The sequence below is a fragment of the Roseovarius sp. M141 genome (assembly GCF_024355225.1).
In the GTDB taxonomy this organism is placed as follows: domain Bacteria; phylum Pseudomonadota; class Alphaproteobacteria; order Rhodobacterales; family Rhodobacteraceae; genus Roseovarius.
Map to the genome: position 1 here is coordinate 1 of NZ_VCNH01000002.1, position 115,343 is coordinate 115,343.

Annotated in this window: 100 protein-coding genes, 1 tRNA gene and 23 pseudogenes; 60 read left to right on the forward strand and 64 right to left on the reverse strand. The window is 58.4% G+C overall.

Features of this window, described 5'->3' with window-relative positions; genetic code table 11:
• From acs to FGD77_RS01295, 3 genes are all read right to left on the reverse strand, one after another.
• Positions 1–1,884: acetate--CoA ligase (gene acs, locus FGD77_RS01285; protein WP_255005709.1), on the reverse strand; the 1,884-nt coding region annotated here is incomplete at its 3' end.
• Between the two features lie 329 nt (positions 1,885–2,213).
• Positions 2,214–2,972 (reverse strand): hypothetical protein, encoded by a 759-nt coding sequence (locus FGD77_RS01290; RefSeq protein ID WP_255005710.1) that lies wholly within the window; start codon positions 2,970–2,972, stop codon positions 2,214–2,216.
• Between the two features lie 381 nt (positions 2,973–3,353).
• A complete protein-coding gene (locus tag FGD77_RS01295) occupies positions 3,354–3,668 on the reverse strand; it encodes a hypothetical protein (protein ID WP_255005711.1) in 315 nt (104 codons plus the stop codon).
• Positions 3,669–4,267: 599 nt separating this feature from the next.
• On the opposite strand from FGD77_RS01295, the gene FGD77_RS01300 reads away from it, so the two are divergent.
• Positions 4,268–4,344, forward strand: a tRNA-Arg gene (locus tag FGD77_RS01300).
• Positions 4,345–4,809: 465 nt separating this feature from the next.
• Entirely contained in the window at positions 4,810–6,057 is a 1,248-nt protein-coding gene (locus tag FGD77_RS01305) for an IS256 family transposase (protein ID WP_255005891.1), read from the forward strand.
• Here FGD77_RS01305 and FGD77_RS01310 read toward each other — a convergent pair.
• A complete protein-coding gene (locus tag FGD77_RS01310) occupies positions 6,014–6,310 on the reverse strand; it encodes a hypothetical protein (RefSeq protein ID WP_255005713.1) in 297 nt (98 codons plus the stop codon). The genes FGD77_RS01305 and FGD77_RS01310 overlap by 44 nt on opposite strands.
• 154 nt (positions 6,311–6,464) lie before the next feature.
• Positions 6,465–6,869, reverse strand: a pseudogene (locus FGD77_RS01315) (ATP-binding protein); the annotation flags it as partial.
• Positions 6,870–6,985: 116 nt separating this feature from the next.
• Between FGD77_RS01315 and FGD77_RS01320 the strand changes: the two are divergent.
• The 5 genes from FGD77_RS01320 to FGD77_RS01340 are packed head-to-tail and all read left to right on the forward strand — an operon-like array spanning position 6,986 to position 12,602.
• A complete protein-coding gene (locus FGD77_RS01320) occupies positions 6,986–8,446 on the forward strand; it encodes a UbiA family prenyltransferase (RefSeq protein WP_255005714.1) in 1,461 nt (486 codons plus the stop codon).
• The gene (locus tag FGD77_RS01325; protein WP_255005715.1) at positions 8,443–8,865 is read left to right on the forward strand and encodes a GtrA family protein; all 423 of its coding nucleotides are present in this window, start codon (positions 8,443–8,445) and stop codon (positions 8,863–8,865) included. Before FGD77_RS01320 ends, FGD77_RS01325 begins: the two co-directional genes overlap by 4 nt.
• A complete protein-coding gene (locus FGD77_RS01330) occupies positions 8,862–10,184 on the forward strand; it encodes an FAD-binding oxidoreductase (protein WP_255005716.1) in 1,323 nt (440 codons plus the stop codon). Before FGD77_RS01325 ends, FGD77_RS01330 begins: the two co-directional genes overlap by 4 nt.
• On the forward strand, positions 10,181–10,918 hold the full coding sequence (locus FGD77_RS01335) for an SDR family oxidoreductase (RefSeq protein WP_255005717.1): 738 nt from the start codon (positions 10,181–10,183) through the stop codon (positions 10,916–10,918). The genes FGD77_RS01330 and FGD77_RS01335 overlap by 4 nt, the downstream gene beginning before the upstream one ends.
• A gap of 40 nt (positions 10,919–10,958) precedes the next feature.
• Positions 10,959–12,602, forward strand: coding sequence for a hypothetical protein (locus FGD77_RS01340; RefSeq protein ID WP_255005718.1), 1,644 nt, complete (start codon positions 10,959–10,961; stop codon positions 12,600–12,602).
• Positions 12,603–12,693: 91 nt separating this feature from the next.
• On the opposite strand, the gene FGD77_RS01345 is transcribed toward FGD77_RS01340, so the two are convergent.
• Together FGD77_RS01345 and FGD77_RS01350 are read right to left on the reverse strand one after the other, a co-directional pair.
• Positions 12,694–14,064 (reverse strand): IS5 family transposase, encoded by a 1,371-nt coding sequence (locus FGD77_RS01345; RefSeq protein WP_255005719.1) that lies wholly within the window; start codon positions 14,062–14,064, stop codon positions 12,694–12,696.
• A gap of 89 nt (positions 14,065–14,153) precedes the next feature.
• Entirely contained in the window at positions 14,154–14,654 is a 501-nt protein-coding gene (locus tag FGD77_RS01350) for a transposase (protein WP_255005722.1), read from the reverse strand.
• Between the two features lie 132 nt (positions 14,655–14,786).
• Between FGD77_RS01350 and FGD77_RS01355 the strand changes: the two genes are divergently transcribed.
• From FGD77_RS01355 to FGD77_RS01365, 3 genes and pseudogenes are all read left to right on the forward strand, one after another.
• The gene (locus tag FGD77_RS01355) at positions 14,787–14,942 is read left to right on the forward strand and encodes a hypothetical protein (RefSeq protein ID WP_255005893.1); all 156 of its coding nucleotides are present in this window, start codon (positions 14,787–14,789) and stop codon (positions 14,940–14,942) included.
• Positions 14,943–15,088: 146 nt separating this feature from the next.
• Positions 15,089–16,324, forward strand: a complete 1,236-nt coding sequence (locus tag FGD77_RS01360) for a glycosyltransferase family 4 protein (RefSeq protein ID WP_255005724.1) — start codon at positions 15,089–15,091, stop codon at positions 16,322–16,324.
• A 385-nt stretch (positions 16,325–16,709) separates the two neighbouring features.
• Positions 16,710–16,870: pseudogene (locus tag FGD77_RS01365) on the forward strand (transposase); the annotation flags it as partial.
• A gap of 19 nt (positions 16,871–16,889) precedes the next feature.
• On the opposite strand, the pseudogene FGD77_RS01370 reads toward FGD77_RS01365, so the two are convergent.
• A pseudogene (locus FGD77_RS01370) lies at positions 16,890–17,192 on the reverse strand (IS481 family transposase); the annotation flags it as partial.
• 266 nt (positions 17,193–17,458) lie between these two features.
• On the opposite strand from FGD77_RS01370, the gene FGD77_RS01375 reads away from it, so the two are divergent.
• On the forward strand, positions 17,459–17,770 hold the full coding sequence (locus FGD77_RS01375) for a site-specific integrase (RefSeq protein WP_255005725.1): 312 nt from the start codon (positions 17,459–17,461) through the stop codon (positions 17,768–17,770).
• Between the two features lie 12 nt (positions 17,771–17,782).
• Positions 17,783–18,463 carry a tyrosine-type recombinase/integrase gene (locus tag FGD77_RS01380; RefSeq protein WP_255005728.1) on the forward strand — a complete coding sequence of 227 codons (681 nt, stop codon included), beginning with the start codon at positions 17,783–17,785 and terminating at the stop codon, positions 18,461–18,463.
• Positions 18,464–18,574: 111 nt separating this feature from the next.
• Here FGD77_RS01380 and FGD77_RS01385 read toward each other — a convergent pair.
• Positions 18,575–18,826 (reverse strand): annotated as a pseudogene (locus FGD77_RS01385) (IS110 family transposase); the annotation flags it as partial.
• A 299-nt stretch (positions 18,827–19,125) separates the two neighbouring features.
• Here FGD77_RS01385 and FGD77_RS01390 point away from each other — a divergent pair.
• A complete protein-coding gene (locus FGD77_RS01390; RefSeq protein WP_255005729.1) occupies positions 19,126–20,040 on the forward strand; it encodes a hypothetical protein in 915 nt (304 codons plus the stop codon).
• 580 nt (positions 20,041–20,620) lie between these two features.
• Here the strand turns inward: FGD77_RS01390 and FGD77_RS01395 are convergent.
• Positions 20,621–21,645, reverse strand: a pseudogene (locus tag FGD77_RS01395) (IS110 family transposase).
• Positions 21,646–21,826: 181 nt separating this feature from the next.
• The gene (locus tag FGD77_RS22225; RefSeq protein ID WP_369682673.1) at positions 21,827–21,934 is read right to left on the reverse strand and encodes a hypothetical protein; all 108 of its coding nucleotides are present in this window, start codon (positions 21,932–21,934) and stop codon (positions 21,827–21,829) included.
• A 94-nt stretch (positions 21,935–22,028) separates the two neighbouring features.
• Here FGD77_RS22225 and FGD77_RS01400 point away from each other — a divergent pair.
• The 4 genes and pseudogenes from FGD77_RS01400 to FGD77_RS01415 all read left to right on the forward strand — a co-directional run bounded on the left by FGD77_RS01400 (position 22,029) and on the right by FGD77_RS01415 (position 27,919).
• A protein-coding gene (locus tag FGD77_RS01400) for an IS3 family transposase (RefSeq protein WP_255005730.1) occupies positions 22,029–23,380 on the forward strand; the annotation gives its coding sequence in 2 pieces (ribosomal slippage) (positions 22,029–22,365 and positions 22,365–23,380; 1,353 coding nt in all).
• A 75-nt stretch (positions 23,381–23,455) separates the two neighbouring features.
• Positions 23,456–24,253 (forward strand): annotated as a pseudogene (locus FGD77_RS01405) (IS110 family transposase); the annotation flags it as partial.
• Between the two features lie 595 nt (positions 24,254–24,848).
• Positions 24,849–26,594 carry a type I secretion system permease/ATPase gene (locus FGD77_RS01410; RefSeq protein ID WP_255005731.1) on the forward strand — a complete coding sequence of 582 codons (1,746 nt, stop codon included), beginning with the start codon at positions 24,849–24,851 and terminating at the stop codon, positions 26,592–26,594.
• A gap of 2 nt (positions 26,595–26,596) precedes the next feature.
• Positions 26,597–27,919, forward strand: a complete 1,323-nt coding sequence (locus tag FGD77_RS01415; RefSeq protein WP_255005732.1) for an HlyD family type I secretion periplasmic adaptor subunit — start codon at positions 26,597–26,599, stop codon at positions 27,917–27,919.
• 12 nt (positions 27,920–27,931) lie between these two features.
• Here FGD77_RS01415 and FGD77_RS01420 read toward each other — a convergent pair whose 3' ends face one another.
• Together FGD77_RS01420 and FGD77_RS01425 are read right to left on the reverse strand one after the other, a co-directional pair.
• Positions 27,932–29,320, reverse strand: coding sequence for a hypothetical protein (locus FGD77_RS01420; protein WP_255005733.1), 1,389 nt, complete (start codon positions 29,318–29,320; stop codon positions 27,932–27,934).
• A gap of 13 nt (positions 29,321–29,333) precedes the next feature.
• Complete coding sequence (locus tag FGD77_RS01425; protein ID WP_255005734.1) at positions 29,334–29,948, reverse strand: polysaccharide biosynthesis/export family protein; 615 nt, start codon at positions 29,946–29,948, stop codon at positions 29,334–29,336.
• Positions 29,949–30,301: 353 nt separating this feature from the next.
• Here FGD77_RS01425 and FGD77_RS01430 point away from each other — a divergent pair, with 353 nt between their 5' ends.
• On the forward strand, positions 30,302–31,498 hold the full coding sequence (locus FGD77_RS01430) for a glycosyltransferase family 4 protein (protein ID WP_255005736.1): 1,197 nt from the start codon (positions 30,302–30,304) through the stop codon (positions 31,496–31,498).
• 36 nt (positions 31,499–31,534) lie between these two features.
• On the opposite strand, the gene FGD77_RS01435 is transcribed toward FGD77_RS01430, so the two are convergent.
• The 4 genes from FGD77_RS01435 to xrtD form a co-directional block, all read right to left on the reverse strand.
• Positions 31,535–33,271, reverse strand: a complete 1,737-nt coding sequence (locus FGD77_RS01435; protein WP_255005738.1) for an ABC transporter ATP-binding protein — start codon at positions 33,269–33,271, stop codon at positions 31,535–31,537.
• Between the two features lie 232 nt (positions 33,272–33,503).
• A complete protein-coding gene (locus FGD77_RS01440; RefSeq protein WP_255005740.1) occupies positions 33,504–37,391 on the reverse strand; it encodes a PA14 domain-containing protein in 3,888 nt (1,295 codons plus the stop codon).
• Between the two features lie 696 nt (positions 37,392–38,087).
• The gene (locus FGD77_RS01445) at positions 38,088–38,927 is read right to left on the reverse strand and encodes a 2OG-Fe(II) oxygenase (RefSeq protein WP_255005742.1); all 840 of its coding nucleotides are present in this window, start codon (positions 38,925–38,927) and stop codon (positions 38,088–38,090) included.
• Between the two features lie 91 nt (positions 38,928–39,018).
• Positions 39,019–40,635, reverse strand: a complete 1,617-nt coding sequence (gene xrtD, locus FGD77_RS01450; RefSeq protein ID WP_255005744.1) for a VPLPA-CTERM-specific exosortase XrtD — start codon at positions 40,633–40,635, stop codon at positions 39,019–39,021.
• Positions 40,636–40,826: 191 nt separating this feature from the next.
• Between xrtD and FGD77_RS01455 the strand changes: the two genes are divergently transcribed.
• Positions 40,827–41,423, forward strand: coding sequence for an isopropylmalate isomerase (locus FGD77_RS01455; protein WP_255005746.1), 597 nt, complete (start codon positions 40,827–40,829; stop codon positions 41,421–41,423).
• On the opposite strand, the gene FGD77_RS01460 is transcribed toward FGD77_RS01455, so the two are convergent.
• From FGD77_RS01460 to FGD77_RS01470, 3 genes are all read right to left on the reverse strand, one after another.
• Positions 41,417–42,247, reverse strand: coding sequence for a CpsD/CapB family tyrosine-protein kinase (locus FGD77_RS01460; RefSeq protein ID WP_255005747.1), 831 nt, complete (start codon positions 42,245–42,247; stop codon positions 41,417–41,419). The genes FGD77_RS01455 and FGD77_RS01460 overlap by 7 nt on opposite strands.
• Before the next feature lie 3 nt (positions 42,248–42,250).
• On the reverse strand, positions 42,251–43,678 hold the full coding sequence (locus FGD77_RS01465) for a lipopolysaccharide biosynthesis protein (protein WP_255005750.1): 1,428 nt from the start codon (positions 43,676–43,678) through the stop codon (positions 42,251–42,253).
• A gap of 92 nt (positions 43,679–43,770) precedes the next feature.
• Positions 43,771–44,634 (reverse strand): ExeA family protein, encoded by an 864-nt coding sequence (locus tag FGD77_RS01470; protein WP_255005753.1) that lies wholly within the window; start codon positions 44,632–44,634, stop codon positions 43,771–43,773.
• Between the two features lie 599 nt (positions 44,635–45,233).
• On the opposite strand from FGD77_RS01470, the gene FGD77_RS01475 reads away from it, so the two are divergent.
• Complete coding sequence (locus FGD77_RS01475) at positions 45,234–45,821, forward strand: sugar transferase (protein ID WP_255005754.1); 588 nt, start codon at positions 45,234–45,236, stop codon at positions 45,819–45,821.
• Positions 45,822–45,915: 94 nt separating this feature from the next.
• Positions 45,916–48,330, forward strand: coding sequence for a tetratricopeptide repeat protein (locus FGD77_RS01480; protein ID WP_255005755.1), 2,415 nt, complete (start codon positions 45,916–45,918; stop codon positions 48,328–48,330).
• Here the strand turns inward: FGD77_RS01480 and FGD77_RS01485 are convergent, their stop codons facing one another.
• Positions 48,331–48,618 carry a hypothetical protein gene (locus FGD77_RS01485; RefSeq protein ID WP_255005757.1) on the reverse strand — a complete coding sequence of 96 codons (288 nt, stop codon included), beginning with the start codon at positions 48,616–48,618 and terminating at the stop codon, positions 48,331–48,333.
• 896 nt (positions 48,619–49,514) lie between these two features.
• Here FGD77_RS01485 and FGD77_RS01490 point away from each other — a divergent pair.
• Positions 49,515–50,957: an O-antigen ligase gene (locus FGD77_RS01490; RefSeq protein WP_255005758.1), complete on the forward strand. Its 1,443-nt coding sequence runs from the start codon at positions 49,515–49,517 to the stop codon at positions 50,955–50,957.
• Between the two features lie 14 nt (positions 50,958–50,971).
• Positions 50,972–51,160 (forward strand): annotated as a pseudogene (locus FGD77_RS01495) (IS256 family transposase); the annotation flags it as partial.
• A 304-nt stretch (positions 51,161–51,464) separates the two neighbouring features.
• On the opposite strand, the pseudogene FGD77_RS01500 reads toward FGD77_RS01495, so the two are convergent.
• Positions 51,465–51,697, reverse strand: a pseudogene (locus FGD77_RS01500) (hypothetical protein); the annotation flags it as partial.
• A 365-nt stretch (positions 51,698–52,062) separates the two neighbouring features.
• On the opposite strand from FGD77_RS01500, the gene FGD77_RS01505 reads away from it, so the two are divergent.
• On the forward strand, positions 52,063–53,604 hold the full coding sequence (locus FGD77_RS01505; RefSeq protein ID WP_255005759.1) for a glycosyltransferase family 39 protein: 1,542 nt from the start codon (positions 52,063–52,065) through the stop codon (positions 53,602–53,604).
• Between the two features lie 100 nt (positions 53,605–53,704).
• Entirely contained in the window at positions 53,705–54,883 is a 1,179-nt protein-coding gene (locus FGD77_RS01510) for a hypothetical protein (RefSeq protein WP_255005760.1), read from the forward strand.
• A gap of 302 nt (positions 54,884–55,185) precedes the next feature.
• Here the strand turns inward: FGD77_RS01510 and FGD77_RS01515 are convergent, their stop codons facing one another.
• The 5 genes and pseudogenes from FGD77_RS01515 to FGD77_RS01535 all read right to left on the reverse strand — a co-directional run.
• On the reverse strand, positions 55,186–55,941 hold the full coding sequence (locus tag FGD77_RS01515; protein ID WP_255005761.1) for a GNAT family N-acetyltransferase: 756 nt from the start codon (positions 55,939–55,941) through the stop codon (positions 55,186–55,188).
• Positions 55,931–56,320 carry a GtrA family protein gene (locus FGD77_RS01520; protein WP_255005762.1) on the reverse strand — a complete coding sequence of 130 codons (390 nt, stop codon included), beginning with the start codon at positions 56,318–56,320 and terminating at the stop codon, positions 55,931–55,933. The genes FGD77_RS01515 and FGD77_RS01520 overlap by 11 nt, the downstream gene beginning before the upstream one ends.
• Entirely contained in the window at positions 56,317–57,261 is a 945-nt protein-coding gene (locus FGD77_RS01525; RefSeq protein ID WP_255005763.1) for a glycosyltransferase family 2 protein, read from the reverse strand. Before FGD77_RS01525 ends, FGD77_RS01520 begins: the two co-directional genes overlap by 4 nt.
• Positions 57,258–58,412, reverse strand: coding sequence for a dTDP-4-amino-4,6-dideoxygalactose transaminase (gene rffA / locus FGD77_RS01530; protein WP_255005764.1), 1,155 nt, complete (start codon positions 58,410–58,412; stop codon positions 57,258–57,260). The genes FGD77_RS01525 and rffA overlap by 4 nt, the downstream gene beginning before the upstream one ends.
• A gap of 109 nt (positions 58,413–58,521) precedes the next feature.
• Positions 58,522–58,635 (reverse strand): annotated as a pseudogene (locus FGD77_RS01535) (IS5/IS1182 family transposase); the annotation flags it as partial.
• 112 nt (positions 58,636–58,747) lie between these two features.
• Here FGD77_RS01535 and FGD77_RS01540 point away from each other — a divergent pair.
• The 6 genes and pseudogenes from FGD77_RS01540 to FGD77_RS01565 all read left to right on the forward strand — a co-directional run.
• A pseudogene (locus FGD77_RS01540) lies at positions 58,748–59,023 on the forward strand (transposase); the annotation flags it as partial.
• 92 nt (positions 59,024–59,115) lie between these two features.
• The gene (locus FGD77_RS01545) at positions 59,116–60,144 is read left to right on the forward strand and encodes an IS110 family transposase (protein ID WP_255005766.1); all 1,029 of its coding nucleotides are present in this window, start codon (positions 59,116–59,118) and stop codon (positions 60,142–60,144) included.
• A gap of 344 nt (positions 60,145–60,488) precedes the next feature.
• Positions 60,489–60,896 carry a transposase gene (locus tag FGD77_RS01550; protein WP_255005768.1) on the forward strand — a complete coding sequence of 136 codons (408 nt, stop codon included), beginning with the start codon at positions 60,489–60,491 and terminating at the stop codon, positions 60,894–60,896.
• Complete coding sequence (gene tnpB, locus FGD77_RS01555; RefSeq protein ID WP_255005769.1) at positions 60,893–61,240, forward strand: IS66 family insertion sequence element accessory protein TnpB; 348 nt, start codon at positions 60,893–60,895, stop codon at positions 61,238–61,240. The genes FGD77_RS01550 and tnpB overlap by 4 nt, the downstream gene beginning before the upstream one ends.
• 216 nt (positions 61,241–61,456) lie before the next feature.
• Complete coding sequence (locus FGD77_RS01560; protein ID WP_255005770.1) at positions 61,457–62,530, forward strand: IS66 family transposase; 1,074 nt, start codon at positions 61,457–61,459, stop codon at positions 62,528–62,530.
• The gene (locus tag FGD77_RS01565) at positions 62,523–62,876 is read left to right on the forward strand and encodes a transposase domain-containing protein (RefSeq protein WP_255005771.1); all 354 of its coding nucleotides are present in this window, start codon (positions 62,523–62,525) and stop codon (positions 62,874–62,876) included. The genes FGD77_RS01560 and FGD77_RS01565 overlap by 8 nt, the downstream gene beginning before the upstream one ends.
• 289 nt (positions 62,877–63,165) lie before the next feature.
• On the opposite strand, the gene FGD77_RS01570 is transcribed toward FGD77_RS01565, so the two are convergent.
• A complete protein-coding gene (locus FGD77_RS01570; RefSeq protein ID WP_255005766.1) occupies positions 63,166–64,194 on the reverse strand; it encodes an IS110 family transposase in 1,029 nt (342 codons plus the stop codon).
• Between the two features lie 92 nt (positions 64,195–64,286).
• Between FGD77_RS01570 and FGD77_RS01575 the strand changes: the two are divergent.
• The 9 genes and pseudogenes from FGD77_RS01575 to FGD77_RS01615 form a co-directional block, all read left to right on the forward strand.
• Positions 64,287–64,601, forward strand: a pseudogene (locus FGD77_RS01575) (helix-turn-helix domain-containing protein); the annotation flags it as partial.
• A gap of 63 nt (positions 64,602–64,664) precedes the next feature.
• Positions 64,665–65,627 carry an IS110 family transposase gene (locus FGD77_RS01580; RefSeq protein WP_255005772.1) on the forward strand — a complete coding sequence of 321 codons (963 nt, stop codon included), beginning with the start codon at positions 64,665–64,667 and terminating at the stop codon, positions 65,625–65,627.
• Between the two features lie 236 nt (positions 65,628–65,863).
• Positions 65,864–67,807, forward strand: a complete 1,944-nt coding sequence (locus tag FGD77_RS01585; protein ID WP_255005773.1) for a cellulase family glycosylhydrolase — start codon at positions 65,864–65,866, stop codon at positions 67,805–67,807.
• Positions 67,808–67,875: 68 nt separating this feature from the next.
• Positions 67,876–69,105, forward strand: coding sequence for an SGNH/GDSL hydrolase family protein (locus FGD77_RS01590; protein ID WP_255005775.1), 1,230 nt, complete (start codon positions 67,876–67,878; stop codon positions 69,103–69,105).
• Between the two features lie 209 nt (positions 69,106–69,314).
• Entirely contained in the window at positions 69,315–70,301 is a 987-nt protein-coding gene (locus FGD77_RS01595; protein WP_255005777.1) for a glycosyltransferase family 61 protein, read from the forward strand.
• A gap of 188 nt (positions 70,302–70,489) precedes the next feature.
• Positions 70,490–71,053, forward strand: a complete 564-nt coding sequence (locus FGD77_RS01600) for a serine O-acetyltransferase (RefSeq protein WP_255005779.1) — start codon at positions 70,490–70,492, stop codon at positions 71,051–71,053.
• A 2-nt stretch (positions 71,054–71,055) separates the two neighbouring features.
• The gene (locus FGD77_RS01605; RefSeq protein ID WP_255005780.1) at positions 71,056–72,627 is read left to right on the forward strand and encodes an AMP-binding protein; all 1,572 of its coding nucleotides are present in this window, start codon (positions 71,056–71,058) and stop codon (positions 72,625–72,627) included.
• A gap of 37 nt (positions 72,628–72,664) precedes the next feature.
• Complete coding sequence (locus FGD77_RS01610) at positions 72,665–72,901, forward strand: acyl carrier protein (RefSeq protein WP_255005781.1); 237 nt, start codon at positions 72,665–72,667, stop codon at positions 72,899–72,901.
• Position 72,902: 1 nt separating this feature from the next.
• Positions 72,903–74,141 carry a type III PLP-dependent enzyme gene (locus tag FGD77_RS01615; protein WP_255005782.1) on the forward strand — a complete coding sequence of 413 codons (1,239 nt, stop codon included), beginning with the start codon at positions 72,903–72,905 and terminating at the stop codon, positions 74,139–74,141.
• 51 nt (positions 74,142–74,192) lie between these two features.
• Here the strand turns inward: FGD77_RS01615 and FGD77_RS01620 are convergent.
• Positions 74,193–74,351, reverse strand: a pseudogene (locus FGD77_RS01620) (IS3 family transposase); the annotation flags it as partial.
• Positions 74,352–74,424: 73 nt separating this feature from the next.
• Here FGD77_RS01620 and FGD77_RS01625 point away from each other — a divergent pair.
• The 3 genes and pseudogenes from FGD77_RS01625 to FGD77_RS01635 all read left to right on the forward strand — a co-directional run.
• Positions 74,425–75,494, forward strand: a protein-coding gene (locus tag FGD77_RS01625; protein WP_255005783.1) for an IS630 family transposase whose coding sequence is annotated in 2 segments (ribosomal slippage) — positions 74,425–74,920 and positions 74,920–75,494 — 1,071 coding nt in all. Because the reading frame shifts where the segments join, the coding sequence is not laid out codon by codon here.
• A 718-nt stretch (positions 75,495–76,212) separates the two neighbouring features.
• Entirely contained in the window at positions 76,213–77,175 is a 963-nt protein-coding gene (locus FGD77_RS01630; RefSeq protein WP_255005784.1) for an IS110 family transposase, read from the forward strand.
• A gap of 6 nt (positions 77,176–77,181) precedes the next feature.
• Positions 77,182–77,331, forward strand: a pseudogene (locus FGD77_RS01635) (transposase); the annotation flags it as partial.
• Positions 77,332–77,365: 34 nt separating this feature from the next.
• Here FGD77_RS01635 and FGD77_RS01640 read toward each other — a convergent pair.
• A complete protein-coding gene (locus FGD77_RS01640) occupies positions 77,366–78,271 on the reverse strand; it encodes a VaFE repeat-containing surface-anchored protein (RefSeq protein WP_255005785.1) in 906 nt (301 codons plus the stop codon).
• 141 nt (positions 78,272–78,412) lie between these two features.
• Here FGD77_RS01640 and FGD77_RS01645 point away from each other — a divergent pair, with 141 nt between their 5' ends.
• Positions 78,413–79,207: a metallophosphoesterase gene (locus tag FGD77_RS01645; protein ID WP_255005786.1), complete on the forward strand. Its 795-nt coding sequence runs from the start codon at positions 78,413–78,415 to the stop codon at positions 79,205–79,207.
• Here FGD77_RS01645 and FGD77_RS01650 read toward each other — a convergent pair.
• From FGD77_RS01650 to FGD77_RS01670, 5 genes and pseudogenes are all read right to left on the reverse strand, one after another.
• Complete coding sequence (locus tag FGD77_RS01650) at positions 79,151–79,945, reverse strand: thioesterase domain-containing protein (RefSeq protein WP_255005892.1); 795 nt, start codon at positions 79,943–79,945, stop codon at positions 79,151–79,153. The two genes, FGD77_RS01645 and FGD77_RS01650, sit on opposite strands and share 57 nt — an antisense overlap.
• 44 nt (positions 79,946–79,989) lie before the next feature.
• Positions 79,990–83,139, reverse strand: a pseudogene (locus FGD77_RS01655) (AMP-binding protein); the annotation flags it as partial.
• Between the two features lie 105 nt (positions 83,140–83,244).
• Positions 83,245–83,523, reverse strand: coding sequence for a hypothetical protein (locus tag FGD77_RS01660; protein ID WP_255005787.1), 279 nt, complete (start codon positions 83,521–83,523; stop codon positions 83,245–83,247).
• A gap of 46 nt (positions 83,524–83,569) precedes the next feature.
• A complete protein-coding gene (locus FGD77_RS01665; protein WP_255005789.1) occupies positions 83,570–85,735 on the reverse strand; it encodes a hypothetical protein in 2,166 nt (721 codons plus the stop codon).
• A complete protein-coding gene (locus tag FGD77_RS01670) occupies positions 85,732–86,100 on the reverse strand; it encodes a hypothetical protein (protein WP_255005791.1) in 369 nt (122 codons plus the stop codon). Before FGD77_RS01670 ends, FGD77_RS01665 begins: the two co-directional genes overlap by 4 nt.
• Positions 86,101–86,843: 743 nt before the next feature.
• Here FGD77_RS01670 and FGD77_RS01675 point away from each other — a divergent pair.
• Entirely contained in the window at positions 86,844–87,020 is a 177-nt protein-coding gene (locus FGD77_RS01675; protein ID WP_255005792.1) for a hypothetical protein, read from the forward strand.
• A gap of 77 nt (positions 87,021–87,097) precedes the next feature.
• Here the strand turns inward: FGD77_RS01675 and FGD77_RS01680 are convergent, their stop codons facing one another.
• From FGD77_RS01680 to FGD77_RS01690, 3 genes are all read right to left on the reverse strand, one after another.
• Positions 87,098–88,426 (reverse strand): AAA family ATPase, encoded by a 1,329-nt coding sequence (locus tag FGD77_RS01680; RefSeq protein ID WP_255005793.1) that lies wholly within the window; start codon positions 88,424–88,426, stop codon positions 87,098–87,100.
• Positions 88,427–88,768: 342 nt separating this feature from the next.
• Positions 88,769–89,050, reverse strand: coding sequence for a type II toxin-antitoxin system RelE/ParE family toxin (locus tag FGD77_RS01685; RefSeq protein ID WP_255005794.1), 282 nt, complete (start codon positions 89,048–89,050; stop codon positions 88,769–88,771).
• On the reverse strand, positions 89,047–89,331 hold the full coding sequence (locus FGD77_RS01690; RefSeq protein ID WP_255005795.1) for a CopG family ribbon-helix-helix protein: 285 nt from the start codon (positions 89,329–89,331) through the stop codon (positions 89,047–89,049). Before FGD77_RS01690 ends, FGD77_RS01685 begins: the two co-directional genes overlap by 4 nt.
• 647 nt (positions 89,332–89,978) lie before the next feature.
• Here FGD77_RS01690 and FGD77_RS01695 point away from each other — a divergent pair.
• Positions 89,979–90,575, forward strand: coding sequence for a tyrosine-type recombinase/integrase (locus tag FGD77_RS01695; protein WP_255005796.1), 597 nt, complete (start codon positions 89,979–89,981; stop codon positions 90,573–90,575).
• A 5-nt stretch (positions 90,576–90,580) separates the two neighbouring features.
• Positions 90,581–90,796: a WGR domain-containing protein gene (locus FGD77_RS01700; protein WP_255005797.1), complete on the forward strand. Its 216-nt coding sequence runs from the start codon at positions 90,581–90,583 to the stop codon at positions 90,794–90,796.
• A gap of 122 nt (positions 90,797–90,918) precedes the next feature.
• Here the strand turns inward: FGD77_RS01700 and FGD77_RS01705 are convergent, their stop codons facing one another.
• A complete protein-coding gene (locus FGD77_RS01705; RefSeq protein ID WP_255005798.1) occupies positions 90,919–91,347 on the reverse strand; it encodes a phasin family protein in 429 nt (142 codons plus the stop codon).
• 371 nt (positions 91,348–91,718) lie between these two features.
• Here FGD77_RS01705 and FGD77_RS01710 point away from each other — a divergent pair, with 371 nt between their 5' ends.
• Positions 91,719–92,210: an arsinothricin resistance N-acetyltransferase ArsN1 family B gene (locus tag FGD77_RS01710; RefSeq protein WP_255005799.1), complete on the forward strand. Its 492-nt coding sequence runs from the start codon at positions 91,719–91,721 to the stop codon at positions 92,208–92,210.
• A gap of 376 nt (positions 92,211–92,586) precedes the next feature.
• On the opposite strand, the gene adhP is transcribed toward FGD77_RS01710, so the two are convergent.
• The 4 genes and pseudogenes from adhP to FGD77_RS22230 all read right to left on the reverse strand — a co-directional run.
• The gene (adhP, locus tag FGD77_RS01715; RefSeq protein ID WP_255005801.1) at positions 92,587–93,621 is read right to left on the reverse strand and encodes an alcohol dehydrogenase AdhP; all 1,035 of its coding nucleotides are present in this window, start codon (positions 93,619–93,621) and stop codon (positions 92,587–92,589) included.
• A gap of 13 nt (positions 93,622–93,634) precedes the next feature.
• Positions 93,635–95,155, reverse strand: coding sequence for an aldehyde dehydrogenase (gene adh / locus FGD77_RS01720; RefSeq protein WP_255005802.1), 1,521 nt, complete (start codon positions 95,153–95,155; stop codon positions 93,635–93,637).
• A gap of 133 nt (positions 95,156–95,288) precedes the next feature.
• On the reverse strand, positions 95,289–96,245 hold the full coding sequence (locus FGD77_RS01725; protein WP_255005803.1) for a GAF domain-containing protein: 957 nt from the start codon (positions 96,243–96,245) through the stop codon (positions 95,289–95,291).
• Positions 96,246–96,898: 653 nt separating this feature from the next.
• Positions 96,899–97,261: pseudogene (locus tag FGD77_RS22230) on the reverse strand (tryptophan--tRNA ligase); the annotation flags it as partial.
• 553 nt (positions 97,262–97,814) lie between these two features.
• Between FGD77_RS22230 and FGD77_RS01735 the strand changes: the two are divergent.
• Positions 97,815–98,108, forward strand: a complete 294-nt coding sequence (locus FGD77_RS01735) for a type II toxin-antitoxin system RelB/DinJ family antitoxin (protein ID WP_255005805.1) — start codon at positions 97,815–97,817, stop codon at positions 98,106–98,108.
• Positions 98,101–98,376, forward strand: a complete 276-nt coding sequence (locus FGD77_RS01740; protein ID WP_255005806.1) for a type II toxin-antitoxin system RelE/ParE family toxin — start codon at positions 98,101–98,103, stop codon at positions 98,374–98,376. Before FGD77_RS01735 ends, FGD77_RS01740 begins: the two co-directional genes overlap by 8 nt.
• A 711-nt stretch (positions 98,377–99,087) precedes the next feature.
• Here FGD77_RS01740 and FGD77_RS01745 read toward each other — a convergent pair.
• Entirely contained in the window at positions 99,088–99,942 is an 855-nt protein-coding gene (locus FGD77_RS01745) for a hypothetical protein (RefSeq protein ID WP_255005807.1), read from the reverse strand.
• 70 nt (positions 99,943–100,012) lie between these two features.
• A complete protein-coding gene (locus FGD77_RS01750) occupies positions 100,013–100,207 on the reverse strand; it encodes a hypothetical protein (RefSeq protein ID WP_255005808.1) in 195 nt (64 codons plus the stop codon).
• 294 nt (positions 100,208–100,501) lie between these two features.
• Here FGD77_RS01750 and FGD77_RS01755 point away from each other — a divergent pair, with 294 nt between their 5' ends.
• A complete protein-coding gene (locus FGD77_RS01755; protein ID WP_255005810.1) occupies positions 100,502–100,999 on the forward strand; it encodes a hypothetical protein in 498 nt (165 codons plus the stop codon).
• Here the strand turns inward: FGD77_RS01755 and FGD77_RS22235 are convergent.
• Positions 100,894–101,139, reverse strand: coding sequence for a transposase (locus tag FGD77_RS22235; protein WP_369682671.1), 246 nt, complete (start codon positions 101,137–101,139; stop codon positions 100,894–100,896). The two genes, FGD77_RS01755 and FGD77_RS22235, sit on opposite strands and share 106 nt — an antisense overlap.
• Positions 101,140–101,504: 365 nt before the next feature.
• On the opposite strand from FGD77_RS22235, the pseudogene FGD77_RS01760 reads away from it, so the two are divergent.
• The 5 genes and pseudogenes from FGD77_RS01760 to FGD77_RS01780 all read left to right on the forward strand — a co-directional run.
• Positions 101,505–101,594: pseudogene (locus FGD77_RS01760) on the forward strand (recombinase family protein); the annotation flags it as partial.
• Positions 101,572–101,727 (forward strand): hypothetical protein, encoded by a 156-nt coding sequence (locus FGD77_RS01765; protein WP_255005894.1) that lies wholly within the window; start codon positions 101,572–101,574, stop codon positions 101,725–101,727. The pseudogene FGD77_RS01760 and the gene FGD77_RS01765, both read left to right, overlap by 23 nt.
• Positions 101,724–102,431, forward strand: a complete 708-nt coding sequence (locus FGD77_RS01770; RefSeq protein ID WP_255005811.1) for a UPF0149 family protein — start codon at positions 101,724–101,726, stop codon at positions 102,429–102,431. The genes FGD77_RS01765 and FGD77_RS01770 overlap by 4 nt, the downstream gene beginning before the upstream one ends.
• 276 nt (positions 102,432–102,707) lie before the next feature.
• Positions 102,708–102,890, forward strand: coding sequence for a hypothetical protein (locus FGD77_RS01775; RefSeq protein WP_255005812.1), 183 nt, complete (start codon positions 102,708–102,710; stop codon positions 102,888–102,890).
• Between the two features lie 213 nt (positions 102,891–103,103).
• The gene (locus tag FGD77_RS01780; RefSeq protein ID WP_120352568.1) at positions 103,104–103,994 is read left to right on the forward strand and encodes a cation diffusion facilitator family transporter; all 891 of its coding nucleotides are present in this window, start codon (positions 103,104–103,106) and stop codon (positions 103,992–103,994) included.
• 46 nt (positions 103,995–104,040) lie between these two features.
• On the opposite strand, the pseudogene FGD77_RS01785 reads toward FGD77_RS01780, so the two are convergent.
• The 5 genes and pseudogenes from FGD77_RS01785 to FGD77_RS01805 form a co-directional block, all read right to left on the reverse strand.
• A pseudogene (locus FGD77_RS01785) lies at positions 104,041–104,259 on the reverse strand (glutathione S-transferase family protein); the annotation flags it as partial.
• Positions 104,260–104,298: 39 nt separating this feature from the next.
• A complete protein-coding gene (locus FGD77_RS01790) occupies positions 104,299–105,126 on the reverse strand; it encodes a VOC family protein (protein WP_255005813.1) in 828 nt (275 codons plus the stop codon).
• A 34-nt stretch (positions 105,127–105,160) separates the two neighbouring features.
• Positions 105,161–105,604 carry a DoxX family protein gene (locus FGD77_RS01795; RefSeq protein WP_255005814.1) on the reverse strand — a complete coding sequence of 148 codons (444 nt, stop codon included), beginning with the start codon at positions 105,602–105,604 and terminating at the stop codon, positions 105,161–105,163.
• Positions 105,605–105,633: 29 nt separating this feature from the next.
• Positions 105,634–105,969, reverse strand: coding sequence for an NADPH-dependent F420 reductase (locus tag FGD77_RS01800; protein WP_255005816.1), 336 nt, complete (start codon positions 105,967–105,969; stop codon positions 105,634–105,636).
• The gene (locus tag FGD77_RS01805; protein WP_255005817.1) at positions 105,900–106,214 is read right to left on the reverse strand and encodes an NAD(P)-binding domain-containing protein; all 315 of its coding nucleotides are present in this window, start codon (positions 106,212–106,214) and stop codon (positions 105,900–105,902) included. The genes FGD77_RS01800 and FGD77_RS01805 overlap by 70 nt, the downstream gene beginning before the upstream one ends.
• Before the next feature lie 127 nt (positions 106,215–106,341).
• On the opposite strand from FGD77_RS01805, the gene FGD77_RS01810 reads away from it, so the two are divergent.
• A complete protein-coding gene (locus FGD77_RS01810) occupies positions 106,342–107,238 on the forward strand; it encodes a LysR family transcriptional regulator (protein ID WP_255005818.1) in 897 nt (298 codons plus the stop codon).
• Positions 107,239–107,250: 12 nt separating this feature from the next.
• Here the strand turns inward: FGD77_RS01810 and FGD77_RS01815 are convergent.
• Both FGD77_RS01815 and FGD77_RS01820 read right to left on the reverse strand, forming a co-directional pair.
• A pseudogene (locus FGD77_RS01815) lies at positions 107,251–107,435 on the reverse strand (IS630 family transposase); the annotation flags it as partial.
• A gap of 52 nt (positions 107,436–107,487) precedes the next feature.
• The gene (locus FGD77_RS01820) at positions 107,488–107,925 is read right to left on the reverse strand and encodes a hypothetical protein (RefSeq protein ID WP_255005819.1); all 438 of its coding nucleotides are present in this window, start codon (positions 107,923–107,925) and stop codon (positions 107,488–107,490) included.
• 317 nt (positions 107,926–108,242) lie between these two features.
• Between FGD77_RS01820 and repC the strand changes: the two genes are divergently transcribed.
• Positions 108,243–108,557, forward strand: a complete 315-nt coding sequence (gene repC, locus FGD77_RS01825) for a replication initiation protein RepC (protein WP_255005820.1) — start codon at positions 108,243–108,245, stop codon at positions 108,555–108,557.
• Between the two features lie 307 nt (positions 108,558–108,864).
• Entirely contained in the window at positions 108,865–109,269 is a 405-nt protein-coding gene (locus tag FGD77_RS01830) for a hypothetical protein (protein WP_255005821.1), read from the forward strand.
• Between the two features lie 142 nt (positions 109,270–109,411).
• Here the strand turns inward: FGD77_RS01830 and FGD77_RS01835 are convergent, their stop codons facing one another.
• The 9 genes and pseudogenes from FGD77_RS01835 to FGD77_RS01875 form a co-directional block, all read right to left on the reverse strand.
• Entirely contained in the window at positions 109,412–110,086 is a 675-nt protein-coding gene (locus FGD77_RS01835; RefSeq protein WP_255005822.1) for an RES family NAD+ phosphorylase, read from the reverse strand.
• Positions 110,083–110,598 carry an antitoxin Xre/MbcA/ParS toxin-binding domain-containing protein gene (locus tag FGD77_RS01840; protein ID WP_255005823.1) on the reverse strand — a complete coding sequence of 172 codons (516 nt, stop codon included), beginning with the start codon at positions 110,596–110,598 and terminating at the stop codon, positions 110,083–110,085. Before FGD77_RS01840 ends, FGD77_RS01835 begins: the two co-directional genes overlap by 4 nt.
• Positions 110,599–110,686: 88 nt before the next feature.
• Entirely contained in the window at positions 110,687–110,998 is a 312-nt protein-coding gene (locus FGD77_RS01845; RefSeq protein WP_255005824.1) for a recombinase family protein, read from the reverse strand.
• Between the two features lie 459 nt (positions 110,999–111,457).
• Entirely contained in the window at positions 111,458–111,646 is a 189-nt protein-coding gene (locus FGD77_RS01850) for a hypothetical protein (protein WP_255005827.1), read from the reverse strand.
• 54 nt (positions 111,647–111,700) lie between these two features.
• Positions 111,701–111,880 (reverse strand): annotated as a pseudogene (locus FGD77_RS01855) (IS3 family transposase); the annotation flags it as partial.
• Positions 111,881–111,903: 23 nt separating this feature from the next.
• Positions 111,904–112,038, reverse strand: a pseudogene (locus FGD77_RS01860) (transposase domain-containing protein); the annotation flags it as partial.
• Between the two features lie 175 nt (positions 112,039–112,213).
• Positions 112,214–113,044, reverse strand: coding sequence for an outer membrane protein (locus tag FGD77_RS01865; RefSeq protein WP_255005828.1), 831 nt, complete (start codon positions 113,042–113,044; stop codon positions 112,214–112,216).
• A 214-nt stretch (positions 113,045–113,258) separates the two neighbouring features.
• Positions 113,259–113,894: a sugar transferase gene (locus FGD77_RS01870; RefSeq protein ID WP_255005829.1), complete on the reverse strand. Its 636-nt coding sequence runs from the start codon at positions 113,892–113,894 to the stop codon at positions 113,259–113,261.
• 220 nt (positions 113,895–114,114) lie between these two features.
• Positions 114,115–114,265: pseudogene (locus FGD77_RS01875) on the reverse strand (IS3 family transposase); the annotation flags it as partial.
• Here FGD77_RS01875 and FGD77_RS01880 point away from each other — a divergent pair.
• Positions 114,265–114,378, forward strand: a pseudogene (locus FGD77_RS01880) (IS3 family transposase); the annotation flags it as partial. The pseudogenes FGD77_RS01875 and FGD77_RS01880 overlap by 1 nt on opposite strands.
• 77 nt (positions 114,379–114,455) lie before the next feature.
• Here FGD77_RS01880 and FGD77_RS01885 read toward each other — a convergent pair.
• Positions 114,456–114,617, reverse strand: a pseudogene (locus FGD77_RS01885) (hypothetical protein); the annotation flags it as partial.
• Positions 114,541–115,107: an ATP-binding protein gene (locus tag FGD77_RS01890; RefSeq protein WP_255005830.1), complete on the reverse strand. Its 567-nt coding sequence runs from the start codon at positions 115,105–115,107 to the stop codon at positions 114,541–114,543. The gene FGD77_RS01890 and the pseudogene FGD77_RS01885, both read right to left, overlap by 77 nt.
• Positions 115,108–115,343: the final 236 nt, after the last annotated feature.

Here is a 115,343-nt window from a genome sequence, read left to right on the forward strand (position 1 = left end):
ATCGCCGAGAGATCCGAAATCATCCTCGGCGATCTTGCGCAGGATGCGGCGCATGATCTTGCCCGAACGGGTCTTGGGCAGGCCCGGCGCCCATTGGATCAGGTCGGGTTTGGCGATCGGTCCGATTTCACGGCGCACCCATGTTTCCAGTTCCTTGCGCAATTCTTCTGTCGGCTCGATATCTTTCATCAGGGTGACATACGCATAGATGCCCTGTCCCTTGATCGGGTGCGGATAGCCCACGACGGCAGCCTCGCTGACGGCTTCGTGGGCGACCAGTGCGCTTTCGACCTCGGCGGTGCCCATCCGGTGACCCGAGACGTTGATGACGTCATCGACCCGCCCGGTGATCCAGTAATAACCGTCCGCATCGCGACGGCAGCCGTCGCCGGTGAAGTAATAGCCTTTGTATTGCTGGAAATAGGTGTCCATGAACCGTTGGTGATCGCCATAGATGGTGCGCATCTGCCCCGGCCAGCTGGATTGGATGCACAGCACGCCCTCGGCCTCGGTGTCGTCGATCCGCTTGCCGGTTTCAGGCTCCAGAATGACCGGCTGGACCCCGAAGAACGGCAGCGTTGCACTGCCCGGTTTGGTCGCGGTGGCGCCGGGAAGCGGCGTCAGCAGATGACCGCCCGTTTCGGTCTGCCACCATGTGTCGACAATGGGGCATTTTCCTTTGCCGACAACATCGTTGTACCAGTTCCAGGCCTCGGGGTTGATCGGCTCGCCGACCGTGCCCAAAACCTTGAGGGCGCTCAGATCGTAGGGGTCGACAAATTCCGACCCCTTGCCCATCAGGGCGCGGATCGCGGTCGGGGCGGTGTAGAACTGGTTGACCTTGTGCCTTTCGCAAACCTGCCAGAACCGCCCGGCATCGGGATAGGTCGGCACGCCTTCGAACATCACCGTGGTCGCGCCGTTGGCAAGGGGGCCATAAACGATATAGCTGTGCCCCGTCACCCAGCCCACATCCGCAGTACACCAGAAGACATCGCCGTCGTGATAGTCGAACACGTATTTGTGCGTCAGGGCGGCAAAGGTCAGATAGCCGCCGGTTGTATGAACGACGCCTTTCGGCTGACCGGTGGAGCCGCTGGTATAAAGGATGAACAGCGGATCTTCGGCACCCATTTCCTCGGGGGGGCAGTCCTGCGCCACCTTGTCCTGCATTTCGTGCAGCCAGAAATCCAGACCATCGCGCCATGCGATCTGTTGCCCGGTGCGCTTGACCACCAGACATTTGGTGTCTGCAATCACGTTGATCAGCGCCTGGTTCACGTTGTCCTTGAGCTTTGTGACGCGTCCGCCGCGCGGCGCACCATCAGCGGTCACGACAACCTTTGCATTGCACCCGGCGATCCGTGCCGACAGCGCATCGGGTGAAAAGCCTGCAAAAACGATCGAATGAATCGCCCCGATCCGCGCGCAGGCCAGCATCGCATAGGCCGCCTCGGGGATCATTGGCAGATACAGCACCACGCGATCGCCCTTGCCGACGCCCATTTCCTTCAGCACGTTTGCAAACTTGCAGACATGCGCGTGAAGCTGGCGGTAGGTGATGTGCTGCGCCTCGTCGGTCGCCTCGTCCGGCTCCCAGATGATGGCGGTCTGATCCGCGCGGTCGTTGAGGTGCCGGTCTATGCAATTGGCCGCGACGTTCAGCGTTCCATCGGCAAACCAATTGATCGCAACCTTGCCATATTCAAAGCTGCAGTTGCTGACCTGGGTGTAGGGTTTGATCCAGTCCAGCGTCTTGCCTTGCTCGCCCCAGAAGGCATCGGGATCGGCGACGCTGTGTGCGTAGGTCTCATTATAAGTAGGGAGATCAATGTGGGCATGTGCTGCGAACGCTTTATCGGGATGGTAAGCAGTATCGCTCATGCATCTCTCCTCAAGTGAATGTGAACGGGTGACGTGAGGGTAATCGTACTATGGCTTGCCGCGTCGCAGAAGGATTATTCTGCAATCGCGCATCGGTTTTGTAATAATATTTGCCGTCAGAAGACAGTATTGTAAATAAATTATCAAGCCGTCTCAGGGGTAGATGCGCAGGTTTTACATGCGCCTGATGTCTGCTTTTACGCAGTTGACAAAAGGCACGGGGGCTGTTTCCGGGCCTCCGGCGGTTTGTGCAAAGCCGCGCGGCGGGCATAAAAAAAAGCCGCCTTGCGGCGGCTTCTCGATTTGCTGGCGTTTGGTCTTTGAACGTATCAGGTCGTTAAAACGTCCGTAGCCGCCGCGTGCCTGGGGATCGCGCGTACCGCGACAAAGATCCCCATCGCCGCCAGAAGCATCAACAGGGATGCCGGCAGCGGTACCGGAGTCAAACCGCCGCGTCGCTCCAGAGCTTCAAAGTCGTGCCCCCAAATCAGAGCGCCCAAAAATCCGTTTCCCTCCAAGCCGCTGAAGTCAATCAGCAGGTTCGTGAATGCTGCCTCGCCGACCGAACCATTTCTGATCTGGGTAAGGCCAGAGTATGTGACGTTCACGATGCCGTTCAAGGCATCACCGCCTTGGGAGATGTGAAATGGGACCCCGCCGCCATAGGGGGCGGACGTATTCCTTCCATCCCGCCCAGGATGGGCGTTGGTATTTCCAAAGGGCCTGGTGGGCGCCAGACTCAGTTCAATCGATTGCACCCGCTTGTTGGCCTGCATCTCGAAGCCCCACCGCTCAAAATCCAGTGACGTGTCCGAACTGGCATAGTCGGTGGCTGCTCTTCGCGGATTGCGGCGGCCGCCCGCCTGATTCAAGCTTCCGGTTGTGCCGTCCGTGTAGACCACTTGGATCAACGAACCGACAAGATCGGTTGTATATCTCGAGGTGTCGGGCCGGGTCCCTTCGGGGCGCGGATTGGTAAGGGCCATGTCGTGATTGACAATGACCGTGGCGGCCTGCGCCGGAGTGACACCAAAAGACGCTACAGTAGCTGTTGCTACACAAATAACCGTCGCAAAGACAAAACGCATATTTACCACTCGCACAAATAAAAGGCATACTAAACACTACTGCTACGGCTGCGATGTTAGCCAAACTCCGCCGATAATGCCATAGCCTAAAATTTTACTTGCTAATCGAAAAAAGCCGTCAGGCCCAGGGCGGAAGCGAAGGTTTTGCTGAAGGAGATATCCGACAGAGATTTGTTCTTGACGAATTATCATTTATCTACAGAGTGTTGACCTTTTTTCTGGGATTGTTCTGCGTACCGTGTGGCTTGGGCATCTTGCGGTTCAGGGGGAACGCCATGTTTCAACACTGTTACGAAGAGTGAGGGTGCAGGTCTCTCAGTCATGTTGGTTTGAGCTTTGATTCCCTTCATCCGGCTTGTGGCCGTTGGCTTGCAGAGCCGTTCAATTATCTTTCCGTCCTTCGCTTATCAAAGTTGGCAAAACGGCTACATGACGGGACAGGCGCGCTGCGCAGGTGCAGGAAATCGGCAAATGGCGCGGCATATGCAGCGGCAGGGCCATCACCGTAGCCTTCCCAGACGCCGCCCTGCAATTTCCCGTCGCCTCGTTCACCACTTCGTTCGCCTTCTTCAATTGCCCGGCGAACCCCTCCAGGGCGGTTCGGGTCATGTCGATCCGGCCTTCGTGCCGGTCAGTTTCCCAGATCATCACCTCCGCGAAGGTCCGATGGATGTCTATTGCGATCACGCGTCGCATGCACGCTCCTCCCTTGTCAGTGACAAAAACGGGAGCGGCGGGCGACGCGACACCTACGGATTCACGCTCTCGGCGCAACGGAGCGTGTCGGGGCGGCCAGCTACTAACTCGAGCTCTCGGCTCATGCTATAGGAACGGCCTGCCCGCACCATATACCCTAATCCGGGGGTCGGGGCCGGACATTGGCACCGGGATCTGCATTCCGGTTACCAACGCCATCGAGAGCCTGGACCGTGTAATCTGGAAATCGATCAAGACGCGCGGCTCAGTCCCGACCGAGGAAGCCGCGACCAAGCTGATCTATCTGGCGATCCGCAACTTTGAGAAAGCCCGCAGAAAGCTCCGACAATGGCCTCTCGGCGATTGCGAGCCAGATCAAAGATCTCCTACCGTGGAACTACGCCAAATATGTGGGATCGGCGAATCGACAACAAAATTCTCGCCCCTTTCTGACTTTAGGGGCGAGAAGCCGGTTGATTTCATTTGCCAAAACCTGGAAAAAGAACCATAGCTTTCATAAGCGAACATGGCCCCCCGAGGATCAAACGCTCCGACCGGGTCGAGAGCGGATCTGAATACCAAGTATAGGCACGAACACCGCCCGCGTAATTCAACTGGATAGAATATCCGACTTCTAATCGGACTGTTGGGGGTTCGAGTCCTCCCGCGGGCACCATTTCGGGGCTGTCGAGATGCCAATGCACCATAAGCTTGCACGATTTGGCGTTTTTCATGCACACCCCCTGTCAAGAGACTTGGGGTGCTGTGGCGAAGGTTTCTTCTAGCACACAGGGATAGAACGGTATTTCAGCATAACTCGTGGCTAGCGGTCACTTTCCTTCCTGAGATTTCAGGAGTGCCACAACCGGCTCAACAGCGTTGCGAAGATAGACTGGTCCGACATCCAAGCCGTTCGGGCGGAACGGCTGGACCCCCTCGCTCTGCAGAACGGCCCGAATCGTGTTCAAATGCGCACCGGTTTCGGCCGACAGCATCGATGGTGTCGTGTAGTTGGCCTCAAACGCAGCGATGTCGTCGGAGCTATGGGTGAATCTGGTGTTTGGGTGATTTGAAAGCTGGCGGTGCATCTGGTTGGATTGTCGTTGTGACACAACCTTCCAACTATTTAGGACGCACCACCATGGAAGAAGATAACATCGTCGAATTCGCCGGTCGAGACGCGGTTTCCGATCCGCTGACCGACCTGCTGCGCAAGAGCGCGCGGCAGTTGCTGCAATCAGCTGTGGAGGCCGAGCTCGAAGGCTTCCTCGCCCAATTCCAGGACGAACGCACACTGGAGGGCCGCGCTGCCGTCGTGCGCAATGGCCATCATCCCGAACGTGCCGTGCAGACCGGGATCGGCCCCGTGACGGTTCAGGTGCCGAAAGTGCGCTCGAAGACAGGCAGGCCGGTCACATTCCACTCCGCTTTGGTGCCGCCCTATGTTCGAAAGGCCAAATCCATCGAGGCTGCGCTGCCCTGGCTCTACCTGAAGGGCATTTCTACCGGGGAAATGGGTGCGGCGCTGAAGGCACTCGTGGGGCCTGACGCGACCGGCTTCTCGGCCAACACGGTATCACGGCTCAAGGCGAAATGGGCGGCGGAGTATACCGACTGGCGCAAGGTTGATCTGAGCCGCGATGACTGGGTCTACATCTGGGCCGATGGCATCTATAGTGGGCTGCGCGGCACCGACGACCGTCTGTGCGCGCTTGTCGTCATTGGCGTAAACGCCCGGGGAGAGAAGAAATTCCTCGCAATCGACGACGGCGTGCGCGAATCCACCCAGAGTTGGCGCGAGGTCCTGCTCGCTCTCAAGAGCCGTGGCCTCACCGCGCCTAAACTGGCGATCGGAGACGGCGCGATGGGGTTCTGGGCTGCACTGGAGGAAATCTTCCCCACAACGCGGCAGCAGCGATGCTGGGTCCACAAGTCCGCCAACGTTCTGAACTACCTGCCCAAGCTGTCTCAACCGAAGGCCAGAAAAATGCTCCATGACATCTGGAAAGCCGAAACCCGCGCCGACGCTGTGAAGGGGTTCGACCTGTTCATCGCAACCTTTGACGCAAAATATCCCAAGGCCGCCGAATGTCTGGAGCGAGACAGGAACGAGTTGCTGACTTTCTACGGCTTTCCCGCCCAGCACTGGCAGAGTATCCGAACCTCCAATCCAATTGAAAGCGCGTTTGCCACGATCCGCCACCGCACCAAACGGACGAAGGGCTGCCTGAGCCGTGACGGCATGTTGCATATGATGTTCAAACTCGCCTGCTGCGCAGAGGAAAGCTGGCGTCGGCTCCGAGGCTTTGCCCACCTTGCTGACGTCATCCAAGGCGTCGATTTCGTCAACGGCACCAGGCCAGCAGAACCAGATCAAGCCGCCGCATGAAAATCCTCAAACACCAGATTTGACAAAAGCTCATGTCGTCGCGGCTCATGCGCCATTCCCGACGCTTAGTCGTAGGATTCAAAACCAACATCGCAGGCGTGTCACCACCTTCGATCAGAGCCAGGAATTGACCTTTCCCCCGAATACCCGCCGACCGAGCGAAGGCCGCTGCTGTCATCTCTCCTTGGTTGGTCGATGGCTTGCGCTTCGGCGCGACCTTCGCCTTGAACGCAGCAACTTCAGTGATTTCCACCACAAGCCCGTGGTAACCGGACACATCAGGACGCTGACCAAGGCGCAGAGAACCCGTCCGGATGGCCGCAATGATCTCGCCTGTTGATTGTCACTGAGAACTGACCCGGCATTGTCACCGAGACTTGACCCACCCAGCTGTTATGTTCTTTGCGTCATGATGGCGTCAATACTGCTGTCTCCTTTCGTTTCTTTTTCGCTGTTTCGGAGCTGGCCTTGAACCGATAGCTGTCATTGCCGGTCTCCAGGATGTGGCAGCGGTGGGTAAGGCGGTCGAGTAGCGCGGTGGTCATTTTCGCATCGCCGAACACGCTGGCCCATTCGCTGAAGCTCAAGTTCGTAGTGATGACGACGCTGGTGCGCTCGTAGAGTTTACTGAGAAGGTGGAACAACAACGCGCCTCCCGAAGCACTGAACGGCAGATATCCCAGCTCATCCAGGATCACCAAGTCGGTTTTCACCAGCGCCTCAGCGATCTTCCCCGCCTTGCCTTGGGCCTTTTCCTGCTCCAGCGCATTGACCAACTCAACCGTCGAGAAGAAGCGGACGCGTTTACGGTGACTCGGGGACGCCACCCAAACCTGTCCAGAAAAGCCGGACCACTTCACGGAGCCGGGGGGGCCGTTGCAAAGCGCTATCGATATATTTACTTGGTCTGCCTATAGGGTATAACTCAGTGAAATCTCATTGGGCTGAAAAATTGAACAACAAATCAATTGAAATCGGCGTTCTTACCGTCGATCTTGACGGTACTCTGCTGCGGTCGGATATGCTGTTTGAGAGCTTCTGGTCAGCTGTAGGCCGTGACTGGCGCAGTCCGTTGCGAGCGGTTGCAAACTTGATCAGGGGTAAAGCTGCTTTAAAGGAGTACTTGTCCCAAGTCGCTGATATCGACGTCGCCACACTGCCTTATGACGCCGGGGTGATCGAGCGGATTCAGGAATGGCGCGCTCGTGGCGGACGCACTGCACTTGTCACCGCAACCGATCAGAAGATCGCGGATCGAATAGCTGAACACCTCCAGTTGTTCGACGAGGTGCATGGCTCTGATGGTACGACAAATTTGAAAGGAACTGCCAAGGCCAAGTTTCTGACGGATCGATTTGGGGCGCAGGGTTTTGTCTATATGGGCGATTCTTCGGCGGATCTACCGGTTTGGAAGGCTGCTGGACATGCAATCCCGGTAAATGCTTCCGTTGCATTGCGCGCGCAGGTTGATCGACTGGGCGTTCCAGTCGATCCGCTGATGACATTGTCGCCGACTTTGTCGCCTTATCTAAAGGCACTCCGGCCGCATCAATGGCTTAAGAATGTCCTCGTCTTTCTGCCGGTTCTGGCGGCTCATCAATTGACTGGGGCGGCTCTTTTTCAGAGCCTGCTGGCCTTTATCGCCTTCTCTTTGGTGGCATCCAGCGTCTATGTACTCAACGATCTGCTCGATCTGAAGATGGATCGGGCGCATCCACGTAAGCGTAACCGCCCCTTTGCTTCGGGTAGCATCCCAATTGCTCATGGCACTTGGATGGCTAGCGGGATTTTGGTTTGCGGAATTGCCCTGTCTCTGCTTCTGGGCAAGGAATTTGGGTTGGCGATGCTGGCCTACTATTTGATAACATTTGCCTATTCTGTAAATCTCAAGCGCCGTGCAATCGTTGACATCTGTGTGCTGGCCGGACTTTATACTCTCCGGATAGTGGCGGGAGGCGCTGCGGCGGGCATTCCGTTGTCGGTTTGGCTGCTGGCTTTCTCGACTTTTTTCTTCTTTGCTCTGGCGGCGGTTAAGCGGCAAGCTGAGCTAGTGGATATGGCGGAACGTGGAAAGCTGGATGCGAGCGGACGTGGCTACCATGTCGACGACCTGCCGATCATCTCAATGATGGCCATCGGGTCGGGCTATGTCTCGGTTTTGATCATGGCACTTTACGTAAATTCTCCGGCTGTCGTTGAACTCTACTCAGCACCAGCAGTACTTTGGGGTATCTGCTTCGTTTTGCTGTATTGGATCAGCCGTATCGTCATGCTAACCCACCGCGGCCATATGCATGATGATCCGGTCATATTTGCGGCCAAAGACAAGATTAGCCTGCTTTGTCTGCTGGTTATTCTCACTTTTGCAATTGCGGGGGCGGTGGTGTGAAACTTCGGACATTGGTGCTTCGCTACGCAGCTTTTGCGTTGCTGGCAACAGTAGCCAATCTCGCAGCCCAACGACTGGTCTTGGCAGGCGGTGGCACACCCTCATGGTTCATCGCGGCAATTGGTATTGGTACGATTGTCGGTCTGGTCGTCAAATATGCGTTGGATAAACGCTGGATCTTCGATGACCGCAGTACCGGAGTGAAGGCGCATGGCAAAAAGTTCTCACTATACACGGCTATGGGTTTGATAACGACTGGGATTTTCTGGGGAACGGAAACGGCCTTCTGGCTGGTTTGGCAGACCGACCTGATGCGCGAACTGGGTGCGGTTCTGGGGCTCTCGGTTGGGTATGTCGTTAAATATAATCTTGACCGCCGTTTCGTCTTTGCCGGTGCAAAATTGGAGCCGTCAACATGAAGCTGTCCGGCTGGGGTCGTTTTCCAACCTACGAAGCCCGGTTTTCGGCACCTCGAACAGAAGACAGCTTGCGCGAAAGGGTTGCAGAGGGAAGAGTCATCGCTCGCGGCAACGGGAGAGCTTACGGCGATTCCGCTGTAAGTATCAGCAATACCGTGCACATGGGGCGGTTCAACCGAATGATCTCTTTCGATGGAGAAACCGGTCAGTTGGTGGCAGAGGCGGGGGTGCTGGCCGGCGACATCATCTCCAGTTTTTTGCTGAGAGGTTGGTTTTTGCCGGTTACACCGGGGACAAAATTCGTGACGCTGGGCGGGATGATCGCGGCCGATGTACATGGCAAGAACCACCATTGCGATGGTGGTTTTGGCAATTTTACAGACTGGGTCGACGTGATGGGGCCGGATGGGGCGATCATCCGCTGTTCACGCGAAGAGAATACCAACCTTTTTTGCTGGACGCTGGGGGGTATGGGGCTGACCGGAGTGATTGTCCGGGCAGCTGTTCGACTGCGCCCGGTGGAGTCCGGCTGGATACGCCAGAAAATGGTACCGACAGCAAATTTGGGTGAAACCATCGACGCTTTTGAGGCGGCTCAGGATTCGACCTATTCCGTGGCATGGATCGACTGCCTGAGCAAAGGGGATCGGCTTGGACGATCACTGATCATGTTTGGTGAACATGCAACCGTTGATGAACTGGATGAAAGCCGCAAATCAAACCCTTTCAAATGTATTCCAAAGCGCAAGCTTTCCATGCCGCTATCGCCGCCTGCCGCGCTGATGAACGGCACATTCGTGCGGGTATTCAACGCGCTGTATTATCGGAACGGCTTGCGAAAAGCGGGTGAAGGACTGGTTGACTGGGATAGCTATTTTTATCCTCTCGACGCAATTCTGAACTGGAATCGGATCTATGGTCGGAAGGGCTTTGCCCAGTTTCAATGCGTTCTACCGCTAGAGACGTCGCATTTGGGACTGCAAGCACTTCTAGAGGCAATTTCAGCGGCAGGTGCCGGGTCGTTTCTGGCAGTGCTCAAGCGTTTGGGCGAACAGTCGAGCCGGTTCTCGTTCCCGATGCCTGGCTATACGCTGGCACTCGATTTTCCCATGAGTTCCCAAACGCTGCAACTGATGGAACAATTGGATGAGATTACACTGGAGCATGGAGGGAGGTTTTACCTCGCAAAGGACAGTCGGATGAGCGCCGAAACACTTTGGCAATCAGATACAAGAACAGAAGGTTTTGTGCAGATGCGGGATGATATGGGACTACGGACGATCTTCACGTCGGAACAATCGCAAAGGTTGCAGTTATGAAAACCCATGCGGTTCTCATCATCGGGGCGCGTTCCGAGATGGCCTTGGCAATTGCGCATGCCTTTGCGGCGGCAGGCCATCCGATCCAGATGGCGGCCCGGGACGCAGTAAGCCTTGTGCCGGAGCGGGATGACATCGCGCTTCGCCACGCTGTCGACGTCACGCTGCACGATTTTGACGCGCTGGAAATCGAGACGCATGCCACTTTCGTGGATGGGCTGCCTGGCCTGCCAGAAATTGCTATATGCGCTGTCGGGCTTATGGGTGAGCAATCGGAAAATGAGCGAAATATGGACGCCGCAGTTCGTGTCCTGCGATCGAATTTTGAAGGGCCTGCCTTAATCCTTGCGGAGCTAGCCAACCGGTTCGAGGCCCGTGGGTCAGGCGTGCTTGTAGGTATTAGTTCCGTTGCGGGGGATCGTGGCCGAGCAACGAATTATGTCTATGGTTCTGCCAAAGCTGGTTTCACGGCGTTTCTGTCAGGGTTGCGCAACCGGCTGGCAGCCAAGGGAGTGCATGTTGTTACCGTGCTGCCGGGGTTTGTCGCCACAAAGATGACCGAAGGTATGGATCTGCCCGAAAAGCTAACGGCTGCGCCGCAGGAGGTGGCTGTGGCAATCATGCAAGCGGTTACTAAAGGCAGGAATGTGATCTATGTCCGTTCTATCTGGAGGCTGGTGATGCTGGTGATCCGCAATATACCCGAGTGGTTGTTTAAAAAATTAAAGATTTAATGTGCCTCGTTGTAGCATAACGAAGATAGAGATTAGTTGAATGAGCCGGTTTCTTTTTGTTCTTTACGCGACCGTGATTACTCTTATGCCTGCGGTCTTTCTGTTGCCAGAATTTGGTACGGAGGCGGCGTTCTTCTTCCTGACAGGAGACGCCTATCTTTATCTGGGGATCGCCGAAAGTTCGACAGAAGCGTTCTTCAGCTTTGACGGCGAGACGCCAACAAATGGTTTTCATCCTCTCTGGCAGAGTTATGTCTGGCTGGTGGCTCGGGTAACATCTGATCCGATGGTCCTGATGAACGTGGCGGCGTGGTCCGCTATCGGCCTTACGCTTGTCGGTGTTTTGTTACTCGGGGCGGCTGTCGCACGTGCGACGGAATCATGGCTGCTGGCCGGGCTAGTGTCACCAGGGGTCTATTACCTCGTTGTCGGGCAGGGCCTGCAGAACCTCTCGGCCTGGAGCTTCTTTTCAGGTATGGAAGCGGGGTTGGCGTTGGCGCTGACGGGCCTGACAGCTTATCTGGTCGTCGGTTTTAAGCCGGACGAGCGGCGTATAGGGGCCTGGCTGGCGCTTGGGGTGACGCTTGGTCTGCTTATGCTGACCCGGCTTGACGATGTTTTCGTAGCTCCGGCCATCGGTTTGTGCTGGCTGTTTTGGTCTCCTGGGCAGTTTTGGCGCAGGGTGCCGTCGGTACTGTTGCTCGGTTTACCACCCGCCATCTTTCTTGGACTCTACTGGGCGTATAATTTCAACTATATCGGCACATTGATGCCGGTCAGTGGAGCGGCGAAGGGCGAGGGAGCTCTATGGTCGAATGGCTGGGTCACACTGGTGACCTTCTTTGCGCCGCTAATCGACCTACGGGCAGTCCTGACAAATTATGTGGGTGATCACCATGCTCTTTTCGGTGGTGGTTTCCGCGTCGCCGAACTGGTTTTTCCCGCCATTGCAGCCGGCTTTTTCATCTTGTTGGTTCGGTGCCATTTTCGCGATCAACCCTGGGCACCGTTCATCGCTGGAATGTGTGCGGCAATTATGGTCAAGGCCGGTTATAGCTTCACCATGGTCAATTACTGGCACCAAGCGCCTTGGTATTTCTCATTCGCTTTTGGTACGCTCAGCTTCGTGACCGCTCTTGTGCTGACACCTGCAGTCACCCACTGGCGCAGACAGGCCCCTGTTGCGCATAACATGGTCGTGACTCTGGTAATTCTGGTTTGTTTTCTGCAGGCGAGCCAAGAGTATCTGCGCATCTACACCTCACAAGGCGCTCTGGATCGCATGGCCTTCTGGGACGCGCGTGCGGAAACAGAAGCGGCACTTGAAGCTGGGGCACCGGGTTCGAAGGTGCTGGAGTTCGGCGACGGCATGATCAACTTCACGTTGGAGCGACCGGTCCGCCACGGATTTGTTTTTGCCGGAGACCCCGATAGTCTGAAAGCACTGCAAAATGGTAGTTTGCTCAGCAAGTCATACGATGACAACTATAAAATACTGTCTTCATACGAATACCTAAGCTGGCATGATGCATCGACAGAGCGCAGTTCAGACGAGATTCGCGCCTTGTTGGCAGGGTCCAGCATCGACAGTCGGGTCAAAGCTGAGCTGGATGACTTCGAATTCGAAATCATCCATATATACGAGCCGCTATCCATCCCTTTCATAAGATTATCGAGACGGTAGAAGCATTCGCATGCCCGCCTTACTGTTCGCAAATTGCTTAAAGTGGTGTGCCCCCGGGCGTGGTGTAATTCGTCCGTCCTGAACATCGCCATCAGGTTGCCAGTTTGCCGCCCTGACCTCTTCGATCACGTGCCATTTCCGCGTGAACGATCATGCATGCTTGGCAGATCAGCCAAATCAGTTGAGACAAAAGGACCCTAAGGTGCCTGAGGATCATGCGAATGTTGTGACCACAGCCGCAAAGGACGGCGAAGAGGGCATCTCCGGCGGTTCCCTTCAAGGGGCTTCGCGTCAGGCGTCCGTCGTTCTTCATGTGGCCGATCATCGGTTCGATTGCGCTTCGCCGTCGCAGGAGCCTGGCGATGGTTCGGGTTACGCCACGCTTGGCACCGCTGAGGAAGACCTTCACATTCTCGACGCCGTGGCCACGGTATCCGCGATCGACAAAGGCCATCTCGGGCCGCTGGTCGGTCAGGATTTCGACCTGCTCCAAGGCCTCGCTCAGCGTTTGGCCATCGTAGGGATTCCCCGGCAGCGCCCGCATCCCGACCACGAAACCACCTCGGTTGGTCGTGGCCACGCTGACTTTGGTGCCGAACTCGTAGCGTTTGTGCGCCTTGCCCTTCGATATGCAGTCCACCTCAGGTTCGTGCAGGCTGTAGAGCTTTTTCTTGTCCTTCGGTTTCTGTGCCAGCAGCCGGCTCACCAGCACGATCATCTCCACCAGGCGGAGCTTCAACGCGCCCTCCGGGACCTTGCCCAATTGCCGCTCGATGTCGCGCAGCACGCGGCCGGTGTAGCCCTTGAGCCGGCGCAGCGCCTTGCGCATCCGCTTGAACTGGCGGGCATGGGCATAGCGTCCGACCTGACCGGCCAGGCGGGGTGCAAGGCGGTTGTAGTTCTGGCGCAGGCCGATCCCGGCCTCACGGGCCAGCCCGACCAGCTTGCGCCGGGCGGTTTCATACAGCCGCGCATCCGTCGGGTGTGCGATGTTCTTTTCCATCACCGTGGTATCCACCGTAACCCTCTTGAGGTCATCGCTCTTCACCGCCCCGGCGCGTTTCCCGGCCTCGATCGTCTGGGTCAGCAGCCACTCGACACCTTCCTCGCCGATCCGTTTGCGCCACCGGGTCAGCGACGACGGGTCGATTGGCAGGCGGTGCTGAAAGAACGTCTCGCCGCAGAAATGCTGCCAATACGGGTTTTCGGCCCACCGGGCCACGACCGCCTCGTCCGAGAGCGCGAAGGCATGCTGGAGGTAGCACAACCCCGCAACCAGCCGCGGCGGCGTCGCCGCCGGGCGGCCGGTATGGGACGGAAAGAACCCGGCCCATTCCCGCTCGAAGATGTCCCAGTCAATCAGGGCGGCCAGCTTCACCAGCTCATGGCGCATGTCGATCATCTCGACCAATCGGGCGCGCAGAAGATCGTCTTGTTCCGGGGGCGGTTTTCGCGGCTTCATATCACGGCTCATAATTGCAGAGTTTCTGCCCACACAATACCAAACCCTGCACTTATGACTCAACAAAATCGACCTGTTTCCCAGCAAAATCAGATGTCTGGAAGTTGTTCAGATTGGACTAATTCCGACGGTAGCGCAGGCTGAGTGTAACCTGACGTTGTCACGCGGCTGACGAGATCGGCGGAAACCTTCAGACCGTAAACCTCTTCCAAATGGGCGCGAATGTCGCGGGTCGATAAACCCGCCGCGTAGAGCCCGATGATCTTGTCGTCCATCCCGTCGATCCGGGTCTGGCCCTTCTTGATCAACGCTGGTTCAAAACTGCCTGCGCGGTCGCGCGGGTCATCAATTGGCAGGGCCCCATCATTGCCCTTCACCGTCTTGCGCGCACTTCCATTGCGGCGGTTGCCTTGTTCGATCACTGGGGCTTCGCCAGGCTCGTAGCCCAGATGCTTAGTCAGTTCTGCTCCCAGCATCCGCTCCATCAGACGCACCTTCAGCTCCTTCATCAGGCCCTGATCGCCCAGCAAATCGTCTGCGTTCTCAACGCCGCTCAACAGTTCGTTCAAAACTCCCTTGGAAATCGTCATTGTCGTCATGCTCCTTCGTTGGCGAAGCATGGGCCAAATTATTCATACACAGAAGGTCGGACGCTCTCCACGTCCTGAGACTCTACCAGAAGTGGCAACTGCCGGACCCTTTCAGATCGTCAAGGCACCAGCATGAAACCGTTGGCAGGTCAGGCTCTCTATGCAAATGCGCGGGCACAAAACCCAGAACGCTGGTCAGGCAAAACCCGCAACTGGCAACCGGCCGGACCTGTCTGGCTCAACCCTGAAAACGAAATCAGCGCCCCTGAAATCAGAGATACCGCATGAAATCGGCTAACAACTCTTTTGACAAACACCGCACTCGACCATCGGATATCTAAGCCTTATGCAATAAGGGGAGAAAACAAATGTAGCTTTTGTTCGTTTCCGTGAAACCTACAGCAGCTCTGAACACGCCATCCCGAGGACTATCCATGACATCTTCTTTTGAAACCTGCCTCAATGCGATGAGAGGAAAGAGATATTGTCTTTGTGTCCCAATATCATATCATTATGATCGACAGGGTGACATCTGGTTGGATGAGCTATGGTATCATGACCTTTTGGAGCATTTGTATTATCTTCCCGACTTGACTGTCTTAGCACCGCATGTCCGGTACGACGCCGCTGACAGCGACAATCTGGTCCGGGTTGATTCCGAACTCAAGTCACGCCTGCATTTCGCTGGCCTCGGACCAGAGCCTGCCAATATGCGCGAGGGCATCCTCGGACTCCCTACGATGATCCGTTCGGTGTGGCGTGCTGTACGCAACGCGGATATTGTACACAGCGGTATTGCAGGTTGGCCAATCCCTTTAGGCTTTGTGGTAAACCCTATTGCGGTTCTGCTCCGGCGGCCACTGGTCATCGTGATCGAGAGCGCCTTCTGGCGGATTCCTGTAGGCTATAATGCCTCTTTCAAAGGCCGGGTCCGGGCATCACTCACCGAGGTGTTTGCCCGCTGGGCTCTTAGAAAGGCGCGGCTGGCAGTCTATACACATTCAGCTTACCTAGAGACCTTACCGGTTGGAGCAAAGGGCACAGCCGCCGTTATTCCGGCGAGCTGGATTTCAGCATCCGAGATCATTCCCGAAGCCGATCTTACCACTTCTTGGAACAAAAAGACCAAAACGGCACGCTACCTCTTCCCGTCTCGTCTCGTCGAGGGAAAGGGGGCCAAGGTTATGCTCGACACGATCCGTTGCCTAGAGAATTTGAACGAACCGATCGCAATCGATGTAATCGGCAGCGGAGACATGCGGGGAAAATTCGAAACACTGGCATGTGAACTGAAACACGTCAGGCTGCGAGTTCTCGACCCCGTCCCTTATGGCGCACCATTCATGACGTTGCTAAGAGAATATCATGCGGTGATTGTGCCGACAGTCGGAGATGAACAACCACGTATCATTTATGACGCTTTTTCCCAAGGCATCCCGGTTATTGCCTCTGACACGCCAGGAAACCGTGAGATCGTGACTGCCGAACAAAACGGTGCATTATTCCCGGCCGGGCAGCCAAACCTACTCGCACCGATGCTCGTGAAATTTGCCGCAGACCCGGATTTACTCCGCAGTTTTGCTTGTTCGGCGCGCGAAACAGCGGCCACACATACACACACCGATATGCACCTCATCAGGGCTAGGCTGTTGACGGAGATTTTCGGGTAGCCGGATAGAACATCGACTGTGAAGCCGCCGACCTAAAGCGCCGAGCTTGAAACCTGAATTGAGGGATTGAACTAACACGCTGACGCGGGAGAGGCGGTAGAAATGTCCGGGACATGGTTTGCTGCACGCAACCAGTTTGCGATAATGTTCGATGAGCGCTTCAATGCGTGGCTGTATCTGAAACCCGCATGGGCTAGGCCAGTGACCTGCCACTGAACTTTCATCCAGCCGCGACTGGAGCCCGGTTGGTGTGCTCTGCCCCCTTAAATTTGGACCGTCTAAACTGGAGTTTTCGGCTACGTTTCTTTGGCTTGGCGCAGTTCCCAAACCTCACGCTCCAAATCCTTGATCCGTGCCTCCTCTTCACTCGTAGGGCCAACACAGTTTGACCACAATTCCGGGTATTGGTCTGGTCACCGCTGCGGCGATCACCATCTTCGCGCCGCCTATGGAAACCTTCTCCAAGGGCCGAGATTTCGCGATTTGGGTCCGGCTCACGCCGAAACAGCATTCGAGGAGCGGCTCGGGCGGACATCGAAGATGGGTTAGTGCGACATCCGAAGGTTGCCGACCGGGTCAGATGCGGAAGCGATGGCTGCAGAGCATAGAGGCAATCATCCAGCGGCAGCAGCGTGTGCCGCCGGAATGCAACGATCATTGCCTCTTCAGCTTCAGTGAGAACGGTTGAGCGCGGCTCCTTTGGCCCGGTCTTCAAATCCTCGGCCGTCGCACGCTTACGCCACTTTGCAACGGTCTTGGGGTTGATACCCAACTCCTTGCTTAGCTGCGCGAGCGAAGCTTGCGATCGCTGTATTGCAGCTCTGACGGCGTGCGTTGTCGTGGCACTCCCGTGACGAACTTGTCCCATAATACTTCCTTCCAAGCCTGAGAAAGGATCGCACCATCAAACCGTGGGATCAAACACCTAGGCTCAGCAAAGCAGATTGGGCGACCTCTGTGATGCCGTCATTGCTGTCCTCTTCGAGTTGCTGGATTAACCCGAGAACATTCTGAGGCCTCTGTGGCGCAATGATTCCCAGTTCAGCCAGTTACGCAGGACTTGCTGCATCTCGCCAACGAGCGGTTCAGGACCGTGGGCGCACCATGCCTCAATCTCGGGCGGGAGGTGAGGTCATGAGCAAGGCCAACCCGTTCCCGAACCTGATGCGCGCGTTCTTCTGCGAATGGCTTGTTGAGCAGCGTAACGCGTCCGTCCATACGGTCCGATCCTATCGCGACACCTGGCGGCTGTTCCTGCGGTTCGTCGCACAGCGCGCGAAAAAGACGGTTGCGATGATCACGCTGGCCGATCTGACCGCCAGCGAAGTCACCGCGTTCCTGAGCCATACTGAACACGAACGCGGCGGCACGATTGGCACGCGCAACTGCCGGCTTGCCGCTATCCGCAGCTTCTTCAACTTTGTGGCGACCAGAGATCCCGCATAAATCACTCAATGCGTGGAAATCCTCAACATCCCGGTCAAGAGGGCACCGGTATCGGAACCCTGTTATCTGGAACCGGCGGAAGTGGCGGCGATCCTTGCCCAGCCAGACCGCTCGACCGTTGAGGGCATGCGCGATCACACGCTGCTCTCGTTCCTTTACAACAGCGGGGCACGAATACAGGAAGCGCTCGATCTGTGCCCCCATATGATCCGGTTCGATAGTCCAAGTTGCGCGCGCCTGACCGGCAAGGGCCGCAAGGAACGCATCTGCCCACTCTGGCCGGAAACCGTGCTGCTGTTGAAAAAGCTGTTGCAGCGAAAACCGCGGGCACCGGACCAGCGGCTGTTCGTGAACCGCTATGGCGAGCCGCTCAGCGCCTCAGGCGTCCGGTTCAAGCTTGCGGGCTATGTGAGAGCGGCGGCCAAAACCGAGCCATCGCTGCATGCCAAACATGTGACGCCGCACAGCTTCCGCCACGCCACCGCCGTGCATCTTGTCTCGGCCGGTGTCGACGTCACGGTCATTCGCAGCTGGCTTGGCCACGTGAGCCTCGACACCACCAACCATTACGCCAAGGCGAACCTGGAAACGAAGCGAAAGGCACTGGAACAGGTCAGTCTTCCGTCAATGGCAGTTCATCCGCCATCATGGAAAAGGGATGCAAGTCTGCTCGCCTGGCTCGATACGCTCTGAAATAATGCGGAGGAATGTGGGACGAAAACGCCAGCAAACAGCAGGTCTGCGCACGTTCCTTCGCATTATGACCACCTGATGATAAGTCAAATTATGCTGAGGTGAGCATAACTTCACGTAGGGTTTCACATAAGCCGGGGGAATGAGCCGCACCTCGTGGCCCAGTGCCGTGATCTCACGGGCCCAATGGTGCGACGTCGCACAAGCCTCCATGCCGATCAGGCAAGAGGGCAATTTAGCCAAGGTATCCAGGACTGCATTCCGGCGAAGCTTCTTCTGTAGAACGGTCTGTCCTGCCGCATCGACGCCGTGAAATTGAAAAACTGACTTTGCAATGTCGATTCCTATCGTTGTAATTTCCATCTGGGCGGTTCCTTTCAGAGCTGGTTCAAACACCAGCACTTTGGCACATTGCGATGCCGGTGGGTGGAACCGTCCACACCATCAACTTGTTGCTTACGGCTTTTCAGGCTCTGTTGATCGGTAGATCACGCGGCCATTTCGGCGGGCTTTGTTGATGGCATGGATGAGTTGATGGGCCACATACTCTTGACGCCTGCATTGCAATCGCGTGAATGTTGAGCTGGGTGCCGGGGCCTTTATATGGATGAAGTCTGTGCGAGCTTGGCATCTGGGATAAGGATTTTTACTGACTAATGAAAATGAGCGGCAAATACGCGGCGATTTTTCTGGCCGGGCTGTTTGGTCTGACAGGGTATTTCTCGGCACCGTCCCTGACGCAGGCAGAGGTCGATGCCCTTTATGCTTCGCCCAATATCGTTGCGGCAGGACCACAGGCGGTTTTTCATATCGGCCACAGTCTGGTGGGCCGCGATATGCCGGCGATGCTGGCTCAACTGGCCGGGCCGGGGCATCACTATGACAGCCAATTGGGATGGGGTGCGACGCTGAAGGCGCATTGGGATCCTGACACGCCGATAGCCGGTTTTGAGCAGGAGAATGATCACCCCCGCTATAGGGATGCGCATGAGGCCGTCGATTCAGGTGCGTATGATGCGTTGGTGTTGACGGAAATGGTCGAGATACGCGACGCAATCAAGTATTTCGATTCAGCTACCTACCTGCAGAAATGGGCAGATGCCGGATGGGCGGCGAACCCTGATCTGAGGATCTATCTCTACGAAAGTTGGCATTCGCTTAAAACCCCAGAGGGCTGGCTCGAACGGCTCGACAAGGATTTGTCACGCTACTGGGATCAGAAGATTTTGCGCCCGGCGTTGGCAGAATTAGATGAATCGCGGCCGATCTATGTAATTCCGGCAGGACAGGTGATGGCGCATTTCGTTAGGGCGGTTGAGGCGCAAGATGGTGTTGCGGAAATTGCGGACCGCAGCGCCCTGTTCAGCGACGAAGTTCATGTCAACGATCTTGGTGCATATCTGGTGGCGCTGACTCACTATGCGGTGCTGTATCAGAAATCACCCGTGGGGCTACCATATGCGCTTTTGCGTGCCGATGGCAGTCCGGCAACAAGCCCTTCTCCAGAAATAGCACAACTGATGCAGGAAACCGTCTGGGATGTGGTCAGCAGCGATCCAAAAGCTGGACTGCCCTGACTCTGCTACATCCGTCCTGTTTCGCAACAACGTCCTCCTAGGGCACGACGGCATCGATCTCAACCAACGGGTCCCTCTTAGCGTCCAAGCTCGCCTAACGATCTGAAATATCGAAGAAACCAATTTGCACCATCTTCACACCCCCAGCGGCATTGTTGCACAAATCGGTTGCTGGGCAGGCTTGCCCTTTCCCCGGACGGACTTATCCTACGACCGTCAGTGACGGGTATGCCAAGAGCGGTGCGGAGCTGGATTTCCACGACCTGACGGTCGAAGTTCCGCGCCATGCGCTGCCCGGCAGGGTATTGCGCAGCAATGTCCCATGTATGGACGCCCCCGGGGTTGCAAGCGGCTTCTTTGACTTTGGCAACAGCACTGCGGTCGAGTTCCTTCGTGTATCCGGCCTCTGGTTGCGACCTTCAACGTCGCGGGCCCTCATGGTGAGTTCGAGGAACAGGTCCAAAACGAGAGGCCGTAGTGCAAGCTACTCGGGACATTACTGGTTTTCCCATTCCTGATCTCGTCGACGCTTTGCCATGACCTCCGTTTAGAACCACCGCACCCCAGCCTGCCTTCGCGCTCAGGCGTTGGCAGGGGTCTCGTAGACGCCGCCATGAGCCATGATCACCCATGCCATCCGCGCCATCTTGTTTGCCAGCGCAACTGCAACCAGCATTTTCGGTTTGCGAGCCAACATACGGGCCAGCCACGACCCCTCCGCAGCGCCGCCGCGCTTTTGCGCGGCTTGGATCGCGGACATGGCACCGATGATCAGCAAACGCCGTAGGTCGCGCTGACCCATTTTTGATATCTTGCCCAGCCTTGTTTTACCGCCCGTAGAATGCTGGCGTGGTGCCAGCCCGATCCAGGCTGCGAAGTCGCGCCCCTTGCTGAACATCTCTGGCGGTGCAGCCAGCACGGCAATCGATACCGCCGTCACCGGGCCGATCCCCGGCATGGTCATCAATCTGCGTGCAACATCATTGTGCCGGGCAACCTGGCGGAGCTGTCGTGTCAGAGCATCAATGCGGTCGCCTAGCCCGGCGATGAGATCGAAGAATATCTGGCAAAGGCCGATGACTTCAGGTGGCAAGTGGTCTGCATTCTCAGCCACAGCCCTTTCCAACCGAGGCAGATGCTGTGGGCCTTTCGGCGCGACAATTCCATGCTCAGCCAAATGCCCGCGCAATGCGTTGATTGTCTGAGTGCGTTGCCCGGTCAACAGGTCGCGGGTTTTGAGTACCATCGACTGTCCTTGTTGCTCGGTGGTCTTGGCCGCCACAAAACGCATGGTCGGCCGGGACGCTGCTTCAGCGATAGCTTCGGCATCATTCGCATCGTTCTTTTGCCGCTCACATAGGGTTTGACGTATTGCGGGGCGATCAGCCTGACATCGTGACCAAGTCTGGAAAGCTCCCGGCTCCAGTGATGCGCCCCGGCGCAAGCTTCCAAAGCGATGATGCAGGGCTCAACCTGTTCAAAAAACTCCAACACACGACCGCGCGGCAGCGCCTTACTAAAAACCTTCGATCCGTCTTTGGCGCATCCATGTGCGTGAAACGAATTCTTGGCAATATCCAATCCTACAATGCTAACCTTTTCCATGGGCGCTTCCTCCTCATAGCACGTTTCGACACCGCTACCTTGGCACAACGATGCCGTGAGGGGGCGTCCACACCATCAAGAGGGTTAGTTTCGACGCGGCTCCGGCGGTGGTATCCGCTCAATCGTCGCCAGAGCGCTCGGCCCAGATATGGGGTAGATTCCGGTAGGGGGCAGGATCGTATCACAAGGCGGCAACGGGTTGCTTTTTCCACCTGTACTCGCCTGTGAGGAGGATATGTGCCCATCCGAGGGGCGAGATGTGCGCCAGAAGCTCCTGAGGGCAATCCAGACCGGCGCGTGTCTGACGTCAGCACGCGTGGGACAGATTTGATGATTTGAACAACGGAGGGTTTCTGGTTCATCGTAGCCTTTAAGGAGCGAAGATGAACAAGAAACCCGGAACATCGAAAGACGCAGCTGACAAGCTGGTCAAAAACATCCGCCGCAAGACTCGCCAGACCTACTCGGCGGAGGAGAAAATCCGAATTGTATTGGCCGGATTACGCGGGGAGGAAAGCATCTCGGCGTTATGTCGCCGCGAGGGTATCTCTGACAGCCTGTATTACGCTTGGTCGAAGGAATTCCTTGAGGCTGGAAAGCGTCGGCTTTCCGGCGACACAGCGCGTCAGGCGACATCGCATGAGGTGAAGGATCTGCGATCCGAGGCCATGGCTCTGAAAGAATGCGTGGCTGACCTCATCTTGGAAAACCGTCTGCTCAAAAAAAGCATGACAGGGGCTGGGGAGTTCGAGGAATGAGATACCCTGCGTCCGAGAAACTGGAGATCATCCGCACGGTTGAGGGGTCACACCTGCCCACAAAAATGACCCTTGATACGCTGGGTATCCCGCGCACCACATTTTACCGATGGTATGACCGCTACGTCGAAGGTGGCTTTGATGCCCTCACGGATCGCGCGCCTCGGCCAAAGTCGGTCTGGAACCGTATTCCGCAGGATCGGCGGGATGATCTGATCGAGTTTGCGCTGGAACATGAGGCGCTGACCACACGCGAGCTGGCCGTCAAATATACCGATGAGAAGCGGTATTTTGTCTCTGAATCATCGGCTTATCGTATCTTGAAAGCCGCTGATCTGATCACAGCACCAGACTATGTGCTGATCAAGGCCGCCGATGAGTTCACGGACAAGACCACCGCCATCCACCAGATGTGGCAGACCGACTTCACCTACTTCAAGATCATCGGGTGGGGCTGGTATTATCTCAGCACCATCCTCGACGATTACAGCCGCTACATCATTGCCTGGAAACTCTGCACAAACATGCGTGCTGAGGATGTCACCAACACGATCGAGTTGGCCCTGGCAGCATCAGGCTGCGACCAGGCCGTGGTCCGGCACAAACCTCGTCTGCTCAGCGACAACGGTTCCTGTTACATCTCTGGCGACTTGGCCAAATGGCTGGAAGGTCAAAAAATGACGCATATCCGTGGGGCGCCATTCCACCCGCAAACCCAGGGCAAAATAGAACGCTGGCACCAGACAATGAAGAACCGTGTTCTGCTGGAGAATTACTACCTGCCCGGTGATCTCGAGCGACAGATCGGGGCCTTCATCGACTACTACAATAACCAGCGCTACCACGAGAGCCTGAACAACGTCACACCCGCTGACGTCTATTTTGGTAGGGACAAGGCCATTCTGAGAGAAAGGGAGAAGATCAAGAACCTGACGATCCGACAGCGCCGCTTGCAACATCAAAAACAAGCAGCATAATCAATCACACAACCGAACCAGAGCCTCCAATGTTCAAGCCGCTCTGATGTCCCATTTCATATGACGACGGACACTGACGCAGAGTTGCTGCTCCGCACCCTGATGGCATGGCTTCGAGGAGAGCCGCGGGTCTGCTCTATGGTGCCAATCCCGGATGAAGCGGACGAAGATGCACGGCGAAGCATTCGCGAAAGGACAGAGCTTATCTCCGAGCGCGTTGGTCTGACCAACCGTATCGGCGCCGTCCTGGCGACACTGGGTATTGAGGGCTACAACCCGCTCCTTCAGAGTCGGCGGCGTCGATTGGCGGATCTGCGCACCGGGCTGGGCGAGTCGCTGCCGCCAAACGCGCTCGCAAAGATCGAACGGCTGTTGAGCAGGCTCGAGCTTGTACTCTCCCAGATCGCTCAGTTGGAACGCGAGCGTGATGCCGTAGTCGCGGAACCAGCCGACGACGAGGCTTGCAGAATGATCCAACAACTTTGCACGCTTCGTGGCATCGGGGTGCAGAGCGCAACCGTGTTGGTTCGCGAGGCCTTCGTGCGCCACTTTGCCAATGGCAAGGCGTTAGGATCGTATGCCGGTCTTACAGCGACGCCCTACAACAGCGGAGGAGTGGAGCGTGAACAAGGGATCGGGAAAGCCGGAAACAGGCGACTTAGAACGACGATGGTTGAGTTGGCATGGCTCTGGCTACGCTACCAGCCCGGTGCCGCGCAGGTTACTTGGTTCCGAGAGAGAACAGGCCAGACCGGTCGGCGCATGCGGAAAGTGATGATCGTTGCGCTTGCCCGAAAGCTGCTGATTGCTCTTTGGCGGTTCGTCACTGACGGGGTAGTTCCGCAGGGGGTGACTATGAAACCCGCCGCATAAAGGTCAACGAGATCAGGCTGCTCTGCGAGGGCATAGCCGCCTGGTGACCGAGGGAACGTCGCCGTTGTCCGGCGTGGCACTATAAATGCCGTCTTCACAGAGTGGTGCCGTTCCTTTGGAGCTCTCCAGTCCCGAAAGCGAGACAGTGGTTGGGACCAAGTTCCCGCCGGATGTGAGGTTTGCAGACAGGCGTCTGCCGAAAGAGAGTTCGCCTCGGGCACCAAAATCGAAAACAACCTATTGACGGAGAAATCATCATGTGAGGCCGGACACACGACAGTACTGACGAAAATGAACGCTGATACCACCACAAAACGCTTGCAATGCAGGAGCCACCCACAGATGTCATTGTAGGACGACCAGTTCGTGGTCCTGTATTTCGCCGGGCCCAACTGCTCATACCTCCCAGCTATCACGCTGGATTCATGACGTGAATCTTTCATGTGATTTGTGCAACAAAACCGTCTCCGGTGAAGCCGGGGCGATTCACTTGGCTGGCAGGGCGGCATCCGGTAGGGATCAGTTCCGAACTGTTTCCTTCTGATCAATAATGGTAGCCTGCCGATCACAAGCAACACACAGGAAGAGAACCATCATGGCATCTGTCGTTCGCATTGGCCCGGATGAGTTGCACGCGGCGCGGCGCAAGGGGCAGGTGCTGCTGTTCTGGACCTTTGTCTTCAGCGTGTTCGTAAACCTGCTGATGCTGACCGGTCCGCTTTACATGCTTCAGGTCTATGACCGGGTTCTGGCGTCGCGGTCGGTGGAAACATTGGTCGGGCTTTCGGTGCTGGTCACCGGGCTTTTTGCGTTGATGGCCTTGCTGGATTATGCGCGTGGCCGATTGCTGGCGCGGGTTGGCGCCCGGTTCCAGTCCTTTCTGGACAAGCGCGTCTTTACGGCGACGCTGCACCGGCGCACCAGCCCGCAGGACGAGGCAAAATCCGACGCCGCCCTGCGCGATCTGGATGGGGTACAGACGCTGTTTGCCTCGCCTGTCCTGCTGGCGATCATGGACATGCCGTGGACGCCGCTGTTCATCTTTGCGATCTTTTTGTTCCATCCGATGCTGGGCTGGCTGGCGGTTGCGGGCGGTATCGTCATCGTGCTTTTGACGGCGATGAACCATCTGATGACAGCCCACAAGGTGCGTCTGGCGCAGATGGCCAATCAGGACTCGCACAGGTTCGCCGATGCCGCCCGGGCCGGCAACGAGGTCTTGCTGACCCAGGGCCTGCAAGGCGTGATGACCACCCGCTGGGTGCAGCGCCGCACGGACGCCCTGAGCAAAAGCATCGCCGCCAATGACTGGACCGGAAGCTTTGCGTCCCTGACCAAGGCGTTCCGGCTGTTCCTGCAATCGGCGATGCTGGGGGCGGGCGCCTATTTCGTTCTGCAAGGGGAAGTGACCGCAGGGGCCATGATCGCGGGGTCGATCCTGCTGGGGCGGGCGCTGGCCCCGATCGAGCAGGCCATGGGGCAGTGGCCCGTCCTGCAGCGTGGCCGGGCAGGCTGGAAATCTCTGGGACAGTATCTGGCGACCGCCATTCCGGAAAAGCAACGCACGGCATTGCCGACACCCCCCGCACGGCTTGACGTCAAGGGGCTGACCGTGGTGCCGCCGGGCGGGTCGGCCCCGACGCTGCGCAACATCAGTTTCAAGCTGCAACCGGGGCAGGCGCTCGGGGTGATCGGGTCCAGCGGATCGGGCAAGTCGACGCTGGCGCGGGCATTGCTGGGCTATTGGCCCCCCGCCGCGGGCGAGGTGCGCCTGGGCGGTGCGACGCTTGAGCAATACGACCCTGACCGGCTGGGGCAGCATATCGGATATCTGCCGCAATCGGTGACCCTGTTCGCCGGCACCGTGACGGAAAACATCGCTCGCATGGCGCTAAAGCCTGACGACGAGGCCGTGATCGCCGCCGCGCGCAAGGCCCGGGCCCATGATATCATCACGGGGCTGCCAAACGGCTATGACACGGTGCTGGCCGGGACCGACAACCAGCTGTCGGGCGGACAGCGCCAGCGCGTCGCCCTGGCGCGCGCGCTTTACGGTGATCCGGTCCTGCTGATCCTGGACGAGCCGAATTCGGCGCTGGATGCCGATGGGTCCGACGCGCTCAACCACGCTGTCCGGCAGATCAAGGCAGACAACAAATCCGTCATCATCATGACCCACCGGCCAATGGCGATAGCGGAATGCGACCTGTTGATGGTCATCGAAAACGGCATCATGGCCGCCTTTGGGCCGCGCGACGAGGTGATGAAAAAGATGCTCAAGAATTTCGGGCCGGTGAATCAGGAGATCCAGAAAAGAGAGCAGAAAAGAGAGGTGGGCTGACCATGGCGAGCTCTGAAATGCAGCCGGGGGCCGCGCCTGTCACATGGCCTGCGCGCCTGCCATTGTCGGCCGGCATCCTGGCCTTGCTTTTGCTGATCGGCGGTCTGGGCGTCTGGAGCGTGCAGACCAAGCTGGCCAGCGCGGTCGTGTCCTCGGGGACGGTGCAGGTCGAATCGCGGCGTCAGGTGGTGCAGCACCCCGAAGGCGGCGTGGTCAGCCAGATCCTGGTCCGCGATGGCGATATCGTCGAGCCGGGGGATGTGCTGATCGTTCTGGATGGCACCCGGCTGCGCTCGGAGCTGTCGGTGGTCGAAGGTCAGCTGCGCGAGATTTCAGCGCGTCAGGCGCGGCTTGTGGCTGAACGCGATGACGCCGATACGATTACCTTTGATCCCGGCCTTCTGGCGGCGGCCGCCTCCGACGCCGAGGTCCGCAAGCAGATCGACGGCGAAACCGCGTTGTTTCAGGCCCGCCGCGACGCGATCGAGCAGCAGGTTGGTCTGCTGCGCGAACAGAATGCGCAGATCGAAAACCGCATCACCGGCATCGCCTCACAGATGGAGGCGGTCGAGATCCAGATCGATATTGTCGATCAGCAGCTCACCGCCCAGCAGACCCTGCTGGATCAGAAGCTGATCCAGGTCCGTCAGGTTCTGGAATTGCAGCGTGAACAGGCAGATCTGAAGGGTCAGTTGGGGCGCCTTGAGGCCGAAACTGCCGAATTGCGGGGTCAGGCCGCCAGCAACGGCATCTCGCTGTTGCAACTGCGCACCAACCGCCAGGAAGAAGCCGTCACCAACCAGCGCGATCTGCAATACACCACTATCGAACTGATCGAGCGCCAACTGAGCCTGCGCGACACCCTGTCCCGGCTTGAGGTGCGCGCGCCGATCGGCGGAATCGTCTATGAATCGCAGGTCAGGGCCCGCCAGTCTGTGGTGCAGCCGGCGCAGGACATCATGTTCATCGTGCCGCAGTCCGAACCCTTAATCGTGACGGCACGGGTCAATGCCATCGATATTGACGAGATTTCAGTCGGGCAGGAGGCGTCGCTGCTGTTCCCCGCCTTTGATCAGCGGCAAAAAACACCGGTTGAAGGGCTGGTGACCAAGATCTCGGCGGATGCGATCATCGACGAGGCAACGGGCGTGCCGTATTATGCCATCGAAATCGGCCCCAAAGAGGGCATACTGTCGGCCAAGGGGGATGACATCCTGCTGCCCGGCATGCCGGTCGAGGCCTTTATCAAGACTGGGGATCAGACTGCCTTTGCCTATCTGATCGATCCTCTGCAGGCGTTCTTTCGGCGCGCCTTCCGCGAATAGGGCGCGGGAGCGTCAGCGCCAGGTGCTGAAGCTGCGCCCGATCGTGGCCGAAATCAGGAACGAGTTCGCCTGCCCGGTGCCGGATTCGTCACGCATCCTGTAGCCAACGGCAGCGTTGAAATCCCACTCCGCCGTCAGGGCCCGGCTGTAGGTCGCGGTAAAACTGCCCTCGTCCACCCGATCTGCGGCATCGCTTGCTTCGGACACGGCATAGCTGAGATCAAAGATCAGGCTGGATATCTCGTTGATATCATAGCGGTAATCAAGCCCCCCAAGGGTGGTTACGCGCAGGTCATCGTCAGAGTCGACGATCATGCTGCGGTCAAGGCGGGCGGTGAAGCTGCCGGACGGCAGGAGCTTTACCCAGTTGAGCGAGCCAACCACCGCGGGATCCTCGCTTCCGCCGCGGGCGAGGCCGATGCTGGCCGACAGTGGCCCGGCGGGCAGTTCCATATCGCGCAGCACCCGAACACTCTGGATTCTGGTGCCGTCTTCAGCGCGTCTTGAATCCAGAATCGCGCCCACACTCCCGTTTGGCAGATCGTAATTGACGCCCAGCAACCCTGTGGGACCATCGAAATTGGTGACGCCTGTCGTTTCTTCGGTGCGGTTCCAGACATAGCCAAGGCCGGCGTCAATCGTCGTGCGCGGCGATATCAGATAACTTACGCCGACATCGACATTCTGGATGTCGCGTTTGGTCTCGGTCGCATCGTCTTCGTCGACATAGGTGTAGCCCGCGCCCAGAGTGCCGGTCAGCACGGGCGACAATTGCGCCCGCGCCGCTGCCGCGACAAAGGCGCGCTCTTCATTGGTCAGATCAGCGTCGGTGGCGTCGTCATAGGTGGTGCCGCTGGTGCCAAGATCGAACTGGAACCCCAGCGGCGCATCTTCGTTGCCCAGGATCAGCGTTGCCTCGGCGCTGTAGCTTGTGCGCAGCCCATCGCCTGACAGGTCGGTAAAGTCTGAGGGCAGCTCGACTTCGCCGCCGTCAACAAAGTCATCGAATGTGCGCAGGGTGTCGATCTGCTCGACGGTGTAGTCGGCAAAAACGCTCAGTGAGGCGTTGGCGCCGTTGCGGGTATACCCCAGCGCCATGTTGGTGGCGTCCAGCTCTGAATCATTCTCACCGTCCAGATTTTCGAACCGATAGGTGCCGCCGGCCTCGAAGTTCAGCTGCTGAACCCGGGTTTCGCTGGAAAGTCCGAACGTCAGCCGGGTCGGGGCGGAAATGCTGTTACCCTCATCGGGTATTTCCAACCCGATATTGCTGCCCAATTCGATCCCTTGTTCGACACCGACGACGACCTGAATGCCCCCGGCATCCTGTGCCATGACAGACGGGATGGGCAGGCATAGCGCTCCGAGGATGCTGCGACGCAGAGCCGCTTTCTTGCCCACGATACACTCCCCGCTATTCGAACAGTCGTCGCTGCGGCACGATGATCACGTCACCGTCGGCCATGATCGTGGTGGTGCCAAAGCGAACTCCGGCGCCAAGCTCGATATCCTTGTAGTTCAGAAGATAGGTCTGTTCCCGCCCGCTGCGCGCCGTGCGCAGCTGAATGCGCTTGGTTGCGGCGAACTGAGTAAATCCGCCCATTTCAGCCAGAAACTGCAACAGCGTCGTGCCGGGTGCGATCTCGCGCTTGCCGGGTGTTTCGACCTCGCCAATCACATAGACGTCGATGGTGGCATCCGGGCGCGGTTCGGTTGGTTCGGGCACGTAAATCGACCGCACAGCGACAAAAACGGTGGGAGGTTCGGCAAAGCTGGGGGCCAGACCGGCACGGATACTGGCCTGAATCTGTTCCAGCGTGCGCCCGCGCGCCTGTATCGTACCGGCGTAGGGCACGCTGATACGGCCGTCGGGCTGCACCAGAACATCGCGGTTCAGGCCGGCATCCTCGAGCACCTCAAGCTGCAGCATGTCGCCACTGCGCACACGGTAATCGCCTTGTGCAGATGCAGTGATGGCCAGAAATGGCAAAACGAAAAGCGCGAAAAACAGGGGCCGTAAAAGTGCCATTGATCCGATCCTTATGGCTCTGAAGGGTCCAGAGCGTCAAAAACAACCTTATAAAGTGTAAAGCGCAATCTTCAATGGATACAGGAAATACATGTCTTCGCAGGCACCCTGAGAGGGCAACCGTATCTTCTGCACAACACATTTACGCTGGCAGTGCCGCCTGCCACGCCATAACGGCCGCCTGTCGCGGCATGGGCCTGATGGCACTGGACAACCTGTTGCAGGTGGTCAACACTTTGATTTTGCAAGGCGGGCAGGGTCGCCCAGAGGCGGGTCCCTTGTCGCCCTGTATCTGGCCATCTCGCACAGAATATGGAAGCGTCGGCCAATATGATCCACTGCTCGGAATCCGCATGAAGATTGGCCTGGTGACGCCGTCATGGCCCGGAGATCGCATCCCGAATGGCATTTCCACCGCCGTCGCCTTTATGGTCGAGGGGCTGGAGGCGCTGCGGCATGGGGTTGCGATCATCCCGCTGTATCCAAGCGGTCAAGATGATCCACGATGCGTGGCCCTGCCAGACGGGCGGGCCATGCAGTTCACTGAACGCGTCATGAGCAAGCTCGGCTGGGGGGAACCGTGGCATACGGTTTTTGCCGAACGGATCGCTGCTGCGGCGCAGGCCGCGATCAGGAGCCACGGGATTGAAGTGCTGGTGATGGAGGAAACGCAGGGATGGGCGGGGGTGGTGCAGGGCTTGCTGCCGATTCCGGTTATCATGACGCTGCACGGGCCCTGGTTCATCCAGACCGGCCTACAGATCGGCCCTGTCACCGCCGATGATCGGCGCCGGGAACGGCGCGAGGCTGCGGCGTTGCGGCGCTGCGCAGGTATCACCAGCCCGTCGCGCGACATCCTGGACAGGGTCGATGCGCAGGTGCCGGGCCTTACAGCCCTGCGCACGATCATCCCCAACTCGATCGGCCTCAAGCCTGCGGTTGCCTATGAAACGCTCAGCGACCGACAACGCAAAAGCATCCTGTTTGTCGGCCGCCATGATCACCGCAAGGGCGCGGATGTCTTGTTGCAATCCTTTGAAATGCTGATCCGGCAAGGGCAGGACGCCTATCTGACCTTTGTCGGCCCGGACGGCGGCGTGATGCAGGCCGATGGCCGCAGTGTGATGTTCCCCGAGGCTTTGGCGCGGCTGGATACGGCGACGCAGGCGCGGATCACCTATCTCGGGGCGCAAACCAAGGAGGAGATCGGCGCACTCCGCCAGCAGCATTTTGTGAGCGTGGTGGCATCGCGCTATGAAACCTTTTCCTATGTTTTGCTTGAGGCGCTTGCCTCAGGGGCGGCTGCGATCAGCACCGCGGCGGGCGGCCCCTGCGAGATCATCCGCGACGGCGAGACCGGGCTGCTGATCCCGCCCGAAGATCCCGCCGCTATGGCGCAGGCCTGTCGGCGCCTGCTGAACGATCCCGCGCTGGCGGCGGCGCTGGGACAGGCCGCGCGCCGGGACGTTGAGGACCGTTTTGGAGTCAAGCCGGTCGCGGCGGATCTGGTCACCTTTTGTCAGGACGTCATTCGCAAAACCCGCACCTGACGTGGTGGCGCCGATGCGAGCACAATGCCCAGCGGGTCAGGTGCCCGTTGCCATTTCACGGAACGTCGCATTGCCTGCGATCAGCTCGTCATATGTGCCTACCGAAACGATCTTGCCATGCTCCATCAGGAAAATCTGGTCGCATTCCTTGACCGTGGTCAGGCGATGCGCGATCAGAATGACTGTCTTGTGGGACCGGATATTATGCACCGCCTGCATCACGACCCGTTCGGTGATGTTGTCCAGAGCCGAGGTTGCCTCGTCCATGATCAGCAGGCTGGGGTTGGTGTAAAGCGCGCGTGCGATGCCGATCCGCTGGCGTTGCCCGCCGGATAGACGGACGCCGCGTTCGCCGACCACGGTTGCATAACCCTCCGGCAGCTCTGTCATGACAAAATCGTGCAATGCGGCGATGCGCGCGGCGCGCTCGACCGCCTCCATGTCGATCTCGTCGGTGGATGTACCAAAGGCGATGTTGCGGGCGATGTCGGCATCCATCAGATAGATGTCCTGCGGGACATAGCCGATCGTATTTTGCCAGGCCCGGACATTCTGGGCCGTGATGGGGATCCCGTCGACACTGAGCGTACCGCTCTGGATCGGAAGCAAGCCAAGCATGATGTCGATTAGCGTCGTTTTTCCGGCCCCGGTGCCGCCGACGATACCGATCGTGGTGCGCGCCTTGATCTGCATGCTCAGCCCATGAAGCGCCTTGCGGGGGTTCTGGTCGTAGCCAAAGGCAACATCCTCAAGGGTCAGCGTGTCGGTGAGGGGCAGGGTTTCGGCGGCGGGCGCGCTGAGCGCCGTGTCGGGATCAACCGGAAACTCGGCAGAGCATTCCCGCAAGATGTGATTGAGCAGTTCGTCACCGCCGCGCACTGACAGAAGGCTGTGATAGACCAGCTGGATTGCCGGCAAAATGCGCATGACCGAGAATGCGAACACTCCCAACGTGGGAACAATCGCGACAACATTGCCATCGTTGCGTAGCAAAAGCACCAAGATCAGCGTCAGCATGATGCCGAAGGTCAAGGCTTCCAGTGCGAATTTCGGCAGCTCACCCAGCATCTGAGCCAGAGCATGGAATTTGGCCTTTGTGTGTGCAGGCTTGTCGAACTGCTGCGTGTAGTTGTTTTCAAGGCCCATCAGCTTGACCTGTTTGAACCCGCCTGTTGCCTCAGAGACAAGAAGATATTTCTGATTGTTGGCGTGCAGCATGTCGCGTCCGGCCCGGTGCACGATCTTGCGCAGCGCAATATAAAGCATCGCATAGGCCCCGCCCAGAAGCCCGGCCGACAGCACGGACACGAAAGGATCAACCATGATCAGGAAAACGATGATCGCGGCGGACGAAACCGTTCCGGCGATGATCCGCAACAACGGAACGATTACCGCAACCACAAGGTAATCTATCTCGTTCAAGACGTTTCTTGCGATTTCAGCGCTGTTTTTCTGCAAGAACCAGCTGTAGGGCTGACGCAGGTAGGTCTGAAGCAGTCGACACGACAGCGTATAGCCGCGCATGTTTGCAAACCGGATCATGACATAGGTATTCGCCGCTTTGACGGCGAGACTGCCGAACACGACCGCGAAAACCGCGATCGAAAGAAAAATCATGAAGGAATATGTGCTGGGGAATTCGAAATATGCGTAGATCTGTTTGAACGGTGTCGCTTCGGTGATCTGGGCAGGATCAGCAAGGATGTTCAGAAAGACCAGAACCGATGAAATGCCAATAATCTCGGCAAAGGCCACAAGGACCATCAGAAACATCAGAACATAAAATCCCCGGCGCTCTTTCGGGGTGAAAAGAGATAGTACCTTACTGTACGTTCTGAACATGGCCATCCCGACATTTGTAAGTGCGCCGGCAAATATCCAGATCAGCAGGCAGAATTACATCCTGTCTAGGATGGGAAAGATGGAAAGTACAGCAAGATACCCAAGCAGGGTTGCTGATTGATGACCGGGGCACCCACAAAGGGTGCCCCGGGTTTGATCCGTTTTACCAGACGTCGATCGTCACCGTTGCGCTCGAGTACTGACCCGAATCGTCGGTGGCCCAATATTCAAACGTGTCGATGCCGGTGAACCCGACATTGGGTTGATACAGAAGCTGTCCATCTTCCTGCACGTACACGTCGCCATGCTCGGGGTCCATGAACCCGTCCACGCGAAGAATATCGCCATCTGCATCGGAATCGTTGGCGGTAAGATCCATCAGGAGGCCCTGATCGACCTGGATTCTGAACGTGTCGTCGTTTGCCTCGGGCGCGGCACCCCCCAGCGAGATCGGGCCGTTGAACTTTGCACCATCAAACATGTTGTTGAATATCCAGTCATTGGCGATTTGCGCGTCGGTCATTTCGATGGTGATCACATGCGCGAACTTCAGAACATCGCCGGTCGCCCGATCCGTAATGAAATCCTCGACGATGACGACATTACGACCATCTTCAGTCTTGTAGTAACCATCGGTCGTCAGGATCTTGGCAATTTGTTCGTAGAACTTCAGCGATAAGGGGTCACCGTCGTATTCCCGCTCCCGCGTTCCGATGGAATCTGACATGATCCCGCCCATGTCGAACGCTTCGTCCCTAGACAGGCTGGTGCTGCCGGCAGGCTGAAAGCTGAGTTGTCCCTCTGTCAGATCATCCGAGGTCAGGATCTGATGCCTGTTGGGGTTGAACCCCGCGAACTCTCGGCCAAGACCGGATGTTTCAAGATCGATCATGATGATGCCGAAGTCGGAATCCGCGATCGGCCTGAAGAATTCCTGATTGAGCTCCATGCCGGTATCGAAGCCATCCATCTTGAGGCCGTTGAACACCATGTCAAATGCCATCGCACCAAGAGTCACGCCCGATGATTCTGGCCCACCTGTGGATTCACGGGTTGCCAGAAGGTCGAAGTCGAGCAGGGTATAATGCGCAGTGTAGCTGATATTTACGCCTTCTTGCGTTTCCCAGTTCAGGAAACCATCAAAGACGGACCGCATGTCGTGCTGCTGCTGTGCCGCGTTATCCTTGATAACCATCACACCTGTATGCGTTCCATAGGCTTCGTTGTCCCGGAAGCCCTGGATCGGCCCCAGATTAACTGAAAGCTTGTCAAAGCCATGCGCGATTTCGGGGTGGTCCAGATTCGCAGATAGCGGATTGGCCCCGGGGTTGCGATGCATCCAGACAAAGCCGTTCGTCGTGTTAACCGCAACGTTTTCTGCGGCCTCAACAAGACGCCCCGCGAAGAAAAAGCCATCTCCCGTGCGCCCGGTGTCCTGCCGTGCGACATCGCTCTCTTGCTTTGCCACCCAATCACCGTATCCGATGCCTTCGGACTTGATCGCCATATTGCCGGCCCAGACGCCTGTCTCGTCGCCACTTTCGGCAGCGAAGCCTGCACCGTAAGCTTCAAACGACACGTTGTCGGTAAAGTTGGCATTGCTGGAATGGTGGACGAAGCCCCAGCCCGGCGCGCCATTGACCGCGTTGCCGACTGCCATGGCCGGGCTGTCCTGGTCCTCTGTACCTGTCTTGTGGAAATGGAAAGGGTAACGGCTCTTGATGTTGCTGTCCGCTTCGACATTCGAAAGCGATCCAACATCGTTGGCCGGGACGGATTTGTCTGTCCGCCCCAGGTCGTCGAAGGCGGCATAGCGCACGTCCACATCGTCGTTATGCATGAACATCACGTGACCGCGATGGTGAACCGCCGTATCTTCGCCATCTTCGCTGCGGAACGTGATGTTGCGGCTGGTATTGGCGATATAGGCAAACAGGTCTTCACGCGGCGTGTCGTGATCGTATTCCAGCGCGCGGTGAAAGGTGATCTGATTGCCGTTGATGGCCGTGATCGTCACTTCCTCGTCTTGGCTTTCGACACCGACCCCGGTCTTGTGCGTGCCTGTCACGACCAGCGTATCGCCGACCTGCCAACCGTCAGGCACTTCTGCAAGGCGCAGCGCGGTATCGCCAGCCATCGGCGCGTCAGAGACTTTCAGGAACGAGTCCTTCTGGGAGCCGTGAATTTCAACCTCACCATGCGAGATGACGCCGCGCGACACCAGCGATGGGTCCCAGTTGACGTCGATATCGCCGTTGTTCGCGATCACGATGTCGACGTTGACGTTTGCATCGATGGGGTTGTCGGCGGTGCCGATTTCCAGGCGTCCGGAGGCGGAAACCACAAACGTGTCGACAACCATCCTAGTATCGGTGTCGGTTGCGAAGGCCAGTTCGCCGTCCACGCGGACGGTGAACAGCGATGCGTCGCTTTCACCGTCATAGGTGACCGAAATACCTTCGGGGATCAGGGCTTGGGCGCCGGCGTCCGGGATACGGCCCTGATACCAGGTGCCCGGATCGAACCAGTCACCATCGGCGATGGCGATATGCGTGGCCTCGGCGCGGGGCACCAGATCGAGCAACTGCATGTGCTCTGTCGCCATACCCTCGTTCACTCCGTGGGAGTGGCTATCCGTCTGGGCCCGAACTTGTGCAACAAACTCTTCGATCTCGGCTGGTGTGACGGGTTGTTCGATCGGACCTGATCCACCGTGGTCGGTGTGGTCATCCGAGCCGTCGTCAGGCGTTTCACCGTCTGTTTCACCATCGGTGCCGTCATCGGGTGTTTCACCGTGATCGGTGTGGTCGCCCGAACCGTCGTCAGGCGTTTCGCCGTCTGTTTCACCATCGGTGCCGTCATCAGGCGTTTCGCCGTGATCGGTGTGATCACCGGAACCGTCGCCAGGTGTTTCGCTGCCTGTTTCATCGTCGGTGCCGTCATCGGGTGTTTCACCGTGATCGGTGTGGCCGTCCATGTTGTGGCTCAGACTGTCACCATTGATGATCTCGCGCGCGCCATTGCTGTCCGGACCCTGCCATTCCAGCTGAAGGGTCTGATGGCCGCTGTTTTCAAAGTAGCGGACCTCGATTTCATGGGCGCCGGCGGCCAGCTCAAGCGTGACCGGAAGGGTGGATCTGGCATGCAGGCCATCGTGCCCGATAACCTGTTCGCCATCGATATAAAGCGCCGATCCGTCGTCGGACGTCAGATAAATCGTATAGCTGCCAGCGGTTTCGACGTTCAGATCCCCGGTGATGCGCGCCGCAAAGCGATCCGCCGGGCCGCCGTCCCAGAACGGATTGTTCTCCGTCGCAAAGTCAACGGCGCCGATCATCTGCGTCTGGCTCGGCGTTGCGTCAAAGTTAATATCGCTCAGCCGACGAGGGGACGTCGTCAGCGTGAAGAACTCTGCGCGCAGACCGGCCATGCCGCCGTGATCCCCGCCAGTGTCTTCCGGGGAAGTTTCTACCACGGGGGGCTCGGTCGGGTCGGTGGGTTCGGTGGGATCGGCTTCAACGGGTGGCTCAGGAACAACGGTACCGTCACTCGTGTTCACATAGTTCAGATTGTCGCCGCCAAGCAAAACGGCCCTGTTGCCTGTCTCGGGGCCCGACCATTGCAATTGCAACGTCTGCACGCCGTAGGCTTCGAAATACCGCAGATCGATGTCGTGCGTTCCGGCCTCCAGATCAACCGTCACCTGACGCTCGGTGGCGCCGTGCAGGCCATCGTTGCTGATGATTCGTTCGCCATCAATATAAAGCGCGGATCCATCGTCGGAATTGAGATAGAAGGTATAGCTGCCGCCCGTTTCGACCGTCAGCTCGCTGGTGTAGCGCGCGGCAAACCAGTTTTGCGGACCACCGTCCCAGAACGCATCTCTCGTCCCGACGTAGTTCAGTGACTCTGCCGTGCCGACAGCGTCGGGGGCCGCATCGAAATTGACGTCCGCAAGTGTACTGATCTCGCCGGGCAGGCCAAAATATTCGACATAAAATCCGTCTCCGGAGATCGGAACGTCAAACCGGGGATCATACACTCTAGGCATTAGTTTTCCTCATTAGGGGGACGATCGGCGCAGTGCTTCGATGCGTCGGAATATGTCATCAACCCCAAGGCGGCCAGATAGTCGCCCTGTGTCGATATTGTTACGGCTACTCGTCAGTGGATGGTTAGGTCGCTGTGGATAATAAAGGGTTAATCGTGATCGGAATCCGCTCCCGCACAGGCCAGTGCGCATAGTTTTTCGTCAAGGACTCCCGGTCGCAGTTGATCACCAGATCCGAAAGCGTGATGCATGTGATTTCCGCCCGAATCAACGACCCGAAGCGGCATGTAGCAGCGCCTTCCCGCAAGCTTTGTCCACTTTATGTATCCACGGGTATGAGACGGCTTTGACAGGATCAATCAGTTGTCTGGCCCGCGCAAAAATCGGGCAGCATCTTGCCGATAGCGACGGGCTCAGTCGGCGGGAATGTGACGTGGACGCGCTCCGAAACACAGAACCTTCGTCAATAAGATGCTTTTGTCATCACGCGTGATTTATGGCGCGCGGAAGGCTTTGAACTCTGTCGGCGCTGCGCGTTTGCAACCGATTCCCACGGCGCCCAACACGCGCATGGCCCGGCGCGCGGGCACGGGTTTTCTGCCGCCCAGCCAAACGGCAGAAATCGGATGCCCTATGGATCCGTTGTCATTTGTATATAGAACGCGCGAACCGCGCTGGATGAGACGTGCCTCCAGATTAGATTCCCAGCCGGCGCAGCCGGTGCGCCACCCGCCGGTAGACAAAGGGCGGCAGGATATTGCGCATCGTGGCATGGCGCGCCTCCATCTTGTCGCGCTCATCCGCAGATCCCGGGCGGGGCTTGAACAGCGTGGAATGTGACTTGCGCGTCTCGTCCCATGAGGCGGTGTAGTAATACAGCGCGATCGACATGCGCGGATCGCCGTTGGGGTTGGCGACTGTTCCGGGGTTGCCGTGCCATGAATCCGACGTCGTGTTGAAGCAGACCATGCGATTGAACAGCGGGACGAAGCTTTTGACTTTGCCCTCCATGTTCTTGTCCCAGATTTCAAAGGAGCCGCCCCAGTCCTCCTGCCAGTCCTTGTTGAGATAGATCAGCACGTTCAGGCGGCGTTCGACGTTCATCTTGCCGTGGTGGTTGAAGTCGGCGTGGATATCCAGATGCCCGCCGTTGGCCACCACATGGATGCCCGCGCCACTGAAATAGGGGTCGGGAATAAGCCCGTCGATGCCGGTCAACTCTTCCAGAAAGGCGATGAAGGGTCGCGAATTCAGCGCGTAGAAAAGATTGCGGGTATATTGCGGCAGACGTTCGGGGATGTAGCTGGTCTTCAGCTTTTCCTGTGCGCGGTCGAAACTGGTTTCCGCTTCGGGCAGCTGCTGCAATTCTTCGCGGACACGCTCAAGGATCTCGGGCGGCAGAAAATTGTCAAAACATCCGTGTGGATAGGGCTGCTGTGACTGATAGTCGGCTGCAAACGGCTCTGCGGCCTTGCGGGCGCTGGACGCGGGGATCAGCAGGCTGTCGGGGTCGATTGTGTAGACGGGGTCACTCATACTTAAATTCCACTTTGATTCTGTGCTGCCGCAGCATCACGGGCGACAATACCACCGGGCTGGGTTTTTAAAAGTTATCTTCAGAGAGATTTTACACGCCTGGAATGAATCTTTGCAACTTGCCTGACAGGGCGCGGGTGGTGTCCATCAGGCGGGCTTCGGCGGCGGCAATGCCCGCGGCACCGTCGATCGTGGTGCTCAGTCGGACGATGGCGCTGTCGCCCCGGCCATTGGTGATTTTGCCCAGCATCAGCTGCATCTTGGCGCTCAGCCCGGACGCGGTGCGCTGACCCTGCTGTTCGAACCAGTAATAGACCAGCACCCGCTGGGTGCCCTGTTGAATGATCGCGCGGTTGAGCGAAAACGGCGTGCCCGCACCGGCCGGTGCGTCGATTTGTTGCAGATCCGCGATTTCCCAACCCCCGCCCGGCAGGCAGACTTCGGGGGAATGGACGCCGCCCCTGTTTTGATCGCCGTACCATGCGATGAACAGATCGACCGGGGCGGGCAGGTCCGGCCGGGTCAGGGTAGCGGAATAGTAATCATCGGCAGCCAGAATCTGCGCGACCGAAGGGTCCAGAGGGCTCTGCGCCCCGGCCTGCCAGGCATCAATCTGCGCCGGAAACAGCGAAAAAGGGTCGCGGTCGACCGGGATGACGCCCCGCTTGGGCAGGGCCTGCCATGTCACCGCCATCAGAACGACCAACAGGGTGCTGCCGACAAGGGCCTTTGAAGGTTGCAGATATTGCAGACGCATCGCCTGCGCGCCCAGCCCTTCGGTGTCCAGATCCAGCGCATCGCGCAGGCGCGGCCGGTCGGGGCGCAAAAACAGCATGCCCCAGGCCAACGCGAACAGGAGCGCGATGCACGCCACGAAGATCACCCAGCCCTCAAAGAAGTGGGAGAACCCTTCGACAGACGCGGCCCCGTAGCGGTCGACGATGACCCCTGCCAGCGCGATCCGGACCGCGTTCATGAAGATCGTGATCGGCGCGGCCGAGATCAGCAGCACGGCCTTGTGCCATGTCGGCCCCTGATAAAGGATCGCGAAAATGTAGGAAAAGCTGAGGATCGGGAACAGGTAGCGCAAGCCTGAGCACGCTTCGGCGACGTGCAGCTTATGCACGCCGAGGTCGATAATGTTGCCTTCCAGAAACACAGGCACATGCAAAAGCTGCAGGAAATACACACCCAGTTCTGACGAGACCCCCTGCAGATAGGTCGACAGGCCATAATAAAGCGCACCGGGCAGGGGCAGCATGTAAACCAGATGCAGCACCGGCGGCCAGAAATGCCGCCCCTGCCGCCAGCCAAAACTGATCAGCAGCAGCGCCCCGACCCAAAGAATCATGGCATAGGTGACGATATCGCCGATCTGGATCAGCTTGCCGGCCAACGCCATCAGCAGCGCCAGCATCAGCAGCGCGACGCCCGGCCCGCGGTCCGGCGCCGGTCCATGGCGCACCGGCTCGGACTTCAGCTGACGCAGGAAGAGCAGGGCCGACAGGATCGGGATCAGGGGTCCGTGGCTGTATTCGGGCAGTTGCCAAGCCCGGAACAGCTCGCCGATGCCTTCGCGAAAGAACGCCATGGACGCAACTATCATCACGATCAGCCAGAACATCCCCCAAGTCGCAAGGACCGGGGCATGGCGGGTCTGTGATATGCTACGCAAGGGGCCGATGATATTGATCCATAAAAAGGTCATGCCGTAGCATATCAAGCACAAACAATAGCGCTGCACAAAGAAAGCAATTACCATTAGCAGGTATTCTTCTGCAATGCGACCGTTCGGCGCCCCGAAGTTTACAGCACTGCGCGTGCCGCCGGTGCATGATTTCCCGGCCGTCGCAGGTGGGCCGGGGGCAGGGGGGTGATTTTGACTGCGGGGGCATTGATGTGACGGAAATTTGGGCATGTACCCGGCAAGACTGGCAGATCGGCATTGGTGATCCGGGCCCCATGGGCTGGCTGATCGTGGTGCTTTACCTGGTGACGGCGGGGCTGGCCCTATGCGTCGCCGGGCGCGGCGGTTTCCCCGAACGCACGCAGTCCCGCGAACGGCTGTTCTGGTGCCTGCTGGCAGGGATCCTGTTGCTGCTGGCGGTGAACAAGCAGCTTGATCTGCAATCCCTGCTGACAGCTGTCGCGCGTTGCCTAGCGCAAATTCAGGGCTGGTACGAAGAGCGGCGCGCCGTGCAGATCGGATTCATCATCTGGATTGTTGTCGTGATGGTGATCTTTTTTTCCGTCATCTGGATCCTGCTGCACAAAACCCTGCGCCGTAACGGGCTGGCGCTGGTGGGGCTGATCTTTGTGCTGGGGTTTGTTGCAATCCGCGCTGCGGGGTTTCATCACATGGACCGGCTGATCGATATGCGCATCTCGTCTGTCCGATTGAACTGGATCTTCGAGATGACCGGCCCCGCCCTGATCCTGATCAGCGGCCTGTCGATCCTGCGCGCGGCGCGCGGCAAAAGAAGCGGGGGTCAGTAATAGTCATAGCTGTCGGCAGCGTCGAGATACCGACATTTGTTCAGCACGACACCGATCAGGTTGGTCCGGCTCTCCAGACTCTGTTTGCAGCGGCTGATTTCTTCCATGGTTGACGATTCTGCGGCACCGATCAGCAGGGCTGCGTCGACCTGATCGATAAAGGCCATCGTGTCATCGACCAGCAGCATGGGCGGCATGTCGAAAATCATCACATCCGGCTTATAGCGGGCCTCCACATCGTCAATCATCTGGGCGGCGGTGACACCCTGCAACAGCTCGGCCGGGCTTTCGATGCCGTCCTGACTGGCCGCAATGGCAAGGTTGCTGCCGTGGCGCTGGATATGTTCCCCCGCAGGTGCGCGCCCGGCCAGAACCAGCGAGAAGTTCAAGTCATCGCGCAGATGCAGGACCTGCGCTATTGACGGCCGCCGCAGGTCAAGCTCGATCACCATGACCCGAATATCGGCTTGCCGGGCGAGGCTGAAGGCGAGGTTCAGGCAGATCGTTGTCTTGCCGCATTTGGCGCCCGGGGATGTGATGGCGACCCGGCGCCAGTTATTGCTGCGCATCTCATACAGCAGCTTGGTACGCATCGCGTCGTAATAGGTGGCATCATGACCTGCCTGATACGTCAGAATCCGGGCTCGCTTCAGGCGCTCTAATGCGACCTTGAATGTCGGCAGGGCCTCCCAGGTCTGCGCCAGCGCCGCGCTGTCGGCGTCCTCTGGCATCTGCTCGGTCAGCACCGGGGCATCGGAGCCGGGCTTTTGTGCGGCTTCGCGTTCCTTGCGGGCTTTGTCGATGGCGGCGCGAATATGTTCCATATCCTATGATCCCTTCGCGTTGCGCAGCTTTTCGATGAGGACATCGATCGGTACGACCATCGTGTGCAGCAGATACAGCATAAGCGGCAGGCCCACCACAATGCACAGTAGGATGACGGTAATGATCAGGCGGCGCCTGAGAATCTGCCCCGGTGTCGTCGTGTAGGGCAGGGTCGCATAAGGCTGGATGCCCAGGGCATTGGTCAATTCGATCGGTCGACGGATGGACTGGTTCAGCAGCTCCAGCAGAAAAATCAGCCCCAGACCGGCCGCAGCCCCCCCCGCGACCGCGCCGGCGGCGATCAGTTTCCGGTTCGGAGCCGATGGCGATCCCGGCACGCTCGCCTGTTCGATCACGACAATCCGCTGGCCCTTTGACAGCGCCTCGATCCGGTCGCCGGTACGCGCCTCGCCCAGGCCTTCGGTTGCCTGATTGAACTGGGTGCGCAGGTTTTCGTAATCCCGCTCAAGCGTGCCGAGCGTGATGGCGTTTTCGGGGGTCGCTTCGATCGAGGCGATCAGCGTCTCCAGTTCGGATTCGACCAGGGCCTTCTGATCGGCAAGAAAGGTGATCTGCGCGTCGATATCCGAAATCTGCAAATCGTAGGCCGTTAACAGTTCACTGCCACCACCGGGCCCGACCGGCGACTTGGCGGATTGCTCCAACGCCTCGACCCGCGTCTGCAGCGATTTGATGCGCGGGTTTTCGGGCGAATAGATCACTCGGGCCGAGGCCAACTCGTTCTGCAGCTGGCGCAACTGGCGCTGCGCGGGCGACATGCTGGCCTCGCTCAGGTCGATCCGACCGGTCTGTTCGAACAACTCCTGCAGGCGGGCCCGCCGTTCAGTCAGAGAGGCAAATTCGCGATTGATCTGCAGGATGCGTTCCTGCAACGTCAGCACCCTCGTGCGGCGATATTCCAGGCTTTCGGGCAAGGTGTCCTTGTTCGCCAGTTTGAATTCGAGAATGCGGGCGCCTTGCTGGCCCAATTCGGCGTTGAGTCGGCTCACCTCTTGTTCAAAAAAATCCAGAGTCTGGCCCGTGACTTCGGTACGCAGCTCAACGTTCTGTTGGAGGACCTGCGTCAGCAACTCGTTGGTGACTTCGGCGGAAACAACAGCCGATGAGGCCTCGAACGAGATCAGGACCAGACCGGTGCCGTTCCTGTCGTGGGGAATATCAAACCGGATCCGGCGGCGTACGTCGTCAACGATGTCGTTCGCGCTCATTTTCGGAGTATCGTCGTAGACGTTGAACCGGCGGGCGATGTCCAGCAGATTTGCCCGTGTCAGCAGCCGTTGCTGGATGATCTGCAGCAATTCGGACGAACCGGCGCGCACGGTAGATGCGGCCAGATCATCCGGGATCTGCGGGGATTCCACCAGCAGCCGGGCCTGTGCGCGGTATACCTTTGGCAGGGTCAGGGCCAAGGTCGCTCCGGCCGTGACAAAGACGGTGAAGACCAGAATGAAATAATGGAACCGCCGCCGGAACAGGGACAGGTAGAACTTTACTTCGTCGATCATTCAGAAGAGCCTTCGTGAGTGTTCTGGTCTATATGCCCGAAAAAGATGCCATCGTCCAAAACCGCCTGTACCGTTGCGGCCTGCACATCCTGATGGTCACCTGTGTAGGCGTAAACCATTGACAGATCGCAAAGCTGGTTCACCAGCCGGGGAACGCCGCCTGTTGCCTGATACACCAGGTCGGCCGCGGCGTCGCTGAACAGGTCCTTTGTCGCGCCGGCGACTTGCATGCGATGGCGGATATAGCGACCCACGGTCGCAGCGTCCATATTTGACAGATGAAAGCTGGCGGCGACGCGCTGTGCGAATTGTTTCATGTCGGGACGGCGGATCATGTCGCGCAGTTCCGGCTGGCCGATCAGGATAAGTTGCAGCAACTCGTCCTTGTTGGAGTTGATGTTGGTGAACATCCGCAGCTCTTCCAGTGACTCGCGGGACATGTTCTGGGCCTCGTCGAAAATCAGCACCACCCGTCGCCCGCGTGCGTATTCCGCGATCTGAAACGCCTGAAAAGCGGCAAAGAGATCGACGTAGTTGGCCCCCGGATCCGGAGTCTGATCCAGCGCCATCAGCACCCAGCGCAATAGTTCGCCCCGATCGCCATGCGCGTTGGACACAAGGCCCACCGTCAGATCGCTTTCAAGGTTACGCAACAGGTGCTGCAGCAACGTGGTCTTGCCCGCCCCGACTTCGCCGGTGATCAGCGTGATCGGCGCGCGGGTCAGCACGCCATATTCCAGCATCGTATAGGCGCGCGCGTGATCTTTGGCCCAGAACAGGAAGTCCGGATCCGGAAGCAGCGAAAAAGGCCGTTCTTTCAGGCCGAAATGCTGGGTGTATAGATCAGGTGTGTTGCTCATGGATGGTGCCGCCGATATCTCGATCCGGGTCTGTGCGATCCAATGGATCCAGTCGATGATAGCGCCCGTCGCATCCATAGGCAAAAGACATGCCTGATCCCCGGGGTCAAGGCTTGTATGCTGAATTGCCGGGGCCAAGGCCCCGCCCCGGCGCCCTTGCGCCGGGATCATCAGGGCCAACTCTGACACCCCCGGCGGGCCGCACGCAACATGTCGAATCGTTGCGATCTGGAGAAGCAGGCCCACTGGGGCACGCTTCGAAGCAGTCATTTGATTTCATTGTTGTTTACAAACGTATCTTGCACCCTTAGCGTGTATATTACATAGGTAGCGCAATTTTATTGCTATTTTACTGCTAAATATCTACGGTCTACTTCAGTACAGCCGACGAATTAACATGAATACCTGAATACCTGCTGCTGCAGGTCGCCCGGATAGACGACCCGAAATCCTGTCGCAATTTACCTATTTTACCAGTCGTGAGATTTTTTAAGATGTTTGATAAACCTATCTCCAGCAGGGGCGCCCATTCCGACCTGCCTTTTGCGACACGCTTCGACTCTGCCTCGGCATCCCAGTCAACGATATACGCTGATGGCTTGAAGCGCGCGCTGGACGTTCTGCTTATCCTGTTTGCGCTGCCCTTTCTCATCCCGATCCTGCTGGTTGTGGGGCTGCTTGTGGCCCGCGACGGCGCTGGCGCGTTTTACTGCCAGGACCGTGTCGGGCGGGGCGGGCGCAGCTTTAGAATCTGGAAATTCCGCACGATGGTCCCCGATGCCAAGCAGAAGCTGGCAGAACTGATCGCGAGCGATGCCGATATTGCCGAGGAATGGCACACGACGCAAAAGCTCAAGAACGATCCGCGCATCATTCCCCTTGGCCACCTGCTGCGCAAGACCTCGATCGATGAGTTGCCGCAGTTGTGGAACGTGCTGAAGGGCGATATGAGCCTGGTCGGTCCGCGCCCGATGATGCCCGACCAAAAGGACATCTACCCCGGCAAAGCCTATTTCGAAATGCGTCCGGGCCTGACCGGCCTCTGGCAGATTTCGGACCGCAACAAGTCCACATTCGCGGCACGCGCAACCTTCGACACGGAGTATTCCCGCAAGATATCGCTTGCGACCGACGTCAAGATTCTGTGGGCGACTGTCAGTGTCGTAATTGGCGGAACCGGTTACTGACACTTTTACTGACACTTTGCGAACTTCCCTAACGGCGTTGCACTGTATAGATGGCGTGGAATGACACCCGCGCCATTGAAGGGCCTTCCTGTCCATGCCTCGCCTGTTTCCCAAACTGATCCTGCTGTGTTTCCTTGCTCTTGCGGCCTGCGAAAGCGCCGAAGAACGCGCGGCGCGCCATTACCAGTCCGGTCTGGCCTTGCTTGAGACGGGCCAAGTCGATCAGGCGTTGATCGAGTTCCGCAATGTCTTTGCCGCTGATCCCAACCATATAGAGGCGCGGCTGGCCTATGCCGATACGCAGCGCGCGCGCGGCGCGTTGGCCGATGCCTATGGCCACTACCGGCATTTGGCAGAGCAGCAGCCGGAAAATGCGCCCGCGCTGATCGCCCTGTCCGAGATCGCGATCCTCAGCGCAGATTGGGAAGACGCCGAAACCTACGGGCGGGCCGCAGCGGCGCTGCAACCGGCCGATCCGGCGGTGATAGCCGTCACCGCGATGCTTGATTACCGCGCTGGCGCGATAGCCAAGGACGATGCCGCCCGGGCCGCGGCCGCCGAAATAGCCCAGAAGGTTTTGCAGGACGATCCCGCCAACGACATCGCCCGCGGGGTTGTCATCGACAACAACATCTTCAAGGGCGACATCGCGGTGGCGCTGACCAATGTCGAGGCTGGCCTTGCGATCGATCCGACGCGGCAGGGGCTTCATGTCATTCGCGTCCGTCTTTTGGGCGGCATGAAAGATACGGCAGGCACGCAGGCGGCGCTGGAGGAGATGGCCGCACAGTTTCCCGATATCCCACGGGTGCGGCAGGAACTGATCGACTGGTATATCGCCCAAGGTGACCTGCCCGCCGCAGAGGATTATCTGCGCCGTCTGGCCGCCGCGCCGGATGCGGGGCAGGATCAGAAAATCCTGCTGGTTGATTTTCTGCGTCAGACCCAAGGCCCCAAAGCCGCCATTGCCGAGCTGGAGCATCTGATCGCCGATACACCTGGCGATGGCACCTACCGCATGCTGCGGGCATCCAGTCTGTTCACGCTCGATCAGGCAGACGCCGCTATTGCCGAGATGAAAGACATTATCGCCAACGGCACGGCGTCGGACGAGACGCGGGATTTCAAGATCGTCCTCGCCCAGATGCTGCAGGCTGAAGGCGCGCAGGCAGAGGCGAACACGCTGGTCGCCGACGTTCTGGCCGAGGATGCCGGCCATGTCCAAGCCCTGAAGATGAGCGCAGAGCAATTGATTGCCGCCGATGATCCGGACGCCGCGATCTCTACCTTGCGCCAAGCGCTGGCGCAGGCGCCGCGCGATATTGCCCTGGTCACGCTTCTGGGCGATGCACATAACCGCGCGGGCGATCTCGCCCTGGCGGGCGAACGCTATGCGCTGGCCGTCGATATTTCGGAACGGGCGGCGGCACCCTCCATACACTACGCCCGGTTCCTGCTGGAACGCCGCCGGATCGATGCTGCCCAAACTGTGATCGCGAATGCGCTGAACGTCGCTCCCCGCAATGTCGAGCTTCTGACGCTAATGGCTGAAATTCACTTGGACCGGAATGCTTGGAGCAGCGCCAAGCGGACCATTTGGCGTCTGCGCGCCCAGAACAGCCCGCTGGCGAACGGAATTGCCGACGGACTCGAAGTTGATCTGCTGAAACGACAGGGGCGCTACGAGGATGTCACGGCCTTTTTGCAAAAGATGACAGCGGGCGGGGCCACCAGCGCGACCGCCACAGCGCAGATGGTCGCGGCACAGATCCGCACCGGCCACCTGACCGACGCGCGCGCCTTCGTGAACGATCAGTTAAGCGAGCAGCCGGGCGATCCGACATTGCGCTTCTTGCAGGCCGGCATTCTGGTTCTGATGGAAGATCTGCCCGCCGCCGAAGCCGTCTATCGCGCCTTGCTGGATGATTTTCCGGGCAACGTGCAGGTGTTTAGCAATCTCTATGCGCTGCTGATGTCGACGGGCCGCGAGGGCGACGCCGATGCCCTGCTGGACCAGATGCTAAGCGCCGCGCCCGATGCCTCGACCCCAAACATGATCAAGGCCGGGCGCCTTGAGGCACAGGGTGATTTCGACGGGGCGATCGCCATCTACGAACGGCTTTATGCCAAAGACAGCAGCAACACGATTCTGGCCAACAACCTCGCCAGCCTGATCATCTCGGAGCGCGACGATGCCGACAGCATCGCGCGTGCCAGCGCCATTGCCGCCCGTCTGCGTGGCAGCGATGTGCCACAGTATCAGGACACTCTGGGCTGGATTTCCTATCGCCGCGGTCAGTATCGCGAGGCGCTATCCTATCTGGAACCTGCGGCGCGGGGCCTGCCGGACGATTCCCTGACGCATTTCCATCTTGGAATGACACTGGCGGCGCTGGAGCGTCCGGCCGAGGCGCGCAAGGCGCTGGCACGGGCGATTACGCTTGGTGATGGATCACGGGTGGCGCAGTTGGATGAAGCCCGGGATATGCTGGCGACTTTGCCGGAGTGATCACCCGCGCGAGCGGCCCGACATGGCGACCGCAACGCGCTTCATCTGCGCGGCCGTTCCGTTCAATGAAAACCCGCCTGTCGGCAGCTTTGTCACGAGGCTGAGAGACAGCACAAGAGCCATGCCAAAAGCACCGAAAACACTGTGGCACAGCAGGCCTACCCAGAAGGAATAACCAGATATCAACATGATGATGTTAGCGGTGGTTCCAAAGATAACCCCGCCAAAGATGGATCGCAGCAACAAGGTGCCGCCCGTCGAGTGGCACCCATCCGCGTAGTCCGCCATGTCGCATTCTTGCCGCATAGCAATAGGCATCCCGTGTTGGTTCAGTTTTTCAATCAACGCCATCAGAGGAAACACGGGCGCCGCCGGTCATCAAAGCAAAAATGTATAGAACCGCCTGACTAGGCGAGACTATGCCGTAACGATTCTAAACAAATGATTAATTCCGCCGATGCCGTTCTGTTTTCGCCGTTTTTGACGATCTTGCCGAAAAACGATCTCTATCCGGTCATTTTGTCACATCCGCTGATTCGACCGCCTCGGGCGTCCTATGGCGGTTATGGCTGGAATGGAACCTGCCGATATCAGCTGTCTCGGCGCGCGCCTTTCGCACCGCCTTGCGGGGCGGGTATCATGACAGGCGGTTCCAGCACCCTGAGCGGCAGCCCGGTCATGTTGGCGGGGCCTGATGCAACGCGACAACAGGGGTTTCCTGCCCGGACACTGCCGCACGAGGTCCGTAGGAGGTGTTGCCAGCATCCGTCTTTGGCTCGGAGGTTTTGGTCATTCTTGTTGCATCAAAATTGCCAAAGGCTTTGTTATGCAGTCTTGTCTGCCCATCACTGCATATCGAAAACGGAACACACGACGGCACTCTGCACAAGCGCAGCCTTGTCCGCCCTGATAGGGATGATGGCAACCACGGCGGGGCGGTTCGCAATATACCTGTGGCTGAATGATCGGGCATGCGGCGCAACAATGGGATGTTTTGTACGCTCATGACCTTTTTGCTGGCCCACCCCCTGCTTGGAATGTTTTAAGCCGTCATGCCCAACGCGATTGCCTTCCTTGTCTTTTATACTTGGCCACTCGTGGTCTATATCATCTTTCGCAAGCAGCCGTTGGTTCCGGCGATCGTGTGGTCAATGCTGCTGGGCTATATCATGATCCCCGCGCGCATGGGGTTCGACCTGCCAGCCGTTCCAACGATCACGAAATACGAATTGACGTCGCTGTCGGTCGGGCTGATGGCTTGGTTGAAGATCCGCGCCGAGCGTCAGGCCTTGGGATTTCCAACCGCTGCAGGCACACGGCAACGCACCGCTACGTGGGGGCGCAAATCGCGGGCCAGGGTCATTCTTGGAATACTGCTGGTGTTGCTGATCATCGCCCCGATGCTGACGGTTTTTAACAATGCCGACCCGATTATCGCGGGGCCCACGTTCATTCCGGGATTGCGCCCCTATGACGCGCTGTCGACGATCGGAGCGGCCTTGATCAACATTCTGCCGTTCCTGCTCGGCCTGTGGCTTTTGAAAACCCCAGAAAGCCATGTCACGATCCTGAAGGTCATGTGTATTGCACTGATGGCCTATTCGCTGCTGGCGCTGTGGGAGGTGCGGATGAGTCCACAACTCAACCGTATGCTCTATGGGTTCACCACAAGTTCCTTTCTTCAACATATGCGCGCGGGGGGATTCCGCCCGCTGGTTTTTATGGATCACGGGCTGTCTCTGGGGATCTTGCTGTCGATGACCATTCTGGCGACAGGGGCCCTTTGGCGGCATCTCAAGGCGGGAGTCGGGAAGTCCGGCCCTTGGTTGTTCTGCCTGTGCTGGCTGATAATGACGCTTGTTCTGGCCAAGAGCGTTGGTGCCCTGGTGATCGCACTCGCGCTGTTGCCATTCATACTTCTGACAGGTGTGCGGGCGCAGCTGCTGCTATGTGCGATCCTGGCAGTGGTGGTGCTGCTCTATCCCATGCTGCGCGGAGCAGGGTACATCCCCACCGAGGAGATCCACGCCTTTTCACTGGAACGCAGCGCAGAGCGAGCGCAATCCCTGCAGTTCCGCTTCGATCACGAGGACAGCCTTCTGGCAAAAGCCAACGAAAAGCCCCTGCTAGGATGGGGAAGTTGGGGCCGCAACGGAATATTTGACAAAATAACCGGCGAAGCCCTCAGCGTGACCGATGGCGTATGGATCATCATCATCGGAACCTCCGGCTGGCTGGGGTATATAGCAAACTTCGGTCTTCTGACTGTGCCAATTCTGCTTCTGGCCCTAAGGCGTCGCACGCTTGATATATCGCTAGCGACGGCGGGGCTTGCGGTGGTCCTGACTGCAAACTTGGTCGACCTGCTGCCAAACTCCGCACTTCGGCCGCTTACCTGGCTTATCGCGGGCGCCTTGGCCGGGCGCTATATCCATGCCAGCGAGGCGTTGCGCCAGCCACATGTTGGCAAGGCGGTTGAGGTCTCGGACCCCAAAGACGTGTCCGAGCCACCCAGCCCGCAAGCGTCAATCAGGCGTCCGCGCACTTTGAACAAGCAACCGGCCCAAGCCTCAAAAACCGATCCGAACGAGGACCCCCCGCCCAGAAAGAGGCGGCGCTGCGTCTGAAGCGTTTTATCGCATTCGCAACTGCTTGACACCGCCCGAAACGCACCAAGGGCTGCCTCAGCCGCAAGGCCGGGCTGGCCATGGCGCTCAAGCTGATGATGTCGGTGCAGGGTAAATGGCGCAAACTCGACGGCCAGAAACGCCTGCCCGACATCATCGAAGGGTTCGAGTTCCGCGATGGTCTCCGCCAGGCTTTGTTGTAACAAAGCCTCGCCTACGCGTTCATTCAATCCCGCCGCCTCAAGGTCGCAGAACGGCAAAAAAGAGTCCCCGGTCCACCTTCCGTGACGTTGCACCCAACTTTCATCCAGCGTGAGCGAGACACAGAGCCTGAGTTTTGCCGATTTCGGCGGGTTGAGCAACGGGGGCAGGCGCGGAGCTTTGCGAATTGCGTAGCGGCAGGCCCCGTTGCGGGGTGAAGGTCTGGGCGAACTCAGCAAGCGTCTGCCAGCCAAGGCGCGAGTGAGGGCGTTCGGTGTTGTTGTCCGTGCGCCATGCCGTCAGCGTGGCGATGTCCAGCGCGGCAAACAGCGACGTCGTGCCGTGGCGGATGTAGGTATGGGTTCTGCGGTCGGCGACACCCGGTACCATCCACTGTCCGGCAGGTGATTGAGAGGCAATCTGCCGGGAGGACAGCAGCACGGCCTGTTCGCGATCCAATGCCTGGACTTGGGATTTTGGGATTTTCCGTCTAGGCACAAAACGATAGCCCTGTTCGGCGGTGACATGTAGAGGCCGACGCACCTGCCCCTCCAGAAAGGTTCGTTCCTCATTGCTCAGGACCACCTCATCCGCCACACGTCCCGCCATAGCAGCATCTCCTGATATACATCAGGACAACGAAACGAATTACAGATCCGGGTGACTAGGCGCTGATGACATCTGGCCAGATCCAGTACATCCAGATGCGAAAGGTCGATGGTTGGGGAAGCCTTGGCTCACCCCACCGCCATGATCGGCCTTGACGTAGCGGCCTGATCTGGCCCAAATCCCCATGCTTGAAGCACGCCGCCGCAGAATTTCATCCAAATTGGAGATAGAACCGTTCGAAGTTGCTGCATCTCAGTCTACCTGTGATAAGGCTTGCAATATGAGGGAGCGTTTTATGCGTTTAGATCTATTCTCGACAGTAGTCTTTAGCGCGATAACAGCTCTGTTTATGATGGTCGTTCTGCTGAATGCGGCCTTCGGCGTATTTTACGATACCGACCACTTTGCAGATACGCAGTTTCTTTTAGGAGCAGCTTGGCGTGTACATCAAGGACTGATACCTGCTGTCGATTTTGGCCACTTCTATGGTGGGATCATGGCACAAGGCATCAGTGGGACTATGTCGCTGTTTGGTCATAGTGTTTTTGTTTTTGACTACTTTACGATTCTAGCGACCTTATTTCTAAGCGCCTGTGCTTTTTTAATTTTGCGGCCACAAATTTCGTGGGCTGGATTTGCTGTGATTGTCGTCATGTTGTCAACGCTTTTGTTGACCCGTTTTCCGCTGGAAAATGAAACCTCTATCACGCAAGTTGTTTCTACACATTCGTTCCTCTACAATAGATTTGCGTTGGCTATTTTTTTAATATTGGGACTATTTGTGGCCTTGCCCGCCCCAATCTTGATCCGTGATATGTGGGGCGCCATACTTGCAGGGGCGCTCGCTGGGCTGGTTTGTTTGACCAAACCAACCTTTGTCATTTTGCCCGTGGGGCTTTTGCTAGCCGTGTTGGTACAGGGCCGTTGGCTGGCGATGGTGGGTGTTTTGAGCGGCGCAGCGCTGGTATTCGCATGTTTTGATCCCACGTTAGGGCGTATGCTTGGATCATTTGACTACGCGCTTGCGCATGTTGGAAGCGATAATGATTTGGGAGGGCTTATTCGCAAAACTGTGCAGGTTCCGCTTGCGCAACCTATTGCCGTAAGCTTGGCTTTCGGTGGTTTAATTTACCTTTTGTATGTGCGCGGTTTCGGACGTTTCGTTATTGCAATTTTGGGTTTTTCTGCGGCTGGCGCAGGGCTGACGGCGACAATGGGTGGCAACGGTAACCTTGGGCAGTTGGCAATCCCCATTGCGGTCATGATATCCTTGGGGGTAAGTGAAATTACGCGACATGCCGTACTACCGAGAAGTGAGACGTTTCAGTTTGTGACAGTTTGCCTTGTGCTAGCTTTTGTAGTGCCGCATCTTTTGAATTTAATTGGTACAACAGCCGAAGGCATAAGCAGGCGCGGGGCAATGCAGATCACACAAGGACCTTTTATGGGTTACCTCAGTTACCCCGACAGAGCGCCCGAGGACGTTACGCAATATGATACTCTCGTTGACGGGATCGCTGCATTGCAACAGTTGGGAGACCCAACAAAATGGGGCATCGTTGCAAACAATGGGGTCACCTTTGAGTATGCGTTGATGGCACGCCCTGTTCCTGGCTACCCACTTTGGGAACGGGCGTCTGCTCCAGAATTCGATGCCGATAGACCTTTTGCGCCGGCAGCAGATATCGTGATGTTGCGCCATTCAGATCAACCAATTCCGTTGGAGGGCATGTTGCGTGAGAAGATCGCTGAAGATTTTGTCATTTGTGCTACGTCACTCCATTGGGAGATTTACAGACGACTGACCCGAGAGATCACGGCTTGTGATGCGCCTTAAAGCATTGAAAAGGTAGCGCAAACCCGCAAACTCTCGTTATGAATGAGGTAGCCTTGGGGACAGGTCACGGGATATGACAGTTAGCTTAGTTAAATAAATAATGGTGATCGAATTGGATGGCTACCCTAAAAGCGAAAACCAGACATGGTTAAGGCTGACCGTTCTAGTCGTTTTCGTCTTGATCTTCACATCGATGAAGACAATTAGGTTTCCCATACCATATCCTGCTGGCCTATTCGCCATCAATTATGATCAAGGGATTATTAAGCGAGCTCTCGTCGGATCAATACTGTTCCCTGGAGATACTCCTATATCTTACGCGACAATCGCCTTGGTTTCGGTGGTAATTTTTCTAGTCTTGCTTTTCCTGCTGGCTGCCACCTCTGCTCAGATCCTCCGAAGCCATCCCGAGTTGTTTCTCATTGTCTTGCTTTATACGTCTAGCTTCGGTGTTGTGTTTCTAGCCAGCACGACAGGCTATTTTGACCATATCTTACTGATCTTCGCCTTTCTTTCGGTCCTCCCGACCGGGGCTATATTCAGAATCCTTTCCGTGCTTCTTTTGGGAGGCATAGCAATATTCGTTCACGAGGCGGCGATCGTGATGGTGATGCCGGTGATGTATTTTGCTATGTATCTTACGCTGAAGTCTTTCGGACTCAAGGTCTCGTTGCCCATAGTGGCGATCGTGGTGGCGATCCACGCTGGTCTCACCTATTGGGTAGGAAATTATGGAATCCTCAGTGTAGAGGAGGTCAAAATGCTTCGAGAAACCCTTCAAGCACGCGCCGATTTCGAACTGATTGATTTGCCGTTCCAAGTGCTCTCGACAATCCCAGCGATAGAATCGCAGCATACGTTGCGGACGATCAATACTATCGCACATGTCGACTCCATAATAGTCGTCCTTCCAGTGCTTGCTCCGTTGTTGGCTGTGACGTTCCTTGCTTTGAAACAAGGAGCAGCTGGTAGTACTACCATTGTATTCGCGACAGCGGCGGCACTATCTCCGATTGCGATGAGGGCTTTTGGCCATGATGTTCATCGCTGGGATTCTTTCGCGCTATGTACGACTTACCTGACTCTGTCGATCGTTTTGCGCGAAGTTCTCGGGCCCAATCCGGTCCGGTTGGCATGGCAGCGTATTACCCCTTGTTTGATCGTTTTGCTAATAGTTGGGGCATCGACCTCAGCCTACTTGTTCCTCGGTCAAGATATTCGGGGGTTCCCATTTCTTGACGCCCGAAGTGACATCGTCGGCTTGCTAATGGGTCGGTGAGGCCTTGTTGGTTAAATCTGTCGCTTCGCCGTCCACCGTTTGATGCTGTCGTCCATCGTCTTGCTCATCGCTACGTTCTCCCTTGTAGCATGAGCAGGATTTCAGTGGGCACACCACAACCCCGCAAGCACGCATCGCGTGCCAAGGGCAACGACACCTCACCTCCACAGTCACGACAAGCCGTAACGGTGACAACTTGGGGCCGGCCCCATTACGGCATCTTTTTCACCGCCGTTCTCAGCCGTGCGTCCTGGAGATCGTCGTCGCTGCGACAAAACCAACGCCTCTCCCGCGTCAGCGGGTTAGTTCAATCCTAAATCGGAAAGACCGCAACCCGCTCTAGAATTGTTGAACCATTTGTGCAACGTGTAGTAGCTGCGTGCCATCCGCAGCCCCTGACGGCCCCAAGCTCTTTGGACAGTGATATTGTTTACTTGGGTTGACGTAACGACTCGGGTGCGTCCCGCAACCTTCAAAAGCGCCATACTAGACGCAAGTATCCTGCCATAGATGCCTTCTCCTTGCGCGCTCGGATGCACCCCATTCAAAATAATCTCAGCTTCCGTATCGGAGTTCATCCGCATTGTCATAAAGCCAAGAATGCGATCAGCGCGTTCTGCAACACACGCAGGGGCCTTTGGGCCGCATCCTTTGATGCTATTCTCTGCCCATTCAACATAGGCCGCATCAGCACTTGCATCTGACAGGCGCGGATCAGCGTGGTAGTGGCCAAAATAGCCTGCGAAAGAGGCGCGCGCGACGGTCGCGACGGCCTCTGCGTCTGCGGGTGTGGCAAGGCGAATTAGGGCGTCTTGGGGGGTTGGGGCATCAGCCAACATGCGATCATAATAGACAAGCGTGTCCATCAAACGGTAGCCATCCGCCTCTAATTCTTGTACACGGGCCAGATCATCAGTTGAAACGCGGATCGTGAGCAGCTGGACCCGGTCAGTCTGAGCTGCCGCGTTGATTTTCTTAATATCTGCTTTTAACTCCGTAACCTTTGCTGCAGTGATTCCAAATCGGCGGGTTTCAAGCTCGTTGATCTCAATCGGCATGTGCATCTCCTTGCTTTCCAAAACCCGTCAAACGCAAGCATAGATAGATTACCATCGCCGTGAGTCCGATGTTGATGATCTGGGCTACTTCGGGGCGCATCCAATGGGTCAAAGCCACGATGAATATCATCGTGGCCGCAAAGCCGGCAGCATAAGAAAAAAGGAAGCGCGGCAAATCCTGACGGTGCCCTGCGTTACTTTCAAAAGACCAGCGGCGGTTCATCAGGTAACTAAACGTGATCCCCAGCACATAGCATATTGCCGCTGTTATCGGGGGTGTGAAGCCGACCCAGATCAGCACCACAAACAAAACATACAACAGCCCGTTGGACATAACACCAACACCAGAATAACGCAGGAAACTTTTAGATATCTTCATGCAGGTGGCCCGGCTTTGTCAGTGGTCTGCTCGATCAGAATACGCGGTCGACCCTGAACTTCACGAAAGATCCGGCCCAGATAAAACCCATGTACACCAAGGGTGGCCATGATGAGTCCAGATAGGAACCACATCGACAATATCGTGCTGGTCCAGCCCGGTACAGTGAATGAACCCAGCAACCACATCAGTAGAAGGAGCAGAGAAATCAAAGCAGATAAACTGCTGAAGGCAAGTCCGATGATCACGCTCAGCTTCAGGGGGCGATCCGTAAACCGGATAATAATTGCAATGGCCATGGTGATGAGTCTTCGCAAAGAGTAAGAACTTTCACCGGCCAGCCGGACACCACGATCCACTTGCAATTGCGTGGTGGGCAAACCGGTGAGGCTGACCATGATTGGCAAGAACACCTCTTGTTCTTGATACATCAATAAAATATCAACAAGGCGGCGGCTATAGATGCCGAAATTTCCGATGTTGTTGATGCTGACCCCTGTGAGTGATTTCACAACGGCATAGAAAGATTTTGACGCGATCCGTCGGAGTTTCGAATCCGACCAAGTGCCGCGATCAACAACAACTGCATCAACGTTGCTGTGGATCAATTTTTCCAGCAGGGCTGGAATGATTTTGGGATCATCCTGCAAGTCGCAGTCTATGACGACAACATAATCCCCATTGGCCGCTTCAAGCCCCGCCCAAATTGCCAGATGTTGCCCATGGTTACGGGCCAGTCTGACGCCACGTATGTGTGGGCTATTTTGCGCCAGCTCTGTGATTACTTCCCACGGCTGATCGGGCCCCCGGTCATCAACCAGCAGGAGTTCCCAATCAAAATCGGTGTCGGCGAAGGTGTCGGCGACCTGATCGGCCAACGTATGCAAGCAATCGCGACACCCGTAGATCGGAGAGACGACACTGATTTTTATGTTAGTCATGTCCAGCCTCGTGGCGTATTACCCAACACGTTCAGTGCCACATCAATTACGGTCTCAATGTCGCTTCCCAGATCAAAATACATAGGCAAACGTACTAACGTCTCCGAGATGCGTTGCGTGACAGGCAGATCCCCATGTGCTCGGCCAAACCGTTTGCCTGCAGGGGCCGAGTGTAGTGGGACATAGTGAAAAGGGGTGATGATATTATGTGCTTTCATTTCTGCAATGAAGGCACTGCGACTCTCAAGCGAGTCCAGCAGTAGATAGAACATGTGTCCATTACCTGTGCAGTTCAGCGGCGTGTAGGGTAATGTAACTTTGTTGGTGGCAACAAGAGGCGTAAGCGCATCCATATAGGCGTCGAACACAGCCAAACGCCGAGTGCGAATCGCAGGCTCCGCCTCAAGTTGACCGTACAAATATGCCGCGATTAGTTCACCGGGTAAATAGGATGATCCCACATCCACCCAAGTATACTTGTCAACTTGCCCGCGGAAAAACTGCGAGCGGTTGGTGCCCTTCTCGCGGATGATTTCTGCGCGTTCCATAAGTTCGGAGCGGTTGATCGCCAGAGCCCCCCCTTCTCCGCTAATGATGTTCTTGGTTTCGTGAAAGCTGAAGGCCGCCATGTCACTCAGGCTGCCGGCCAAGCGACCCTTGTAGGTTGACCCCAATGCCTGTGCTGCGTCTTCGATCAGAAACAATCCGTGTTTCTTAGCCAAATCGGCCAACGCATCCATGTCGGCTGGAAAACCTGCGTAATGCACAGCAAAAATCGCTTTAGTTTTTTGGGTAATCGCTGTGGAAACTGCAATAGGGTCAATGTTCAGCGTGTCTGGCTGGATATCTACAAAAACCGGTGTTGCCCCGCGCAAAACCACAGCATTAGCGGTCGACACGAAAGTAAAGGAGGGCATGATGACTTCATCACCAGGTCCTAAATCACACAACATTGCAGCCATTTCGAGCGCAGCCGTGCAGGAGTGTGTCAGCAGTACTTTCTTCGCGCCGGTTAAACTCCCAAGGTGCTTGCTACATTTATCCGTGTATACTCCGTCACCTGCAAGTTGGCCTTGCCTCACTGCATCTCGGATGTACTTGATTTCATTGCCAACAATACTGGGCTTGTTAAATGGGATAGTGTTTTTCACGGTTACCTATGTCAATCATTGAAGTTACCTAGTCAGTCGTTTCTAAATCAATACTGCCATTGTTGCACAAATCGGTTGCTGAGCAGGCTTGCCCTTTCCCCGGACGGACTTATCCTACGACCTCAGTGACGGGTATGCCAAGAGCGGTGTAGCGGTTGAGGACGGCGGTGCGGAGCTGGATTTCCACGACCTGACGGTCGAAGTTCCGCGCCATGCGCTGCCCGGCAGGGTATTGCGCAGCAATGTCCCTGTCTGACGTCAGCGCCTATGGGTCCATTTAGGGTGATTTGCTAAGAGAGTGTTTGTTGCTCATCGTAACCACCGAGGAGTGGACGATGAAAAAGACAACGAAGAGCCCTGGCGAGAGGATCGTCAAAGATATCAAACGCGCCACGCGCAAGCATTATTCATCCGAAGAGAAGATCAGGATCGTGTTGGATGGTCTTCGCGGCGAGGACAGCATTGCTGAGCTGTGTCGCCGTGAGGGGATATCCCAGGGCATCTACTACAAGTGGTCCAAGGACTTCATGGAGGCCGGTAAGAAGCGGCTGGCTGGGGACACGGCGCGTGCGGCAAGTACTGACGAAGTGAAGGAACTGCGCCGCGAGGCAAAGGATCGTATCCGATGGGGTGGACGCCCCCCGGCGGCATCAAAATGTGCCAAGGTAGCGGGTGTTGAAACACTGCTAAGAGGAGAGCGTCCATGAACGAAGTTAGCATCATCGGCCTGGATTTGGCCAAGAACATATTTCAGGCACATGGCGCCGGGGCGGACGGATCCGTTGTATTCCGGCGCAAGCTATCGCGTGCGCAGCTGTTGAAGTTCCTGAGCGATCAGCAGCCTTGCGTGGTGGCCATGGAGGCTTGTGCAAGCGCCCATCATTGGGGCCGGGCAATCGGCGATCTTGGGCACCAGGTTCGGTTGATACCGCCTGCCTACGTGAAGCCTTTCGTGAAGCGTCAGAAAAACGACATGGCTGATGCGGAGGCGATCGCTGAGGCAGCGTCCCGTCCGACCATGCGGTTTGTTGCTGTGAAGAGCGAGGTTCAGCAGGCGGCGGCAATGGCGTATCGTACCCGCGACCTCCTGGTGAGGCAGCGCACTCAGACAATCAATGCGCTTCGGGCCCATCTGGCCGAGCAAGGTATCGTCGCGCCCGCCGGTCCTGCCCATGTTGGCCGCCTTGCCGCAGTTGTCGATGGCGACGACGGCACGCTGCCTGCGGCGGTGCGGGAACTGGCGCGCTTACTTCTGGACCAGATCGAAGATCTAAGCGAGAAAGTATCTGGCTTGGATACCGAGCTGCGCAAACGAGCGGCCACCGACGATACTGCGAGGCAGCTGACGACGATTCCGGGCATTGGTCCGATCACTGCAGCGGCTATCACCACTTTTGCGCCACCGATGGAGACCTTCTTGAAGGGCCGGGATTTTGCGGCCTGGGTCGGGCTTACGCCGAGACAGCATTCGAGCGGCGGCAAGGAACGTCTTGGCCGAACGTCGAAGATGGGCCAAAAAGATATCCGTCGACTGCTGATCACCGGTGCCATCGCAGTGGTGAGATGGGCAGCACGCAAGGGCGCCCTGGAGGGTTCGTGGCTCGCGCGGATGCTGGCACGCAAACCGAAAATGTTGGTCGCGGTGGCTTTGGCCAACCGTATGGCGCGCACGGCCTGGGCTCTGATGCGTAAAGGTGAGGATTACAGGGATCCGGTGGCTATGGCCGCATAGGTCAAAGCCATCGGTTTGTCGCCGCGAATGTGAGCAGGACGGAGGAACGTAAGGGCAAACGGTCATGAGACCAGGTTGGGAGACCCATTATTCCGGACGATGTGCCACCGAGCACGGGTATCCGAACTGGACCCGAACCGCATATCTCCATAAGGGCCCGCGGCGTTTGAAAGGCCGCAACTTTGAGGCCGGACACACGACTGCACCTGATCACATGCCCGATCGTACCAAAAAAGTGCTTGCATTCATGGGGGCGTCCACACACGTCCGCTGACGCCGCTCTGACGGGCGGAATCCGAGGCTGATAGTGTCCACCATTGATAGTGGACATCTTGAGGCACTCTATGGCGGGCAAGAAGGGCCAGAAGAAGCGGTTCTGGGCGGACGAAGAGAAGCGGTCGATCTGTGAGCAGGCTTTGGCACCCGGCGTGTCCGTCGCGCAGGTTGCCCGTCGTTATTCGATGAACGCGAACCTGATCTTCAAGTGGCTGAAAGACCCTCGCTTTTCCCCTGCTGCGGACAAAATGCAAATGGCATCGGAAGGTGACATTATCTTCTTGCCGGTGGAGATATCGGGGCCATCCACCGACCATCATTCCAACGAGACGACGTTGGGGCCTGTGGGCTCGACATCGGCTCCTCTCCTGGCGCATCGGGTCGACATCACGCTGTCGGATGGGCGACGGGTCGTCATTGAAGGGCCGACGGCGCTGTCATCTGTTATCGGGCTCGTGCAGGGTCTGATGGCATGATCCCAGTGCCGAGCAATACGCGGGTGTGGCTCGCGGCCGGGGTGACCGACATGCGGCGTGGCTTCAACACCTTGGCGGCGCAGGCTGAAAAGGTCCTGGCCGAGGACCCGTATTCCGGCCATCTGTTCGTGTTCCGGGGGCGCCGGGGCGATCTGTTGAAGATCATCTGGTGGGACGCCCAAGGAGCCTGCCTGTTCTCCAAGCGCCTCGAGCGTGGCCGGTTCGTCTGGCCCGCGGCGAAAGAGGGCAAGGTCAGCCTCAGTCCGTCGCAACTCTCGATGCTGCTGGAGGGGATCGACTGGCGCATGCCGCAAAAGACATGGCGGCCATTGCAGGCGGAATAGCTCAATAAAACAGAGGTTTAGGCGCATTCCTTGTTCCCCTCCCGCCGCCGGTTCAGTATATTCCCGCCATGCTGGAGACGCTGAAATCCCTGCCGGACGATGCCGAAGACCTGAAGGCTCTGGTCGCCCTGATGGGCGAGGAGATCAAGTCTCTGACCCTGAAGGTGGAAGATCTGCAAGGGCAGCTGGCGGCCCATCCATTGCCCGGCAGGCGATTTGCAAGGCAAATCTGCCGAGAGGGGCAAGGCGCGGTTCGGGTCGAAATCCGAAAGCCTCGATCAGCTGGCCTTCGACTTGCAGGAAGACATCGAGATCGCGCAGGCTGCCGAGGCGCAGCATGACGAAACCAACCCGAGTGACGACGCGGCGCAATCCGACAGGCCCGCCAAACGGCAACACAGCCGTGCCCCGCTGCCCGATCATCTCGAGCGACAGACCGAGGTCTTGTCTCCGGGCGATGCCTGCGCCTCGTGTGGCGGCGCCCTGCGCCCGCTCGGCGAGGATGTGACGCAGGAGCTGGAATACATCCCGGGGCGCTTTGTCGTCCGCCAGATCGTGCGTCCGCGCATGGCCTACAGCTGCTGCGAGACCTTCGCGCAGGCACCGTTGCCGAGCCGCCCCATCGAGCGCGGCCGCGCCGGCCCCGGTCTTCTCGCGCATGTGCTGGTCGGCAAGTATTGCGATCATCTGCCATTATACCGGCAGTTGGAGATCTACGCGCGCGAGAAGCTCGACCTGCACCGATCAACGCTCACCGACTGGGTCGGGCGGTCAACGGCGTTGCTGGAACCGTTGGCCGAGCATATCGGCAAGCTGGTGCGCGCCGGACCCGCCGTGTTTGCCGACGACACCCCGGTCAAGATGCAGACCGGTGCGAAGACAGGCAAGGCCCATACCGCGCGGCTCTGGAGTTACGTCCGCGACGAGAGGCCCTGGTGCGGACAGGCACCGCCCTGCGCGTGGTATCAGTTCAGCGTGGATCGAAAGGGGGGACATCCCTCCGCCCATCTTCAGGGCTACAAGGGCACCGTGCATGCTGACGGCTTCACCGGCTTCAACGGCCTGTTCGGCGAAGGGCTCGCCACGGAGCAAGCCTGCATGGTCCATGTCCGCCGCAAGTTCGTGGATGTCTTCGAGCGCGATGGGTCCGTCATCGCCAGGGGCGCCATCGAACGGATTGCCAGGCTCTATGGTGTGGAAAGGAGGCGCGCTACAAATCCCCCGATGAACGCGTCGCCCTGCGGCAGGCGCAGGCGAAGCCGCTCTTCGATGAACTGGAAGGTTGGCTGAAGCAGCAACTGCCAAAAATATCCGGAAAGACCAAGCTGGCCGAGGCGATCCGCTACGCGCTCGGTCGCATGCCCAAGGCGCGGCCATACCTCGAGAACGGACAGCTGGAACTGGACAACAATATCTGCGAGCGGTCAATCAGACCCCTGACCCTTGGCAGGAAAAATTCTTCATGGGCTCAAAAGGTGGCGGCAAGGCCGCGGCGATCGCCTACACGCTCATCGAAACCGCTCGCATGAACGGCGTCAATCCCGAAGCCTGGCTTACTTGGTTTCTCGAGCGTATTGCCGATCACAAGATCAACCGAATTGACGAACTCGCTCCCTGGAACTGGACGCCGCAATAGGCGTCAAGTGCTACGTAGTCGGACGTGTGTGGACGCCCCCATGAATGCAAGCACTTTTTTGGTACGATCGGGCATGTGATCAGGTGCAGTCGTGTGTCCGGCCTCAAAGTTGCGGCCTTTCAAACGCCGCGGGCCCTTATGGAGATATGCGGTTCGGGTCCAGTTCGGATACCCGTGCTCGGTGGCACATCGTCCGGAATAATGGGTCTCCCAACCTGGTCTCATGACCGTTTGCCCTTACGTTCCTCCGTCCTGCTCACATTCGCGGCGACAAACCGATGGCTTTGACCTATGCGGCCATAGCCACCGGATCCCTGTAATCCTCACCTTTACGCATCAGAGCCCAGGCCGTGCGCGCCATACGGTTGGCCAAAGCCACCGCGACCAACATTTTCGGTTTGCGTGCCAGCATCCGCGCGAGCCACGAACCCTCCAGGGCGCCCTTGCGTGCTGCCCATCTCACCACTGCGATGGCACCGGTGATCAGCAGTCGACGGATATCTTTTTGGCCCATCTTCGACGTTCGGCCAAGACGTTCCTTGCCGCCGCTCGAATGCTGTCTCGGCGTAAGCCCGACCCAGGCCGCAAAATCCCGGCCCTTCAAGAAGGTCTCCATCGGTGGCGCAAAAGTGGTGATAGCCGCTGCAGTGATCGGACCAATGCCCGGAATCGTCGTCAGCTGCCTCGCAGTATCGTCGGTGGCCGCTCGTTTGCGCAGCTCGGTATCCAAGCCAGATACTTTCTCGCTTAGATCTTCGATCTGGTCCAGAAGTAAGCGCGCCAGTTCCCGCACCGCCGCAGGCAGCGTGCCGTCGTCGCCATCGACAACTGCGGCAAGGCGGCCAACATGGGCAGGACCGGCGGGCGCGACGATACCTTGCTCGGCCAGATGGGCCCGAAGCGCATTGATTGTCTGAGTGCGCTGCCTCACCAGGAGGTCGCGGGTACGATACGCCATTGCCGCCGCCTGCTGAACCTCGCTCTTCACAGCAACAAACCGCATGGTCGGACGGGACGCTGCCTCAGCGATCGCCTCCGCATCAGCCATGTCGTTTTTCTGACGCTTCACGAAAGGCTTCACGTAGGCAGGCGGTATCAACCGAACCTGGTGCCCAAGATCGCCGATTGCCCGGCCCCAATGATGGGCGCTTGCACAAGCCTCCATGGCCACCACGCAAGGCTGCTGATCGCTCAGGAACTTCAACAGCTGCGCACGCGATAGCTTGCGCCGGAATACAACGGATCCGTCCGCCCCGGCGCCATGTGCCTGAAATATGTTCTTGGCCAAATCCAGGCCGATGATGCTAACTTCGTTCATGGACGCTCTCCTCTTAGCAGTGTTTCAACACCCGCTACCTTGGCACATTTTGATGCCGCCGGGGGGCGTCCACCCCATCGGATACAAAGGATCTTAAGGAAGTGGTCGCTGAACAGACGCTTGAGCTGCGCCTTCTCAAAAAAAAGCATGTTCGACGGTGGGGGCGACCCCGAATGAGGTTCCCTGCATCAGAAAAGTTAGAAATTATCCGACTGGTTGAAGAGAGCCATCTGTCTGTGCGTCTGACGCTGGCCAAGATGGGAATTCCCCGCACCACGTTCTATCGTTGGTACGATCGGTATCTACGACGCGGGGAAGCCGGTCTGGAGGACCAATCTCCCAAGCCGAAGCACGTTTGGAACTGCGTGCCTGACGAGGTGAAGCGCAAGGTTGTCGACTTCGCCTTACACTCGAACAGTTGACGGCGGCCCGTTTTGCGGGACCGCGAAGTATAAGGAAGAGAGAGTGACATGATAACTGAGGCAAGCCTCATTGGAATAGATGTATCGCGCGACAGGTTGGACGGATTCTGCCTTCTGGGCCAGCGGCGCTTTAGGCATCCAAATACAGCAGAGGGACACAATGCGCTGATCGCAATAGTCCGGCAAATACCCGATCAGGTCAGAGTTGGCTTCGAGGCTACGGGCGGACATGGATGGGTACTCTGGACGGAACTCGTCGCCACAGGGATTGTCGCTGTCCAGCTTTCTCCTGCACAGATCAAGGCCTTCGCGTCATCTCGGGGCACGCGGGCGAAGACGGACCGGATCGACGCAGAACTCATCGCACGCTTCATGGCATTCAGACCTGAGGCTGGGCGAGAGCTGCCAGGTAAAAACCTGCGTATCCTCAGGACTTTGACGACGAGGAGAGGGCAACTTGTGGATATGCGCAAGAGGCTCAAAGCTCAGATCGGTGCTCGAAAGAAGCAGAGTGTATCTGCCGACGTCGAGGGCATGGATGATGATCTTCAAGACGTGCTCGACGCCCAGATCTCTGTCATCGAACGAAGGAACGAAAACGTAATTGCACAGACTGAGCCACTTGCTGCAAAGGCGAACCTCCTACGTTCAATCCCCGGAATTGGGCCCGTATCTGCGGTGATGTTGATCGCTGAATTGCCTGAGCTCGGCCGAATGACATCAGGCGAAGCCGCTGCCATCACCAGCCTCGCACCAGTTGCACATGACAGCGGGGCGATGCGAGGCAGGAGAATGATCGCGGGCGGACGACGGTCTCTGCGGCATGTGCTGTTCCAAGCTGCCCTCGCTGCGGCCTGTCACAATCCAGTTCTCAAGCCGGTCGCAAAGCGTCTCAAAGAGCGCGGAAAACCGCACAAGCTGGTCATTATCGCAATCGCGCGGAGGTTGGTCACAATCGCCAACGCGATCATCAAAACCGGTAAGCCGTGGCAGATTCAGCCCCGCGAATAGAAACAGTTGCAAGGCAATATACTGAGGCGCAAAGCGGCTTTGATGACGTGATCGCCCCCACGGCACGGTGCGCCCATGAGAGTTGATTAGAACGCAAAATAGCATCAACCTCAACGAGAAGGGCATCCAAGTACCGAGGAGCGTCGCGCTCGGGCTGGGTTTGGGTTTCAAGAGAGCGGAAGGGGGATCATTTGGCTGGGTTCAGGACATGTTTTTTCGCAATTCTGAGCAGCCTTTTGATTGCCAGTACGGGGGGCGCGGAAACCCGGGCCGACATCTGGCCGAGAGAGCGCGTACTGCCGTATTCGCCGATCCCCGATCTGAGCTTTCTGAACGAAAAGCCTGCGGGTCTGCGCGGGCGGGTGCGGGCGCAGGGGGCCGAGCTTGTCTTTGCGGACGGGACGCCGGCGCGCTTTTGGGGTGCAAACCTGCAGGCCTATGCGCTTTTCTCAACCCGCCCGGCAAATATCCGTGCCCAGGCCAAACGCATCGCCGCGCTTGGTTTCAACCTGATCCGCATTCATCATCACGACTCCCACTGGGTGACCCCGAATGTTTTTGGAACGAATGCCCCGGAAACAACCCGGCTTGACCCGCAGTCACTGGATATTCTGGACCAGTGGATCAGCGCCCTGAAGGACGAAGGGGTCTATGTCTGGCTGGATCTGCATGTGGGGCGGCGGGTGACTGCGGCGGATGGCATAGAGGATTTTGACGAAATCACCGATGCAGAAGGGCATGCGGACATCCACGGGTACAACTATGTCTCCGGATCGATCCGCGAACGGATGCTTGAGTTTCAGAAGGCATATATGAGCCATGTTAACCCGTTTACCGGGATGGCTTATCGTGACGATCCGGCGATCATCGCGGTCTTGATCAGCAACGAAAACGACCTGACCCATCATTTCGGCAACGCCCTGTTGCCGGACAAGAACGTGCCCGCGCATAACGCTCTTTACATGGCGGTGGCCGATGCGTTTGCGGCAAGGCATGGCCTGGATCGTGAACAGATCTGGCGGTCCTGGGAGTTTGGCGCGCCGAAGATCTTTCTCAACGATATGGAACAGCGCTTTCATGCCGCGATGATGGAGGACCTGCGACAAGGCGGGTTTGAGGGGCTGATCGCGACGACGAACTCCTGGGGGAACATGTCGATTGCCGGCCTGCCATCGCTCAGCGAGGGATCGCTGATAGATATGCACAGCTATGGCGGGCCGGGTGAACTGGACATTGATCCGCTCAGGCAGGCCGACATGCTGAGCTGGGTTGCCGCCGGGCAGGTTGCGGACATGCCGCTGAGCATTTCCGAATGGAACGTTTCGCCTTTTCCGGCAGAGGATCGGTTCGTCTCGCCGTTGCGCGTTGCGACCAGCGCGGCCCATCAGGGCTGGGATGCGCCCATGATCTATGGCTATGCCCAGCAACCGCTGAATCAGGCGCTGGAGCCAAGCAACTGGGATGCGGCAAGCGATCCGGCAATGCTGGCGATGCTGCCGGCCGCAGCCCTGCTTTACCGCCGGGCGCATGTGCAACCGGCGCGTGAAACCTATGCGCTGCGACTGACTCCGGCGCAGCTTTTTGCTGGCATTTCACCGGAAAACTCAGTTGCGATCCGCACCCTCTATGAACAGAGCAGACTGGTTGTGGAATTGCCGCAGGTGCCAGAGCTTGGCTGGCTTGCGCCGCGCCGGGCGGCAGAGGGCGCGCTGGTCGTGACCAATCCCGAAACCGCATACTTGCCGCACGGGGCCGGTTTTGTAGAGTCGGATACGGGCGAGTTCCGGCGCGATTTCGCACGGGGTCTCTTTACGGTGGATACCGCCCGCACCCAGTTGGCCGCAGGGCGGCTTGAGGGCGGCGAAGTTCAGCTGAGCGATATTGTCGTGAATATGAAAGCCCCGATGGCCGCCGTGGCGGTGCAGAGTCTGGACGGCCAGCCAATCAACGGCTCAGAGAAAATCCTGATTTCCATTGCGGGCCGCCTCCAGCCGGTTGAGGACGGGCGGTCCGTCTATCTGCGGGAACCGTTGCAGGGCCAGCTCCACATCCGGGCAGCCGATGGGCTGCGGCTCAGGCAGCTCGACGGCAAGACGCAGCCCCATGATACTGAAAATGGAGTCTACATGATTGATTTATCGTACCTGTCCGGGGAACAATGGCTCATGCTTGAGCGGTAGGAAAGCGCCCCGAACGGAATTCACGCGGCCGCTGCACCGCCCCGCAGTTGTGACAACGGAGACGGAATATGGCCCGTTTAGCGGGATTGATTGCGGCGGTGGGCTGTGTCGCCGCCATCGGTGTGGCGGGCTGGGTCGGGTTGGACGCGGCCTCTGATCCGCAGGACCAGCCCGAGATTCATCGTACCACCTTGCAGCCGCTGCCGGGGCGGTCCGAAACCTTTGTCGCGCAGGTCATTGATACAGATGTGCTGACATCTGCGGACATGTTGCAACTGGAGGCGACAATCATCGGGCGCGCCGCGCCCATCGCACCCGCAAGCGCCGCCCAAAAAGACGGGTTCAGGCATCAATGGCCAGCGGTCTATGCCAGCGCGCGCTTTTCCGGTGATGCCATTATCCTGGCCTTTGACGATACACTTAACCGCTATCGCGTAACCCTGGACGACGCCGGCGGACCTGCCCTTGTGATAACGCGCCCCGGGGAAAGCGCGGTGCAGATCACCGGCCTTGGCCCCGGACCGCATCAGGTGCGGTTGGACAAGATCAGCGAGTCGCTGTCCGGAGCAAGCGATTTCCTTGGGTTTTTCGTGCCGGGCGAAGGCAAGGCCCTTGCCCCGCCTGACCAAAATGCGCGCCAGATCGAATTCATCGGCGATTCAGATGCCGTGGGATATGGCAATGTCTCGTCTTCGCGGGACTGCGTTGGGGACGATGTTTTCTTTCTGACCGACACGCAGGAGGCTTTCGGCCCCCGTGTGGCGCGGTTCTTTGACGCCGATTACCAGATCATCGCGATCTCGGGCATTGGAGTTGTCCGCAATTACGGGGGCGCAAATCCCGATACCACCATGCTCAGCCTGTATCCACGGCGGTTGATTGAAGATCCGGGCGTATTCCAGCCCGATGGCTGGAGCCCGCAGGTGGTGGTGTTTGCGCTTGGCTCAAATGATTTCGCAACGCAGCTTGAGCCCAGCGAAGCCTGGCCTGATCAGCAGGCGCTGCGCGCCGATTTTGAGACCCGCTATACCCGCTTTATTGAAGCCGTCAGGGCGCAGTATCCGCAGGCCCTGTTTGTTCTGGTCGCAATGGAGGATTATGGGAAAGACTATATGAACGCACATCGCAAGGTGCTTGCACAGCTGCAATCCAACGGTGATGCGAACGTGGCTCTGGTTGATCTGCCCAAGATGGAGAAGACCGGCTGCCACTGGCACCCGTCACGGGACGATCATCAGATTCTGGCTGACGGAATTGCCGGTCTTGTCGATGCCCAGCCCGGCGTGTGGGGGGACTGAAGGCCATTTGAAGGCGGCGCACCCCCTGTGACCTTCACGCATCTTGGCGGGTTCCCGATGCGAATGTCTTGGGATATTGGAATGAGGATCGACCGTCTTCAGGTGCATAGCTTCCGCTGAAAACGACGTAACACTGGCATGGCAGGAAATTTGACATGATCTCGTTTAGACCGCTTCAGGGCTATCTTTGCAAGCTGGTGCATAAACCGGTGCCCGATCTGCTGGCCGGGTCTGACGACAGATGGGAAGTGGCGCCCGCCGGAAAGGGCTACGCGGCGCCGGGAATTTTTCTGCCCGGGCAGATCGAGCGGATCAGAGACACCGAGTTTGGGCCGATCGATGAGGTGATCCAGGTGCTGCGCGGCGGGTTTGAGACATCTGAAAACCCGACGGTCGCGCATCGTTTCAAAGACGTCGATCTTGTGGATGGGGTACTGTATGCAAAGGGCCACCAACGCCATCTGCGGTCCCGGCAAACCCGGTCTTTGGCATATCGCACTCCCAGCGAAGTGATGCGGGGAACGCTGTACGAAAGCTGGATCGGCAACCGTTGGTTTGGAAGCTGGCTGCTGGAGGACAGTCTGACCTATTTGCTGGCAGAGGCGCAGGGCCTGCCGGTAACAACGGCACCTGAAGCAGCATACCATGTACCGCGCTACGAAGAATTGCTCCGGATGAAACCGTTGCGCATACAGAACGTCCATTTTGACGAACTGATCCTGTTCGAAGATATGCCCAGCAATCCAGACAAGGCCCAGAGGTCGTGGGAGGTTCGAAATCGGTTGCTGGCCGGGCGAACAATAAAACCGGTGCCCGGAGTTTTCATTTTACGGGGCAGGTCGGGCGATTTACGCGTGCTGGAAAACGAACAGCAGATTGCTGAAAAAATGGCCGAGACTTACGGGTTCGAGATTCTGGACCCGATGACTGCGACCGTGGATCAGATTGTTGACCTTTGCGGGCAGGCAAAAGTCATTGCCGGGGTCGAGGGAAGTCATCTGGTACATGGGATGATGGTGATGCCGCCGGAGGCGACCCTCTTTGTGATACAGCCGCCTGACCGGACAGTCGCGACGTTGAAAATCGTGACCGATCGGCAAAAGCAGCGCTATGCATTCGTGGTTGCTGAGGGAACACAGTTGAAGTTTCGAGCCAATTGGGAGGAAATCAGATGCACCTTTGATCTTTTGCATTGAATACATTGCAATGTACAAATGGGCTTGGCATCGTGTCCCCTTAAAGGGCTTGACATGATCCCGTCTTACAGACCCATCATTCGGAGCGGTTATTCTATATGCTATTGTTCGACCGCATCTGCGTATTTTTTGGTAGAATTAGGTGAAAAGGCTATGGCGGTTATTTTGGATCGGATATACATAAATATATGTTTCCATTAATAAAAGGTGATTATGAACGTCATGGGAGATCAGTTTTTGATGCGGCTTTTGTATCGCTGCAGATCTACCGCTATGGCCATTGGGCGAACCATCTGAAGAGCCCGCCGGCACGGTGGATTGCCAACAAATTCTACGGCTTTCTCAAGGTCTTTGTTCTGAACGTGACCAAGGTGTGGATTCCGCCGCAGGTGACACTGGGCAAGGATTTTCACATCATCCACGCCGAGGGCAGTCTTTCCATTCATCCGGACGTTGTCATCGGGGATCGCTGCGGAGTCATGCACAACGTCACCATCGGCACCAATATGAGAGGGGGGGCTCCGGTCATCGGAGATGATGTCTTTATCGGAGTGAACTCGACAGTGCTTGGCAATATCCGCATTGGCGACAGGGTGCATATCGGCGCCAATACTGCCGTCGCCACGAATGTCCCGTCGGATTCAACCGTCATCGGATCGCCGGCGCGGATTTTTCCCCGGCTCGGCGCCATGATCGCGGCCAAACCCAAGCCTTCGGCGGACCCGAAAGCCGCAGAGACGAAAGCACCCTGATAGTGGCAAACAAAGGAATCTACCGTCTGCTTGCTGATAACATCGCTGCAAATGCGGGCAAGACGGCGCTGATCGATTCCGCGCGTTCGGTCACCTATGCCGAACTGGTCGCGCAGGCCGATGCGGTTGCGGGATACCTTGACCGTATCGGCGTGCGCAGCGGGGACAGGGTTGTCGTGCATCTGCGCAAGGGCATCGAAGAGGTTTCGGCCATGTTCGGGGTCGCAAAGATCGGCGCGGTTGTCGTCAATGTGAATTTCCAGTGGACGCCCGAGCAGCTCTGCTATGTCGCCGCGGATTCCGGTGCGCGGGCGCTGATCATCGGGAAGGCCGCGCAAAAGGGGCTTTCCGGCCGGACCTTGCCCGGCGGGTTGCTTGGGGTTCTGATTGCCGGAGATGCGGTCACAGCCGATCCGGGGCAGGACCTGTGGTCCGCCCAGACCGCCCTGGCGCAGACCCGCGAAGCCCGGCCTGCCGCGGATGATCTTGCGATGATCATCTATACCTCGGGGTCGACCGGGATGCCCAAAGGGGTGATGCTGAGTCACAGCAATATTCGCATCGGGGCCCAAACCGTCATCGAATATCTTCAGCTGAACGGGTCGGATCGCCTTTTGTCGGTTCTGCCCTACAGCTTTGACGCCGGATTGAATCAGCTCACCACCATGCTGATGACCGGTGGAAGCGTTGTGCATCAACCTGTCGCCATGCCCGCCGAAATTGTCAAAAGCATCCGCGAACACGATGTCACCGGATTTGCCGGCGTGCCGCCGCTTTGGAACCAGGTTGTCCGCTTGCTTGACCATGCGCCGACGCCGCTGCCGTCGCTGCGTCTGATCACCAACACGGGGGGGAAGATCCCGCCTGGCATTCTGGAACGCATGCCCGATGTTTTCGCCGGGGTGGACATATACCTGATGTACGGGCTGACAGAGGCCTTTCGCTCGACTTACCTTTCGCCGGAAAAATTCGGGGCCAAGATGGGCGCGATCGGGCAGGCCGTCCCCAATGCCCAGGTGTTTGCCATAAAACATGGCCAGGGCCGGGCAGGGCCGGGCGAGCAGGGCGAATTGGTTCACGCCGGCCCGCTGGTCAGCCTTGGCTATTGGCAGCAACCCGAACTGACCCGGCAAAAGATCCGGCCCTGCCCGGAACTGGCCGATCTGATCGGCGACACGCCCGTTGTCTATAGCGGCGATCTGGTTCGTGTCGACGAGGATGGCGATCTGTGGTTTGTGGGCCGTATTGATGATATGATCAAGACCAGCGGTTTCAGGCTCAGTCCGACAGAGGTCGAGGATCTGGTGTCGCGCAGCGGTATGGTGTCCGACGTTATCGCTTATGGTGTCGAGGATGATGACATGGGCCAGGTAGTCCATGTGGTGGTCACCACGACTGACGGCTTTGAGACGGCGGCGTTGATGTCTCACTGCAGAAAGACAATGCCCCATTACATGGTCCCGCGCCGGGTGCATGTCTGGGCGGGGCAAATGCCGCGCACCGCCAGCGGCAAGCTGGATCGTCCCGCCGTCATCGCCAGCGCGCGCAGCACCGGTCCGGACACTACCACTTGAAGCTGTTCAACTTAACTAGTGAGGTATCACTGCTCCCATGGCCTTAACTGAACAAAACCTGATCGACTTTCTGAAGAACTCCCTGAACGTCGAAGAGCACATCGATGCGGATACCGAACTGTTTTCAACCGGCCTTCTGGATTCCGTGGCGATGATGAACATGATCGTCTTTGTCGAAGAAACCGGGCGTACAGAAGTTCACCCCGCCGACGTGACGCTGGAAAATTTCGATACGATTACGCGGGTTGTCCAGCTTGTCCAAAGCCTGTCCTGAGATGGACGAGCTTGACGCGCACCTGACAGAAGCAGCCCGGACATTCGGGACACCATCCTATGTCTATCTGACCGATGCCATCGATCAGCGCCTGGCCGAGATCCGGGCCGCGCTTGGCCCGTGGTTTGCACTGAGCTATGCCATGAAATGCAATCCGAACCCCGGTCTTCTGAACTGGCTGGCAGACCGAGTCGATTTTCTGGACGTGTCTTCGATCGGAGAGCTGCGCCTGGCGCGTCAGGCCGGCTGGGACCCCGCCCGCGCCAGCTTTACCGGGCCGGGCAAGCGTGACACCGAAATTGCCGAGGCCATTGAAAGCGGCATTGGCGAGTTGATCGTGGAAAACCTGCGCGAGGCCATCGTTGCAAACCGGATAGCCGGGGACGCGGGCCGCGCTCAGGATGTGCTTATACGCCTCGCCCCCTCTCACGTTCCCAAAGGGTTCGGAGATCACATGGCCGGGCGGCCCAGCCCGTTTGGCATCGATATCGAGGATGCCCCCGATCAGCTTCCCGAAATTCTGGCCCTGCCGCATCTGACGGTTGTGGGCTTGCATATCTATTCGGGCACGCAATGCCTGAAACCCGAGGCGATCTGCGAAAACTACCGGATATTCATGTCGGTCTTTCGCGACATCTGCGAGGCGCATGACATCACCCCCCAAAAGCTGGTGTTCGGCTCAGGTCTTGGCATTCCCTACCATGCCGGAGACACGCCGCTGGACCTGACCGCCGTGGCGGACGGCATTCGCGCCGAATTGCAGGCATTTTGCGCCGAGCCCCGGTTTGCCGGCACCAGACTCATACTGGAGCTGGGCCGGTATCTGATCGGCGAGGCCGGGTATTTCCTGACCAGCGTCGTCGGTATCAAGGAGTCGCGCGGCCAACGGATTGTGATTTGTGATGGCGGGATGAACAATCACCTGCCCGCATCCGGGCATTTTGGCATGGTCATCCACCGCAATTATCGCATGCACCGTGTCGGTGGCGGCACGGGCGAACAAAAGGTCAATCTGGTAGGCCCGCTCTGTACCTCGATTGACCGGTTGGCCAATGCAGTGGCGCTACCCCCTTTGGCCGAAGGCGATGTCGTGGCCGTGCATTGCAGCGGCGCCTACGGTCTGACCGCCAGCCCGATCCATTTCATCAGCCACGCGCATCCCCGCGAAGTCCTGATCGAAGGACAATCCCTCACCGATATTTCCCGGGATGGATCCATGAAATTGCCCCCAGCTCCCTGAAAGCCACCGTTTGCCCCGCCAATTCTGCCTTAGGCCCCATGATCGCGCAGTAAGCAGCCGGTTCTCAAGCGCCAGTTCGGCGACGGCCTCTTTCAGCGCGGCGGATTCCGACCGCAACTCCTTCACCTCAGGCGCCGCCACCTGCCGGCCGGTGTCACCCGCCAACCGGTTCCTACCAGCCTCATCGAATTCCTTCGATCGGCTGTAATACCAGCGGCTCAAGCGCCTGACTCTTTTGGGATTCCCAATTTCGTGAAAGTCTGACTCAATCGCTCCAACCGATATGGAGGTTGGAATGACGGTGAAGATTGCACGCGATGACGCGACGGCGTCGGATTTGCGCAGACAATCGGGTCGCGTGAAGGACGGGCGCATATCGCGGCGGCTTTTGGCCATCGCTTTGGTGCTTGAGGGAGCGTCGCGAAAGGCCGCGGCTGAAAGCTGTGGAATGGATCGTCAGACTCTTCGGGACTGGGTTCACCGTTACAATGCTGAAGGTATCGAGGGACTGTGCAACCGTGGTGGCGGTGGGGTGAAGCCCCTCTTGTCCGAAGACCAGATGGCGCACCTCTCGCGTTGGGTTGAGACCGGGCCCGATCCGGCGCGAGATGGCGTCGTGCGTTGGCGGCGCGTAGACCTTGCGCGACGCCTTGAGGCGGAGTTCAATGTCAAAGTCCATGAGCGCACGGTCGGTACATATCTGGCCAAGCTGGGCTTTCGCAGGCTCTCGGTGCGTCCGGAACATCCCAATGCTGACGCATCGGCACAGGTGGCATTCAAAAAAACTTCGCAAGTATCGTAGCGGACATCCTGCCCGAACGCGCACGTGGAAAACCATTGGAAGTCTGGTTTCAAGACGAAGCCCGCGTGGGCCAGCAAGGGACCCTGACTCGTATCTGGGCGCGACGGGGCACACGCCCGCGTGCGCCCCGCGATACGCGTTACAAATGGAGCTACATCTTTGGCGCTGCCTGCCCCGCACGTGGCACTGCAGTCGGGCTGATCTTGCCCTATGTCAATGCCGAGGCAATGGGGTTGCATCTCGATGAAATCGCGAAGGCGGTCGCCCCTAGAGCTCAGGCGCTCTTGATCGTCGATGGCGCGGGTTGGCATGGCGCAAAAGCCCTCGCCGTGCCAGACAACATCACCCTGCTGAAGCTGCCGCCCTATGCCCCCGAGCTCAATCCAATGGAAAACGTCTGGGCATATCTGCGCTCAAACAAACTCGCCATATCCGTGTTTGATAGCTACGAAGACATACTCGACAAGTGCCAAGATGCATGGAACTTCTTCGCGCATGATCCAAACCGAATAAGCTCAATCACTCACAGGGATTGGATAACGGTCAGCTAATCGAGCCGTTGGTATAATACAGGCTTTCGGGGATCCCTTCGCGGCAACGAAGCGCGGCAGTGCTTTCCTCGCCCCGCAGATCCGCCAAGACGATACGGATCTTCTCCTCGGCGGAATACTGTTTGCGGCTCTTCCGCTTGATACCCAGTTCCCGGCTCAGCTGCGAGCGCGAAGCTTGACCCTCTCGATGGGGTGGACGCCCCCTCACGGCATCGCTGTGCCAAGGTAGCGGTGTCGAAACTTGCTACGAGGAGGAAGGCCCATGGAAAAGGTTCGCATTGTAGGGTTGGATATCGCCAAGAATTCGTTTCACACGCACGGCGCTGCCGGGGAAATCACTTGCAACCCCGGGGGCGTCCATACACGGGACATTGCTGCGCAATGCCCTGCCGGGCAGTGGATCGCTGTATTGCAGCTCTGACGGCGTTCGTGGTCGTAGCGCTCCCGTGACGAACTTGTCCCATAATGCTTCCTTCCAAGCCTGAGAAAGGATCGCACCATCAAACCGTGGGATCAAACACGTTATGTGTCTCATCCCTGCTATGGATACCCCGTCGCCGTTCCCGGCCAGGAACGACGACGGGGAGGGATACAGCGCTAAACACCTTTTGGCGTGACCACGTTCTCTAGCAGGCTGATCCCGCCTCTCTTCACCGTCTCGAACAGTTGACGGCGGCCCGTTTTGCGGGACCGCGAAGTATAAGGAAGAGAGAGTGACATGATAACTGAGGCAAGCCTCATTGGAATAGATGTATCGCGCGACAGGTTGGACGGATTCTGCCTTCTGGGCCAGCGGCGCTTTAGGCATCCAAATACAGCAGAGGGACACAATGCGCTGATCGCAATAGTCCGGCAAATACCCGATCAGGTCAGAGTTGGCTTCGAGGCTACGGGCGGACATGGATGGGTACTCTGGACGGAACTCGTCGCCACAGGGATTGTCGCTGTCCAGCTTTCTCCTGCACAGATCAAGGCCTTCGCGTCATCTCGGGGCACGCGGGCGAAGACGGACCGGATCGACGCAGAACTCATCGCACGCTTCATGGCATTCAGACCTGAGGCTGGGCGAGAGCTGCCAGGTAAAAACCTGCGTATTCTCAGGACTTTGACGACGAGGAGAGGGCAACTTGTGGATATGCGCAAGAGGCTCAAAGCTCAGATCGGTGCTCGAAAGAAGCAGAGTGTATCTGCCGACGTCGAGGGCATGGATGATGATCTTCAAGACGTGCTCGACGCCCAGATCTCTGTCATCGAACGAAGGAACGAAAACGTAATTGCACAGACTGAGCCACTTGCTGCAAAGGCGAACCTCCTACGTTCAATCCCCGGAATTGGGCCCGTATCTGCGGCGATGTTGATCGCTGAATTGCCTGAGCTCGGCCGAATGACATCAGGCGAAGCCGCTGCCATCACCAGCCTCGCACCAGTTGCACATGACAGCGGGGCGATGCGAAGCAGGAGAATGATCGCGGGCGGACGACGGTCTCTGCGGCATGTGCTGTTCCAAGCTGCCCTCGCTGCGGCCTGTCACAATCCAGTTCTCAAGCCGGTCGCAAAGCGTCTCAAAGAGCGCGGAAAACCGCACAAGCTGGTCATTATCGCAATCGCGCGGAGGTTGGTCACAATCGCCAACGCGATCATCAAAACCGGTAAGCCGTGGCAGATTCAGCCCCGCGAATAGAAACAGTTGCAAGTGTCCAGTGATATATCTGACTATGAAATCATCACCGATGGCGGCCGCAGGCATCGCTGGTCGTCGTCCGAGAAGCGGCGGATCGTCGAGGAGGCGCTGGACGAGGACACCAGCATCTCGGTTGTGGCGCGCCGGAATGGCGTAGCGCACCCATGAAAATCCACGGCGCGCCGGGGCCTCATTCCTCCTCGAAGGGAACCCCTATGCGGATCGTCTGTTCAGGCGCTTCAAGGCTGACGCCCGAGGCGATCATGATCGGGGCCGGGGCATTCTCCAGCCATTCGATGCTGCCATCCTCGCGCAGGGTGACGCGCTTTTTGTGGTAGAGGCCGACGGCCGGGATCAGCTTCAGCCCGTCAAAGCCCGCAGGAACCTCAAAGCTCAGTTCCAGATAGCCCTGTTTTTCCACGGGAGTGTATTGCGCCACGCTGGCATAGATGCCGCTGGTCTGCCCGCTGGGGGTCAGCAACTGGCCCCAGACCGTGTAGTCATAGCCTTCGACCAGATTCACATGCGTCACCGTCGCGATGATGGTGCCGCCGTCTGAGGGAAGCTGCTGATCACCATCCGCCGCATCCCGCGCCGTGACCGAGATGCCCTGAACCGCGTGAAGCTGAACCACCCTGCCGTCTGCCTGCGCATCCTCAAGCGCGGCGACAGGGTCGGCGGCGGCCAGCGCTGCGGCATCCATTTCGCCTTCATAAATCCTTGAGACGACAAGGAGATCTATATTGAAATCGGTGCGGTTCGGCTGCATCGGCAATTCGATACGGACCTCGCCATCGGGTTCACCCGGTGTGAAGACGGTCGTCACGACATCGCCGGACTGTTCATTCGTGGTCAGATTCACCAAATGGGTGGCCAGCGTATAGAGTCGACCGGGAACGAGCCCCTGAAAACTGAGAGTATCCCGCAGGGTGCCCCCGGTCCGGGTAAAGAACCGGTTGTCGTCCGCGACATCCAACGCGACCCCGCTGAGCGTTGCGGCATCCTGCGCCCCCGACATGGCAGGGAACATGGCAAGCAACCCGGCGCAAAGGGCGGCGGCGATATGGCGGCTGGCGGGGCGTGCGGTTTGAGTCATCATAGCCCACATTAGGCCGCTACACACCGCACGCAAACAGATGTTTGCATCAGGCCGCCAGGACCAGACTGGTTGCAACCAAGGGCTGATCGGCACTAAGGGTAGCCTGCCCTCGGACATTCCGGGGCTTTGGGAGACTCTATGCGCAGCCTACGCGGCCTCTTATCCGGGCGGTTATCAAAAACAGGTATCGCGGGTGGATTTTCCGCCCTGCCACGTCCTGACATACCCACCTGCATCGTCGGAGATCTGCATGGCCGCATGGATCTTCTCGAGCGGATGCTGGACGCGATATCCGCGCGTGCGGATGCAGGCCCGTACCGGGTGATTTTCGTCGGCGACCTGATCGACCGCGGCCCCCAGAGCGCTGAAATCCTCAGCCACCTCGCAGCGCTATGTGCCGCCGCGCCCGACCGGGTCATCTGCCTGATGGGAAATCACGAGCGCATGATGCTGGATTTTATCGACGATCCCGTGCGCTGCGGACCACGCTGGCTGGCCAATGGCGGCAATGAGACGCTGATCAGCTTTGGCCTGTCGCCATGGGCGCGGCGCGACGGGATCAATGCCGCAGAGCGGCTGAAAGTCCTCGCCGCCGGGCTGGTTGCCGCCATGCCGGGCGAGGGCGCGCATTGGCTGGCCAACCTGCCGCTATCGTGGTGCGAAGGCGCGCTGGCCGTGACCCATGCGGGGGCCGATCCGGCGCGCGGGATCGCGGATCAAACAGCCGAGACGTTGCTTTGGGGGCATCCGGCCTTTTCTCGCCAACCACGCCGGGATGGGCTGTGGGTCGCGCATGGTCATACGATCGTGGAAAAGGCCGCGTCCCGATCGGGGCGGATCGCCGTAGACACCGGCGCGTGGCGCACGGGCCGCCTGTCAGCCGCGTGGCTCAGCAAGGACGGTCTCGACTTCATCGAAGTCACCAGCGTCTGACGCCTGTAGCAGCGCCTGAATCCGTGCGCCAAGGATCTGGACATTGGGCGGCTGCAGAATACCCAGATGGTCGCCGGGCACGTCGATCAGATCAAAGCCAGCCGCAGCGACAGACGACCAGCCAAGCCCGGTCTTGATGGCCTGCGCGCTGTCAAACTTCTCGTCCGCCGCCCGAACAATCGTGAGCCGTCTGGCATAGGGCTGCGGCTCATAGGCTTCGATCGCCATCATGTTGGCGGCGACAAAGTCTTCTACCGACTGAATGTCCCGTGCCTTGACGTCAGGGCCCGTAGCATCACAGGATTGCAGCCTGTCGCGCGCGGCGTTCAGCGCGCGGGCCTCCCGGCGCGCTGCAAGGTGACACGTCATATACGGCCAGCCGTGGCGCAAAAGCTGACCCAGATGCACCTCCACCCGTGCGAGGCGGCCAATGCTGGCGCGTCCAGCGGGGCCTTCGGCATCCAGCAGAATCAACGCCTGAACGTCACGCCCGGCCTTCAGCAGCCGCTGAGCCAGCTCCAGCGTGACATAGCTGCCAGCAGAGACGGCGATCAAGGAGAGCGGGCCTTCGGCGTAATGCCGTTCGATCTGGTGCAGGTAGAAATCGGCGATATCAGGCACTGATACAGGCGTGTTTGCACTCAGCAATCCGACGGTCAGTCCGAAAACCGGCTGCTCTTTTCCCAGAACCTTGGACAGGGGGCGAAAGAAGGATCCGTTGTCGCCAAGAACATGCACGGCATAAAGCGGCGCACAGGTTCCTTCAGTCTGGATCGGGATCACAACAAGCGGATTGGGATCTCTCTCTTGCAGCGCGCGGACCACCCCTTGAGGCGTCGGATCGCTGTAAAGCGCGGTCGCCTCAAGCCGCACATCGAATGTGCGCTCCAGTTCCGGCATCAGCCGCAGCAGCGACAGGGAATCCCCGCCGGCGTCAAAGAAGGAGTCTGTCGGCCCTACGTCATCAACCTGCAGAACTTCTGTAAACAACTGCATGACCTTTTGCACCAGGGGGCCGTCTGCGCCCGCAGAATCCTCTGGCGCATGCGATACAGGCTCGGGCAGGGGCAGGCGATCCACGTCAAGCTTGCCGCCCGGAGTTTGCGGCCATTCGGTGATCTCCACAAGAACGGGCTGCATCTGAGAGGGCAGGGCGGTGACCAGCGCAGCTTTCACTGTCTCGGGCGCTGGCAGGCTGTCATCGGTCACGGTTGAATACCATGCAACCAGTCGCGGCTGACCGGACCCGCCAGCCACGATGTCGACATGGGCGCGATCAATGTCACGCTGCATTTCAAGCGCTTCTTCGATCTGACCCGGCTCGATCCGAAATCCGCGCAATTTGATCTGGCGGTCCACGCGCCCCAGATAATGCAGCAGACCATCGCGCCAGACGACACGGTCGCCGGTGGCATAGATGCGCCCGACGCCCGCGTCAAAAATGGCCTGCGAAAAGTTCCGCGTCGTCTGCTCGGAATTATTGATATATCCTTCGGCCACTGCCGGGCCTGAGATGAACAGCTCTCCTTCGATGCCTTCAGGCGCCAGAGCACCGTCACTGGCCAGCACCCAGGCCCGCGCATGCGACAGCGGGCGACCGATGGGCACGGTTTCACCTTTCAGATCATGCGCCGCAGCCTCATATGTGGTGCAGGTGATTGTGGCTTCGGTGGGGCCATAGCCATTCAACCAGCGGATATCGGGCAGCCGGCCGTGCCAGCGCTTCAGCACCGACAGCGGCACCCGTTCACCCCTACGACCACCAACCGGACCTTGGGCGAAAATGGGTGGTCAAAGCTGTCCAGCACTTCGGTCACAGCGACCCAGAACCCTGTCGGCAGGTTGACCACAGTGATGCCAAGAGAGTCTGACTGCTCCAGAAACTCTGTCACGGATTGCGCCATCGCATCGCTACGCAGGGCCAGCGTTGCGCCGCTGACCAGCGTCGGCACGATCTCTTCCAATGCCACGTCGAAACTGAGCGCTGCGAACTGCAACACCCTGTCTTGCTGGTGCAACCCGAACTGGGGGATGACCGCATCGGCATGCGCCGCAAGGGACCGATGGGTGACCATGACGCCCTTTGGCCGCCCGGTCGATCCCGAGGTGAATGTGACATAGGCCAGATCAGCGCCCTTGCGCCCCCGCCCGCCCTGGGCCGGGGCACGGCCTGCGTCCAGATCCCTGATGTTGCGCGTTGCGGCCTCCAGCGCCGGAGCCACCGCATCAATCAGCACCAGCCGCGCACCGCTGTCCTGTGCTATAATATCAAGGGCCTCGCAGGGGTAGGTCGGGTCCATCGGAACAAAGGCAGCGCCCGCTTTCCATATGGCCAGCATTGCCGTGATGAAATCAGCGCCCCGGGCCATGCAAATGCCAATGATGTCGCCCGGCTGCACACCCGATGCCGCCAGATTTCCCGCCAGTTGGGCGGCCGCCTGATCCAGCGCACCATAGGTTATCGGCGCGCAGCCGGGCTGCATCAGCGCGATGTGATCCGGCCATTGGGCGGCCGTTTGTTCAAACCTGTCGATGCAGGTGGCCGTGTCGGGGGCAATAACCGGTTCCGGTCCGGCCAGATCGACAAGCCGCTGTGATGCCACGGCATCCAGCATGGATATCCCCCCAAGAGGCGCATCGAGGCTCGCGCTGCCCAACGCCCTCAGGAATTGCTGCATATAGGTCACAAGCCCGGCACCGCCCGGCACCAGCGCGGGATCGTATTCGACAACGATCCGCATCCGGGGGCCCATATAGGCAGCCACGGAGACCGGCATGTCGCCTTCCTCAAAAAGATCGACCCTGCGGTGCAGCCAGTCGCCGCCAAGATTCCTGACCTGCTCACCCAGCGTGCCCTGCTCGAACAGCACGACGGAATCGAAGATCTGCCGCCCCGGCGGGATGTCCAGATGCCGCCGGACATTGGTCAGGGGGGTGTGTTCGAACGGCCTGACAGCCATCTGCTCGGCACGCATCTGCGCCAATGCCGTGCCAAGGGTCAGCGAGGTGTCCAGTTGCAACCGGACGGGCACTGTGGTGATGAAACATCCCGCGGCGGCGGCAGAGCCGCCCACGATATGCCGCCCGTTGCGGGTATTGCCAAAGACCACATCCGCCTGACCGCTGACCCGTGCAAGCACAACGCCCCATGCCGCAAGAACCACGGTGCTGGTGGCCACGCCCGCACGCGCGGCCAGCGCAGAAACGGCGTTGGTCTCTGCCTCTGTCAGATGCAGGGAAAGCTCTGCCTTGCGCGTCGGGCTGGTATCCCGGCGCACCAATCCTTCGCTGCCTTCCCAACCGGCCAGCGCCTTGCCGAAATGGGCCTCGCCATCGGCATGCGACATCCCAGCCAACGCGCGGCAATGCGCCTCGAACACATCATCCGGCCCGGTTTGCGGTTCAGGCGTCGCTGAGTCGCTGCGTATGCGGGCATAGCGCTGAAAGACCTCGTCCAGCAGGGGCGCGAAAGAGCGCCCATCCAGCAAGCTGTGCGGGAAGGTCCAGACAAGGATCGACTGCTCTGGGTCCCTATGAAAGACAGCGATCCGAAACGCAGGCGCAACGGTCGCATCGACACCCATCGCGCGGTCCTCGGCCAGAAAACGACTCAGCGCCTCTGCGATCTGCGCCTGATCCAGATCGCGCCAGTCATGTTGAGCGGGTTCAATGGGGCAGGGCGGCGCAACCCGCTGCGTCGGCAGGCCTGAGTTATCAGCAACGATGACATTACGCAGCGAAGGGTGCGCAATGACCAGTTCAGACCACGCGCGTCCCATGGCCTCGGTATCCACAACCTCGGACGACAGATGTATGACAATTTGCTGGACATAGCTCCACGGCCGCTCGGTAAGCGACGAATGTACATACATATTCTGTTGGAGCAGAGTAAGGCTGTAGGAGAGAGTCTTGTCACTGTTTATCAGATGCATTTAACCCTATATGAAACGCTGCTTTGGCTGAGTTTTCCCCCGTTTCACCGGACATTCGGGCGGTTGAGGTTCGAACTGCAATGAACTCGCGTGGTGAGCGCATCTTCAGCTTTGAATGCGGGCAACAGTCATTCTAGCGCTCAACCAACCGGCGATCAATCCGCTGATGCCCGCGTTTGCGACGCCGCACAAGGCGATGACAAAGGCGCAGCGTCCGGTGGCCGGGGCTGCCCGCACGTTGGCGTCCGAGACCGTCGCATTGACGCGCTTGCAATGGTGATGCGTCCAAAGCTCGACTTTGTAAATGTTCAGGTCAGGTCCAGAAGATGACATCGTCGCTATGAACGCGAGCGCTTCGTCGATGAGTATAACGACGCCACCCATGTCACTATCCTCCCATTTGCGCCATCACCGCCGTTGACGGGAGATATTACTCCGGCTCCCAGCCTACGCCATGATCGTCGGTCACCTCATCGTCTTTGATGCCGAAATGCTCCCGCCAGCATTCTGATGCTGCGGTGACGGACGTCTGCGACCCGCTGAACATCCACGTCTCTGATATGAGGCGATGCACCGCCAAGGCGGAGTCCGGGCCTGCGTCTGCGTTGACTGCCGTGAGGTGTTCTCGAGCGGGCTGCTCGCCCTCGCCGGGCACTATGCGGATCTGAGCCGGGCAGTCGGGATCGGCCGCGTTATCGACCGATAGCAGTTGCCTCAAGAGATCGGCGCGGCTGCCTGTCGGGGCGGGCGGGCGCCGAGCCAGTCGATCAACATCTCCAGCTTGGTCTCCATGCCTTGAAGGCGCGTGTCGAGATTTATCTGCTGATCCGCCAGACGGCCGAGCTGTTTCTCCAGGCGTCGAAAATCCGCCTGGGAAGTTTTCATGTCGCTCAGCATTGTCGCTGATGTTCGCAGGCTTGTCGAAATTGTGGCCAGTGCCTCGATCACCTGCTCGAGGCGCGCTGTCACTTCGTCCTCCAATCCGCCCTGGGACTCCAGGAGCTTGTGAAGCGGCATGATCAGGTTGACGAGCGTATCCAGCATCGTGTTGAGTGTTTCGAACTGCGCCTGTGTCAGCGGTTCGTCTTGCTTTGAGGTGCTTGGCTTGCCGGGCAAGTGTGTCATTTAGGATCTCCAGGGAATGTTGCGTTTCCGTCAATGTATCAAGAAGTGAAGGGGGTATGGCCTGGACCAGCCGGTGCTGGGTCAGCCGCGCCGCCATTCGAGGTATCAGCGCCCGGAAGCGGGCGGTCAGGGCCGCGAGGATGCGTCCGGTGCCACGGGGCCCAGCAAGCGCTCGAGCAGCTCGGTCAAACCGGCGATCGAGCGATCCCGCAGCGCGATCTGCGCCTCCAGAGCGGTGATTTTTTCGTCCTGGCGCGCCATATCGGCGCGCATGGTCTGATCCAGAGTCTGGAGCTGGATGAGGAATTGGCGTTCCATTGGCGTCAAAGACGGGGGCGGGATCAGCACGGGATGGCTCCTTTTGATTGCTTTGCTCATAGGCAACAAGATGTCGGGCGGGAATGAGGCGGATCTGCTGTGCGAGCGGCATGCGCTGCCAATCGCCCGCGCAGAATTCGGGTTTCGGCCAATGGCCAAGAGCGTATCGGGAAAGGTTGAAAGCCATGCGCGCCTCCCATGCCGTTTGCAACCGATCCGGCGCCGTCGCGAGCTCCGCCGCGCGCGCATCGCGCGCGAGTTGGCATGTGGCTTCATCCGGCAGAATGGATGCTGAAGTTGAAAACCGATCAGAGAAGAGGAGACCCTTGAGCCGCAGTCTCTGACGTGGGGGGGCACCCGCCGGGCCGATCGTGACATGCGTGGGCCGAACACCATGAATGACGAAACCCTCTTGTTCTCCCTTTCTGCGGAGCCAAGTGACAACATCTTCACGATTGCAGAGTGTCCCTGCGCGCACGTGATCAAGCACGTCGTTTGCCAGACGCTCGCGCAGATCAGGCGATGCGTCTTTACCCGCTCTTTGCAGCTCGGCCCGTAGCTTGACGCGCCAATTCGGCAGTTGCACAAGTTGCGCTCGGTCGGGAGCATCCGGATCGGCCCATCCAAACCGTGCATTCAGCAGGTCCTGATATGCCGCCCAAATCGCCCGGCTTTCCGGGCCGGGCGGATCGGGATTGTAACTGCGGATATAGCCGTCCGGGCGCAAAACCCATCTGGGCGACAGGAAGTTGACCTCCAGCCGTGCGGTATGTGTATGCGTCGTTATGAAGACCGGCGGGCGCGCATCCCGGGGAACACCAGCAAAGGCGATTTCGATCCATAGGCCGAGCGCCAGATTTATCGCGCCGCGCAGGTCCGGATCTCCGGCATTGAAACGATCGAACTCGAGGTCTTCCGGTGCAAAGGAGAGGACGCCCGAGCGGTATTTCAACTCTCCTGGAGCGGCCCGGATGGCGGCGCGGATCAGGGCCATGTCGCCGACCAGAATTTCCGGCGCGGGGTCGCGCCGGATCCACTGCCGCGCGCCCTTTACCCCTGGCTTGAGCACGTCTCGCTCGCTCATGTAGCTGACGGCGCCCTGGGCACCCGCAGATTGTGGATCGCCGCCATATTGCGAAAACGTGATCATCATGAGGCATCACCCTCGTCTTCGGTGGAGACACAGATGGCCCATGGCAGGACGGCATGCCTGATGTTGCGCTCGATCGCCACAAGATCGGCATGCAGAAGCGTTGCATCAAGGGGGCTGGATGCCTGCGCAAGATGATGTGCAATTTCCGCAAGCCGCGCGTCCAAGACGGACATGGCCTGCAGCGCGGCCCCGCCAGACCGGGCCTCGTGCAGCCGATCGCCGCAGTGTCTGGCGATCAGATACTGGCTGACGGTCAAATCCGCAGCGCGGGCTGTGGCAGAAATCTCCGCGCGTTCGGCCTCTGTCGCGTATAGCTTGTCCCAGCGCTTGCGTGTTTGAGATGGTGGTAGGGGTGGGCGGCCCATGGGGTCTCCAATCTGCTGCAGGGTTTCACCACGGTGGTCCGAGGTATCTTGCTACCCAGATAGGCTTCCCTTTTCGCACTAGCACGTCTTTGCAGCGCATCACGTGCGCACCACTTTTGCACGCGCAGACGCCCGCCGTGCATTGCAGCTGCACGTTGAAGACAACACCGAAAGCACGCGCGCGGCACCATTGCTGCACCGATCTTGCATCGCGGCACAAAGATTGATGCGCCGCTCCCGGAATACCTCCGCAAACTCCAAGAGCGCTACCGCAGCTATTCCGTTTGGCCGTGACATCGGATCGACACTCGGGCTGCACCAAGGCGAACGATATGCGGCGCAACCGGTATCTCTGAGCATTCTTCCTGCGTCATGGCGGCATGCCCGTGCCTGGTCACTTTCGCGGAGAAGGGCTGCGGCAATTGTCCTCGAAGTCGCCGGGGTCTGAGACGAAGTCCACCTCCTCGAACATTCCACCGGCCCGGCCTCGGCGACGGCAAAATCCGCATAACTCGTCACAAGCGTAGAGTTGTGCACAATTTAAGGCATTGGTTATCCACATAAAAATGCAATTTTCGGATAATTTCTAGATGCAGTGCAGAGCCTCTGAGTGATATCATGGTTCGCGAAAGGACCAACCTGATGACCACAGAAACTACTACGGAACTGCCTCTGGAAGAGCGTCTGCGCCTGGGCGAAGTGCCTGCCGGCTTCCCGTTTGGCTAGAGGAGACATCAGATCCCATGCCGATCGGTTATATTGAGCGTGCTAAGGAATTCCTCATCTCGGCATGGGCGAAAACATCGTATGAGGCGCTCGCCTTTCTTGGGCTTTTTAGTGCCGCGCTCGGCATTTACTGCACCGCGCGGATCAAGGCCTGGATGGCCTCAAGAAGTGCAGGAGCCTCTTGGAACACATGAGCGCCGATCAGGAAATTATGCCGCCCGGTCCACTTGATGTGGGTCGGGCGGCATTGTTTCGAGGGTGCCTGTGGAGTCTACATTTCATTGTCTTGAGGCAGGGCGCTCTTAACTTTCTGATCATGATCTGGGCGCGCCTCTACGCAGACTTGGGTTTCCATTCCTCTGATTTCCTCGATCCACATCTCGAGCCTATCACCCTCGAGCAGACCCACCGCGACAAGATCCTCGGCCATCCGGACCAGCAGATCGCGCCGCGCCTCAAGGAGCCACATGGCGCGGGCCTCGGCGGCCTCGAGCCGGGCGCGGATGCGGGCGGCGCTCTGCGGATCGCGCAGGTAGGCGGCGGGGGAGATGTCGAGCCAGACCGGACCCTCGGCGCCGAGCCCCATGCGGGTGTCGATGGCCGTGGCGGTCTGCGTCGCGTGGGCAAGGTCCGAGAGTGCGTTGCCGCCCGCGCCGGCGGCGACCTTGCCGAGGATCAGACGCTCGGCGGCGCGGCCGGCGAGGGCGTAGGTGAGCTCTGCCTCGAGGTCCTCGAGCATCTGCTCACCGGAGACATGGGATAGCCAGGCCTGGCCACCCTGCCGGGTCAGAACCAGCCGGGTGATCTTGCCAAGACCGAGGCAGGTGCCGACGATGGCATGACCGCATTCATGGAGTGCGATGCGGCGCTCGCGCGCCGGGCTGTGGTCCTCTGCCTCCGGGCTCAGCGCAATCAGCACGTCAGGCGCTGCCAGCTTGCGGTTCTCATGACGCGCAACGCTGCGCGCCTGGCGCAGGGCGCCGTCGACATCCGCCGCGCTCTGGCCGGTGGCGGCGCGGGTCAGGCGCGCCATCTCCTCGGGTGGGATATCGCTGTCGAGGGCGTCCCGGAGCATCCGCGCCAGCGCCCGCGCGCCCGGCAGTGGCACCTGCGCCTTGATATCGATGCGGCCGGGCCGCAGCACCGCCGCATCGATCTTGTCGGGATAGTTGGTGGTGGCGACGATCATCACGCCCTCGATATATGCGAGGCTGTCGAGGGCCTCCAGGAATCCGTTGATGACCTGTGCCCGGTAGCTGTTGTTGTGCGGGTCGGGATCGGCGCGGTCGCCGACGGCGTCGATCTCGTCGATTACCATGATCGCCGGACGAACGGCGGCGGCCTCGTCAAAACTCGCGCGCATCCCGCGCAGCATGTGACTCAGATTGCCCTGCGCTTGCCACGCGGCGAAGCTGCCGCGCACCAGCGCGACGCCCGCACTGCCCGCCATGGCGCGCGCCAGGTGCGACTTACTGATACCGTCGGCGCTCACGATCTCGTGGAAGGTTTTCAGGAGGTTCCAGTCCAGACTGGTTGCCAATCGCTGCCCAGCGATTGGCTGCGTCTCGCATGGCTCTAATCTGATGGCTTCTTTTTTCATCCCAAACTTATTCGACCTGACTGACGTTGCCCCCAACTTTTATCCAGCGTGAGCGAGACTCCGAGCCTGAGATTTGCCGTTTTCGGCGATCTCCCGGGAGCGCATTGGCCATAGCAACAAGCTTTCGCATAATCCCGGTCAAAGCCATCGCAAAACGCTCATCTGGTCTAAGCCAGCCACGCATCGTTTTCTCCACTTATACTCACCTGTGAGGAGGATGTGGGCCATCCGAGAGGCGAGATGTGCCCCAAGAGATCGGATAGAGAATCTAACCCAGGGTGTTGGCGCCGTGTGACAGCCCCCGACGGCAGATGTTGAAATCAGCATCTGGTTTGACGCGCGTTAGTAGTCGGCACCCTGCCTTGTGTCCCAGAGCCGGAGAATTTCGATCTGGGATGGCATCACGCGATAGATGAGCGTGAACGGGGTTCGGGGAATTGAAAGCTCTCGCACCATCTCCCGTGTGTCACTGCGACGGCCGATATAGGGATTGGCGGCCAAGGTCGTCTGGATAGCCTTTATCTGGGCGCGAGCCTTGGCCCCGCCCTCAGGAAAAACGGATTGATAATAGTATCGGAGCCATTGGATGTCCTGAGTCGCGCTCTCGAGAAAAACGATCTTCATGCTCTGTCGCGAGGGATATCAGCCTTCGGAGCGGGAAGCTCGCCCTCGGTGTCCCAGGAATCAATCCAAGCATTCACCGCCTCTGCAGAGATGAATTTACCCTGGTCTGCCTCTTTCAAGGCAGAGTCGATGGCCCCGCGCTTGGCGGCCTTGGCTTCAAGCATCGAGCGGATGGCGCGAACCGCGAGCTGCGCAGGCGGACGATCTTCGATCTCCGCTTCTTCCTCCAATGATTTCCTCAAGTCGTCATCGAGACGAATTGAATAGGGGGATGTACCCACAGCGTATTCCTTTCACTCCCCGTGTAATACAATGTAATACGAGATAGTCCTTCATGCAAGAAGAACTCGAAGAGTTTCGCGCTTATAGTGCAATGCGTGTCTGGACTACTGACGGCAGATGCCCTGAGTTTAATCAGCATAGGCGATAAGTGGGGCGATGATCACACGGCCTCCATCGGTTTTGGGCCTTTTGCGTAGTTGGTGGTTCGGCATGGATACTACGGGTAACCTTGGCAGCGTTGGGAGCCAGACATGCGTCGAGATCCGTTCAAGGGCCATCGATTTCCGCGGGACGTGATCCTGCTCGGGGTCTCGCGATGACGGTGCTGCTTCCTCGTGACTTGGCCAGCAACGCTTCAACCTGCGCGGTCCTCGGAGCGTAAGCGGTTTCGGTTTTGGCCCTGATGAAATCGGAGGCTTACCCAGTGTAGAGGTCACGGGCAAAGGGCATGCAAGTTAACATTATTGGTAATAGTGTTAAATAATTGAGGATCCTGGCCAATCCGGCGACCATCAAGCAGCTGGGCGCATCGGCCATGGAAACAACGGAAAGTCGGGTTTCTCCGTCGATCCTGCTAGGAGTGCAGGGTGGGTGTTCTTGCTTCACCGTTTAACAGGTTTCCGGTAGACTGTTAAGCATGAGCGAAATGCGCATCTACGACACTGCCGGAAACCGGCTCTACCTCAACGCCGAAGAGCGCGCTGCCTTCTTGGCCGTGGCCAGACGCAAGCCCGCGCGGGATCGTACCCTCTGCGAAACCCTGCACTTCACCGGCTGTCGTCCGTCCGAGCTCGTGGAGATCATCCCGGCCCGCGTGGACCTGTCGGGCGGGACGATCACCATTCGCAGCCTGAAAAAACGTAGTGATGCCTCTGGGGCCTTGAAAATTGTCTACAGGAGCGTTCCAGTGCCGCCGGACTACCTTGATACGCTGAACACCGCGCACGGCATCAGAGAAGCCCAGAAATCGCGCAAGCAGGCCAAGGCACCGATCTGGCCGCTCAGCCGCGTGCGGGTCTGGCAGATCGTCAAGGGGATCATGATCGAGGCCGGGATACCGGACGCACCGCAGCGCAGTCCGAAAGGTTTGCGCCACGGCTTCGGGATCAACGCCATGGCGAACGGCATTCCGTTGCACATGCTCCAGAAATGGTTGGGGCATGCACAGCTCAGCACGACGGTGATCTATGCCGATGCCGTGGGTAAGGAAGAGCAGGATATCGCAGCCAGGATGTGGGGGTAGGGACAATGCATCTGACCAGGACAGCGCCAGGCGCCAATCTGAAACGGTTCTACCGCATGGAGATCGTGCGCGGTCTCTTTGGGGACTGGGGTCTCGTGCGCAACTGGGGGAGGATCGGCAGTTCCGGGCAGTTACGGACGGATTGGTTCGACACCGAGGCGGACGCAAAAGACGCCCGTTTCGACCTGCACATGGCGAAGGCGAAGCGGGGCTACGAGTAGCCCCGCAAAACGGCCCGCTTTTGTACTGCGATATCGGTCAACGCACACCGAGCCCAACGAAAACGGCGGGCCCTTTGCAGGACCCGCCGTTCATCATCTGTCGATCCTTACAGCTTGCAGCCTCAGGCCGCTTTCTTGGCCGCCGAGTGGACCGTCTGAGCGGCTCCTTCGGCAGCGGTGGTCACCTTGTCGCTGATTTCTTCGCCTGCCTTGGAGGCAAGCTCAGCAGTCTCGGTGCCAACCTTTTGCGTTTCGTTTGAATAGCTCTGGACGGTGCGCGTGAACAGCTCTGTCTGCTTCTTCACGAAGTCGGTGTAGGCACTGCCGTACTCGGAAACATCGTCGCGAACCTGGGCCAGGTCGCGCATGTTCGAAAGCGCTTCCTTCGTGGTCGCGCTCGCAATGTCGGTGGCCCGGGTACCGGCTTCGATGGCGATCGACGCCATGTGCTCATTCATGCCCGCCCAGGTCTTGAAGGCGTCCTGATAGCCTTGCGGATCGAACAGGCTCTGAATGTCGTTCGCGGCGGATTTTGCGTTCTGCTTGGCCATGTCGGGTCTCCTTCCGGGAGCGTTTCGTGTGTCGTTTTCTTCTATAAAGAAGTTAATGCTGCACCGCAGCAATTCAACCCCGGCACGCTGCGATGCAGAAGAAAATTTCGATCCGGTCTGAAGGTGCGCTGCCCGAGTGAATGGCTTGGCGTGTGGAGGCGCGGATCGGCGCTTCGACCCATCAGGGGTGCAAGGCAGACACTGGGCAAAAACGTGCCAGAACCTTTTCGGTTTGGCACGGATTAAGCCAATGATCTCGCGAGGGTGGGGCAGGGCGGTCACAACAGAAGGTTTGTTGAACGCGCAAGCGTAGCCACTGTGCTGGGCAAGGCCGCATTGAAACCCATGGCGATATTCGCCATCATATTTCGATGATCAGATCAGCCACCTTAGACGATGCCGCCGCCATAGCAGCAATCTACGCCCCCATTGTAAAAACGACGACGATTTCTCTTGAGGAAGACCCGCCTTCTGCTGTGGAGATCGCGGGCCGGATAGAAGCATTGTTACAGATAATGCCGTATCTTGTCGCCCAGAGAGGAAGCGACGTGATTGGGTACGCCTACGCCAGCCCGCATCGCCAGAGATCAGCTTATAGGTTTGCAGTCGACGTGACAGTCTATGTTGACGAAACCATGCGGCGCAGTGGAACTGGAAAATCGCTCTATGAGCATCTTTTGGCGGACTTACGGGAGAGGAAGTTCCACCGGGCATATGCTGGGATTGCCTTGCCAAATGATGGCAGCATTGGATTGCACGAGGCATTGGGGTTCAGCCACATTGGCACTTATCATGAGGTTGGCTTCAAATTTGGTAAGTGGCATGACGTTGGCTGGTGGGAGCGAGACCTGACACGCAAGTAAAATAGGCATTCGCGGCATCGAATAAACAGTTCAATATGGGCTTGGTGTGACCTTCACCGCTATCTGCCGCATTTTTTCTGATGCTATCCGGCGCCATTGACGAGTGTGAATCAGGCAGCTTCGGAAACTGCGTCGGTGATATGGGGTCTGCTCCGGCGTGGAGCAGGATCGTGGGTTAATGAGATCGTCCATTGATAAACCTGGATCGAATACGACCGAGGAGGCCGTCGTTGAGTGGCGAGTATTGTACGGCGCTTTCAGAATTGCCTTCGCTGCCGGTGTGCAGCAGAATACACTGCTTTCCGCAGCGAGAGACGCGCGGTCGTGTTCATAGCGGTCGGCCCGGATAGAATTCGGGCCGACCGCTATGGTCAGATCAGGCGGAGAGATCCATGACCATCCGGCCTTCGATCTTGCCGGCCTTCATCCGGTCGAAGATCGTGTTGACCTCGTCCAGAGATGCCGTCTCGATGGTGGCCTTCACCTTGCCGTCGCTCGCGAAATCGAGCGATTTCTGAAGATCGAGCCGCGTGCCCACGATGGAGCCGCGCACGGTGACGCCATTGAGCACCATACCGAAGATGTTGAGCGGAAAGTCACCGGGCGGCAGGCCGTTCAACGCAACCGTACCTCCTCGATCCACCATGCCAACGGCTTGCTCGAAGGCCTTTTCACTGACCGCCGTCACCAGGATGCCTTGAACGCCCCCGCCTGTTTCGCGTTGGACCTCGGCCGCCGGGTCCTCGCTGGTGCGGGCGTTCACGGTGATCTTCGCCCCCAGCCGCCGGGCGAGGTCGAGCTTGGCATCGTCTATATCGACCGCGACCACGTCGAAACCCATGGCGACGGCGTATTGGACAGCCATGTGCCCGAGCCCGCCGATGCCCGAGATGGCGACCGTGTCGCCCGGACGGGCATCGGTCATCTTGAGGCCCTTGTAGACAGTAACCCCCGCGCAGAGAACGGGCGCGATTTCGTTGAACCCGATATTGTCGGGCAGGTGGCCGATGTAGTTGGGATCGGCCAGAACGTAATCCGCAAACCCGCCATTTACCGAGTACCCGGTGTTCTGCTGGCTTTCGCAGAGCGTTTCCCAGCCGCCGAGGCAATGGCGGCAATGGCCGCAGGCGGTATAGAGCCACGGTACACCGACGCGGTCGCCCTCTTTCACGTGGGTCACACCCTTGCCCACGGCCGAGACAAATCCGACCCCTTCGTGGCCGGGAATGAACGGTGGCTTGGGCTTGACGGGCCAATCACCCTCGGCGGCGTGCAGGTCCGTGTGGCACACGCCAGAGGCCTGAATGGCGACCTGTATCATGCCGGGCTCGACCTCGGGGACGGGTACTTCCTCGATCCGGAGAGGCGCACCGAATTCGTGGACCACGGCTGCTTTCATCGTTTTTGACATCTCTTCTTCTCCCTTAGAAAAAACCAAGCTTGTTTGGGTTGTAGCTGACCAGCATGTTCTTGGTCTGCTGATAATGGTCGAGCATCATCTTGTGGTTCTCACGCCCAATTCCCGATTGCTTGTATCCGCCGAAAGCAGCATGGGCGGGATAGGCGTGATAGTTGTTGACCCAGACACGGCCCGCCTCGATCCCGCGGCCCATGCGGTAGCAGCGGTTGGCGTCTCGGCTCCAGACACCGGCACCCAAGCCGTACATGGTGTCGTTGGCCAGCGCCAAGGCCTCGGCTTCGTCCTTGAAGGTCGTGACCGACACGACGGGGCCGAAGATTTCCTCCTGGAAGACGCGCATCTTATTGTGACCCTTCAGGATCGTGGGCTCGATGTAGAAGCCGCCTGCTATGTCGTCCGAAACGTCGGCCATACCGCCACCCGTCAGCACCTCGGCCCCCTCTTCGACACCTATGGTGAAGTAGGACATGATCTTGTCGCGCTGCTCCTCGCTGGCCTGAGCGCCGACCATGGTCTCCATGTCGCGCGGATCACCCTGTTTGATGGCTTTCACCCGCGCGATGCAGCGTTCGATGAAGTCCTCGTAGATGTCTTCCTGGATCAGAGCTCGGCTGGGGCAGGTGCAGACTTCGCCTTGGTTAAACGCGAACAGCACGAAACCCTCGACCGCCTTGTCGAGAAATGCGTCGTCCTCGGCCATGATGTCCGAGAAGAAGACGTTGGGCGACTTGCCACCAAGTTCCAGCGTCACTGGGATCAGGTTCTTGGTCGCGGCCTGCATGATCTTGCGGCCGGTCTCGGTCGAGCCGGTAAAAGCGATCTTGGCGATGCGCGGGCTTTCGGCCAGCGCCCCGCCGACCTCGGCCCCGTAGCCGTTGACCACGTTCAGCACACCGTCAGGCAGCAGATCCGCGATCAGTTCGGCCAGCACCAGGATTGCTGCGGGGGTCTGCTCGGCCGGTTTCAGCACGACGCAGTTACCCGCCGCCAAGGCCGGGGCCAGCTTCCAGGCTGCCATCAGGATCGAGAAGTTCCACGGGATGATTTGGCCGACCACGCCGAGAGGCTCATGGTAGTGATAGGCTACAGTGTCCACATCAATCTGGGACATGGTGCCTTCCTGCGCCCTCAATACCCCGGCGAAATACCGGAAATGGTCGATCGCAAGTGGAATATCGGCAGCCGTCGTCTCGCGGATCGGTTTACCATTGTCCCAGGTTTCGGCCCGAGCCAGAAGATCGAGATTCTCCTCCAGCCGGTCCGCGATCTTGAGAATTATGTTCGCCCGCTCCGTCGCGGACGTGGCCCCCCATTGCGCCTTTGCGGCGTGCGCGGCGTCGAGTGCCAGTTCCACGTCGGCAGGACCTGATCTCGCGACCTGACAGACTGTCTGCCCGTTGATCGGGGTTACATTGTCGAAATAGGCGCCGTCAACCGGGGCAACGAATTTGCCGCCGATGAAGTTGTCGTACCGATCCCTGAAGGGGGAGGCGTACACGCTTTGGGGTTTGCTCATCTCGTTCATGGTTTTCCTCCATTGATTGACCGGAACCTCCTCCCGGTTCGATATCAGCATGCCACAGAGGTATTGGGAGGCGAATACAGCCAAGTATGGCTGATGGGCCACTGTGTCTCAGCAGTGAGACAGTTGGCCGGTCTTACCTTTCGATTCCGAGTCGGCGCATCTGCCGATAGAGCGTGGCGCGCCCGATCCCGAGCATCCGTGCCGCCTGCGAGACGTTGCCATCCGCGCGGACCAGTGCGCGGACAACCGCAGCCCGTTCAGCCTTCTTGAAGCCCGTGGGGCCGCCGTCCCGACCGAAGAGGTCCACTGTCGGACGGGGTTTGATCTGTCCAGTCGGCTCAAGCCCGAACATGCGGCGCGCGGTACGGGTAGCACCGATCACCAGATCATCCCCGTCCACGGCCAATAGGGCTGTTGCATCGATCCCGTCCGGGCCTGCCATGATTATCCGCGCATTGGGGAAGGACGATCTAAAATGACAGTTCTCGATGACCTGAGCGTACTGGGACACCGTGTTAGACAACAGCCGGTTGAAGCCTTCGGTCTCGTCAACGCGCGCTGATGAGACATCGAGTGCCGCAAGAATGTGTCCATCCGCCCCGAAGATTGGCGCATCCATGCAGCTGAGGGCCGTGTTCCGCGCGAAAAAATGATCCTCGCGATGGATGGTGATCCGGCGCTTTTCGGCCAGGCAGGTGCCGATCCCGTTCGTGCCCTCGTGCGCCTCGCTCCAGTCGGCACCGGGGTGAAGACCCCAGTTGCGAAAGGTTGCTGCATCCGCATCGGCGCATCTGAGGTCGAGCACGATCCCGGTTGCATCGGTCAACAGAACCCCGCAGCCCGAGGCGCCGACAAGCGCGAAAAGCTCATCCAGCTTCGGCGTCGCCATTGCAAGGAGCCTTCCGAGTTCGTCCCGGCGTCGAGCCAGTTCGCTGCATTCGATCAGATAAGGCGCTTTGTCATTGGCGGGATCGAGACCGTGATGCTCCATCGAGCGCCGCCAAGATGCCGCCAGAGGCGAACGCGCCGCGTCCGACCCGGACTCGACCACGCGGATCACCTTGCCTACATGATGCGCCTCCCGTCGCATGATGTGTCCTCCCGTGTAAGGCAGACAGCGAAGGGCGAGAGCAAAGCGCTTGGGGTTTCGCGATCCACGCCCCTCTAAAGCCATTATCGCGGATCGTAACACATTCAACCTCTGATTTGACCGAATTAGGTGATGCCCGGTCAAATGAGCGGCGCTGCGTATGCGAGAGTTGCCTACACATAGGATATCTGTATATCCGGATGCAGGGAGAGCGATACCGCAAGATCACCCCGGTCGATGTCGCGCGCGTGCATGCCGATCACAGGACGTGGCTGGAGGCGCAACTGGCAGAGTCATTTGCGGGGCGTACGGTCGTCGTGACGCATCATGCCCCGCTGGATGACTGCGTGCCGCGCATGCATGACGTGGCAGAGGCCTATGCCTCCGACCTGTCCGGGCTGATCGACACCTACCAGCCTGATGAATGGCTTTACGGGCATACGCACCATCCCTGCGCGCTTCGGCGGGGCAGGACAGAGATCCGGTGCGTCTCCATCGGATATCCGCACGAGGTGGAGACCAGCATCCCGCCTGTCCTTGCCGCCTTCGGAGTGTAAGCCCTGCAGGTCAGCATTACAGAAGCGAAGGCGAAGCTCTCGGCGCTTATAGCTGCCGCCGAACGGGGCGCGGAGGTCATCATCACGCGACGCGGGAAAGCCGCGCATTCGGATCTCGTCCTTGATCGTGGGGTTCCGCTCCAACCGGGCGACGGTCACGAAGTTCAAATAAAGCATGGAAAGCTCGGCCAGAGCGGGCAGGTGGGACTGCAGGCAGATCGTGCTCTTGCCCGGATCGATGCCCACCGCGAGATAGTCGAGCGCGACCTCCATCACGCTGCGCCGGACCTTTTCCGGATTATGGGCATGATCGGTGAGCGCCTGCGTGTCGGCCAGAAGCAGGAACTGCTCATGGCTGTCCTGAAAGCGCAGTCGGTTGCGCAGGGAGCCAGCGTAATGGCCGATATGGAGCGGCCCCGTGGTGCGGTCGCCGGTCAGGATGACGGGTTTGGTGGTCATGGTTGAATCCTCTTGGGAAAGAGGGGCACCGCATGGGGATCATCCAAAGAAAAAGGCCGCCATTGCGGCGGCCCCGGGATGCAATGAAACGTCCGGCCGCTCTGCTAGCTGGCCGGCCACCAGATGGTGGCGATGATCGTGATGCGTTTCATAACGTCGGGGGTAACTTGTAGAGTCCACTTAGGCAATCTCTAGCCTGCTTCAGACGGCGAAAGCTCGCATATACATCAGCACTATTATGCAGGCCCTGTTCTTTGCTCAACACAGAGTCCGTGAGGCTCCCCAGAGCGTCGCAAGCCTTCCGCAGCCCAGCCCCCCGACGGCAAGTGTTGAAGCAATCGCTTCTCCTGCTCGCCGTGCGGCTAACATTCACATCAGAATCAGCGTCCTGAATTATTTCAATGCGGGGATTTCAAATGTTGGATAGCTCGAGAATATCCTCGACGGAAAGACCGGCCTTGGAATACCGCGTGTCGCGTTGCCGCTCCGCGATGACTCATTGACTGTATCTCAATTGAGACCCATATTCCTCATATATACAGGAGAACATGCCATGACGGCGCGAACCTCAATGCTCCACGTCCGCGTAGATGACCAACTCAAGGCACAAGCAGCCGATGCTCTGTCTGGTGTCGGCCTGACGCTTTCGGATGCTGTGCGCATCCTGCTGACCCGCGTTGCGGCTGAGGGCGGCCTGCCTGCAGGCCTGGTCTCGGATCCAGAGAGCTACGACGCTTGGTTCCGTGCCAAGGTCCAGGAGGCTATGGTGGACCCTCGCCCGACCAAGCCCCACGATCAGGTGATGAAGGAAGCACGTACCCTGATCGACGGAAAGCGCCGTGCCTGAACTCGACTGGAAGGCCCCGGCGGTCGCTGACCTGATGGCAATCGTCGATTATATCTCCGACAACAACCCCGACGCAGCCCTTGTCTTGATGGAAGAGATCCAGGGAAAGGTTGCACAACTTCCAGGGCACCCGAAGCGCTGCCGCCCCGGCAGGGTAAAGGGCACGCGGGAGTTGGTTGTCCGGCCCAACTACATCGTCATCTATGCCGAAACGGCATCGACAGTGACGGTGCTGCGCGTGCTTCACGCCGCGCAGATGTGGCCCTGAAAGGTAGTCACATTCAGACCGCAGCAGCCAATTTATCCTCCCAATATTCGGACCCTCCCGCCACTCAGTCAGAGGTGGTTCCGCAAAACTGAACAGCCGGGATAGGTGCCTCAGCAACGGAGGGCTGAACTTCGTATGCCTCTCACTTCGACCGAGAACCAAATACATTAAGAAAAGGAAATTCACATATTGTCAAAAAGCCGCTCAACGTTCTGGCGGCGATTGGCGGCGGTCAGGAGCGACATGCGGCGGCTGTCAAGAACGGGTGCCGAGCATCCATCCGCGGTTCCTGGCGTTGATGAACCACTATGTCATGGAGCCCATGCGCCTGCACCCCCGCGTCGGGTTGGGAGAAGGGGCAGGTCGAGAACCAGGTCCAGTTTTTACGAGGCCGATTGTTTGTTCCCATGCCAGCCTTTGATGATCTGGACGGGCTGAACGACTGGTTGCGCCTGCGCTGCGAGGAATTGGCAAGTCGCGCTCACCCTGGACAATCGGCTCGCACGATTGCGGAGGTTTTTGAAGATGAGCGCGCCGAGCTGCGCCCCCTGGGGCGGGCTTTTGACGGCTACGTGGAGAAGACGGTGCGTGTCCGCTCCACCTGCCTGGTTCAATATGCCAGCAATCGCTACAGCGTGCCTTCCCGTTTTGCAGGCATCAAACGGCCTTACTTCAGCTACCGTTCCGCCGGAGCGGTGAGGATGCAAGTGATCAGTTCGCAAATCCAGCTTCGATTTCCAACTCCGTCGGGGCAAAGGTGGCTGACGAAAGAAGCTCTCCCTCCTCGAAATAGAGTTCCGGTCCGATGACCAGATCGAGCGGCCCAATTTGGGGCGAAACCTCAGCAGACACCTGCTCGTCCGGTCTGAGCCTGGTTCTGGCACTGTTTGCCCGATCGGGAATCGTGACGATTGCGCCATTCGAAAGTTCCTCGTTTCGGTCTCCCAGCGAAACACCGACGATCTGGTCGAAATCGTCTGGCGCACCACCAATCAGGTGCGCCAAATAAAGATCATCGCCCCGCCCGAAAAGAACGTACTGCAGGTCCTTCACCTCGCTGGAGCCAGCGGACAATTCGCTCGCGTAGATCATGTCTTGGATCCATACGGAGATCGACTGGAGTCCATCGATCCCGCGTCCGCCACGCTCGAGATGACCACGAAAGACATTTCCGGAAAACATATTGCGCTCGGAGTCGCCGTCAGGGGTAAAGAGGCGTGACAGAACGAACGCGTCATTCGGTTGCACGGTGTACATCCGGACATCCGGGTGCGCCGCGCGATCTTCGAGATAGACCGAACTGAAGTCGGTCTCCCCCCCTGCGAAGACAACTTCCGCGATGACCTGGAAACGATGCTCGTTACCGAACATCGGCAGATGGGAAACAAACGCAGCTTCCTTTCCGACAAGTATCATGTTGTGCTGTCCACAATCCGGGTGCCCCGAGGGGCAATCAGAATCGTCTTCCGCGTTCACCGATACGGGTAAAAACTGGAGAGCGAGCGCCAAAGTGATCGAACAGGAGAGACTCCGCATGAGCGGAGCCCGATAATCAAAGGTTTTCATTGCGAACTCCGTCACATTCAGACTTCAAACGTGGTTCCGGCTGCCAAGGGGCTGCGAAACCGTCCGTTCCTTACAACTCGCGCGGGAGCAGATTGATCATAGCACAGATCGTCGGTTTTTTCATCCTTTGCTTGAGTCCCACAAAAGGCGCGCGAAGCACGGGTGTTTCGCAGGTGGTGAACGACGTGGTGTCCGAATAGATGTCATCCGCCTGCTGAACGACAGCAAGCGCCGTGGTTCTCGACAGCTCGTCCAAACCGGTCAATGCAACTCGACATCCCGTCCAGCGAGATTGGCCATTTTCTGTGCTATGATGAAACTTGGGATTGTGAACAAATTTGGCGCGGAGTTGCCTGTCATTGGCGCCATTTCCAATTGAGTCCCTAGAAACAAGCTTTGACTATCCCGCAAACGCGGTAGTCATTCGCTCCTGGAAATGTCCGTCAAAGGGCCAACGGTTTCGAACGAAACCTTGCTGAAGTTCTCTTCAAGCAGGAAACAGGCCGAAACCAACGAAAAGGGGGCAAGTGCCGCGTTGTTACAGGAAAAGGAGATTTTCATGTCCATGCAGCACGAAGATATTGATCAACTGGATGAAAAATTCGAACGCCCGTGGCAGGATGATTTCGCGCTGGAGCGCAAACTCGCGCGCGATGTCGCGGAGGTGATCCGATCCTTCGTCAAGAAGTCGTCACAAACCCGCATCGCGTGGCGCAAGCATCAGGTCGAACTGGAAAGCATACTCGCGCGCGGCGAACGGCCAAGGGAGCGCGACATGGAGAGGCTTGGGGCATACCGGCACATATTCGACGATTTACCGGAACGCGTTGATGGGGCATGCGCGACGCGGGACGTACATCGAAAGACTCACGGCTGTTATCGCGCGCGCGTCACGATTTCGGAAGATCTTGATCCGGCTCTCGCGAAGGGCCTGTTCATCCCCGGAAGGGACTATGACGCTGTCGTAAGGTTCTCGAACGGGAATCCGAGAAACCAAAGCGCCCCGGCATCGGGCGACCACAAGCCTTTCTTCTTCAGCTCATGCCGCCATTTGTAAATCTGCTGCCGGGTCACCTCGTGGCGATGCGCCACCTGCGTCACCGTCGCCCCGCCAATCCCAACCGATGTGACGATCTCAAGCTTGTCCTCATCACGCCAAAATCGTCGCCGCTCCAATCCAAGAATTTCGCCACGCATCGCTGACCCCGTATAAGACACGTCGTTAACGACGTCTTTAGCGACGTGTCTTAGATCATCGCCCCTCGATCAGGCAGGCGGTGCCAATGGCGCGCTTACTTTTTGGCTCGAATTATTTGCGTCTATCGAAGGGGTCAAACTCACATTATCTGCAACTGTAATCAGATTATGTGCGACGCGATTGCAATCATCGGGATCGGATCACATTACGTGCGAATGGGTTGTCTGTGAAACGTCCGTTTGTCAGATGGTGGTTAGCCCCCAAATTCCCAGCTTGATATTGCTGGGAAAACTTGTCTGTTTACCGCATCTGAAAATCACCGTATGCATTTGCTCAATCGGATTAAGTTATCAGACGGTTTCCCATGCTCATTGGCTACGCACGTGTATCGACCGAGGATCAAAGTCTCGATTTGCAGCAGGATGCGCTGCATGCGGCAGGATGCGAGCGGATACAATCCCAAGGCGCTGGCCGATCTCACGGATACACGGCTTCCTGAAATCCGCCGCTTTCTCAAAGGGCAACTGGATACAGACAGGACCGACGAACTTTACACCCGCATGCGTAAGGCAGGGCTACCGATATGAAGCTCAAAACCGAACTGTCCGACAGCGAAGAGCAAAAGCTGGGGGATTTCCTTGGCCGGGTACGCGGCGGCGCAATCCCGAATGTCGAAGCGCTTGATGGGTTCTTTGCAGCTCTGGCCTGTTGCCCCGATCTGGTCATGCCAAGCGAATACATGCCCATCCTGCAAAATGGTGCGACGGAAGACGGCGACCTGGAGTTCGAGGATATGGAAGAGGCCGGGCAATTCGTGGAACTGGTCAACCGGCACTGGAGCCATGTGAACCGCCAGCTTGATTCCGAAGAGGTCTATCTGCCCCTCGTACTGGAGGATGAAAATGGCAGATATCAGGCCAACGACTGGGCGCAGGGTTTCCTGCGCGGGACCGAGTTGCGGCGCGAAATCTGGTTCGAAATCATGGATGATGAGAATGAGGGAGGCGCTATGGTGCCGATCTGGGCGCTCGCCTACGAACATCATGAAGACCCTGAAATGCGCCCCTTCGACGAGCCCGTGTCTGATGATCAAAGACAAGAATTGCTCATAGGTGCGGCGGGTGGCGTCATGCGCATGCATCGCTATTTCCTGAAACAGCGCAATCTCTACACACCGCCCTCCGGAACATTCACCCGTTCAGGCAGTAAAACCGGCCGGAACGATCCCTGTCCTTGTGGGTCCGGAAAAAAATTCAAGCAATGCTGCGGGCGCCGGACCATGCTGCATTAAGCCATTCGCACGCAATGTGATCCGATCCCGATGATTGCAATCGCGTCGCACATAATCTGATTACAGTTGCAGATAATGTGAGTTTGACCCCTTCGATAGACGCAAATAATTCGAGCCAAAAATCACGATGATTGCAATCCGAGCTCCGGATAAATGCAATCCGCTACACCTATGCGCCGGGGCGCTCCGGCCTGCACGCGGACAGTATCTTGAGCGGCTTCAGCGGAGGGTCGGAAAATACCATGGCCCAAAGCCGCTCATTTCGGCGACGTCCAGATGGCAAACCTGATGAGGGGAATCGTCAATCGCCTGTTCACGTTTCACATGAAGAGCGACGATCCGGGTTTCCGGGAGGATCTTGATCGTTGGATGGCTATCGCTGGCAAATGGGACGATCCGGTGCTGGATCAGGCCTTCCTTGATGCGGTTGCCAGCTTGAAGTCTAGACCGAACAATTAGATCAGCACCCGGTGTCCCTGTAGCTGTACCGGGCTGCTTGCCGACATGCGGTGCTTCGACCTCGGCCTGCGTTTGAGAGTCAGAGAGGTGTTGGTTGATTTAGCGACCGGTGTGCCTCCTGTTCGGAGTGAGAGGCATTATCATTCGCAAATTCAATAGCTTGAATAGTTCATTGCCGACCTGTAATTCACATGCCTTTATATGGGAGCAAAAATGCATTCTGCGCTCAAACTTGCTTTTGGAAGTCTTGTCGTTGGGAGCATTGTTCTAGCGTTAAAGACACTGGCCTGGCTGATGACAGGCTCCGTGGCGTTGCTCTCGGACGCGCTCGAAAGCACTGTGAACCTCGCAACTGCGTTCGCCGCGCTCGTTGCGATACGGATCGCGGCGCGACCGCCGGACGCAAATCATCCCTTTGGTCACCACAAGGCGGAGTTCTTCAGCGCCGTCCTAGAGGGGGTGATGATCATCGTAGCGGCGATATTCATCCTGCGGGAGGCGTACGAAGGCTTCCTAAGTCCTCGCGCGCTTGGCGCTCCGATAGAGGGCCTTCTGGTGAACGGAACGGCCACGATGCTCAATGCGATGTGGGCCTTCGTGCTGGTTCGAAGAGGGCGTCTACTGAAATCTCCCGCGTTGGTCGCCGATGGGAGGCATCTATGGACCGATGTCTTTACGTCCGCAGGCGTCGCGATGGGAGTTCTTCTTGCACTTGCTACCGGATGGTGGGTCCTTGACCCGCTTATGGCTGCATTGGTTGCGATCAATATCATATGGTCTGGTTCTCGCGTCGTGAAAGAGTCGCTGAGCGGCCTGATGGATGAGGCGGTTCCAGAAGAGATTCTGGCCAGCATACGTGAAGCCATCTCAATCGAAGCGGCCGGAGCGGTCGAAGCGCACGATCTCAGGACCCGTCATGCGGGCAGCGCGACCTTTGTAGAATTTCATCTTGTGGTCCCAAGCGAAATGACGGTTTTCGACGCCCACGAGATCTGTGACAGAGTTGAGGTTGGTATCGCCAAAGCGGTTCCAGATGCGCGCATCACCATCCACGTTGAACCTGAGCATAAGTCAAAGCGCACTGGAATTGTCGTGTTAGAATAGAGCGCGTTGAATGACCATCACATCATCTCAACTGAAAGAATGCTTGGCGCGCGATCAGGGTGCGCGAGGCCCAGGGGCAGATCAGCGCGACATAGAGCCGGTACCGCCCGGCCTCGGCCTCGAAACCACCCTCGCCCGTAGGCCCAGGACGCCCGTCGGTTGTGATCCAGTTCCGGAACTCCGAAACCTGGCGCACGAAACGCCCCTGTCCATCGGCCTTCTGGACAGGCTGCCAGTTCTCGACCCATTTTCCATTCACAAGCATGTCTTGTCTCCTTTACTACTATCAGGTTCGCAAAGCACCTTACTGCGCCAGCGCGAAGGCGGTGCCCCAGGGATCGGAAAAGCGATCGCCGCCAAGGCGCTGCGTGATCGCCTGACGCGCTGTCGGATCGACGCCGAGGGTGATTTCGCTCAGCCCCGCCTCGGACGCGTCCCGCGTCCCGGCCCGGCGGCTGTTCCAGATGTTGCCGGCCAACTGGTGGTGATAACCGCCGCTGCCGTAGAAACTCGCGCCCGGATAGGTCGCCGCGATGTCGAAGCCGAGGGCGTCGCGGTAGAAGCGATCCGCCTCTTTCGTGTCGCCGATCTGTAAATGAACGTGGCCGATGATGCCGCCTTTCGGGAAACCGGCCCAAATCCGGCCCTGCGCCGCGCGCATCAGATCCTTGAGGTCCAGCGGGTCCGTCGTCATGCGGATATCGCCCGCGCGATCGCGCCACTGGCTTGGCGGTCGGTCGACATAGACCTCGATGCCATTGCCTTCGGGATCGGCCATATAGAGCGCTTCGCTGACGATGTGATCCGACGCCCCCTGCAGCCGTGGGCCCGTTTCGGTGACATGGCCGAGCCAGCGGGCCAGATCGCCGCGCGAGGGCAGCAAAAAGGCGGTGTGAAACAGCCCCGCCTGCCTAGGGTCGCGCGGGCGCAACGACGGGTCGCCGTCAAGATGGAGCAGCGGAGTCTCTTCGGTGCCCAGTGTCACGCTGCTTCCGGCCTCTACCAGCGGCACCAGCCCCAGAACGTCACGGTAGAAGGACGAAACTGCGTCGAGATCCTGCACCCTGAGCCGAACGGTATCAATGCGGATCGGCGCTGCATTCATGTCGAATTTTTCGGTTGGATTGGCCATCGTGAAACTCCTTTGCGGAAGGGTGCGGATCGGGTCAGCTTGGGCTGCGCTTGAGCGCATAGGCACCGTCGCCGAGCAGGGCCTGCACGACCAGCGTGATCGCCCAGAATGCGGGATACTCCCAGCCGCCGCCTTCATTCGAGAAGAAGAAACCGGCCGCGCCATGCGGCGCGTAGATCGAACCGAGCAGAACCGGCACCAGCGCGAGCGACACCCAGCGGGACCAGAGGCCGAGGATCAGCGCCACGCCACCGGCCAGCTCGGCGGCCATCACGAGATAGGCCAGCGCCCCTGGAAACCCGAGGCTTTCGAAGAAGGCGGCCGTTCCCGCCGGCGTGAAGATCGCCAGTTTCAGCCAGCCATGGGCGATGAACAGGATTCCCAGAGAGACGCGCAGGAGTGTGGCTGCCAGTTCGGCATTTGCCACGCCAGAGATCACCGGTGATTGAAGCGCGTTTTGATGGTTTGCGTTGGACATTGTCTTTTTCCTTTGTTCGGGAGGTTGGGTCAGGCAGAAAACTGCCAGCGCGGCGCGATCTCGGTACCTTTTCCGAGCACATAGCCGAACTGGATATTCAGGAAACCAAGCGGCTCGAGCTGGCGGGCGGTGGACAGGGGGCCGGCATCGACCGGCTCGAACCCGGCCTCTGCGGCCAGCGTTTTCACGGTGTCGCGCGCCGTCTCGTCGTCGGCGGCGACAAAGGTCTGCAACGGCTGACCGTCCAGCTTGAGATCCCCCGCATAGTGCTGGGCGAAGATCGTGTTGAAGGCCTTCACGACGAACGCTCCCGAAACGAGCGCAGCGATCGCCTCGGCGGCCGACGTGGTGGTGCCGAGTTGCAAGGCCGAGAAATCTCCTCGGTGACGGGGTTGGACACATCGATGACGATCTTGCCGGTGAAGTCTGCCTGGTCGGCGATTTCGGCAGCTGCCCCATAGGGTGTCGCGAGGATAACGATATCGGCCTCAGTCACGGCGTTTGCCACATCGTCGGCGCGACCAAAGGTCCCTACTTCATGTTGTGTTTTGCTCAGGACATTTGCCAGCCCGGATCCGACATTGCCGTTACCAATGATTGCGATTTTCATGACTTGCTCCTTTCAGTGTGCGCCTTCAGGCGCTGTTTGATCTGTCAGGAAGATACGCCTTGCCTTTAGTCAATGAAATGGCGACTATAGAGAATGACTATCCGCAAAATGTACTAAGTAATTTGCCATGGATATCGTCGATGAACTCCGGGCCTTCGTGGCCACCGCGCAGACTGGCTCGTTCACTGCGGCTGCCCATCAGTTGGGCGTGTCGAACCGGCTGACTTCCAAATATGTGGCCGGACTGGAGCAACGCCTTGGCGTCCGACTGCTTCAGCGGACCACCCGCAAGGTGGGGCTGACGCCGGCGGGCGAGGATCTGATTGCGCGGGCGCCCGCGCTGCTCGATGATCTCGATGATCTGCTCGGCAGCGTCGCGGAGGGGTCGCGCGGGCTGACCGGCGTCATTCGCATCTCGGCCCCCGTCACCTTCGGCGAAGTTTACGTCACGGGGATGCTCGCACGGTTCGGCCGGCAGAACCCGAACCTCACGCTCGATTTGCGGCTCAATGACCGCTACGTCGACTTGGCAAGCGAGGGCATCGATCTGGCGTTTCGCATCGGCCGCTCCGACATGCTGTCGCTCAAGACGCGACGACTTGGCACTGTCAGCAGCCTTCTGGTGGCCAGCCCGGACTATGTCGCGGGGCACGGGAAACCCGGCTCGCCCGAGGAACTGGCCGACCATACCTGTATCGTGGACACCAACCGGCGGGTTCCGCACAGATGGGTCTTCGTCAAGAACGGGGTCGAGACAAATGTTCAGGTCCGGGGACGGTTCCAGGTCAACTCGGCGCGCGCGGCCGTGGATCTGGCGGTCGACGGCATGGGGATCGCCTACATCCCGCGCTTCGCGCTGCGCGACACCATCGAGACCGCGGCACTGGTCCCCTTGCTGGAGGAGTTCGGAGGCGACAGCGGTCCTGTCAGCGCGGTTTATCTCGAAGGTCGGGCCCTGCCGCGCAAGATCCGCGCACTGATCGACTTCGCCGCCGAGGATATTCGGTCTACCACGATCCTCTAGAGCATCGAGCCTTTAACTTGATCCATTTCCTGCTTCGCAGAAGCAATTCCAGCATTCCGGCGGTGTGAACAGATCGCAGACTCCGCGAATGCGTCGAAAATCTGGTCGAATGTTCTGGCCCCTGTCCGTCGCAGGTGCGCCTTGAGTTTCGAGAGCGCCATTTCGATTGGGTTCAAGTCGGGTGTGTACGCCGGCAGATTGTCAATCTGCATCAAAACTGGGTTAGAGCCGATCATCAACCCCGACGGCTCAGTTCGTGAAGGCATCGATAAGGTTGATGACGGAGAGGATCTTTCTGGTGTCACGATCAACCCGAAAGGCCCGGTTGCCCTCGCGATAATAGCGCCAATCGTCACGCGGTTCTAGATTTAGCCTACGGGGATCGCGGATAACCACGTAGTCACCGATGCGAAGGACATCCCCGATTCTAGAGCCGTAGTGATCATAGGACTTGCGTGCCTGCCCCGGCGGCACACAGGGCGGATTCCTTTTTGCAAGTCCCGGCGGGCAATGTCCTGCAAATCCGTTGTGGTGGTCGCCGCGCGCCTTGCCCTTGCCGCGCCCGGGGTCTGCCGATGCAGGCACGGCGGCCATCGATACGGCTGCAATCGCCATTACGGCCAGTGTTCGAGAAAATCTCATAGCTCGCTCCGCTTCAAGTGTTGTCGGATAGATAGCGCTGAGCACGACAGAAGTCAGGCATAACGAACATCACCGGGCCATAATGCGGCAGAAACGGCGAGCTTCCGCCGGCCTCGTTGCCGCCTGCGAACAACGAAAGGCTGGGTCGATAAACCTGTCCGGCCCGGCCTTGAGCTAGGTCAGTTTCGCCCTCGGCATGATGCGGGTTGGCTGGCACGTGGCGCTCGCGGCCCTAATCGCTTATCTCGGTGCGGTGCTGGAGCCGAAACCCAATAGGGTGTCCGGTGCAATCATCGCGCTTCTTGCGTTGTTCCTGCCCGGCTTTGCGCTAGAACTGGACCGCTCTCGATCTGCCGGCAATCATGCAGGCGTGTCCCGAGTTCGCGTCTTGGGCGCGCAACACGGGCGGATTTTTCAAGGATTGGGGTGATCTGCATCGGGTTGCTGAACCACTCAGGCCGATGGTGGGAATTTCGGAGCATGCCTGGAACGTGGCGCAGGAGCGAATGGGCACACAGGTGGCAACGGCAGCGTTTGCGCTCGTGTTCGAAAAGCATAGCACGGGTGAGGTTGCCTCGCCGGGCGGATATCTGCGCGGCATGGTCGAGAAGGCTGGGGCAAGAGATCTGCACCTCAAATGCTGCTTCTATTGCAGACTTGGCGGTAAGGCAACGTGAGGCTTCAAGATTGAAAAATGCACCGTGTTCAGAGTTGTAAGCAGGTCTTCGGGGAGATTTCTGCCTATATGCGTTGCCGATCTTGCCTGCCGATCTGAATTGGCTGTGCCAAATCAAGGGCTTCTGGAGACGACACGGTCTTGAGCATTTTGTTGAGGGCCCGTTGGTTTTGAGAAGGACAGGGTCCGTAACCAGGAAAAGTGAAAGTTTCCTTCGGGTTTTGTGACTGACGGATGAGGGCCTTTGGGGTCCCTCAGGTGGGTCCGGGCCGGGTTCCGGTCTGCCGTTCCTGATGAAGGGCATTCCCATGCAAACAGGTGTCTTGCGCGTGTTGCGCGCGACCGCTCCCTCGTGGTGGCGACACAAGGAACTACGCCGAACCGGCCAGACGGGGCAGGCACAGCGGCTCGAGCGCGAGACCGTCCTGCGTGATCTCGGCTATTCGAAGCAGGCGGCGTCATTGCCAAACGCGCATGTGATCTGCGGCGAGGGCGGGACATTCATCCATCTCCGTTGGACCACCGTGTCGACCTTCGCGCCGATCGAGCGCTTTCCATTGGCCGCTCTTGCGGTCGCACGAGGGATCCCGTTCATCGATATCCGACCCGTCACCGATGTGATTGCCTTCGCGAACCTACCGCGCGTGACACAGGACGGATCGGTCGACCCTGAACCTTGGGGCCCTAGAAGTTCCGTCTTGCTGTTCAACTAAACGCCATGTCCGGTTGCCCTGCTCAACGCTGAGAAGCTGCTGGGTACTTCTGGCTCTATGTCGCTGCAGCATCCGAAGGCTACACGCATTCCAAGATCAAGGATTCGTCGAGTGAGCGCGGGTGTGTTTAGGCGGTCTGCAATCAGGAGATTTGACGCACGACGACGCGCCCGGTTTTGGGCACCTCGATCCTGAAGTGGTTCGCCTGTGTCACGTTCAACACCAAAGGCGGGCGGAAACAGGCCCAATTCTCATGGCCGGGATGGCGCACGCTTTCATACCGAATGCCGGCGCGGGCGCCGTCTTCCCGAACGCGTCGACCGAAGGCCTGAGACACTGGATAGCTTGCATCATCAGGATCATGATATTCTGGGTGCGCTCCGAAAATATCGACATAGTCACCTGCCAGGTCCGCCTTGTATTGCCGGTAGCACTCGGATTTCTGGGTCAACGCGCTGAGCGCTATCTCCTTGCGCAGCCCATTGGCAACTTCCAGCAGTGCGGTGTTGAGGTGGGTCGACCCATACCACGCTCCCAGACTTGCATCTGAAAACCGTAACCCACCGGGCGACCCATGAAGAAACGCAGCCATGACCACACTGGCGTTCAGGCGGCCGTAAACCCATTCCTTCGGCGGGAGGCGGGACATCCGGGGCCCCACAAGACGGTCATTCGTCCAGCCCTCCAGATCCATGACGGCCGCCAGATCACCATGGGTCGTGACCGCGTCAAAAGCCGGGATTGGTGGAAACCGCGAGGGAATAAGGCGTGTGGTGCCCGCACCTGCGGGCACCACATTGCAGTCAGAAATTTTCATGCAAAGACAAGATCGTCTTCTGTGACAGCCTCGAAACTGCCTTCTGGAGCGCCAAAGCCCATGCTACCGCCACGCCATGCATCGAGGTAGCGGCGGACGGACATAAGGCCGTCGTGCCCGCCTTCCAGCATGTAGGCCATGGGAGAGGCACCGGCGAAGAGGGTGCCTTGGTGAGGCCCCTTCAGCCAGACCAGCGCCTGTGTCTCATCTTCGAACAGAATGGTCAGCGCCTTGTATATCCCGAGTATGGCTGAAATCCGCAAAAGTGTATCAAGAGGCAGAGTCAGGGACTGCTGCTCACGCGCCTTCTTCATCCATTGATGATAGGTAGAGCGACCCGGATCCCCGAGGATAGCGATACGTTCCACCTCAGTCAGACCGAACCGGTCTGCGATCCTCCGAAAGGCGCGTAAGCCTGGGGCGCTTGTTCGGGCGCGATCTTCCCTCGAGACGGTATGAAACTGCATGGTCCCGGAGGGAGTCGAGGTGTTTGGGAAATCCGCAATCAACATGTTCAGCCTCATTTGTCTACTTACAGATATATAGTCTATATATGGACAAGTCAATAACATGGAGGGCTGTTATTCCGCGCGACACCCGTCACGCCCGCCTGATCGTGTTCGGTGAAACCTGGAACAACCGCGCCAGCTCAGCCACGCTGCGACCCTCTTGATCGCGCATTCGCTGAACCTCGACGCGGCGCTCGTGGGACAGGGCAGGAGGTCGACCCCCGATCCGTCCGCGCTTGCGGGCGGCGGCCAGACCCTCCTTTGTCCGCTCCGCGATCCGCTCGCGCTCAAACTGCGCGATGGAGGCAAAGACATGGAAGACCAGACGTCCGGCTGGTGTCGTGGTGTCGATGTCCTCAGCCAAGGATCGAAAACCTGCACCCTTTTCGCGGATCGTCTCCACAATAATCAGCAGATCCTGCAGCGATCGGCTGAGGCGGTCATACTTGCATACTTGGTGACCACGACCACATCCCCATCACGCAGCTGATCAACGTGTCGGTCGGCTAACGTACTATTCTGAACTCAGCCGAAATATACCCCATCTACACTTATCAATCTGCTCTTGACGCTAGGAAGCGTGATCTATTTAAGGTTGTATTTTGAAGGCTTACTACCCTGAAGGGTTAAGGAAGTAAGAGGCGGTTCACCATGATCTTGGGATATTTAGTTATCGGCATACTATTCGGTACGATTTCTGGAGCGATCAGTCTGTCTTTAGGCTCGTCGATATTGCTTGCACTCGCTGTCTATTCCGGCGTTGGCAGCCTCGGCGTTTTGTTATTGGCAATTTTCCATTATGCGCGGTCGACAATAGTGAATTCTAGTAGTGGCCGTCAAAAGAAAACCCGAGAAGCTAATGCTATCGAACCGCGTTGGCAGGCACGTTAACCATCGTCTTTCTGGCTAGGTCGGTGAGACCGTAACGCTGTGCATAATCTGCAACGACATGCTCAAGCTCTGTGATCCGCTGAGATAAAATCGCCCTATCCTCGACGTCAGGTTCGACCACAGAGGATTTATCGTTCTGTATACGCTTCTTGTTTTCCATGGACATCGTTCCTAAAACCGGACAGTTCAGTTGTTGACCCTATGCGGCCATTTTTCAAGTCATATCATCAAATGCCTGTTGCGGCATTTGATAGCCGTTGCTGGAGTGACGGCGTTGGCGGTTATAGAAGACCTCAATATACTCGAAGATTGCGGCCTTGGCTTGAGTACGCGTTCTGAAGCGCTGACGATGCACCATCTTCTTTTTCAGAGAGGCAAAGAAGTTTTCCATTGGAAGCGCTGCTTTGACTCCACCTATTAGGAATAGTTCCAGGGTTGCAGCTGGTCAATGTCGTTCTGTTTATGGCCGTTGACGATTGCCGTGAGAACGGCGGTCAGATATCCGTTCGGCTCGACGTTGTTGAGTTTGCAGGTCTCAGTGAGCGACGGTAAGCGCTATGCCGACTCCCTCCTACCATTCTGCGACTGAAGCATCGCCGCCGGGTGGCTGGACAGGATGAAGCTGTTGGTCTGAGATCAGACCGGAATGGTGCTGGTTCACAAGCGGCTGGAGGACGGCCAATTTGTCTGGCCACAGGTGCGGGACGGGGTGATGGAACAGCCTCAGTCAGAATCTCAAGGCCAGTTTTGCGCTGAGACGGTCAGTGCTCGTTCCCTCGCCATGGGTGAATTCCAGCCCCGTGACCCAGCGATCGGTCAGTGCATAGTCAAAGCCAACGCCATAAAGAGCAGATTTACCGGTCATGTCGTAGCCTGTGGTGAAATAAGGTAAAGCACGATTGATTGCATATCCAACCTGGGCCTTAGCTTCAGTACTCCCAGTGCCATCATAATGATGATAAGCAAGTTCCGCCCCGAATACGACACTTGAAGAAGTTTGCCAACGATATCCAGTGAAAGCCCCCAGAGTAAAATGATTTTCAGTCACGGTTTTTGTTCCGACGACTTCACTCCACTCGCTTGTTACAACTGGTCCGCGCTCCGCTACTTCGATACCCTCATATCTTTCCGCCAAAAGATCATCGATGTTATCAAAGTCACCGAAGTAATTGCGGTAATCCTCTTGCGTATTATCGCCGTAGATATAGTCACTCTGCGAAAAATTATTGCAGCCCAACAAACTAATGTACCCGAACGCCTGACAATGCCCGAGGGGCTCCTCTGGCGACAAAAGCTTGAGGCCCCTTGCCCGTGCGTCCCGGAAAGCATCTGCCTTGGTATAGGGCCGGGTTTCCTGCCGTTGTTCCGTGATGTAGTGCTGGGTCTTGGTTCTGGTCGTGCCCGCGCTAACGCCAGCATAGGGACCGGTCCAGCTATAGATAGTTGGAGCAGGCGCTATGACAACAGGCCGTAGCATAGGGGGATCAATGCTGCCCGCATGTGCAGAAACGCCCAAGATCGCCGTAAGGAAAAATGCGCAAATAATAAGCTTGGCCACAATGGAAACTCCGAACTGGATGGTACAATTGAACAACGCGCAGAAAATACGCCCACGGAGACCTTGGTCTCTGGGGTGAAGAATGCTGAATACGCATCGTGGGGCGCGTCAGGTGTGGTTTGGGTGGTGGAAGCGAAACGGCAGTGAACAGCCCGCCAACTTTTGCGCATGCCATCTTTGCGGCGTTTACGCTTTTCCTAATTTTTACTTGGTATTACGCGCTGTGCAGCGCGCGTTTGGCGGTTTCCGTGAGGATGGCCAAATCGCTCGCGAGGGACAGGTTGCGACTATACTGATAATCGAAAACTGCACATTTGGTCAGGTTCATGGCACTTTTGCCAGTGATCTGCCAAAGCCCAGTTATGCCAGGTCGCAAGTCGTCGTAAGCCTTGCCAGGATAAAGCGCCTTCTGCGACACCGTCATTGGCCGAGGCCCGATGAAGCTCATGTCGCCGATCAGTACATTGAAGAGCTGAGGCAAATCCTCAATGGAAGAGCTACGTAGAAACCGTCCGAACCCAGTCAGTGGTGGCTCGTCGCCGACATCCTGCTGACCGTCCAATCCGTGATGGTAGTGCTGCTCGAAGCAAGTATTTTCGTCTTTCGTTGTCAGGCGCAGCTTAAACATACGATAGATGCGCCCGTTTTTGCCCACCCTATCTTGTCCGTAGAACGGCTTGCCACTGTAGAGTGTGGCTAGAAGTGCTAGAACGCAAAGGATGGGCAAGGCGATGGGCAGGGCCATTAAAGCAAACACGATGTCGACCAAACGTTTTCCGAACGCGCGGTAAAGTCTCGAAGGGAAACGTGTTCCAATTACCTCGAAGGGCTTGGCATTGTAATTACTCATTACATTTCTCAATCTTTAACAGGCCCATGCCAGAAAGTCTGGCAGGAAAGTAACACGACCGCAGTTCCTGAAAGGGCGCTGCGATCAAACACACTAGGAAGCGGAAACTGGTTAACTAGACTACTATGAATGTCCGCACTCAGCAGTTAATCTGTTTTAGGTTGAGTGACGACCTGCCTTTTAAGACAGGTTGTGACCTGCCCCCCTGCTAGTCCCTCATTCATAACGAGAGTCTGCAGGTTGGATTGGGTATTCTGGTTCCCCGTCTGGCGCAAGTGCGCGGGGCGCGGAGCCCCCAAATTGCTCAAGCGCTCGGCGCGCTTGCTCGGTGTCTGGTTGCCGAGCGACGAGTGTGGCCTGACGGTGTTGTAACGTGCGCTGGTCCTTGGACTTCGTGTCTGACAGCTTCGGTGCCTCGCGAAAGTTCCGTATCTTGGCGGTGATCGACGACTGCACCCGAGAGTGCTTGTGCCTCATCGCGGACAAGCGATGTGTCATGCTGCCTGCTCCCTTGTCGAGGGCCTCCAGGAAGCCGTTGATGACCTGTGCCCGGTAGCTGTTGATTTGCGGGTCGGGATTGGCGCGGTTGCCGACGGCGTCGATCTCGTCAATCACCATGATCGCCGGACGGGCGGCGGCGGCCTCGTCAAAGCTCGCGCGCATCCCGCGCAGCATGTGGCTCAGATTGCCCTGCGCTTGCCATGTCGCGAAGCTGCCGCGCACCAGCGCGACGCCCGCACTGCCCGCCATGGCGCGCGCCAGATGACTTGCCGGTGCCGGGCGGGCCGTAAAGCAGCACCGAGCGCTGCACGTCGGACCAGGCGATGAGCCCGTCGGACCAGCCCTGCAGATCCGCGACCATCCGGCGGGCGGCTGCTTCGGCTTCGCCATAGCCCTCGATATCATCATCGAGGGTGGGGCCGCCGCGTGATGTCTGCCGGGTGATATCCGAGAACCGCCTGGCGACCTCGCGCGGGGTCGCCGCGCGCAGGGCCAGGGCGAGAGATGCGCCGGACAGGCGGGCAAGGACGCGATCCTCGGGAAGGGCGCTGCGCAGCGCCGGATCGATCTTGCCGGTGGCGCTGTGGGTGGCGGCGATGATCGCCATCACGATATCACGCGACATCGGCGCAAGCCGGATCAGTTCGGGCAGAGCGCGCAGGACAGCGCCCGTCGCGACAGCCGCGCTTACCGCTTGGCGCGCTGCGGCCAATCCGGGCTCTCGACCGCGTCCAGCATGCGCCGGATGACCGGCTCGGCCTCTTCGGTGTAGATTTCGGAGGTGAACACGCTCTCAGCGCGGTCAGAGCCGCGTCAGGAGGCCATCAAGACCCCGTCAGCAGCAATACCCCTGCGAACGGCCCAAATCGCCCCCTGGCGGCCCGATTTGGATGCCGCGCCGATCTTCTCTCTATCGCCTTCAGGGCGAACAACTTAAGTCGCTTCGTC

Coding starts and splice junctions, on each gene's coding strand:
- FGD77_RS01290 (WP_255005710.1), bottom strand. CDS start 2,972: ATGCGTTTTGTCTTTGCGACGGTTATTTGTGTAGCAACAGCTACTGTA.
- FGD77_RS01295 (WP_255005711.1), bottom strand. CDS start 3,668: ATGCGACGCGTGATCGCAATAGACATCCATCGGACCTTCGCGGAGGTG.
- FGD77_RS01305 (WP_255005891.1), top strand. CDS start 4,810: ATGGAAGAAGATAACATCGTCGAATTCGCCGGTCGAGACGCGGTTTCC.
- FGD77_RS01330 (WP_255005716.1), top strand. CDS start 8,862: ATGAAGCTGTCCGGCTGGGGTCGTTTTCCAACCTACGAAGCCCGGTTT.
- FGD77_RS01335 (WP_255005717.1), top strand. CDS start 10,181: ATGAAAACCCATGCGGTTCTCATCATCGGGGCGCGTTCCGAGATGGCC.
- FGD77_RS01340 (WP_255005718.1), top strand. CDS start 10,959: ATGAGCCGGTTTCTTTTTGTTCTTTACGCGACCGTGATTACTCTTATG.
- FGD77_RS01345 (WP_255005719.1), bottom strand. CDS start 14,064: ATGAAGCCGCGAAAACCGCCCCCGGAACAAGACGATCTTCTGCGCGCC.
- FGD77_RS01350 (WP_255005722.1), bottom strand. CDS start 14,654: ATGACGATTTCCAAGGGAGTTTTGAACGAACTGTTGAGCGGCGTTGAG.
- FGD77_RS01355 (WP_255005893.1), top strand. CDS start 14,787: ATGAAACCGTTGGCAGGTCAGGCTCTCTATGCAAATGCGCGGGCACAA.
- FGD77_RS01360 (WP_255005724.1), top strand. CDS start 15,089: ATGACATCTTCTTTTGAAACCTGCCTCAATGCGATGAGAGGAAAGAGA.
- FGD77_RS01375 (WP_255005725.1), top strand. CDS start 17,459: ATGAGCAAGGCCAACCCGTTCCCGAACCTGATGCGCGCGTTCTTCTGC.
- FGD77_RS01390 (WP_255005729.1), top strand. CDS start 19,126: ATGAGCGGCAAATACGCGGCGATTTTTCTGGCCGGGCTGTTTGGTCTG.
- FGD77_RS01410 (WP_255005731.1), top strand. CDS start 24,849: ATGGCATCTGTCGTTCGCATTGGCCCGGATGAGTTGCACGCGGCGCGG.
- FGD77_RS01415 (WP_255005732.1), top strand. CDS start 26,597: ATGGCGAGCTCTGAAATGCAGCCGGGGGCCGCGCCTGTCACATGGCCT.
- FGD77_RS01425 (WP_255005734.1), bottom strand. CDS start 29,948: ATGGCACTTTTACGGCCCCTGTTTTTCGCGCTTTTCGTTTTGCCATTT.
- FGD77_RS01430 (WP_255005736.1), top strand. CDS start 30,302: ATGAAGATTGGCCTGGTGACGCCGTCATGGCCCGGAGATCGCATCCCG.
- FGD77_RS01435 (WP_255005738.1), bottom strand. CDS start 33,271: ATGTTTCTGATGGTCCTTGTGGCCTTTGCCGAGATTATTGGCATTTCA.
- FGD77_RS01440 (WP_255005740.1), bottom strand. CDS start 37,391: ATGCCTAGAGTGTATGATCCCCGGTTTGACGTTCCGATCTCCGGAGAC.
- FGD77_RS01445 (WP_255005742.1), bottom strand. CDS start 38,927: ATGAGTGACCCCGTCTACACAATCGACCCCGACAGCCTGCTGATCCCC.
- xrtD (WP_255005744.1), bottom strand. CDS start 40,635: ATGACCTTTTTATGGATCAATATCATCGGCCCCTTGCGTAGCATATCA.
- FGD77_RS01460 (WP_255005747.1), bottom strand. CDS start 42,247: ATGGAACATATTCGCGCCGCCATCGACAAAGCCCGCAAGGAACGCGAA.
- FGD77_RS01470 (WP_255005753.1), bottom strand. CDS start 44,634: ATGAGCAACACACCTGATCTATACACCCAGCATTTCGGCCTGAAAGAA.
- FGD77_RS01480 (WP_255005755.1), top strand. CDS start 45,916: ATGCCTCGCCTGTTTCCCAAACTGATCCTGCTGTGTTTCCTTGCTCTT.
- FGD77_RS01485 (WP_255005757.1), bottom strand. CDS start 48,618: ATGGCGGACTACGCGGATGGGTGCCACTCGACGGGCGGCACCTTGTTG.
- FGD77_RS01490 (WP_255005758.1), top strand. CDS start 49,515: ATGGGGTTCGACCTGCCAGCCGTTCCAACGATCACGAAATACGAATTG.
- FGD77_RS01505 (WP_255005759.1), top strand. CDS start 52,063: ATGCGTTTAGATCTATTCTCGACAGTAGTCTTTAGCGCGATAACAGCT.
- FGD77_RS01510 (WP_255005760.1), top strand. CDS start 53,705: ATGGTGATCGAATTGGATGGCTACCCTAAAAGCGAAAACCAGACATGG.
- FGD77_RS01515 (WP_255005761.1), bottom strand. CDS start 55,941: ATGCCGATTGAGATCAACGAGCTTGAAACCCGCCGATTTGGAATCACT.
- FGD77_RS01520 (WP_255005762.1), bottom strand. CDS start 56,320: ATGAAGATATCTAAAAGTTTCCTGCGTTATTCTGGTGTTGGTGTTATG.
- FGD77_RS01525 (WP_255005763.1), bottom strand. CDS start 57,261: ATGACTAACATAAAAATCAGTGTCGTCTCTCCGATCTACGGGTGTCGC.
- FGD77_RS01545 (WP_255005766.1), top strand. CDS start 59,116: ATGAACGAAGTTAGCATCATCGGCCTGGATTTGGCCAAGAACATATTT.
- FGD77_RS01550 (WP_255005768.1), top strand. CDS start 60,489: ATGGCGGGCAAGAAGGGCCAGAAGAAGCGGTTCTGGGCGGACGAAGAG.
- tnpB (WP_255005769.1), top strand. CDS start 60,893: ATGATCCCAGTGCCGAGCAATACGCGGGTGTGGCTCGCGGCCGGGGTG.
- FGD77_RS01570 (WP_255005766.1), bottom strand. CDS start 64,194: ATGAACGAAGTTAGCATCATCGGCCTGGATTTGGCCAAGAACATATTT.
- FGD77_RS01580 (WP_255005772.1), top strand. CDS start 64,665: ATGATAACTGAGGCAAGCCTCATTGGAATAGATGTATCGCGCGACAGG.
- FGD77_RS01590 (WP_255005775.1), top strand. CDS start 67,876: ATGGCCCGTTTAGCGGGATTGATTGCGGCGGTGGGCTGTGTCGCCGCC.
- FGD77_RS01600 (WP_255005779.1), top strand. CDS start 70,490: ATGTTTCCATTAATAAAAGGTGATTATGAACGTCATGGGAGATCAGTT.
- FGD77_RS01610 (WP_255005781.1), top strand. CDS start 72,665: ATGGCCTTAACTGAACAAAACCTGATCGACTTTCTGAAGAACTCCCTG.
- FGD77_RS01615 (WP_255005782.1), top strand. CDS start 72,903: ATGGACGAGCTTGACGCGCACCTGACAGAAGCAGCCCGGACATTCGGG.
- FGD77_RS01630 (WP_255005784.1), top strand. CDS start 76,213: ATGATAACTGAGGCAAGCCTCATTGGAATAGATGTATCGCGCGACAGG.
- FGD77_RS01640 (WP_255005785.1), bottom strand. CDS start 78,271: ATGACTCAAACCGCACGCCCCGCCAGCCGCCATATCGCCGCCGCCCTT.
- FGD77_RS01645 (WP_255005786.1), top strand. CDS start 78,413: ATGCGCAGCCTACGCGGCCTCTTATCCGGGCGGTTATCAAAAACAGGT.
- FGD77_RS01660 (WP_255005787.1), bottom strand. CDS start 83,523: ATGGGTGGCGTCGTTATACTCATCGACGAAGCGCTCGCGTTCATAGCG.
- FGD77_RS01665 (WP_255005789.1), bottom strand. CDS start 85,735: ATGATGATCACGTTTTCGCAATATGGCGGCGATCCACAATCTGCGGGT.
- FGD77_RS01670 (WP_255005791.1), bottom strand. CDS start 86,100: ATGGGCCGCCCACCCCTACCACCATCTCAAACACGCAAGCGCTGGGAC.
- FGD77_RS01675 (WP_255005792.1), top strand. CDS start 86,844: ATGCCGATCGGTTATATTGAGCGTGCTAAGGAATTCCTCATCTCGGCA.
- FGD77_RS01680 (WP_255005793.1), bottom strand. CDS start 88,426: ATGAAAAAAGAAGCCATCAGATTAGAGCCATGCGAGACGCAGCCAATC.
- FGD77_RS01685 (WP_255005794.1), bottom strand. CDS start 89,050: ATGAAGATCGTTTTTCTCGAGAGCGCGACTCAGGACATCCAATGGCTC.
- FGD77_RS01695 (WP_255005796.1), top strand. CDS start 89,979: ATGCGCATCTACGACACTGCCGGAAACCGGCTCTACCTCAACGCCGAA.
- FGD77_RS01700 (WP_255005797.1), top strand. CDS start 90,581: ATGCATCTGACCAGGACAGCGCCAGGCGCCAATCTGAAACGGTTCTAC.
- FGD77_RS01705 (WP_255005798.1), bottom strand. CDS start 91,347: ATGGCCAAGCAGAACGCAAAATCCGCCGCGAACGACATTCAGAGCCTG.
- FGD77_RS01710 (WP_255005799.1), top strand. CDS start 91,719: ATGATCAGATCAGCCACCTTAGACGATGCCGCCGCCATAGCAGCAATC.
- adhP (WP_255005801.1), bottom strand. CDS start 93,621: ATGTCAAAAACGATGAAAGCAGCCGTGGTCCACGAATTCGGTGCGCCT.
- adh (WP_255005802.1), bottom strand. CDS start 95,155: ATGAACGAGATGAGCAAACCCCAAAGCGTGTACGCCTCCCCCTTCAGG.
- FGD77_RS01725 (WP_255005803.1), bottom strand. CDS start 96,245: ATGCGACGGGAGGCGCATCATGTAGGCAAGGTGATCCGCGTGGTCGAG.
- FGD77_RS01735 (WP_255005805.1), top strand. CDS start 97,815: ATGACGGCGCGAACCTCAATGCTCCACGTCCGCGTAGATGACCAACTC.
- FGD77_RS01745 (WP_255005807.1), bottom strand. CDS start 99,942: ATGAAAACCTTTGATTATCGGGCTCCGCTCATGCGGAGTCTCTCCTGT.
- FGD77_RS01755 (WP_255005810.1), top strand. CDS start 100,502: ATGTCCATGCAGCACGAAGATATTGATCAACTGGATGAAAAATTCGAA.
- FGD77_RS22235 (WP_369682671.1), bottom strand. CDS start 101,139: ATGCGTGGCGAAATTCTTGGATTGGAGCGGCGACGATTTTGGCGTGAT.
- FGD77_RS01765 (WP_255005894.1), top strand. CDS start 101,572: ATGCGGCAGGATGCGAGCGGATACAATCCCAAGGCGCTGGCCGATCTC.
- FGD77_RS01770 (WP_255005811.1), top strand. CDS start 101,724: ATGAAGCTCAAAACCGAACTGTCCGACAGCGAAGAGCAAAAGCTGGGG.
- FGD77_RS01775 (WP_255005812.1), top strand. CDS start 102,708: ATGGCAAACCTGATGAGGGGAATCGTCAATCGCCTGTTCACGTTTCAC.
- FGD77_RS01780 (WP_120352568.1), top strand. CDS start 103,104: ATGCATTCTGCGCTCAAACTTGCTTTTGGAAGTCTTGTCGTTGGGAGC.
- FGD77_RS01790 (WP_255005813.1), bottom strand. CDS start 105,126: ATGGCCAATCCAACCGAAAAATTCGACATGAATGCAGCGCCGATCCGC.
- FGD77_RS01795 (WP_255005814.1), bottom strand. CDS start 105,604: ATGTCCAACGCAAACCATCAAAACGCGCTTCAATCACCGGTGATCTCT.
- FGD77_RS01805 (WP_255005817.1), bottom strand. CDS start 106,214: ATGAAAATCGCAATCATTGGTAACGGCAATGTCGGATCCGGGCTGGCA.
- FGD77_RS01810 (WP_255005818.1), top strand. CDS start 106,342: ATGGATATCGTCGATGAACTCCGGGCCTTCGTGGCCACCGCGCAGACT.
- repC (WP_255005820.1), top strand. CDS start 108,243: ATGCAGGCGTGTCCCGAGTTCGCGTCTTGGGCGCGCAACACGGGCGGA.
- FGD77_RS01830 (WP_255005821.1), top strand. CDS start 108,865: ATGCAAACAGGTGTCTTGCGCGTGTTGCGCGCGACCGCTCCCTCGTGG.
- FGD77_RS01835 (WP_255005822.1), bottom strand. CDS start 110,086: ATGAAAATTTCTGACTGCAATGTGGTGCCCGCAGGTGCGGGCACCACA.
- FGD77_RS01840 (WP_255005823.1), bottom strand. CDS start 110,598: ATGTTGATTGCGGATTTCCCAAACACCTCGACTCCCTCCGGGACCATG.
- FGD77_RS01850 (WP_255005827.1), bottom strand. CDS start 111,646: ATGGAAAACAAGAAGCGTATACAGAACGATAAATCCTCTGTGGTCGAA.
- FGD77_RS01870 (WP_255005829.1), bottom strand. CDS start 113,894: ATGAGTAATTACAATGCCAAGCCCTTCGAGGTAATTGGAACACGTTTC.